Here is a 106219-nt window from a genome sequence, read left to right as displayed (position 1 = left end):
TCAGTACATGCTGGATCACCCCAACGAAGGTGATAACCACAACGCTGAACCCTTCGCGCACTGCTACCGCCGTCTTGCCGAGCTCCTGCCAGAACTGATCAACGAGGGCTGCTCCCCAAGAATCATGCTCGACTATTCCGGCAATTTGCTCTGGGGAATCGAACAGATGGGGCGTCGCGATATCGGCGACGCACTTCATTACCTGGCCTGTGATCCCCTGATGCAGGAGCACGTGGAATGGCTTGGAACGTTCTGGAGTCATGCCGTTGCCCCATCAACACCGATCCCAGACCTGAAACTGCAGATCAGCGCCTGGCAACAGCAGTTCGAGGCCTGTTTCGGCAGAGCAGCATTGGAACGCGTCAAGGGATTTTCCCCACCGGAGATGGCACTACCGAACCATCCCGACACCTTGTTCGAATTTGTCAAAGCCCTGAAGGATGCCGGATATCAGTGGCTACTGGTCCAGGAGCACAGCGTCGAGCGCATCGACGGCAGCCCACTGCAGCGCGACCAGTGCTTTGTTCCCAATCGGCTTCTTGCCAGGAACAGCAAAGGCGAGGAAGCCTGCATCACAGCGCTGATCAAGACCCAGGGCTCAGACACCAAGCTGGTGGGACAAATGCAGCCTTATTACGAGGCGCTTGGCTGCGACCGCCAACAGCTCGGCGAGGTCGATGTGCCATCGCTCGTAAGCCAGATTGCCGATGGAGAAAACGGGGGCGTGATGATGAATGAATTCCCTGAGGCGTTCCGTCAGGCCAATCGCCAAATCCGTGACAACCCCAATGGCACAGTTGCCATCAATGGCAGTGAATACATCGAAGCACTTGAGCGGAGCGGGGTGAATCCCAGCCACTTCCCGACCATTCAGGCTGTTCAGCAACACCGCCTCTGGAGTGAGGCGGGGGACAACGCCACTGCAGACGGTATTCAGAGCGCGATCAACAGGCTGAGTGCCACCGATGCCGGTTTCAACATGGAGGGAGCGTCTTGGACCAACAACCTCAGCTGGGTGGAGGGTTACGCCAATGTGCTGGGCCCCATGAATCAACTGAGTGCTCAGTTTCATGCGCTGTTTGATCAGACAGTCGACAGAGACTCTTCGATCACCTGCACGCAGGCCTATCAAGAGTCGCTGCTCCATGTACTGCTGCTGGAAACCAGCTGTTTTCGGTATTGGGGGCAAGGCGCATGGACCGATTACGCACACGAGATCCATCGCCGCGGAAACGAACGCCTTAGACAAGAGGATTGTTCCAAGCTGTGCAGCTAAGCCGCCACCGCCGTGAACCAAAAACTGAGAAACGCTTTACAGAGCGTTACATTCGTGTAATGTAGGTGCTTCCGCAGGTCAAGTCATGGGCGACTACACGACGGCGATCATCGCCATGGTTGGCATCGGCATTGTGCTAACCGCAGCTGTCGTGTTCGCCTTGATGCAACCCAGCGACCTCCCCCCTATCGACGAGAACCGCAACTAATCATGGGGATCGCGACTGAGCTTCTGATGGCTATTTCTGAAATCGGGATCGCACTTTTTGTCGCGATGTCACTTCCTGCTGCCGAATCACCGAACTGATACTCAGGCGGCACCTTTCAAGTGAAACTCAAGGTAAATCGAGGCTGCATCCCTCTCACGGTCAAGTTCGACTAAATCACTGCATCTTGTTTGCATCCAGCCATCTGTCTCTCTCCAGATTTCAAGCCGATAACGTCGTTCGAGGTTTTGTCCAGATCCTTCCAATGCTTCACTACGAGCTTCCTTAAAACGTAGTGAATTGATGATGACACCGTTTTTGATGTCAACGTTTACCCATCGAGATGTTTCAGAGTTGAGGCCCAGGAGCCAAAGGACTCGGCACGTTGAGTAAGTCTTGTTCAAGATCACGCAGCAGAAGCGCCAGCCCCACCCCCATCAGCGCGAGAGAAGCACCTCGCTGCTGATCACCAGCAGCCTCAACGCATCGAGCGAGCTCAAGATGTTGCGACCAGGAAAAGTGCATGAAAACCATCAATCAATCCCATCCTGAGAAATATCCAGACGAGACAGACCAAAAAGCGACGACAGGCAATGCTCTGTCATCAAAACCATGTACGCACCAGAACACATCCGGCCTGAAACGTACCTGTTGTTACGACGACGCAGGAGCAGACCGATACTTTGAGCCCAACTTGCCGACGTCACCATGGAGCCCATTGCTCTGACACTTGGCCAACAGTTCGACCTGGAACAGCGGACTCGAGACATCAGCAGGATCACCGATGTCAAAGAGCTTCAGGAGATGAGCAAAGACCTTCTCTTGGCATGGCAGAAGGAGATCGCACGCTCACGGGCGGCAGCCAGCTCACAACGCAAATAATGTTTGATTACAGTTGTCGCACTTCTTGGGTTAGTTGTGAACCTAAGTCTGCCTCAGCAATTCGAAGCTGAATCGATCAAGCGATCCATCGATGACACCAATGACCTGGAAACCTTAAAAGCCCTTGCAAGAGAACTTGCTGATCTTTACGTGCGACAGAGAGCAGCAACAGCATGGGTGATTGCTGAGCGTTAGCCGCTACACCTTGCTGTCTTTGCGCCAGCGTCGTTCCAAGCGCTGACGGGCTTCATCAACCGTTTGTTGATTGAAAGGGTCAGCTTTCTTGCGGTAAGGACGCGTGATCGACCAAAACTTGACGGCAGAAGCAAACGCCACAACCAACCAGGCCAGCACAATCCAGCTTGGATTCGACATCCTCTCCCACGCAACATCACCATGATGGCGAAGCTGGTGCCCATCAGCTCTATCGGACCTCCAACCAGCACAAACAGTGGATCCTGAAGCTCGTCAACTCGTGATCAGTCAGCTTGTGGTGATTGCACTGCCGGTAGGAACCCTTTTCGGGGTCTGGCTTTGGATGCTCAACTGGAGCGGACGTTCCCGCAGAGACCAGTGACCTTTCTTGCCGGCCTACTGGCTCCAATCCTGATGTTGTTCCATCTCGTCGGCCCCGTTCCTGCCGATTTGGGAGTCAGCAACGGTGAGCTCCGTGCTTGCAAGACGACCGCTCACTGCGCAAGGGAAGTCTGGGCGAGCTCAGATCCAACCGCAGATTTCAACAAGCTGAACACGCTGGTTCGGCAAATGCCCCGAATGGTTGTCGTGAACGAGAGGGAGGCCTACTTCCATGCGGAGGCAAGCAGCGCATTCTTCGGCTTCATTGACGACCTAGAAGTATTCGCAGACGAGGACAAGAGCCAGATTCAGGCACGCTCCGAGTCTCGGATTGGTGACTCTGACCTTGGTGTGAATACCGCAAGGATTTCGGAGCTTCGGACCGCCCTAGAGCGCTGAAGGATCCTCACACCTTGGCTCGACGCATATTGCGCACATCCAAGATCAACTCCTTCATACCCGCCACGAATCCGAAAGCAGCTATCACCACAATTCCGGCTGTTAGCACAGTTTCCACAAGCGCGCGAGGGTCAAACCAATCAGACACGGCATGAACCATTGATCTGAACTCGTATTAGCCAGAGCCCGATAAAATGCCACGACGTGGCGCGATCGAACAACACAAAACGTCAGACATGCACGACATCATCTGCCCCAACTGCAACACAGCCTTCAAGGTGGATGAGGCTGGCTATGCCGACATCCTGAAACAGGTCAGAGATAGAGACTTTGAACAACAACTGAATAAACGACTTGCACTGGCGGAACAGGACAAGCGCAATGCCATCGAATTGGCCATTGCCAAAAAAGACACAGAAATGCAGACGCTTGAAGCCCAACTCAAGCAAAGTGCGATGCATCAAGAATTAGCGATTAAAGATGCTGTCAATAAAGCCGAGAAGCAGCGAGATCGAATCGCCGCCGAACTACAGCAAATGCGTGAACATCAGGCGACACAGCAACGCCTCGCAGAGACCAGATTCGCCAAAGAGATGCAAGCTGTGACGCTTCAGAAAGATAGTGAACTTCGTGATTTACAGGCACAGCTGAATGCCGGTTCGATGCAACAGCAGCTAGCAGTGAATGAAGCAGTTAGCACGGTTGAGAAGCAAAGAGATGCTCTCCAAAGTGTTTTAAACGAAACAGAGCTGAAGCATCAACTGGAATCACAATCGCTCAAGGAGCGCTATGAAACCCAGCTCAGTGACCGAGATCAAGCCATAGAACGACTGCGCGACATGAAAGCGCGACTCTCCACCAAAATGGTGGGAGAAACCCTTGAACAGCACTGCGAAACCGAATTCAACCGCATTCGTGCTGCTGCTTTCCCGAAGGCCTACTTCGAAAAAGACAACGATGCCCGCAGTGGTAGCAAAGGCGATTACATCTTCCGCGACCAAGACGAACTCAGCAATGAAATCATCTCAATCATGTTTGAGATGAAAAACGAAGCCGACACAACAGCCACCAAGAAGAAAAACGAGGATTTTCTCAAAGAGCTCAATAAAGATAGAAATGAAAAGAACTGCGAGTATGCAGTTCTTGTATCGCTCCTCGAGCCCGAAAATGAGTTGTACAATTCAGGAATTGTTGATGTTTCTCATCGCTATACAAAAACCTATATTATTCGGCCACAGTTTTTTATTCCATTTATCACGTTGCTACGCAATGCTGCTCTTAAATCGCTTGAGTACAAAGCAGAGCTTGCCCTTGTAAAAGCTCAGAACATTGATGTAACAAACTTCGAGAACGATCTCGAAACCTTCAAAACGGCATTCTCACGAAACTACGACCTTGCCTCGAGACGCTTCCAAACCGCGATTGATGAAATCGATAAATCCATTGATCATCTCCAAAAAACCAAGGATGCACTGATGGGAGCCGATCGAAATCTTCGCCTCGCCAATGACAAAGCGCAGGATGTCACCGTTAAAAAATTGACCCGTAGAAATCCAACGATGGCAGCCAAGTTTGCCGATTTAGACAATTCAGCTGACCAACAATCCGCCTAAACGATGCCTTCCAGCCCACGCAACCGTATCGGCGAGGTTTACGGCAAGCTCACTGTAGTGCGCGCTTCCGAACGTCGAACCAAAGCAGGGAACGTTTACTGGTGGTGCCGCTGCAGCTGTGGAGCAGAGCGAGAGGTACCCAGCGACAAATTGTCGCTCAACACAGCGCGTCGCAAACCCACCGTGAACGCTTGCGAGCGATGTGCGAGAGAACTCCAAATTGAAGGGGTTTATCGCAAAAACGATCGGGAGGAAAAAGAACGACGCCAAGCAGCTGTTGAGGCCAGATCGATATTGGTAGGACAAGTTCCCGAGCGATGGCTGAAGCTACCCCTTACTGATGCTCATGCTCGAGAGCAAGGAAAAAAACTCTTTTTTCGCGGAACCACCTGCCTTCGTGGACACTTAGCGCCCTATCGCATCAACGGCGGCTGCTTGGCTTGTTCTGGTCAGACGCCATCTGCGGCAAATTCGCCATCAACCAAGCCCACAGGGTCATGATTGCGGCGCCGAATGCCAATAATGCTAGGAGTTTGGATTCCATTTAGAGAAAGTCGAAATCGTCTTCAGAGTCACCAGAAAATGCATTCATAACGAGTGCTGAAAAAGGGACAAATACAGCTGCAAGCACAAGTATTTCCACGGGCCTGAGAGAACTCGATCAAACTTAACCGGATCCACTTTACAAAAAGTCATCAGCGCTACCGTTCCACTGGGGTAAGTCCAAATACTCAATTCTCTGCCGTCATAGGCATTTCACTCTGTTGTCAGCCCTGAGGGCCGAATCAGACTGAGCTGAGTCGCAAGACGAAGATGCCAAAGATGCTTAGAGCGGCCTCGGAAAGAATCCGCAGCCTGCTGAAGCCGCCGGTTCAGCAGAGCATTTCCGAAGACCGGCTCCGCAATGATCGGCAGAGCTATTTCGCCATGACCCGAGCCCTGAGCGATGCCCAGCTCGAATGGCGTGATCCTGAACTCACCTCACGCTTATGGCAAGAGGTGGTCGACCGTGGCATGGATCGTGGTCGCATCCTTCAACTCCTCTTCAGCGGTGAGGAACCCCATGACGACGAAGCTCTACAGAGGTCTGACATGGCCTATCTCCAGCTGATCGATCCCAAAGATCCCTGAAGGAGACTTCCTTCAAATCTCAAACACAGTCCCCAGAAGCATGGCGGGATGGGTCGAGTCTCCTGCTGTGCTGCGTTCGAGTTGAACTGCCATGACGCAATGGGCAATGAATCGAACTGCCGATAGAACAGCCAGGCCAATGCACAGGGGGCAGTGCGTGATGGTCAAGACGAAGACCTGCTGAAGGTGATGAACCTATCCCAAAGCAGAAGCGTGGAAGCGCCACCATCTCTTCAACAAGCGTCACGCAAAAGAATGCAGGCAGCAAAGCAGTCCATAGGTCTTAAAGCCGAAGCGGGGCATCAGACCGTTGAGCCGCTGCCGAATTGCTGAACGCGTTTCGCGCTGATCCCGCCAAGGCTTGTCACGCCTGGCGAGGGGGGTGGCCACAGAATCTGCCCTGCGTCAGGACGAGAGGGTGGCTGTTAAAGTCGATGTTTATTGCTCTCTTTCGGGGAACGGATGAGTCAGGTCACAGTCGGCGAGAACGAAGGTATTGAATCCGCGTTGCGTCGCTTCAAACGCTCCGTCGCCAAAGCCGGCATCTTTTCTGATCTGCGTCGGATCCGTCACCACGAAACCCCCGTTGAGAAGTACAAGCGCAAGCTGAAGCAACGCTCCCGCAACCGCCGCCGCTGATCCAGCAACGTCGAATCGACGAAACGGGCCCCAGGGCCCGTTTTTTTATGAGCCATCAATTGCCCATAACAGACACCGCCGAAGGGATCGGTTTCACCAGAAACGTCCAGGGCTTGTGTACTGCTTGAACTGCTCGTCTCCTAAGGGCGGAATGTCACGGTACGTCTCTGTTTTCGCCAGAATTAATCAACGCTTTAGACCGACAAAAACCACCCGATGGTGTTGTTCAACCCATTTTGTCCCATCAGTGCAGCAAAAATTGCCGGCCTGAAGGCCACCATCGTCTTGCTGTTGGTGTTGCTGATGAAGTCAAAACTGCTTCGAATCAAAATGTCTCTTCTGGGCTCTTTTCTGGGATTCGCCATGTTGGTGGGCTTCCTGATGAGCGCTGGATTTTTGACAGTGATCAGCGGCGGAGCCATTGCCTACGCCGCCATGCAGAACCGGAGCAACTGAGTCATGCGCAACCGTCTTCCCTTCTTAAGTGGTCTTGCTCTGGCAACACTCGGTGTTTCAGGCCTGGCCGGTGGAGGTCTGCTTTGGAATTTTCAGGGTCGTACTTTGGGGCTTGGCAGCACCGTGACATCCTTGGTGCTTCTGGGGATCAGCTTTGTATTGCTGCGACCTGAACCGCGAGTCCTACCCGTTGTATCCAGCGAAGACACCCAGCCGCTCAAAGTCAGAGCACCTCAGGCTTCATTCCTCGGCTTGATCCTCGCCACCATCGGAACCCTCGGCATGGCTGGTTCGGGGCTACTTTGGAATTTTCAGGGCCTGGCGTTTGGACTCACTGGCACCCTGACTGCCGCAGTCGCTCTTCTGCTGAGTCTTGTCTTTCTCTGGCCCCTCGGCTCAACCAAACTGACCGGACAAGGTGACACCTCGTCTGTTGCAATCAAGCCAATCAAGGTGGAAGCGGTTTCGCAAAACCCAACACCCACACAGACCACTGCTGAAGCCATTGCCGAAGTGTTGGCATCTGAACAGAAAGAGAGTTCAGAACCGACACTCGTGAATTACGCCCCTCTGCATCTTCTTCCAGGGCAACGTTTATCAACACGTGCCAGACGCGGAGGAAGTTCTCTTGGTCGTTATCGTTCGATGGCTAAAGATCTTTTCCGGAGCTGACGTCTCTCCAGACATTACGGAGCTGGCGATGCCATGGAGTGATGTTGACATCACGGCGATTTTCTCTTTTAAACGATCCATCAACACTGAAACCGGCTTCTTCCATGTCCCGTCGGAGACGTCGGGTGATTGGGATAAGCAAAATTGACAGAACTAACGCTGCAAGTAACAAAAAAGGAAGTAGCGAAAGCAGCCAAATAGTGCTCACCAGAGTGACCGTTGCTGCAAGACCGGTTTTTAGCCAACGAGGCATGTTTATATCCCGTTGGCCAGGCAGTTGTTTCATGATTCAGGATGTTCACTCAGTTGGAAAAAATCCTCTCAAGTTCACGGTGAAACACCTTGGAACTGAGCGGTTCCCCTAAGCGTCTGCGACGTCTTTGTCTCAGCATGACTCCAATCCAACTGATCTGCAGGACAATCAGCAGAGAGGAGATGATCAGAAAAGGCGTCGCGAAATCATTCCACTCCATCCTTGCTCAATAACTGGATTGAGGCAGGGTGAAGCCAGACTGCATATGTCCAAAATCCAGCAGCACGTAGGTCAGCCAGATCAATACTGCTGCGACACCAGCGCCGGCAGCAACCTTGGCCAATGAACGACCAATCATTTCCAACAGACTGACCTCTTTCATTGCGTTGAACCAACTCTTTCGATTCTGACGCCTCTTCACCCCAAACCGTAGCCAGCCAAGAAAAAAGCCCCGCAAGGCGGGGCTAGGTCAAACGATCAATCGAGGATCTTCAACGTCCGGCAACTGCTTCTTCAAGAACACCGCTCTTGGAGAAGCCTTCATTCAGCTCAGCAGAAAACTCCATGTTTGGCTCTAGACGACGAGCGATGAGCTCATCAATGGAGAACACACCAGGTCCACAGGCCAACACGGCAACAGCTGCCGCGAAGTACAGCCCGAGAAGCTCGAGCAGATAGATGTTGAAGCCGGCTGTGACGATGGCGTGATAGATGGCGACGGAGATGGTTCCCGCAACCGCCAATGCCCCCATCCGCGTCAACAATCCTGTAATCAGCAACCAGCTTCCGATCACCTCCGAGAACGCCGCGACATAGGAGAGCAGGATCGGAAAAGGCAGATGCAACGGACGAACGAATGCATCGGCAAAATTTTCGATATTGGCGAGCTTCTCGTAGCCGTGGTGAATCAGCAGAGCTCCCGTGAACACCCGGAGGACAAGCAGACCCAGGTCGCCTGCAATGGGACGGGAAAGGATGGCGCGAATCACTGCAAAGCCAATCGACTACACACAATTTAAATAAGTTGTGTGTTGCAGTGCGGGTCCGCGCCGAAGGGCGGCCCACTGATGAGTACTTCTACTCAGCTCGCCTGGGCGACTCAGTCGTCATAGACCAGGCACTCAGGCTCATCGGGATTCTGCTCGCAGAACAGTTCCAGGGGAGAGGGGTCATGGGGATCATCGGGAAATTCCTTTTTGTGATCCAACAACCACTGCAGCTCTTCCGTGAGATGACGCACTTTGCCGTCGTTGTGATCAGACAGGGCCTTGAGGAACTCCTCTTGATCCTTCTGAATGTGCTCGTCAATCGTTTTCATGACTTGAACCGTCATCTGTCTGACATTTGGTTGTTAGCGAAGACGACCCATTTCGATCAGTCGGTAGATCTACCTTTGTGGTCGAAAGCACACAACAGCTCATCCCAAGAACCCATCACGTCCTGTGACATCGAGGTAGCCATCTGACGCTCCCCGAAGGAAAGTCAGGGAGGCTGATCATCCAGTGCATGCCGTTTTCCGATCGCAGTGTTCTGACAGGACTTCTTGTCTTTGCCGTAGGGGTTGTGCTCGGCATCGGGATTGGTTCGGCTAGCGCCGTATCGGCCCTGACCCAGGGGGCACCCGATGTTCTCCAGATATGGTCCGGGGTTGTGGCGCTCCCTTGAAGGCTTGACTCCGCATCATTTCCCGCCTATCAGATGCTGAAATCGGGTGAGCTGCGCGATGTTGTCACATGACCGCATGATTTTCAGTCGTGAGAAAAGAACGATTCGGCAATTGCTTAATCGTCTGCAGCGGATTTTGTTTGGCTAGTTAGCGCGTTCCAATACTGATATTTCCAACACCAATCAGATGTTCGAGTCGCGCTGTGAGCTTCAACTCAGTGCGATCAAAGCCATCCTGATTGCCCGAAACGTAAGCAAGCTCTTCGGTGGTGATCACCTGGTGGGTGACAGCATCAAGGTAAATCTGAACCAGGGACATCCTCAACGTCACCATTCGAGGGCCATCCTGGCAACACTGGAGTGCAAACGGCGAATCGAGCCGCGAACGACAGAACTATGGATCGGCAGACCATTCAGAACCTGATCAAGCAATGCAGCGTGGGACTGTTTGATCTGGCCTGTGCCGTCAGCGGACATCCAAGCTGGGATCTGAACCTGCCTGTCGGAGTGATCGATGCAAGACGCACCAAACCGAAACTGATCGTGAGTGCAATCGGCACGATCAACTCGACGTTGAAGGCCTCATCCACCATTGCTCACCCTTTGATGGTGCAGCTGTTCGAGCGTTTTGAGGACGTGGGCTTGGAACAAGCTCTCACCGAAATGAAGAACGGAGAGGAGGGAGAGGCTTTCGCAGAGGTTTGGCAGGCTTACAGGGATGAACGCCGTTGCGGTGATGCCCCAATGTGGAGCATCGAAGACGCCACGGCCTTCGTCGTGCAGTCTCGTGAGGCCCACGCTGACCGAGAGGTGGCCTGCGTCGCCGTTCTCCCTGGGGAGCCCCATCGCATCATCACGTTTTCGGTGCCCATTGCCTTCCTGACACGAGATTGAACAGGCCTATCGCGATGCGCCAAGCCAAGCAGGCATGAGTGTTTCCGAACTGCTAACCCAAATCGCCCTCTTGGGTATTGCCATTGGAGCCAATGGCCTATCAGCACTAGCGGGCGGTGGCGCTGGACTGGTTCAACTCCCAGCGCTCATCCTTCTTGGCCTTCCATTTGCCATGGCACTGGCCACTCACAAGGTTGCCAGCGTTGCTCTGGGGCTCGGAGCGACGGGGCGTCACTGGCGAGCCAGCAGCCTTGACCTCAAACGCTCTGCAGTGGTGCTCGGTGCCGGTTTACCAGGGGTCTGCTTGGGCGCCAGCATGGTTCTTGCCCTGCCAGATCAAGCGGCCACCGCAAGCCTCGGCCTGCTGACGCTGGGGCTGGGGCTTTACTCGGCGCGGAAACCAGATCTGGGAACGATGGACGAGCTCCGCCCCCTGACGGCCAGCACCGTCGGAGTCGGAGCCTGCGGACTGTTCATCATTGGCGTCCTCAACGGTTCACTGACCTCCGGGACAGGTTTGTTTGTCACCCTTTGGCTGGTGCGCTGGTTCGGACTGAGCTACGCGAGAGCCGTAGCCCACACGCTGGTTTTGGTGGGGTTGGGATGGAATGGGATGGGGGCGCTGGTGCTGGGTTTGAGCGGAGAGATCCGCTGGGACTGGCTGCCAGCACTGGTTCTCGGGTCGCTCATCGGAGGCTTTCTGGGCGCCCACTACTCACTTGTGAAAGGAAGTCGTCTGGTCAAACGATGCTTCGAAATCTTGGCGCTGCTGATGGGGGGATCTCTTCTAATCCGCTGTCTCTGAATCGGAGCCCTCAAGGAAACGCCCAGAGAATCGCGTTGCCAGTACCACCGTTGCAGCCCCGTAGGCAATGAACGTCACCGCCTGACCAGCACTGGCTGTTTCATAGACCTCACCCGTCAGCAACATCCAGTCCATCAGGGACGCCACAGTTCCCCAAATCACCACCCAGACGGACACATAAGCAACGCCACGAAAGGTCCGATCCACAAGCCCAGGGGTTAATCCTCTCAACGCTAAGGGAAGCTGGTTGAACAAGGAGGGCCGGCGGCTCCCGTAATGTCGGTGATTGATCCAATTGAGGGGATGCCGAAGAAACGCCGCAAGCTCAACAAGGACATGGAAGCGGAAATGGCCGCTGCCAAGCGAAAAATTGAGCTAGTGGGCGCGCTGATCAACGACATCCGGAATGAGGACATTCAGGCTGAGTACCTCGGCGCCTTCACGCAGATCCGAAGCGCCGTGGTGAATCTCATCGCTAAGTACACCACCGACGGATTCTGCGAAGAAACAGAAGGCCTGCTCGCGCTTTACAAGGGCCTAATCCAGCAATTTGAAGAGGAGTACGAGCTCTGAAGAGGAGATCACGTCGGTCGTCATGGGAACAGGCACTGACGTAGGGCACCGTTTAAGTTCATCAACCTTTGTTCCAAGCCATGGCTCTTCGCCAGAACGACCCGCAGGTGTCACCACTGCGGCTGAAGATCACAGTTTTGATCGCCGGCTTCGGGCCACTGCTCGCCGTCGGCCTCTGGCTGCAGTCCAAAGGTTTTTTCAACTGACGCCATGCACCGTTTTCTCGCCACCGCTGGACTGCTGTCCCTCGGCATGCTCCCCAGTCTGAGCTGGGCCGAAACCGTCACGCTAACCCTGCGCAACGGAGACAGTCTTCACGGGGAACTGATTGAGCGGAATTCAGAGGATGGAACAACGGTGCTCAACCACCCCCAGTTGGGGCGGTTGGAACTCACCGCAGAACAACTCCAACCGGCCGAAACCAAGCCCCTCTGGACGAGCTCTGTGTCCGCGGGTCTCATCGGAAATGAGAAGGACGGCGACAGCTCCATGTCGATCAGCTTCACCGGAAAAACCCGCTACAAAGATGAACAGCAGAAGCTGTCGTTGAGTGGCAGTTTCAATGCAAGCAAGTCGAAGGATTCGGGGGAGGCACTCTCCATCGATACGGAGAAGGGATCCGCGGAACTCCGATACGACAAACCCTTCGGATCCAACCTCGATTTGTTTGCTCTGAGCAGTTACCAGTACAACGGCACCAATGATTCCGGGGTGAACACCGTTCTGGGAAACATCGGTGTGGCTTTCCCACTGATGAAGTCAGAAACAACTGATTTCACCGTGTCCATCGGCCCTTCGGTGCAGTGGAGCGGAGGAGGCATCACCTGTGCCAGCGACACATCTTGCGGCAACACCTACGGCGGCGCAACGCTCACCGCAGATCTCAGCTGGAAACCCTTGCCAACTCTGAAGTTTGGACTTCAAAACCAATTCACAACGGTCTGGGCGAACGAGATTCAACCAGGCAACACCCTTACCGCTGAGGTCCGTTACTACCCCGCCGTGAACAGCAAGTTGTTCACAACATTGCGGGTCCAATCGATTTACCAAAGCATGAGCACTCCACAGGTGAACAACACCATCACAGCTCAGGTGGGCGCCGACTTCTGATGACAACACCACCCATGCTTCAACCGCCGCTGGACGCAGAACAGATCCGTGCTCTGTTCACCAAGCCCTACGGAACACCCGGCCCCACAGCTGCACAATGGAAGGCTGTTTACGCCGACGACGTTCACTTCACCGATCCAACCCAGGAACGGCAGGGCATTGACGCTTACATCCTTGCCCAGGAAGGTCTGATGCAGCGCTGTGATGACGTTTTCCTGGAAACAGAAACGGTGGCGGTGAACGGAGAAACAGCCTTCGTTGAATGGCGCATGGGCCTAAAAATCAAAGGGATTGAATTCATCTATCCCGGCGCAACCCGGCTCAGCTTCAATCCAGATGGAAAGATCGGGGATCATCGTGATTATTTCGATTTCGTCGGTCCCACATTCGCTCCTGTTCCTGTGATTGGTGGGCTGGTGCGATGGCTTTACAAACGGTTCGTTGCCTGAAGCAGCACAGCAGGGGCATCTGTTGATCGGTCCCCCGGGCAGTGGAAAGTCCACCCTCGCCGGGATCCTCGCTCCGTTGCTCCGTGCAAGGGTGATCTCCAACGACGCTCTGAGAAAACAGCTTTGGGGGGACGCAAACATTCAAGGTCCCTGGACTGAAATCGAGCCCCTCCTCCATGAAGCCATCGACAGCGCCCTTGCTGCTGGCGAGAACGTGCTTTTGGATGCCACCCATGCGCAACTCTGCTGGCGCCAACGGTTGATGCACAGAGACCTGGGGGTGAGGCGCCTGAAGTGGATCGGCTGGTGGCTACAGACACCGCTGGACCGCTGCCTTGCCTGGAACCGGTCACGTGAACGAATAGTGCCCGAACAGGTGATTCATGCGATGCACCGAACGCTGACCAGCCGTGCTGACAGACCCGATACAAGAGAGGGATTCTCAAGCTTGATTCGCCTCAATCCCGCCAGCTCAGACCACAACGACCAGATCAATCGAGCACTTCAAACCATTCTTGGCCATGAAGAAAGGTAAGCAGGTCATGCACCCCCCTTTGAGTCCCATCAACGTGATTTGAACAGCATCAGTGCCATGACTCTCGGAGAACTGTTTCTGGAAGCCATGTCCACCGGCGTGATCACCAACGGTGAAATGGCGTGGGTGACCGACCGACAAGATCAATTCACGCGAACCGAGGAAGCCGTCGCGCAGAGACTCGGCCGACTCATCGACGAAGGCACGATTCAGCTGGGTTGCCGCATGCCAGTGGCCTGAGCAAAGGCAGTGCCCTGATGACGCGAATTTCCTGCCGCTACACCGGCGATCTGCACTGCTCAGCAGAACATGGGCCCTCAGGCGTGGCAGTGCAAACCGATGCACCGCCTGATCACGACGGACGTGGTGAAAGCTTTTCACCAACAGATTTGTTGGCCACTGCTCTTGGCACCTGCATCTTGACCGTGATGGGAATCACGGCCAAACGCCGAAATTGGACGGTCACGGATGCAGAAGCATCGGTGGAAAAAATCATGAGCCAATCGAGGCCCCGCAAGATCGAGACACTTCGGGTCAGCATCACCCTGCCGATAGGGTTGTCAGAGGAGCAGATTCAGTTGTTCAAACGTGTTGTGAATGACTGCCCTGTGAAACGCAATCTTGAGCCATCCATGACGATTGATTTGATCTGGTGCTGATCATCCGCATCGATCCAAAGACGGGTTTAAAGCGGAGATAAGAAGAGCAAGAGGAGGAACGGTGAGACTTCACTTCATACCGATTCATATCTTCCGAGAGACTCCATCGGTGACCTTCTTTGATGCTGGGGTCCCTGGGAGCAATGGCACCGACGTGGTCGCCCACCATGGCGCCGCCACGTCCCCCCCCGATCAAGACGGGTCAGAGCAGTACTACGTACACCGTCATCAGGTGGACAACAACCTGGTGTTGGAAGGGGCTCGGACCTTCACGCTGCTCAATCCAGCCTGGGACCACCCCCATCACATCATTCATTTGATCCGCGCGATGGGTGCTCTCCAAATCCCGATCGGGACCTACCACCGCTCAGTCTCCAGCAATGAGGGCAGCCTGGTTCTGAACCAATCCATGCGTGATCGCGAATTTGATTACAGAACGGAATTCATCCCCATAAGACTTCAAGCACAAGAAGATCTCCGGAAAGCAAAAGCAACGGTTCCATGGATCTGGAGCTGGAAAGATGGGCACATCTGCAGAGATCACGGATCTCAGTGATGGTGTTTCCGTCGTCGTGAATGACGACGAATGCGCTTCACCAATCGGTCGCTGATGGCGTTATCCGCTGCACACTCGAGCTGATTCCAGCGCCATCCCAGCAAAGACAGCAATAAGACGATTGCAATTGCGATCAACCAACCCACGGTGACAGCTCAAAGTGACAGCTCAGAGACAAAGACTGCTAGTCCAGAGTTCCTCCTCGTCACCAAGATGTGTCCGAACGCAAGTGGTCACGCACTCACCATCATCCACCGAGCAGGTCGTGATGCACTCAAGGCATGCCTCAACAGAATCCCAGGTTCCAGCCTGCTGTTGCTCCATGGCGCTCTTAACCACTGAAGGAGTTGTAGGTCGCCGATGGATCTCTGTCACAGCTTCCATGAAGACGAGTGAAGGAGGCGGGTTTTAGCGCTGGCCGTCCTGATCGAGGCTGAATTCCAGCAATGCTGCCGTGAGCAAGGTCTTCATCGTCTGCAGTGCCTCCTGCTCCCTTGGATCCGGCCCCCCAGGCCATTTCTCGAGATGAAAGCTCACCGAGCGGTGGAGCAGGCGAACAGCCTCGAGATCCAGATCGAACTGGAGCGTGGCGCGGGACTCACTCATATCCACATTCTCCCTAACACCGGCTCACCATGGCCAAATCGTTGACAGCGAGAAACCTATCAACTAGTACATAATTACTAAACTCATAGCGATGGAGTCCTTGAACGCACCCCTAGCCGGGACTTGGCCACCGATGGGCGCAGGGCAGCTACGTCCCAGTCGATCCCTCATGGTGTGCCTCACCTGCCAGCACTTTCAGCACACCCTTGCCGAGGCAGGAGTCACTCATCCGGCCTGCGCACGCCATCAACAATTGCTCCCCCAGGGAGCACACCTTGATCACCGCTGCCACCAGTGGATGCAGCGACTGGAGAAGGAAATCGGCTGGTGCCCAGAGGGAGCCTGATTCTCTTCAAATCCCCCACAGTGACAAACAAAAGCCCCCTCGTGAGAGGGGGCTTTCCGATTCAGTTGATCTGAATCGTTTGTTCTGTTCCAGAAGGAACAGGTTGATTCCAGATCAACCGATGGCAGGAGCCTGCAGAGCCACAGGAGTGGACTCAGCAGCAGCCAGGTCGAGAGGGAAGTTGTGAGGGTTGCGCTCGTGCATCACTTCCATGCCGAGGCCGGCACGGTTGATCATGTCGGCCCAGGTGTTCAGGACGCGGCCCTGACCATCAAGGATGGACTGGTTGAAGTTGAAGCCGTTCGGGTTGAAGGCCATGGTTGACACGCCAAGGGCGGTGAACCAGATGCCGACAACAGGCCAGGCAGCCAGGAAGAAGTGAAGGCTACGGCTGTTGTTGAAGGAGGCGTATTGGAAGATCAGGCGACCGAAGTAACCGTGGGCAGCCACGATGTTGTAGGTCTCTTCCTCTTGGCCAAACTTGTAGCCGTAGTTCTGGGACTCGCTCTCGGTGGTTTCACGCACCAGGGAGGAGGTCACCAGGGAGCCGTGCATGGCGGAGAACAAGCTGCCGCCGAAGACACCTGCGACGCCCAACATGTGGAAGGGGTGCATCAGGATGTTGTGCTCGGCCTGGAACACCAACATGAAGTTGAAGGTGCCAGAGATGCCCAGGGGCATGCCGTCAGAGAAGGAGCCCTGACCGAAGGGGTAGACCAGGAAAACGGCCATCGCGGCAGACAGCGGAGCGCTGTAGGCGACGCAGATCCAGGGGCGCATGCCCAGGCGGTAGGAGAGTTCCCACTGACGTCCCATGTAGGCGGAAATGCCGATGAGGAAGTGGAAGCAAACCAACTGATATGGGCCGCCGTTGTACAACCACTCATCGAGGGAAGCAGCTTCCCAGATGGGGTAGAAATGCAGGCCGATGGCGTTTGAAGAAGGAACAACAGCACCGGAGATGATGTTGTTGCCGTAGATCAGTGAGCCAGCGACAGGCTCACGGATGCCATCGATATCGACAGGGGGTGCTGCGATAAACGCAATGGTGAAGCAGATGGTGGCCGCCAAGAGGCAGGGAATCATCAGTACGCCGAACCAACCCACGTAAATGCGGTTGTTGGTGTCGGTAACCCACTGACAAAAGGCTTCCCAATTGCTCTGGCGTCCGCTGCGAATTGCGGTGGACATAGAAGAAAAGAAGACGAATGAACCTCTCCCCAGAAAAAGGGGATAGGTGGACCAAGCCTATGGACGGAACCTTCCGTTACATGAGATTTAAACAATCAGAATCAGGTCTCAAGCAATCTTCATTAAGCACTTCATGAAGCATTCATGAAGTTGAATGAAGCAGCCAATCGCGTGATTGCTGAACGAAGCCGTTCCAGTTCAGCCGCTCCTGCTCAGAGGCCCGGGCCACGAGCAACGGGGCCTGCTGCTTCAACGCCACGAGATCAAGCTCATCCACACCCGCATTGACCGCGAGCCAATCCGCCATGGAACGTCCCACCACGCGGGTGAGATAGGCCGCACTGAGGGCTTGCATCGCTCCAGCGATGAGCCAACTCCCCCCATCCAACTTGGCCAGACCCAGCAAGGCTTGTCCCGTCCACTCCACCACGCCCTGGGCCAGCGCCACACGCGCCAACTGCGCCGCCGCTTCCCTGAGCACATCTGGCTGCAGCGACGTTCCCCAGATCTCTCCCATCTCCTTGATCATCAATCCGTTGGCCACCGCGACGGCAAGAAGATCAAGGCTTGGGACTGGGGCTGCCAACACAGAACCGGCAACCACCCATTGGGTGCGTTGCTGGATCTGCAGAAAGCGCTCACGCCGGAGCGACTCCAAGTCGCGCTGCCAGCGCCGGTGAAGATCAGCCAAAAGCCGCGGCCGCGTTTCGGAAGCCGCCTTTTTCAGCAAACGGCGCAAAGGCCCCAAAGCAGCCCGAAGCGACATCGACGGATCCCGAACCAGAATTCGCTCACGCCAGCGATCGGGGAGATCATCGAGGAGAGCAGAGATGGCATCAGGCGACGATTCCTGACCCTCGGGAGTCACAAGCAGCCAGGCGGGTTGATCGTCTGGCAACTGCTGAAGCCAAAGCAGGTCTGAGGCCAGCAATGGAGTGCCCAGGGTGAACAAAATCAGGTCCTGATCCACCAGCCCACGAGGCCAACAGCGGCTGCCCTCAGTGATCAAGGGATGGCACAACGACAGGCTCAAAGACACCGAGCCTGCAAGAGATCGGCTGAGGTTCTCTGCGCTTGGTCCCTGATGGTCCCCCAGGGCGACCATGGCCATACGCACAGGACCGCTGCGCTCCAACACCAACTTCAATTCAGCGCGTCGGGCTAGATCCGCGGATGGTTGCTGCTCAAAACGTGCGAACTGATCCAGCACCTCCTGGCACCGAGAAATCCATCCATCCAGAGACACAGGTGCTGCGAACCGCGGTTTGCTGGGCTTGCGGCCGAGCCAGATCACCACGCCACCAGCAGCCAGGAGGCCCAGTCCTCCGCCGGGAACATGCATGACATCACTGATCAGCCAGTGTCCAGCAAGCAGCCCAGCTCCGGCCACGGCCAGCGGCCGCAGCAGCGACGTTGGTGGCATCACCAGATCTGGCAATGAAGCCGGGAATTTCAACCGTGTGTCTGTTGTAGCAGTGGCCCTTCTTAGCTCAACCCAACTCCTGAAACCAGGACTTCAGGTCAGAGGGAAGACTTCTCCATAACTTGGGAAGAAGACGGGTTCAGCCATGACACACAGTCATCCCAACCCGATGGTCGACAACCGCAAGGGGGTGCGCAGGGTTCTCATGGTGGCTCTGGGCCTGAACATCACCATGTCGCTTCTGAAGCTTCTGGTGGGGGTCATGAGTGGATCCCTGGCGGTGATCGCGGATGCCATGCACAGCGCCACCGATGCCCTCTCCAGCCTCACGGGACTGGTCACGAACAAGCTCTCCGATCCACGGCCGGATCGCGATCATCCCTACGGACATCGCAAATACGAGGCGGTCGGAGCCCTCGGAATCGCAGGTTTCATCCTGTTCACAGCCATCGAAATCCTCATGCGTTCAGGGGAACGGCTCCTGGAGGGGCTGCCACCCATTCGTGTCACGGGCCAGGAGCTTGTGCTGCTCACCCTTGTGCTTGGGTTCAATCTCCTGCTTGCGGGATATGAGCTGCGGGAAGGTCGGCGACTCAACAGCAACCTGCTCAAGGCGGATGCCCAGCATGCGGCGAGTGACGTCTGGACCACCGTGGTGGTGCTGGTGGGCATAGCAGGGGCGGTATGGCTGCAGGTGAGCTGGCTCGACGTTGCTTTGGCGATCCCCATGGCTCTGCTGCTGATCCGTGTCTGCTCGCAGGTGCTGCGCAGCACCTTGCCCTGGCTGGTGGACCACATGGCGATTGCCCCCGAGGCCATCTACGCCGAAGCGATGTCCACCGCCGGGGTGATGAATTGCCACGACATCGCCAGCCGCGGCGTGCTGGGTCAGCAGATCTTCATCGAAATGCATATGGTTGTCGATGCCGACGACCTCACCAAGGCGCACCAGATCACTGAGCAAGTGGAGGAGCGCTTGGAGGAAACCTTCGGCCCGGTGCGGTGCACCATCCATCTGGAACCAAAGGACTACGTGGAGGACTGGATCACCTACACAGGTGCCCATGGCTGAAGCCGACACCGCAGTGACGCCGCTCGCCGGGCTGACAGAGCGTCAGCAGAGGGGCCTGATCGACGTACTAGACGAAGTCCGCAGCGCCGATGGCTGGTCTTGGCAACTGCCAGTTTTGCTGCAGGAACGCTGCTGGCTGAGGCTGTCCAGAACTCCCCTCACGGAGCTACATCGCCTTCTTCCCCCGGATGGGCGTGATGAAGCCCCGGAACTGGTGCATTACCGGCGCCTGCTTCAGCAGGGGATGGATCCACTCTTGGCTCAGCAGAGCTGCTGGCATGACTTCGGCATGGAGGACTGCCAGAGAGCTCTCCGGGAGTATTGGAGCAGCCGGGACACGGCCATCCACGGATGGACTGCCCAGCAGTACCGACAACTGGTGAGCAGCTACCGGGAGCGGATCGAACGGGGGATCACGGCTGTTCCGATGCTGGTGCTCGCTCGAAAGAACAGCGTTGAATGCCACCAGCTGCTCTGGATCACCGAAAACACCCCGGTGATGCGTCACACTTGCGCCTGATTCCAGGCCATGGGCCATGAGTGATTCCTACAGCGATCCCCAACATCAGGCGGGACAGGGAGACGGCGGCCGTGACGGCCAGCGCAGTCGTGGCAACCGTGCCGGCGGCCGCGAAGGCGGAGGCTTTCGGATTCGTCTGAGCGACAACGAAATGCGCTCGGCGAGGGCGCTACAAGAGGCCTTCAATCTCCGCTCCACCGTTGCGGTACTTGGTTTCGCGGTCCGCAGCCTGGGCCAGATGTTGGAGGAGGGCCAACTCGACGCTCTGATCGAGCAACAACGCAATCAGCCCGCCCGGAGTGGACGCCGCGATGGAGGTGGTCGTGATGGAGGTGGTCGTGATGGAGGTGGCCGCGGTCGCCGGTTCGACGACGAGCGCAGCAGCAGGGGTTCCCGTCCGAACCCGTTTGCTCGCCCTGCCAAACCCCAACCCGCAGCACAGGTTGAACCCGTAGCGGAATCGGCGGTGGAGCCGGTGGTGGAGTCGGAAGCGGCCCCAATCGACGACACCAGTTCGGCCCCCGTTGCGGATGGATCGGCCTTAGATGTGTCGACGGACGAGACCAAAACCGAAACGACCGAGGACTGATCGATGAACCGGCCAAGGGTTCTTTCCGGGGTGCAACCGACAGGAGCACTGCACCTCGGCAATTGGCTTGGTGCCATCCGCAACTGGGTTGACCTGCAGGAGAGCCACGACACCTTCGTCTGTGTAGTGGATCTCCACGCCATCACCGTTCCCCATGACCCCAGCCGTCTGGCTGAGGACACCCGCTCCACGGCTGCGCTCTACCTGGCCTGCGGCATGGACGCCAAGCGCTGCTCGGTGTTTGTGCAGAGCCAGGTGGCAGCCCACAGTGAGCTCTGCTGGCTACTGAATTGCGTCACACCGCTCAATTGGCTGGAACGGATGATCCAGTTCAAGGAAAAGGCGGTGAAGCAAGGGGACAACGTGTCCGTGGGTCTGCTGGACTACCCGGTGCTGATGGCCGCCGACATCCTTCTCTATGACGCTGACCTTGTGCCCGTCGGTGAAGACCAAAAGCAGCACTTAGAACTGGCGCGTGACATCGCTCAGCAGCGCATCAATGCCCGTTTCGGTGACAAGGAAACGCCTGTACTCAAGGTTCCGAAACCGCTGATCCTCAAGGAGGGCGCGCGGGTCATGAGCCTGACTGATGGTCGCAGCAAGATGAGCAAGAGCGATCCGAATGAGGGAAGTCGCATCACGCTGCTGGACCCGCCAGAGCTGATCACCAAAAAAATCAAACGCGCCAAAACAGACCCCCTGCGGGGACTGGAATTCGACAACCCGGATCGACCGGAAACTGACAACCTCTTGGGGCTTTACGCGATCCTCAGCGACAAGGGACGGGAGCAGGCCGCCAGCGAATGCGCTGAGATGGGATGGGGGCAGTTCAAGCCGATGCTGGCCGAAGCCACAGTGAACGCCCTGGAGCCCATCCAGGTGCGCTATCGCGAGCTGATGAGCGACCCCGCCGAGCTTGACCAGGTGCTGAGCACGGGACGCGAAAAAGCCGAAACCGTTGCCAACGCAACGTTGGAGCGGGTTCGAGAGGCCCTGGGCTTTGCCCGACGAGCCTGATCACGACCAAAGACAACCATCAGCTGCTCTTATCAATACAAGGGATAAGACCTCGCCCCATACCCCAAGAGATTTGACGGAAACAATCGCAGCGACAGCAATGAGTCCCGGAAGACTCTCAGGATGCTCTCACTTGCATAGACACAGCGATATCACCATGTCAACCCCTCAGGAGCCGATCTCGCGCGGAGGCCTCATGGGCCAGCACTGTGACCGTCCACCTGATTTTCCTGCGTGCGTCATCTTTTTTCTGCGTCCAACAAAACCTCTCGTTGGAGCCGACCTCTGGTCGGTGCAGTGCTGAGCGCAGGAATGGTTCTTTGCGCAGGAGCATCACAGCCCCCCCAGAGCTCCCAGACACTCCTGGCAGGTGTCGGCGACAGCAGTCGCGCCTCCCTGTCGTCAGGCAACGAGGGAGGCCGCTACGAGTTAACGCCTGAGCGACGCGCATTGCTCAACACCATCCGCTATGCCGAAGGCACTTGGAAAGACGGTGAAGACAAGGGCTACCAAATCATGTACGGGGGAGGTCAGTTCCAGGACCTCTCCCGTCATCCCGAGCGGGTGATCGTGAAGCGCTACACAAGCGCCGCTGCGGGTGCTTATCAGTTCCTGCCCAAGACCTGGAAAGGTGTAGCCCAGGAGCTCAGGCTGTCCAGCTTCGAACCCAGGCACCAGGATCAGGCCGCACTGCATCTCGCTGAGCGAAGGGGTGCTCTCGATGAGATTGATCGGCAGGGTCTTACCAAGGACGCCATGGCAAAGCTGGCACCCGAATGGGCATCCTTCCCAACCAAAGCCGGTCACTCCGCCTACGGGCAACCGGTGAAGAGTCATCAGGAGCTGGCAAGCTTTTACAGCAGCAACCTGCGCCAGCTGAGAAATCAGCTGGGTGCCTGAGGAGAACGGGAGGAACCCAGCTTCGCGGCCAGGGCCCACACCTCCGTGACCAAACCGTGCCACGGGTTCATGACCTCCATGGAAACGGCCATGGGCTGTGTTGAGGCAGCCACGAGGGCACGTGTGGCTGCAATCGCCTTCTTGCCGTTCTGCAGTCGCAGCTCCATGCCCTGACGCTCCTTGAGCGACATCACCGCATCCGGACAGGCCTGGAGAAGCTCCTCCCCGCGCTGAAACCAGTGCTCGAAGTCATCGAGAAGGGACGCCAGCAGTTCATCCAGCAGAGCACCAGCGTCCCGATTGGTTGACTCGCCCACGTGATGCCCTCGGGTCTCGCCCATAGGATGGCGGGCCTCGTACCTGAACCGGTGAGCAGCGCTGCAGCAACCACCCCAGCCCCCTCAGCACCAGTGGTTCTGCCCAAGACCAGCGAAAGCGATCAACTGCTCAAAATCCGCCACTCGATGAGCCACGTGATGGCCATGGCTGTGCAGCAGCTGTTTCCCAAGGCACGCGTCACCATCGGACCTTGGACCGAAACCGGGTTTTATTACGACTTCGACAATCCCGATCCCTTCACAGAGGCCGATCTGAAGGCCATCAAGAAGGGGATGATCAAGATCATCAACAAGAAACTGCCCCTTGAACGGGTTGAGGTGAGCCGCGGCGAGGCCGAAGCAAAAATCAAGGCCCAGAACGAGCCCTACAAGCTGGAGATCCTCGAAGGCCTTCAGGAGCCCATCACCCTCTACACCTTGGGTGAGGCCTGGTGGGACCTCTGCGCAGGACCTCACGTGGACCACACGGGGCAGCTCAACGCCAAGGCCTTCGAGCTGGAAAGCGTGGCAGGCGCCTACTGGCGTGGCGATGAAACCAAAGCGCAGCTGCAGCGCATCTACGGCACAGCCTGGGAAACCCCCGAACAACTGGCGGAGCACAAACGCCGCAAGGAGGAAGCACTGCGCCGGGATCACCGACGCATCGGCAAAGACCTCGACCTCTTCTCCATCGAGGATGAAGCCGGAGCCGGCCTGGTGTTCTGGCACCCCCGTGGCGCCCGCATGCGCCTGCTGATCGAGGAGTTCTGGCGTCAAGCCCACTTCGAGGGCGGATACGAGCTCCTCTACACACCCCACGTGGCCGACATCAGCTTGTGGAAGACATCAGGCCACCTCGACTTCTACGCCGAAAGTATGTTCGGTCCGATGGAGGTGGACGAACGGGAATACCAGCTCAAACCGATGAACTGCCCGTTCCACGTGCTCACCTATGCCAGCAAATTGCGCAGCTATCGGGAACTACCGATTCGCTGGGCCGAACTCGGGACCGTGTATCGCTACGAGCGACCGGGCGTGATGCACGGCCTGATGCGCGTGCGCGGCTTCACCCAGGACGATGCTCACGTGTTCTGCCTGCCGGAACAGATCAGCGACGAGATTCTGAAAATCCTCGATCTCACCGAGCGCATCCTCTCCACCTTCGATTTCAGCAACTACGAGATCAACCTCTCCACCCGACCGGAGAAGTCGATCGGAGATGACGACGTCTGGAACCTTGCCACCAAGGGACTGATCGAGGCCCTGGAGCGCAAGGGCTGGGCGTACAAGATCGATGAAGGGGGAGGCGCCTTCTACGGCCCGAAGATCGATCTCAAAATCGAAGATGCCATCGGCCGGATGTGGCAGTGCTCGACCATCCAGCTGGATTTCAACCTGCCGGAACGCTTCAAGCTCGACTACATCGCCGCCGATGGAAGCAAGCAGCGTCCGATCATGATCCACCGCGCCATCTTCGGCTCGCTGGAGCGCTTCTTCGGGATCATGACCGAAAACTATGCCGGCGATTACCCGTTCTGGCTGGCCCCTGAACAGGTGCGACTGCTGCCGGTCACCGACGAAGTGCAGCCCTACGCCGATCAGCTGCTGGACCAGCTCACCAAGGCCGGGGTCCGCGCCACAGTCGACCGCAGCGGCGACCGCCTCGGGAAGTTGATCCGCACCGGCGAACAGATGAAGATCCCTGTTCTGGCCGTCATCGGAGCGAAAGAAGCGGAGCAGAACGCTGTGAGCCTGCGCAGTCGCCGGGATGGTGATCTCGGGGTCACAGCAGTGGCCGACCTGCTCAGAGCTGCCCAGACGGCCAATAATCAACGCGCTGCAGGCCTGGAGCTGAATTAATGGCGGAGTCCCCTGTGAACAACCTGGCCGATCTCGCGCGTTTGCGTGGAGCACCAGAGCTGCTTCCTCAGACCAGAGATCAGCTCCGCCAAGAGCTCAACCAGGCGATGGCCACCGCCCATTGGTTCACCATTGGCGTCATGGCTCCCTCCATGGATCAGGCGCTCTCAGCGCTGCGCAATCTGGAGCAAAGCCAAAAGTGGGACTCCATGGAGCTTGTCGACAGCCCGGAGGGACCGGGTCCTGTTTTTCTGAAAGCCAACCAGAGGGGGGGGACAATCCGGATTCGGATCGAGCACGGCCTCGGCGAAGGAATTTTGATCAGTGGGCACGGCGAGGACGAAACCACGCAAAGCACCACCTGGGGACCACTCCCACTGGACTTCTTCTCCTGAACTTCCCACGCTGGTAGGAGATACCGCGGGTTTGTATGGCCACCCCCACACTCCTTGCAGGGGATATGGGAGGCACCAAGACCCTGCTTGCTCTTTACGAGAGTGACGGGAGTCAGCTTCGCCTGCTGCATCAGCAGCGCTTCCGCTCCGGGGAATGGTCTTCTCTCGAGCCGATGCTCGGCAGCTTCCTCAACGATCGTCCAGCCGATCTTGCTGCTCCTGCTCATGCCTGCATCGCCGTCGCCGGTCCGGTACGTCACAGGGAGGCTCGGATCACCAATCTGCCCTGGCGACTCCGGGAGGCCGACCTGGCTCATGCGGCGGGATTGGAACGTCTCGAGCTGGTCAACGACTTCGGCGTGCTGATTTACGGACTGCCCCACTTCGATGACAGCCAGCAAGTGATCCTTCAAAACGGTGAACAGGATCATGGCCCCCTGGCGATTCTTGGTGCCGGCACCGGTCTTGGCATGGCACGGGGATTGCGGACCGAACAGGGCTTGGTGGCTTTGGCAAGCGAGGGAGGGCACCGCGAGTTCGCCCCGCGCAATGAAGCGGAATGGAACCTGGCCTGTTGGCTCAAAGAGGATCTCGGCGTCAGCAGGCTGTCGGTCGAGCGCATCGTGAGTGGCACCGGCCTGGGGCATGTGGCTCACTGGCTGCTTCAAAAACCCGATGCCGGAATGCACCCCCTGCGCAGCGTTGCCGAAGCCTGGCGACGCAACAGCCCCAACGATCTTCCGGCACAGGTGAGCCTCGCGGCTGAAGAGGGAGACCCTTTGATGCAGCGCGCTTTGCAGTTATGGCTCGAGGCCTATGGATCAGCGGCAGGCGACCTTGCCCTGCAAGAACTCTGCACAGGAGGCCTCTGGGTCGGTGGTGGCACCGCATCAAAACAATTAAAAGGGCTGCGATCCGAAAGCTTTCTCAACGCGATGCGCGATAAGGGCCGCTTCCGAGAGCTGATTGAAGGGCTGCAGGTCACAGCCGTGATCGATCCCAATGCCGGACTGTTCAGTGCCGCCTGCCGCGCACAGATGCTGGCGGAGTCAGGTGGGACACTGGCCTGAGCAGAGGATCAGCGATGTCGCAGCCGCGCATCGGTCAGAAAGTGGTCGTTGACGTCCCGGCAACCACCGCCAATCTTGGACCAGGCTTTGACTGCCTCGGTGCTGCCCTCGATCTGAACAACCGTTTCGCGATGCGTCGGATCGAAGGCGGTGGTGAACGGTTTGAGCTGATTATTGAAGGTTCGGAGGGCAGCCACCTCCGCGGTGGGCCAGAGAATCTCGTTTACAGAGCAGCGCAACGGGTATGGAAGGCGGCTGGGCTCGAACCCGTTGCGCTGGAAGCACGGGTTCGGCTTGCGGTGCCACCGGCACGGGGACTGGGCAGCAGTGCCACGGCGATTGTGGCCGGCTTAATGGGGGCCAATGCCCTCGTTGGTGAACCCCTCTCCAAGGAGAAGCTGCTGGAACTGGCCATTGATATTGAAGGGCACCCCGACAACGTTGTGCCCTCTCTTCTGGGCGGGCTCTGCATGACCGCCAAGGCTGCATCCCAGCGCTGGCGAGTGGTTCGTTGCGAATGGACGCCGAGCGTGAAGGCCGTTGTTGCGATTCCATCGATTCGCCTCAGCACCAGCGAAGCTCGCCGCGCCATGCCCAAGGCCATCCCCGTTGGCGATGCGGTGGTGAACTTGGGTGCCCTGACGCTGCTGCTGCAGGGGCTCCGCACCGGCAATGGTGACCTGATCTCCGACGGCATGCATGATCGCCTGCACGAGCCCTACCGCTGGCGTCTGATCAAAGGCGGTGACCAGGTAAAACAGGCGGCGATGGACGCTGGAGCCTGGGGTTGCGCGATCAGCGGTGCAGGGCCGAGCGTCCTGGCGCTCTGCTCGGAAGACAAAGGCCCAGGCGTCAGCCGCGCCATGGTCAAAGCGTGGGAAGCGGCGGGAGTCGCCAGCCGTGCACCGGTGCTGAATCTGCAGACCTCAGGCAGCCACTGGCAACCTGCAGAAGATGAGTAGATCCACCTAAACCGAGGGTTCAGCCCTGTTAGCTTTGTTAAAGATTGCAGACAGGGAATGGACGCTGGGTTAGCAGAGCTTGCTGTCTCGAGCAGTCCATTCCCCTGGTTATCCCTAATTGTGTTGCTGCCGGCGGCAGCAGCCCTGGTGCTGCCACTGGTGCCAGCCAGCGAGGAAAAGCCATCCCCGGCGCCCAGGATCATCACGCTCAGCGTCCTTCTGGTCGATCTGCTGCTGATGATGGGGGTGTTTGCCACCCGCTTCGACCCCAGCGCTGAAGGCCTCCAGCTGGTGGAACGTGTGAGCTGGCTCCCGGCCCTCGGCCTGGAGTGGTCCCTTGGTGTGGATGGTCTTTCCGCGCCTTTGGTCGTTCTCAGCGGCTTGGTGACCTTGCTCTCAGTGGCCGCCAGCTGGTCGGTTCAGCGCAAACCAAGGCTGTACTTCGCCCTGATGCTGGTTCAGGCCTCTGCCCAGGGCCTGGTCTTTCTCTCCCAAGACTTCCTGCTCTTCTTCCTCGCCTGGGAATTGGAGTTGGTGCCCGTTTACCTGTTGATCGCCATTTGGGGCGGACAGAACCGCCAATACGCCGCGACCAAATTCATCCTTTACACAGCGCTGGCCTCCTTGCTGATCCTGATCAGTGGCTTAGCGCTGGCCCTTTCGGGCGATTCCTTTACGTTCAACCTCACTGAACTGGCCGCTCGCTCCCCCGGCAGCAGCTTCGGTCTGTTGTGTTATTTGGGCTTCCTGATTGGCTTCGGCGTCAAACTGCCGATGTTCCCTCTGCACACGTGGCTCCCGGATGCCCACGGTGAGGCGAATGCGCCGGTTTCGATGCTTCTGGCAGGCGTGCTCTTGAAAATGGGCGGATACGCGCTGCTCCGCTTCAACGTGCAGATGCTGCCGGATGCGCACTACACCCTCGCTCCTGCACTGGTGATCCTGGGGATCGTGAACATCGTCTACGGCGCCCTCAACGCCTTTGCCCAAGACAACGTGAAACGCAGGATCGCTTGCAGCTCAGTCAGTCACATGGGATTTGTCCTTGTGGGGATCGGTGCAGTGGATGCACTGGGGATCAGCGGCGCGATGCTGCAAATGGTCAGCCACGGCCTGATCGCCGCCGCGATGTTCTTCGTGACAGGGGTGTTTTACGAGCGAACAAAAACTCTCTCAATTCCAAACATGGGGGGATTGGCGAAAGCGTTGCCCATCACCTTCGCCTTCTTCCTGGCCAGCTCCCTGGCATCGCTGGCGCTGCCAGGTATGAGCGGCTTTATCAGTGAAATCACCGTGTTCCTTGGCATCACCAGCCAGGAAGCCTTCACCTCAATGTTCCGATCCATCACCGTGCTTCTGGCAGCCATCGGTCTTGTACTCACACCGATCTATCTGCTCTCCATGTGCAGGAGGGTGTTCTTTGGCCCAAGGATTCCTGCACTTGCCAGCGTGAATGACATGAGGCCCAGGGAATTGATCATTGGCCTCAGCCTGCTGGTACCAACCCTGGTGATCGGAATCTGGCCTCGCGTCGCGATGGATCTCTACGAGGCCTCCACCAATGCCTTAGCACTGCAATTCATCGCCAGCTGAAATGACGACATCCATTTCCCCCCTCCTTCGCGGCGAAGGGCTACCCGAGTTTCAGGCCATTTCGCCAGAGCTGGTCAGCCAAGACATTCCTGTTCTCCTCGAACAGCTCGATCGAGCATTCAGTGAGCTTGAGAAATCTCTGGAATCAGCCTTAGCGGGCCCGTCCCGACTCTCCTGGGACGCGGTCATGCAGCCGCTTCAGGCCATCGGCGAACGGCTGCGGTGGAGCTGGGGTGTGGTGTCTCACCTCAATGGCGTCTGCAATTCTCCCGAGCTACGCGATGCCCATGCCGCCCAGCAGCCCGATGTTGTGCGTCTAAGCAACCGCCTGGGCCAAAGCCAGATTCTTCATCGGGCGCTGGAATCACTGCAAAGCGGTCCTGCCGATCCGCTGAACGCAACCCAACAGAGGATTCTGAAATCAGAGTTGCTGTCGATGCAGCAGCGCGGGGTTGGCCTCAGTGGCGATGAGAAAGCATCCTTCAACCGCACCAGTGAGCGTCTGGCCGCACTCTCCACCCAGTTCGGAAACCACGTCCTCGATGCCACCCAGCAGTGGACCCTGAAGCTCACCCAACCCAACGAGGTGGAAGGCTTGCCGCAAAGGGCTTTGGAAGCGCTGGCCGCAGCAGCGCGTGAGGCAGGGGACGCTGATGCTTCCGCTGAATCCGGCCCCTGGCTGCTCGGGCTGGACATGCCCCGCTACCTGCCGTTCCTGACCCATGCCAAAAACCGTGCCCTGCGAGAACAGGCCTATCGCGCTCACGTGGGTCGAGCAAGCGAGGGAGAACTCGATAACCGTGCGTTGATTGAAGAAATCCTGACCCTGAGGAGAGAACAAGCCGCTCGCCTGGGGTATACCCACTGGGCTGATCTCAGCCTCAGCGCCAAAATGGCCGATGACGTGCCGGCGGTCGAAGCACTCCTGGAAGAACTCCGTGCTGCTGCCTATCCAGCAGCTGAGCAGGAACTGCGGGATCTCCAAGCCATCGCCCGGGAACACAAAGCCCCGGAAGCCGATGACTTGGCCCCCTGGGATGTCGCGTACTGGTCAGAGCGACTGCGCCAATCCCGTTTCGACTTAGATCAAGAAGCTCTGCGCCCCTGGTTCCCACTGCCGAAGGTTCTCGACGGTCTGTTCAGCCTCTGCTCACGGCTGTTTGACGTGGAGATTGTCGCCGCCGATGGCGAGGCACCGATCTGGAACGACGACGTTCGCTTCTTCCGAGTGAAGCGCTCGGATGGCACACCGATCGCTGGCTTCTACCTGGACCCCTACAGCCGGCCGGCGAGCAAACGCGGTGGGGCCTGGATGGATGAATGCCTCGGCCTAAAGAAGCAACCGGATGGATCGGTGGTGCTGCCGGTGGCCTATCTGATCTGCAACCAGACTCCACCTGTCGGAGACACTCCCAGCCTGATGAGCTTCGAGGAGGTTGAGACCCTCTTCCATGAATTCGGCCATGGGCTCCAGCACATGCTCACCACCGTTGAAGAACCGGAAGCCGCCGGCATCAGCAACGTGGAATGGGATGCCGTTGAACTCCCCAGCCAGTTCATGGAGAACTGGTGCCTCGATCACGCCACGTTGATGGGCATGGCGCGCCACTGGCAGACCGGTGAACCTCTGCCTGAGGCTGAATTCAACAAGCTACGCAGCAGTCGCACCTTCAATGCGGGACTGGCCACCCTTCGGCAGGTTCACTTCGCCCTCAGTGACCTTCGCCTCCACAGCAAGTGGACTCCGGAGCTCGGCGTTACGCCCGACGCGCTGCGCCGTGAGATCGCCGCGACCACCACAGTGATGGCTCCGATCCCGGAGGATCAGTTCCTCTGTTCATTCGGCCATATCTTTGCGGGCGGTTATTCAGCCGGGTACTACTCCTACAAATGGGCCGAAGTGCTGAGTGCGGATGCCTTCTCAGCATTTGAGGAGGTGGGTCTGGATCATGAGGATCGGGTTCGTGAAACCGGAGCTCGCTTCCGCGACACCGTGCTCAGCCTGGGTGGTAGCCGCTCCCCTTCGGAAGTCTTCGAAGCATTCCGCGGCCGCCCTGCAAGCACCGAGGCGCTGATTCGCCATTCCGGCCTGGTTGCCGCGGCCTGAACTTAGTCGCGCAACTTGCTGCAAAGCCGTCGAAGGGCGGCGGGATGGCTAATCAACTGCTGATGGGTCCAAACGGGGAGGCCCTCGCGACGACCCATCGGCAGAACGGCCCTCCAGCCTGGGCACACCATCAGATCCCAGCGGCAAAAGAAGCTGCAGCACTCGATACCAGCCAGGGCCTTGGGTTGTCCATTCAGTTCTCGTAACAGGCGGCTGCCCACTTTCATGTCTGCAGCGCCGGCCAGTAGTGGGCGGGGCATCAGCTGGGCGGCAAGGGTGCCCTGCTGTGGACTGCCCACGCTGAAGAACCGCCTGGTGCGCTGCACCCCCCCCAGCTCCTGCAACCAGATCCTCCCGATCACTCCCCCCATCGAGAAACCCAGAAGATCAACCATGGTGTCCGAACCGAAGCGCTCCTGAATGTGCTGATCCAAGCGAGACGCCAACTGACGTAAGGGGACCCACCCCAGACCATGGGGAAGGTGCGGCGCAAGCAACGGGCGATCCGGCTGGTCAAGTTCCTGAATCAGGCGGTGAAAGAGGCGGGGCGTGTCCCAGAGACCATGCACCAGCACGAGGGGAGTGGTCACAGCGCCGACGTCCCCCCGTGACGCGAGCGTTCCACGAACACCCGACCGTTGAACCCTGGAACCGGTGCAGCACATTTGGTCAGTCGCAGCCAGACAGGGATTGGCCCGTAAAGCGTTTCCAGACGATCCAGAACCTGCTCGCTGAAGTGCTCGATCGTGAGGCAACGAACCTGCTGGGATAGAGCTTGCAGGGCCTGAATCGCCACGCTGTAGTCAAGGCTCCGGCTCAGGTCGTCGGCTCCGGCGGCGGCAGTCAGATCGAGCTGAACACTGAAATCAAGGCTGAACCACTGGCCATCCCGGCGTTCGTGCTCCAACACCCCGACATGGGCCCACAAGCGCAGCTCCCGCACCCCGATGCAATCCATCAGAGGGGCCGGTCGATGTGGGTGAAGGCACGGCTGCCGTTTGCGTAGTCGGCAGCGATGTGGCCCTCGCCGCGCAACCGGTAGCGGTAAGTCACCAGCCCCTCCAGACCGACCGGTCCCCGGGGCGGCAGGGTCTGGGTGCTAATTCCCACCTCAGCGCCGAATCCGTAGCGGAAACCATCGGCAAACCGGCTCGAGCAGTTGTGATAGACCCCGGCGCTGTCCACCGCCGCAAGGAAGCGATCAGCAGCCTTGGAATCCTCGGTGAGAATCACTTCGGTGTGACGCGACCCGTAAGAGCGGATGTGGTCGGTAGCTGCCTCCAGATCATCCACCAGCTTCACTGCCAGGATCAGATCCAGATACTCGGTGCTCCAGTCCTCCTCCGTGGCCGCTTCAGCCACACCAAGGGCCATGCACTCCGCATCGCCCCGCAGCTGAACCCCGGCAGCCGCGAATGCCGGCAGTGCTGCAGCAAGAAAAGGCTTGGCAATGGCCCGATGCACCAGCAACGTTTCGATGGCATTGCAGGCTGCGGGGTACTGGCTCTTGCTGTCCACCGCCACCCGAACGGCTTGATCGACGTCGGCCGCAGCATCCACGAAGAGATGGCAGACCCCATCGGCATGGCCGAGCACAGGGATGCGGGTGTTGTCCTGGATGAAGCGAACCAGTTCGTTACTGCCCCTGGGGATGATCAGATCCACGAGGCCATCCAGACGCAACAACGCCAGGCTCTCCTGACGTGTGGTGAGCAGCGCGAGGGCATCGGCAGACACCGGACTTGCCGCCAGACCTGCCTGCAAGGCTTCCATCACGGCCTCGTTGGTGCAGCGCGCCTCACTGCCCCCCTTTAACAGGGCACCATTTCCCGAACGGATCGCAAGAGACGCGATCTGCATGACCGCATCAGGCCTCGCTTCAAAGATCACACCCACCACCCCAAGCGGGACGGAGACCCGTTCCAGGACCAATCCGTGATCCAGCTCCCGATGCAACTGGCGACAGCCCAGTGGATCGCTGAGGCTGGCCACCTTGCGGACGCCATCTATCGCTGCAGCCAACTTGGTTTCATCCAGCTTCAGCCTGGCCATCAGGGCCGGTGCCAGCCCCTCGGTTGCAGACCGTTCAAGGTCATGACGATTGGCAGCCAGGATGCTGCCGGCACGCTCGGTCAGAGCATCCGCCATCGCCTGGAGCGCCAGCGCCCGTTGGCCGTCATCGGTCTGCCCCAGATCAACAGCAGCACGGCGGACAGCCGCTGCACGCTGCAACAGTGCGGCGGAAGGCTCTGGAACGCTGGACATCAACGCAATCAATCTGGAGCCATCATCCCGTTCAGCCGCTGCAGGGCGAGCCGCGCAGCCCCAAGGCGTCCGGCGCCATTACCAAGGCAGGCGGCTTCGATGCGCAACCCCTCCCGCGACACGGCTTGAACCCGCGACTCCACCTCGCGGCGTACTGACGGGAGAAAGTGATGCGCTGCACCCGCCAGCCCACCACCCAGCAACACCAACTGCGGCGTGAACACATACACCAAAGAGGCAACGCCACAGCCCAGACGCTCGCCATAACGGCTCCAAACCTCAAGGGCAGCCGGATCACCGGAATCGGCCTCTGCACTGAGCTCGCGGGGATCGCGATCGCAGAGCCGCCGCAACCCCGAAATGCTGGCGAACTGCTCAAGCGAGCCACGGTTGCCGCTGTTGCATGCCGGACCATCGGTCTGAACCCCGATCAGTCCCGGTTCCGCAGCAGCGCCGTTATGGCCCGTGAATAACTCCCCACGCAGGAGCACCCCCCCACCCACACCGGTGCCGAGGGTGAGCAGCACTACATCGTCCACACCCTGGGCAGCACCAAGCCAGGCCTCACCCACCACGGCACAGTTGCCGTCATTGGCGAGGGTGACCCGGCGATTGAGCCGTGACTCCAACCAGTCCGCCAGCGGCACGTCCTCCCAGCCGGGCAAGTTGATGCAAACCCGCGCCACCCTGGCAGCCGCATCCATCGGACCAGGAAGCCCGATGCCAACCGCCTCGGCCTGGTGCTCCGGGTCGATCTTTGCAATGACCTCACAGAGGGCCATGGTCACGGCGCCAGGAACGGCGGGCTGCGGTGTGGGCCATTGCGCCTCCGCTAGCACCGTGCCATCGGAAGAGATCCGAGCCAGCTTGATCGCCGTGCCCCCGAGATCCACACCGATCACCTGCGCAACAGGCATGACTCAGAACCGGAAGAACACCTGCAACTGGCTCTGCCAGGTGCCGTTGGCATCCACAGCCCCAGACACGGTGGTGTTCGGCGTCAGCCGATAGGAGACGGTTGCCTGGGGAGGAACATCGGTCGTGTTCGGTGCAGCCAAAACGGAGAGGTCGAACTTGTCGGTCAGATCCACTCCGAACTCCGTCACCAGTGTGAATGTCGGCGGGACCCGACCGGAGATGCGCTCTTTCTCCGACTTCACATCGGGGGTGACATAAGTCGGGAAAATTGCCACCTGAAGCCTTTGCCCCATGGCATCGGTCAAGGTGCCCAGCACAGGAGAGAGCAGCGACTGGCCCACAACTGTGGCCAGAGCGGCACCGCTGCTTCCGCCCAAAGCCGACAGGGAATTACCGCCGATCAAGCCCAGCAGCTGCTGCTTGCTCATGGGTGGTGAGCTGCGCAAAACAAGGTTGTCGCTGCCAACCAGACGGTTCGCCGGGCCAGTTGCCTGCACCGTGATCTTCACCAGCCGAAGCTGACCGCCTCCGGGGTAAGCACTGCCAGTGCCATTGGCATCAAACAAGTTGGAGCTGGTGATCTGATCGCTGCTGCCCAGGCTGACGGTGTCGGACACCCTGGATTTCATCGCGATATCGACGTAGGGAACGAGCCCCAAGGAGGGTGTGAACACGGCAACATTCGCTGCCTGCGGATCCAAAGTGAACGTCGGGGAAAACGGTGGTATCGAGATCCGGCCGGAATTGAGCCGGATCACGCCTCGCGCCTCCAAGGAGGGATCAAGAGGGCCGTTCAATGTCACCGCCCCTCCCCCTTTGAAATTGAGGAATGGTGGATTCAGCACCTGTAGATCAGGTCCGAGAGCAAGGCGTAAGTTCTCGAAGCGAATCGCTGGCAGATTCGGCATGAACCGTTGCTTCTGATCCGGGCCCTGGATGGGTGTGTTGGGTCCCATCAGAACCAGAGGTTCCTGGAAATCCCACTTCTCCTCCAAAAGTTCGCTCACAGATTGGGAAGCGGGCTGCACCGCTGCACTGGGGCCCTCCACACCCGTGGGAATCAAGCCCTGAAGTCCACCCCGCCGCAGCCGTCCGAAGAATCCTGACTGCGGCCGAAGCGTGCCTCGAGACAGGGTCAGATCTCCAGAGATGACGGGTTGCACCAAGGCACCGGAAACCTGCAGTTCGCCATCGGCCTGGAACTTCACGATCGCCTGGCGAATCTGACCTTGGCTGAGTTGCAAGGTGAGGGGTGGAGCATCGCTCCGAGGGGCAAACAGGCCAAGCGTTCCTGAACCACTCAGCTTGCCGCCGCGGCCCACCTCGGCCTCAAGGCGTTGCACCAACACCCGATCGAAATCGAAGAGAACCGAGGCGTTGATCCGACTCAGCGCCTGTTCACCGATGCTGAGGTCACCGTTGGTGACGACAAAGAAACCATTGGCTTGGGGTTGCTTCAGGGGCCCGCGCAACAGAAGTCGCAGATCCGTGCCCCCCTGCTTGACCGTCAGCGAATCGCCCGCCAGAAGCGTCAATACGCCAAGGGCATCCCCATGGCTTTCGATCTTCAGGTTCAGATCGGCATCGGGGTCGAATGGAACGTCCCCCGAAACGATGAGGGCTTCCTTGCTCTCACCCCCCCTCAGGGCGAGATCCAGGCGGATCAAATCACGGTTGACGATGACAGATCGCTGCTCCAACTGCAGGGGTTGGCCCGCCAGACTTGCGGACTCAAGCTCCAAATAGGAGACCAGCAGGGGCGCATCTCCGCTGAGGTCATAACGGCCGCGGATGCCAACGCTGCCGCGCAGCTGCGGCGGAACAGGGGCCAGCAACGCCAGCAGCGATAGGGGAACCTGCAGCAGCGAGAGGTCACCGGATCCACCGAACAGCGGGCCACGCAATGTGGCGACCATGGGTTCGAGCTGGAGAGCCTTGGCCTGGTCGTCCCCTTCAATCCACAGATGGGCCTTGGCGATGAGATCGGCCTTCAGATGCTTTGGATCAGGACCCTGGATCGTTCCCGAAACATTGACCCGTCCTTCCAAGCGCTCCAGTTCTGGTCCTTTGCTGGGATGGGCCAGGGCATAAGCCTCGAGAGCACGTCGCGATTGCGCTAGGGCTCGCAACTGCCCATCGAGGGAACCGCCGAAAGTATTGATGAACAGAGTTCCGAGATCCTCGGCACGCCCAGAGGCCAGACCGGGATGGCTGTCGTTCCCTCTTAATTGACGGGAGATGAGCGTCAGCCAGGTGACATCAAGACCTTCAGCCTCGATCTGGCTATGCATCTGCCCACCTAGATCTCCACGGCCCTTCAGCCGAATGCTGCCAACCAGGGGGATAAGCGTTGCATCTGCCTGAAAACGTCCATCCGTCAGGGATCCCTCCAAATTGAGGCTCTCCATGGCGACTCCTGCCAAGGAGGGTTCAGCGATCGCAGCAGACCCACTGAACGCGAACGGGGCCATGGCCAGGCTCCCCTCGCCCGTCAGCTGGCCAGCCACCGCTTTGGGCTGATTGACCGGCGAAACGATGAATCGAAGACCATCGATGTTGAGGTCCGCTGCACTCCATCGGTAGCGGCGTTGCCCACCTCTGGGCGCCACACCGTCCAGGCGCAACTGCCCCTCACCACGATCCAGACGCACGGCCTCAGGCCAACCATCTGCGGCGAGCTCGGCCACGAGCGAGCCGGGCACTGAGGGCTGCTGGGCCGCCATCTCAAGGCGAGCGCCACGGCCAAGCACACCACTGAGGCGCCCTCTCCAACGCTCGGGAACCTGCAAGGCCCCGAAGCGGGGTTGGTCCAGCATCAGCCTGATATCTGGCTGAAGGGCTGACAGTGCACCGTTCAGCCGCCCCCGCGCCGCCACCCGGCCGTTCAAAGGCGTGCCGACCAAGGGGCTGAAGCGGCTCATGTCCAGAGGTTTGAGTTCAAAGCCGCTCTGCAGTTCACCCGCTTGAAGACGCCCCTGCTCCAGTTGCAAGGGCAGGCGCGCTTCCGCCCGCAGCATCAGGCTGGTGAAGCGATCCAGCACCAGAGCCGAATCACCCGTGGACCATCGGGTCTGGAGCGACCAGCGCGCCAGAAGAGGATTCACCGCCTGGCCAAGCTTCAGGGTCAGATCCGGTGAGTCCAAAGCACCACTGACGTCAACGGCTCCAAGGATCGGAGCGGTTTGACCCAACCCTGCCTGAAGCGAAGGGACGGCAGACCAGAAGCGGGGATCAATCTGCAGCTCGGTACTGCGCAGATCCAGGTTGGATCCAATCGTTCCAGCAAGCCCGAAGCGAAGTCCAGAGGCGCTGAGCCGGAGCCGGTCCACCAAAACAGCCGGTTGCTGAGGTTGAAGCCAAGGGGTGCGCCACTGACCATCCAACGTCAGAGCTGTGTTGAGGCCCATGGTCTCCGGCAGCTGGAGCTGACCATCGGCGCTCCACAGGGGCTCCTCCCAGGGGCCCTGGATCCGGAGCTTCAAGCGATCCTTGCTCGCGGAGCTGACATCTGAACTGCGAACTTCAGCGCGAAGATCAAAGCGTTTGTTCAAAGCCACGGAGCCTGAGGCCAGAGCCTCAAACGATCCGAAACGCAGTGTTGCGGGCTCCAACTTCAGTTGATCACCCTTGCAACCAATGCTGAGGCGACGGCTCTGGACTGACGCAAGTTTGAGACGGTTCAGCCTGACTCCACCCCGGCAGTTCAAGGCGCCACCGGTCCAGCTGATCTGGATATCGCCTTTCAGCTGTCCTGAGGCATCCAAATCCCCCGCGGGGGCCATGACCGTCCCGAACGGTTGCAGGTTGAGCCGATCCAGTCGACTGCGCAGCCTGAAGCTGGGGCGATCCCAGTGCCCTTGACCATCCAGGCGCAACGAGCCTTCGGAGTCGACCCAGCGCAGTGAAGATTCGGTGCTGAAAAATGCCTCCCCCAGCAAAACCGAGCCCTGGCTGCGGAGTTCAAGGGTCTGCCGCTGAGGGCCGAAACGCAGCCACGCGGGATCAGCCAACTTGTACTGAAGCCCAAGCCGCGGCAGGTCGCCTTCACCGCTCGCAGGACCAAACGTCCAGTAACGACCTGCCTCATTGGCCTCTAACTGGCCGCGCAGCTTGTGCAGGGTGATCTGCAGAACCGGCTGCAAACGCCGAAGACTGGCTAGGGGCGCAAGGCTGACCTCAAGTCCCGCCAAGCTCAGTTCAGAACGATCCACCTCTGACGGCAGGATCCGACTGGGACCAATAGCCATCCCCCAGGGGCGTAATCCCTGGTAGGTACCGAGTTTCAGCGGATGACCAAGAGGAGCCGAAAGAGCTCTCTCCAAGATGGGACTGAAGCGGGCAACGGTTCGCTCCGCAACACGATCAAGGGCGATGAAACCCGCTGTTCCAGCACCGATTAGAACGAAACTGCCCGCTGCCAGCCAGGCTCTGCGCCGCGTTTTCCCCATCAGACGCGACGGACATCCCGGAATCTCGCGCAATATAAGGAGACTGTTTTAAGTCCACCAGACCCCATGTCCTTCGATCAGCTGTTGCTCACTGCCGCTCCCTGGCTGGGCTGGTCCGGTCTTGGGCTGGGATTGCTGACAGCTGTTGGTTTCCTCGCCCGTTGGGGCATCCGTTTTCGCCTGGTCGGCGTCAGCAGCTTCACGCTGTTACTGGCGGTCAGCTGCTGGGCGTTCGGCGTGAGCTATACCCCCCCCGTGGTGGTGGAGGGCGCTGTACGGGCACCGATCGTGTTCGACAACGGCAACGACCTCGTTGTGGCACAGGTTCCTACCGACCTGGCGCCCTCAACAGTGCAGGCCACCCTGGAGCAACTGGAAGGGAACCTGCGTGGCTCCGGCCGCAGCAGCAGCTCTGTGCTGGTGCGGTTGCGGGGAATCAAGACAGAAGGCGACGGCCAGGGCCGCCCCGTCATCCTTGGCGAGGTCAGCAAGACCTTGCGTTGATGCCGAACTTCAACGACACGATTCAGGAGCTTCCCCAGTCGTTTCGCAGGGAAAAAAAGGAGCTTGATCAGGCCGGCATCAACCACTGGTCGGCCATCCGTGACCTCACGGATCTGGAGTTGAGCCAACTGGCCCGCAGCGGTCAGGCATCAGCCCGCAATCTCAAACGGCTACGGGGCATGGCGCATTTGGTCTGCGGGTTGGATCTCCCCCCCCAGGACGCCGCGCTGCTGATGCATGCCGGAATTGCCACGCCGGCCGCTTTAGCGGCGTGCAGCCCCGAGCGCCTCGTTCGCCAGACCGGCAGGCTGGAGCGCAGCCTCAGGACCAAGAGGCCTGCTGTCGTGGATCTGAAAGTAGCCGGCGACTGGATCCGACGCGCCAAACAACTTGCGAACTGACCCCAAGAGCCCTGACTTGATGTCCAATCCTGCGTAAGAAGAATTCATGAGGTTGTCCCCCCTGCGCACAGCTCTGGTTGCTTTGGCTCTGATCGGGTCTCCCGCACTTGTGGGTGCTGCTGATTCAGATTTGCTCAACAGCGTCAAACGCAATCCTGAAAAAGCCAAGGCGATGTGTCGTTCATTCCGGGACATGAACGACAACGGCCAATCGGCCTACTCCAAGAAAGCCACCCGCAAGGTCGCCAAAAGTCAGAACCTGAACTTTCAGGATGCGGAAATCCTGGTGACCTACGTCGTGGGGTTGCATTGCCCCGATGTTCGCTGAGACCAATCGAGTTCACTGCCGCCATGCGGCGCTGACGCTGCCTGATGGCGTCGTGCTGCAGTCGAGGCTGTGGCACCCCAGCCATGGCGGACCCTGGCCTGCCTTGCTGATGCGGCAACCCTATGGAAGCCGCATCGCCTCAACGGTCACCTACGCCCATCCAACATGGTTGGCCTCCCATGGATTCCTGGTCGTCGTTCAAGACGTGCGAGGTCAAGGGGAATCGGAGGGCAGCTTCGGGGGGTTTGGTCAGGAAGCGGCCGACACCACCGCCACCCACGCCTGGGTTCGCCAACTGCCGGAGTGCAATGGCAGGCTTGGGGCCTACGGGTTTTCGTATCAGGGATTAACCCAGCTCACCGCAGCTGAATCCACGCCGCCACCGGATTGCACAACACCGGCGATGACCGGACTGGACGAACGTCGCCACTGGAGTTGTGAAGGGGGTGCCCACTGGTGGCACCTTGGACTCGGCTGGGGGCTCCAGCTCGCCGCTCTTCAGGCTCAGCGACGCGGTGAAGCAACGGCCTGGCTGGAGATCCGCAGAAGCCTGGAAGACAACCGTTACCTGCGGGACGGGCCTGCACTGCTGCAACGCCATGACCCCGATGGCATGGCTTGGAGATGGTTGCAAAGCGACCCGGCCCAGGAGCAGCAATGGACGGTTCATCACCCCCCCGTGAGCTGGCTCCAACGCCCGATGCTGTTAATCGGCGGATGGTGGGACCCGCATCTGATCGGCCTTCTCGACCTGTGGTGTCGCAGCCAAGCCGCTGGAGGCCAGCCATCACTCCATATCGGACCGGCCTCCCACCTGCAGTGGTGGCCGGAAACCCAGCAGCTCTTGCTGCAGTTCTTCCAAGAGCACTTACAGGATCGACCACCACTGGAGCCGGCGCCAACCAGCCAGCTCTGGAACATCACGGACCATCACTGGGACGCCATCCCCGCACCAGACGCGGTCGAAACGATCTCATGGGGACTGCGAAGCCAGGGACTGGCCTGCATCGATCCACACGACGGTGCGCTCGTGACGGATGGAGAGGGAGAGGGCGGCGTAAGCATCGTTCATGACCCCTGGCGACCGGTTCCAGCCATTGGTGGACACCTCGGAACAACCCCGGGGCCCGTGGACCGCTGTGCGGTTGATCAACGCAGCGACGTCGCAACATTCACCTCTGACCCCTTGGGGGCTGAAATTCTGCTGTCGGGACAGCCGTTGCTGCTGCTGAACGCCCAAGCAGACCAGCCAGGGTTTGATCTCTGCATCAGCCTGTCGCGCCTGCCTGCTGACGCCAAGACAGTGGAGCAACTGAGTACAGGCTTCCTGCGAGTTCGAGGGGATGAGGCGCTGACATCAGCCATCCGCAATGTGACCCTTCAACCCCTTCAGGCCGCACTGGCTCAGGGAGATCGCTTGCGGATCTCAATCGCAGCAGCAGCGTGGCCTGCCATTGGCGTAAACCCTGGGCACGACGGCGTGCCCTGCGGAGCACCAAGCCAGGAGCATCGTGTGGTGACGCTGACACTCGAGCTTGCTGACTCCACCCTGCAGCTGAACCCCTTTGCCTCCGGCAGACTGAAGCTCGACTGATGTTTGTGCTTTGAAGCTCTCTGCTGCCCTGCTGGCCATCGCTCTGTCAGCCCCGATGGGGTTGATCAGTCCCGCAGCAGCGGAGGAGCTAACCAGGACTGAACTCACACCAGCCCAGGCAACAGCGGCCGCTGAAGTCCTGCTGGAGGCTCTGAAGGAACGCCAAGGGAACGTGATGCATGACGCCCTAGCCACTCCAGTCCAGACCAGTGTTGATGTCAAAACCATCCAGGCTCGCCTTGACCAACGCGTAGCCATCGAAGCGAGCCGCATTGTCAGCGTGATTCCCGGCTACAACACGACCACGATTGACGCAGTTGTGACCACCGCATCCGGTGACGAAGGGATGCTGATGGTGCTGGACGAGGACGGCAAGCTGCTCGCCTGGAAGTGGACCGATCGCATCCAACCCATCGAAACAACGGCGCTGGAATTCACCCGGGACCTCGCGGCAGGCCGTTGGATTGCCGCGCGATCCAAGATGTCCTTGGAACTTCAGGAAGAGCTGGCTCCTGGAGACCTGGAACGCAAGTGGACCAAGCTCAGCCGGGTCGCTGGTGGTTTCCGCAAGGTCAAGGACGCTGTAATCGCCCACCAGGGGGGGGATCAGCAACTCGTCCTAGTGGCTGTTGCCTTCGGCAAGGCCACATCCAACTTGTTTGTGATCTTCGACGAACGTGGTCGGATCATCAACGTCGACATTTCGCGGGACTTCGTCTGAAGATCAGCGGATCTGTTTCGTAAATCAGGCTTAACATCGCGCCCAATTCTTAGGTCTCCCATGGGTGTCGCCGCAGTCCTCGACTGGATGGTGCAGGACGGCGAACGGTTGGCGAATTGTCGCCATGACCACCCGTTCGCGGTGCTCGGTCCCCAGCCCTCAGATCAGGGTTGGACCGTGCGTATGTGGATGCCAGAGGCCCAAAGCGTGACCCTGCTGGTGGCTGGCGAACAAATCGCCATGACCACGCCGAACCACCCCTGGGTGTTTGAGGCCGAAATCGGCAAGGACCCTGGCCTGGACTACCGGGTCCGAGTCGAACGAGGCGGCATCGTTCACGAACAGCACGATCCCTGGGCCTTCCGTGGTGAATGGATGGGCGAAATGGATCGCCACCTGTTTGCTGAGGGCAACCATCACCACATCTGGCAAAAGATGGGTGCCCACCTCATCGAGCGAGACGGCATCACGGGTGTGATGTTCTGCCTTTGGGCTCCCAACGCTCTGAGCGTCTCAGTCATCGGAGATCTGAACTCCTGGGACGGACGCCACCACCCCATGCAACAGCGTCTCGGGGGCATCTGGGAATTGTTCATTCCCGGACTCAATGAGGGACATCTCTACAAATACGAAATCCGCACCCAGGACGGCCACTGCTACCAAAAGGCTGACCCCTACGGCTTCCAGCACGAAGTCCGCCCGGACAACAGCTCCGTGGTGGCCCGCCTGAACGGATACAGCTGGGACGACCAGGAGTGGATGCAGAAGCGGGACAGCAGCAACGCGCTGGATCAACCCATCTCGGTGTATGAAATGCACCTGGGCAGCTGGATCCACGCCTCAGCGGAGGAGCCGTGGATTCAACCTGACGGGACCCCCCGCAAACCGGTCCCTGCGGCGGACATGAAGCCCGGTGCTCGCCTCCTCACCTATGCCGAGCTCGCCGATCGCCTGATTCCCTACGTCAAGGAGAGGGGATTCACCCACATCGAGGTGATGCCGATCACCGAGCACCCCTTCGATGGGTCGTGGGGCTATCAGGTGACGGGTTGGTACGCCCCCACCAGCCGCTACGGAACGCCTGATGAATTCCGGGCCTTCGTTGATCGCTGCCACGCCGAAGGGATCGGGGTGATCATCGATTGGGTTCCCGGCCATTTCCCGAAGGATGCCCATGGGCTTGCTTTCTTCGATGGTGCACACCTTTACGAACACAGCGATCCACGGATCGGGGAACACAAGGAATGGGGCACCCTGATCTTCAACTACAGCCGCAATGAGGTTCGCAATTTCCTTGTTGCCAATCTGATCTTCTGGTTCGAGCAATTCCACATCGATGGCATTCGTGTGGATGCGGTGGCCTCGATGCTTTATCGCGACTACCTGCGTCCCGATGGGGAATGGCTCCCGAATGAGAACGGCGGCCGGGAAAACACCGAGGCGGTCCGCTTTCTCCAGCAAGCCAACCACGTGCTGTTCCAGCACTACCCCGGAGCCCTCTCCATTGCGGAGGAATCAACAACCTGGCCGATGGTGACGCAGCCAACGGACATCGGAGGGCTCGGATTCAACCTCAAATGGAACATGGGTTGGATGCACGACATGCTCGATTACTTCGAGCTGGACCCGTGGTTCCGCCAGTTCCATCAGAACAACATCACGTTCTCAATCTGGTACACCTACACCGAGAACTTCATGTTGGCGCTGAGCCACGATGAAGTGGTGCACGGCAAAAGCCATCTCCTGCACAAAATGCCAGGAGATGACTGGCAGAAGTACGCCAACACAAGGGCTTTGCTGGCCTACATGTGGACGCACCCCGGCAAGAAGACGATCTTTATGGGGATGGAATTCGGCCAGCGGGCCGAATGGAACGTTTGGGGGGATCTGGAGTGGGATCTGCTCAACTACGAACCCCACAAAGGCATCCAGCGACTGGTGGATGACCTCAACGTTCTCTACAAGGCGGAACCGGCCCTCTGGCGTGACGACTTCGACCAGTTCGGCTTCCAGTGGATCGACTGCAATGACAACCGCCACTCCGTCATCAGCTTCATGCGTCGGGAGAGCAGCAGCGGCACCTGGCTCGTGGTGGTGGCGAACTTCACTCCCCAAAGCCACTCCCAGTACCGCGTGGGCGTTCCACTCGCGGGCTTCTACGAGGAGATCTTCAACTCCGATGCGGCCAAATACGGCGGTAGCAACCTCGGCAACATGGGCGGCAAACCGACGGAAGAGTGGGGCATCCATGGCTACGAGAACTCCCTGGATCTCTGCCTGCCACCGCTGAGCCTGATGGTGTTCAAGCACGACCCGAAACGCAGCCTGAACAGCAGCGACCCCGACAACATCCTGTGACGAAGGTGATGACTATTAGGGGGTGAAGCGCTAGTGGAGCCTTTGATTCAGGTAAGTTTTCGGCTGACCTGACCGGGCTTGATGAGCGACTCTTTACCCCTGCTCCTGCGTGCTGCGCGAGGTGAATCGGTGGAGCGTCCTCCGGTTTGGATGATGCGCCAAGCCGGGCGCTACATGAAGATCTACAGGGACCTGCGGGACAAGTACCCCAGCTTCCGTGAGCGTTCCGAAAACCCTGATCTCTCCTATGAGATCTCAATGCAGCCGTTTCATGCCTTCAAGCCCGACGGCGTGATCCTGTTCTCCGACATCCTCACGCCCCTACCGGGGATGGGGATTGATTTCGACATCATAGAGAGCAAAGGCCCCCAGATTGGCGACCCCATCCGGAGCATGGCCCAGGTGGATGCCCTGCACCCGCTGAACCCAGCCGAGTCGATGCCCTTCGTGGGAGAAGTTCTGGGACGTCTCCGCCAAAGCGTCGGAAACGAGGCGGCTGTTCTTGGTTTCGTCGGTGCCCCATGGACCCTCGCCGCCTACGTGGTGGAGGGCAAGAGCAGCAAGAACTACGCGGTGATCAAGGCCATGGCCTTCCGCGAGCCCGACATTCTTCACAAGCTGCTCGACCACTTCGCTGAGTCGATCGCCAATTACCTGCGCTACCAGATTGATTCCGGTGCCCAGGTGGTGCAGATGTTTGATTCTTGGGCTGGCCAGCTAAGCCCTGCTGACTACGACACCTTTGCTGCGCCTTATCAGAAAAAAGTGGTGGATCTGGTCAAGCAGACGCACCCTGACACCCCCTTCATCCTCTACATCTCCGGAAGCGCGGGTGTGCTCGAACGGATGGCCAACACCGGCGTCGACATCATTTCGCTGGATTGGACGGTGGACATGGCCGAAGCCCTGGCGCGATTGCCGGAGCACATCGGTGTTCAGGGCAATGTGGACCCCGGCCTGCTTTTCGGCACCCCAGAGGCGATCGAGGCTCGCATCGATGACTGCGTCCGCAAGGCCCGCGGTCGCAAACACATTCTCAACCTGGGCCATGGAATCTTGCCGGGAACTCCCGAGGAGAACGGTGAAGCCTTCTTCCGCGCCGGCAAGAGCGTGATGGACCGTCTCGGGGCTGCCGTTTGACCCGCATCCTGGTGACCGGCGCCAGCGGCTGCGTCGGTCAGTACGTCTCCCGCTGGCTGCTGGAGAATTCCGAGGCGGAGTTGCTTCTCTGGCTGAGGGACCCCGCCAAGCTCAATGCTGTTCCTGCAGACCACCCCCGCATCCGCCTTCTGGTGGGGGATCTTCGGGACACAGACCGGTTTGCCCATGAGCTAGCAACAATCAACCGGGTGATCCACACCGCCACAGCCTGGGGTGATCCAGAGCGTGCCGAACAGGTGAATGTGGTGGCCGTGAAGCGGATGCTTGAGCTTCTGGATCCAACCAAGCTGGAACAGGTCATCTATTTCTCAACAGCCAGCGTGCTCGACCGGCACCTACGTCCCCTGCCGGAAGCTCTGGCCTACGGCACGGAATACATCCAAACGAAGGCGCGATGCCTCAGGGATCTTGAACAGCACCCCCTGGCCAGCAAAATCATCGCGGTTTTTCCCACCCTGGTGTTTGGCGGACGGGTCGATGGCACCAGCCCCTTCCCCACCAGCTATCTCACCGAAGGCTTGGCTGAAGCCAGCCGTTGGCTGTGGCTGGCCCGTTGGCTGCGGGTGGATGCGAGCTTCCACTTCATCCACGCGGAAGACATCGCACGCATCTGCGGCCTGTTGGCAACACATCCCCATGAGCCAAACCGTGAGCCCGGTCAAGGAGCCCTGCGCCGCGTGGTCATGGGTCAACCAGCCATCTCGGTGAACGACACCGTGGCCACCCTCTGCCGCTGGCGCGGTGTTGCTCGCACGCCAGGCATTCCGCTCTGGCCATGGCTGATTGAAACCCTGATCCGCGTTCTCCCTATTGAAGTGAACGCTTGGGACCGATTCAGCATTCGCCAGCGCCACTTCATTCATGACCCGGTGACGCAGCCGGAACGCTTCGGTGGCAGCAGCCATGCCCCCGACTTAGCAACAGTTCTTTGTGATTCCGGATTGCCCAACCGCGGAACCCCCAGAGCAGCGCGTAAAATCAACGGATCGACATAGCTCTTTCATGCGCTCCGTCATTCGCACCGTTGCAGCTGCTTGCTGCGCCTTCCTGATGCTGATCGGCCTCAACGTCGGCACTGCTCAAGCCGCCACCGTTGAGGTGAAGCTCGGCACAGACGCCGGCATGCTCGCTTTCGAACCTGCCACCGTGAACATCAAGGCAGGCGACACCGTCAAGTTCGTCAACAACAAATTGGCACCCCACAACGCTGTCTTCGAAGGCAACGATGAGTACAGCCACTCCGATCTCGCCTTCAACCCCGGCGAATCCTGGGAAGAAACCTTCGCTACCGCTGGCACCTATGACTTCTACTGCGAGCCCCACCGTGGCGCTGGCATGGTCGGCAAGGTGATCGTCGAGTGATTCCAAAATTTCTCTAGAAATTAAGGTTTCATCCCAACTGAACTGACAACCCTGATCTGTGTATCAATCACAGCTCGGGGTTCTTTTTTTTGTCGGAAACGATGGATACCTTGGAGTATTGAAGGGATTTTGATGGCACGTGCTGCAGGCCTGATCCTGACGCTCTTGTTGATCGTCGGTTCGACTGATCTGCTGTCAGCCCCAGCGATGGCGATAGACACCTCAGCCTTTGAGCAAGGGGAGCAAATTTTCAACAGCAACTGTGCGGCCTGTCACATGGGAGGCGGCAATGTGATCAGCGCCAAACGCACGCTGAAGATCAGCGACCTGAGCAACCACGTCGAGGCCTACACGAGCGCCCCTTTGGAGGCTCTTGAGCACGAAATCGAGGATGGCCTCAATGCAATGCCCGGCTATGCCGACAAACTGAGTGAAGAGGAGATCATTGCGGTGGCCACCTACGTCGAACAACGGGCTGAATTGGGCTGGTAAGTGCGATGAGTCGTGAAGCTCTTCAAGACTTTCTACGGGCGATCGAGCATCACCAGGGATTGCGACGCGATGCTGCGCGTTGCAGCGATGACATCGAATTACTGGCCCTGGCCCAGCGCCATGGCTTCGATGTGATCCAGCGAGATCTCCGCGACGACGCTCAGGAATCAGCCATCACTCGCTGGTTTGAAACCAGCAGGATCCAACGCTCCTTTCAATCACCACCCTCTGAATCAACACCCTCTCAATCAACACCGTCCTGATGGCCGTTGTCACCCTGCTCAGTGATTTCATTGATGGCACCAGCATGGCTCTGGCCGAAGACACCGATGCAGCCGATCTGAACGCCTTCATGACCGCCAATCAAGGCCGGCTCTGGGCGAGCGTGCAACAACGCCGAAGGCAGCGACGTCAAACCGTCGTGCGCCGCGGCCCGGGAACGGTGTACTTCGCAGCGGATGCCACCGGCGCAGCCACTGTGGAGCGCTACCTCAGCAGCGAAACAGGATCAGTAGAGGAAGCAGCCGCCATGCAGGCCATGCAGGCCGCAGGGGTGGAAATTGCTCCCCATGTGGGGGCTGACCGCGAGCGCGATGCACTGCTCAACGGTCAATTGCGGGGGCTGACCGACCAAGCCAAGGCCGAGGGTTTCGGCTGAACCAACCGACCACGACCCAATGACGCTTCCCGACAACCCCCTGGGCCTAGAGAGTTTTGTGGAACTGGTCGACTGGACCGTCTCCTACCTCCATTTCAAACACGCACTTGAGGTCATTGCCTTCACACCAGAGATCGCGACGGCCTACCTGAACAACTTCAGCGAATTCAAAAGTCGCTACGCCATGGAGATGAAAAAACAGGACATCCTGGAAGCCAGTCTTCCCAAGGAGATGCGAGAGACGATTGAGGCTGAAAACGCTCACCGTGCACTCCTGAGGCAGCTCCTCAACGGTTGATCAAGCATCAGCTCAGCGCACGTCCTGACGCGCAAAATCAGAACCTGAATGAGACTGACTTTCACGCAGCGGGTGGGCCTGTTTGGCAGCCTTCAGCACACCGAGGTAGAGGTCTTCGTCAATCTCGCGGATGTCGTACTCCGTCGGCTTCACACCGTGATGGTGCTCATGGACGACCATCCAACAGCTGCGCTCCAGCTCTCCGCCAGCTGTCGACGACAGCGCCAAACTCTTCTGGACGAGAGACTCCACCAGCTGTGGATCAGACATCGGCCCTTCTCAGTTCGGCGAACTCTAAAAACCCATTCCGGTTTGCCGCCCCCTGGTGAGAGCACCCAACCGAATCCTTCGGTTTGCTCCCTCGGGCCTCGCATCAATCGCCATACGGTGAACGGAGTTTGAAGCGCATCAGAGATGCAACCCACGGCAGAACAGTTCACTGAGAAAGCCTGGGCCGCCATCGTCGCCGCCCAGCAACTGGCGCAAACCAGCAAACATCAGCACCTTGAGACGGAGCATCTGCTGCTGGCTCTTCTGCAGCAGAACGGTCTGGCTGGCCGAATTCTGAGCAAAGCAGGTGTCGACGTCGCCAATTTCCAAGCGTCGGTCGACACCCATCTCAAGCAGCAACCCAGCCTTGGATCTCCACCGGAATCAGTCTTTCTGGGACGTTCCCTGAACAGCTGCCTGGATCGAGCAGAAACAGCCCGTGATGGATTTAGCGACAGCTACATCGCTATTGAACACCTTTTGCTGGCCTTGGCAGACGATGAGCGCTGCGGAAGGCAACTGCTCAGCCAAGCAGGCGTTGATACCACCAAACTCAAAGAAGCCATTACTGCTGTGCGAGGCAACCAGACGGTGACCGATCAGAACCCAGAGGGGACCTATGAATCCCTCGAAAAGTATGGGAGGGACCTGACAGCAGCTGCCCGTGACGGCAAGCTGGACCCGGTGATCGGGCGGGACGAGGAGATCCGACGCACGATCCAGATCCTCAGCCGACGCACCAAGAACAACCCCGTGCTGATCGGCGAACCGGGGGTTGGCAAAACCGCAATTGTGGAGGGATTAGCACAGCGGATCGTCAACGGTGACGTACCGCAGGCCTTGCAGAATCGTCAGCTCATCGCCCTCGACATGGGGGCCCTGATCGCTGGAGCGAAATACCGAGGCGAGTTTGAGGAACGCCTCAAAGCTGTGCTCAAGGAGGTCACCGCCTCCGAAGGCCAGATCGTGCTGTTCATCGATGAAATCCACACGGTGGTGGGCGCAGGAGCCACCGGTGGAGCCATGGACGCCAGCAACCTGCTCAAACCGATGCTGGCCCGGGGAGAACTCCGCTGCATCGGTGCCACCACCCTTGATGAGCATCGACAGCACATCGAAAAGGACCCTGCCCTGGAGCGACGCTTCCAGCAAGTGCTGGTGGATCAACCCACGGTGGAAGACACGATTTCCATCCTGCGCGGTCTCAAAGAGCGCTATGAGGTGCACCACGGCGTCCGCATTGCCGACAGTGCCCTGGTGGCTGCAGCTGTCTTAAGCAGCCGCTACATCGCTGACCGCTTTTTGCCCGACAAAGCGATCGATCTGGTGGATGAATCCGCCGCGCGCCTGAAGATGGAGATCACCTCCAAACCTGAGGAGATCGATGAAATCGATCGCAAGATCCTGCAGCTGGAGATGGAAAAGCTCTCCCTCGGCCGTGAATCCGACAGTGCCAGCCAGGAACGGCTGCAACGGATCGAACGGGAACTGGCGGAACTGGGCGAACAGCAAAGTTCGCTGAATGCCCAGTGGCAGCAGGAGAAAGGCGCCATCGACGATCTCTCGTCGCTTAAGGAAGAGATCGAACGGGTGCAGCTGCAGGTGGAGCAAGCCAAGCGCAGCTACGACCTCAACAAAGCGGCGGAACTGGAATACGGCACCCTGGCCTCGCTGCAGAAGCAGTTGCTCGAGCAGGAAGCCCAGATCGCCTCGGAGGAGCCTGGCGAGAAAGGCTTGCTGAGGGAGGAGGTGAGTGAAGACGACATTGCCGAGGTGATCGCCAAGTGGACCGGGATCCCCGTGGCGCGGCTGGTGCAGAGCGAAATGGAGAAGCTGCTCCAGCTTGAGGATGACCTGCATCAGCGGGTGATCGGCCAGAACCAGGCCGTCACCGCGGTGGCAGATGCGATCCAACGATCCAGGGCAGGCCTGAGCGACCCGAACCGCCCCATCGCCAGCTTCCTCTTTCTCGGCCCCACCGGTGTTGGCAAGACCGAACTCTCCAAAGCACTCGCCAACCGGCTGTTCGACAGCGATGACGCCATGGTGCGCATCGACATGTCGGAGTACATGGAGAAGCACACCGTCAGTCGTTTGATCGGTGCTCCCCCAGGCTATGTGGGTTATGAAGCAGGGGGCCAGCTCACCGAAGCGGTGCGTCGTCGGCCCTACGCCGTGATCCTGTTCGACGAGGTGGAGAAAGCCCACCCCGATGTCTTCAACGTGATGCTGCAAATCCTCGATGACGGCCGCGTCACCGATGGGCAAGGCCGCACCGTGGACTTCACCAACACGGTGCTGATTCTGACCAGCAACATCGGCAGCCAATCGATCCTGGAGCTGGCCGCTGATCCCGAGCAGCATGAAGCGATGGAAGCCAGGGTGAATGAAGCTCTCCGGGCCCATTTCCGGCCGGAATTTCTAAATCGTCTGGACGATCAGATCATCTTCCACAGCCTCAGGCGGGAGGAACTGCGCCAGATCGTCACCCTCCAGGTGGAACGCCTTCGCAAGCGGCTGGCTGACCGCAAGCTGGAGCTCAGCCTGAGTGACGGGGCCGCCGACTGGCTCGCCAGTGCCGGATATGACCCGGTGTACGGAGCACGACCGCTGAAACGAGCTGTTCAACGGGAACTTGAGACACCCATTGCCAAGGCGATCCTGGCGGGTCGTTACGGCGAGGGGCAGGCGATCAGCGTGGAGCTGGAGGCCGACCAGTTAGCTCTGCGCTGAGAACCATGGGGGAACCGCGCTGTAATTGGCTGCATTGCTGCTGTTCTCCCGCGCCTCCACGGCATAGCAACAGGTGCGACCGCTATCGCGCTCTTGCAGCAGCTCGTTGGCCCAGGCCCAGATCAAGGCCGCCGTCGCCTCCATGCCCACGTTCTCCATCACGCGGAGATCCAGCGCTCCGAGGTCGTGCAGCCGCTGCCATTCCGCCAGCAGTGGATCATCGGCATTAACCAGAAAGGTGTGGTCAAACTGCTGCCGCAGCTGTTGTTCGAAGGGGCGAAGGCTGGAGAAATCAACGACAAAACCGCAGGAATCCAGATCAGTTGCGGAGAACCAGAGGTTGAAACTGCGGCTGTACCCATGCACGAAGCGGCAATGTCCTTCGTGACGCCACTGCCGATGACAGCAGGGATATCCGCTGAAGGCTTTGCTGCAGCTGTAAGGGGTCGGAGAAACGAGCAAGGGGGGAAAACGCGGAAGGGAGCACGCTGCGGGAAGATTCAGGCGTTGCCCGAATGTCCGAGGCCTGATGCAGCCCCTCAGCCCCGCCTTCATTGACCAACTCCGTTTTAACGAAGCGGGGTTGATTCCAGCTGTGGCGCAGGACTGGCTGGACGGGGCTGTGCTGATGGTGGCCTGGATGAACCGGGAAGCGATTGAAGCGACCCTGCGCAGCGGTGAGGTGCATTACTGGAGCCGCTCACGCGAGGAGCTCTGGCACAAGGGTGCCACCAGCGGTCACATCCAGACGATGCGTGAGATCCGCTACGACTGTGATGCCGACGTGCTGTTGGTAACGATCGAGCAGACCGGGGATGTGGCCTGCCACACCGGTGCCCGCAGCTGTTTCTTCGAGAACAGTGACGAAAGAACTCCTGGTGGAACAGCAGCTCTGCTGCCGCCAACGGATGCCTGCACCGAACTGTTCCGAGTGATCGAGGGAAGACGAAAACAACCGGAGGAAGGCAGCTACACCAACAAGTTGCTGGCGGGGGGAGACAACAGCATCCTCAAGAAAATCGGAGAAGAAAGCGCTGAATTCGTGATGGCCTGCAAAGACGACAATGCCGACGAGATCGCGGGAGAGGCAGCTGACATCGTCTTCCACATGCAGGTCGCCCTGGCCCATCACGGTGTCAGCTGGAGGAAAGTTCAGGAAGTACTGGCGGCGCGACGGGGTGCCCCGCGCCGGCATTAAGGCAAGCAGGGGCTGTCGCTGCTGATCACCACTTCATCGCCGAGCTCCACCGTGTCCAAGAGCACCCCCATGGTGAGCTGACCGGTGTTGATGCAACCTCCAGTCACCGCCTTGCCGATCCTGGTCTCGTCGTTGGTGCCGTGAATGGCGAAGCTGTACCAGCGAAAGACGCCGTCGTAGGTGTTGAAGCGAAAGGGCTGCTCTGTTGCCGGAACAGGAGCCAGGCTGATGTAGCCAATGCCGTATTCACCGGTTGCCCCATCCCCTTTGAAGTCGATGGAATTCATGTTGGTGAAGAGGGTCTCGCGCAGCTCCTCCTCCGTTTTTCCTGATTGCTCCACCAGTGAGGGGTCCATCTCGAAGCGGTCGTTGCTGAGGATGGCGTTGACCTGAAACGTTCCGAGCGGAGTGACACCCTCTTCAAAGGTGGTGCCTTCACAGCCAATGCCATGGCGCCCATGGCCGACGGTGAAACGCAAAGGGCCCTCAGCACGATCCAAAACACCCTCACTGGCCATGGGATTGCTGCCATTCAGCTGGATCCGAATCGGTTCACGAATCTGTGGGTCCTGCAGAAACGAACTGGTGTCAGAACGGCAACCCACAAGGCTGACGAGCACGCCAGCCATCACCAAAGAACGGATCAGATCCATGCATTGACCTCGAATGCGAGCAGCATGCCGCGCCCGGATGTCGACGTCACTCAGGCAAAGCAAATTCGGACGGTTCAATGGGCTGTTGAATCGTCGACCCGAAGCGGGTCGTCTGCTGCATCACCCACGCAAGGGTGAGGCGATCCCGTTCCGATGGCACCAATACAGGACTCTCCCCCTGGTTTATCGCCAGGGCATCGGTAGGAACAGAACTGTGACCCCAGAGCCCGAAGGCGTGGCCGAGTTCGTGCAGAGCTGTGGCTTGCAGGGCTTCGGCCCGAAGCTCCGGGGAGACCATCACCTTCACCTGGGGCTCCAATCGACGGCTGCCAAGACGCTGCACGTCAATGATCTGAAGCTGCGTTCGTCCGTTGCTCGCCCGCCATACCCCAGCGACCTGACGCCGCGCCGGACGCTCACGTCGAATCAGCACATTGGCCTGGTCTGGGCTGTCCACCCTCGTGATGGGGACCAGTGCATTCCAGGTGGTCAATGCCGATGACACCGCCTTCAGCCAGCGTTGGTCCCAACGGTTGGCAGGGGTTGCATCAGCAGGCTGAATCCAGACGCACCAGTGCTTCAGCACGGGCGGGCCCAGAGATGTGGTGGCGAGGGAGGAGGCATACCCCGGAAGCTGACCAGGAGCCTGGCGTTCCAAGGCAACCTTGAGCGTTCGAAGCTGCTGTTGCGGAGGACAGAGGTCGGGTTGCATCAGGCGGCGGGGAGACCAACGCCGCGGGCCATGAGTGTCGCCATCAGGGGAATGCTGGCGAAGCCGACCAATTCAATGTTGATGATCCAGGCCAGACGTCCTGCTAGAGCCTCGCTTACTTTCGGCAGCTCGCCCTTGCGCAGTGGAATTGCCCAGAGGATGTAGGTGATCGTGGGATACAGCGACAGCCCCCCCACGGAGAGGTAAAGGCCGACCTTCCACCAGAACAAGGGGTTCTGGGTATAGAACTCGGCACCCTGGCCGAAGTGAATCACCCGCAGAATTCCACTCACCAGCAAAGCCAGGGCAGCGATGCCGTAGACGATGTCGGTGATCACCATCGCCGTTGCTTCCTGGCGATTCGGATCGGCTTTGATCAGCTTCCGCTCCAGCACGAGTGCGCCGAAACAGAGCATGAAGCTGAGGTAGTGAACGTAGGCAACGCCAGCGTTTTTGGCGATGTCGGATGTCAGAGCGACGGCCAGGGGCATTGGCGTAGCAACAGAAGGTGCGGCGACCTTAGCCACCCAATTGAATTAACAATGAAAGATTCACTTCATCAACAGGAAGAAAGAGTGTAATAACGCAAAAAGTGTTAATTCGGGAGTCTTTATTATGACCGCCAGAAAAAAACACTTTGGTTCTAGGTTCAATTCAGCCGTATCGTCATGATGACGAGTTCTCTGAGTGCTTTTCTCGGCGAAATTGGTCGCCATCAGCTGCTCACCCCAGAGCAAGAACTGATGATGGGGAGAAAGGTTCAGGCGATGGTTGCCATCACCGAACGCTGTCATCTTGCTGGCGGGAGTGGCCCAGCATGTGAGTACAGCGATAAAGAAAAAGGAGTGATTCGCCGTGGAGAACGGGCCAAGAATCAGATGATCACCTCAAACCTTCGCCTGGTTGTCAATCTGGCGAAGCGCTATCAGGGCAAGGGCTTGGATCTTCTTGATCTCATTCAGGAGGGAACACTCGGTCTGACCCGTGCTGTTGAGAAATACGACCCCACCCGCGGCCATCGTTTTTCGACCTATGCCTATTGGTGGATCCGTCAGGGCCTGAACAGGGCGCTCTCCACCCAAAGCCGCACCATTCGCATTCCCGTGAATGTGAACGAAAAGCTCACCAAGCTGCGGGCGGCCAAGGCGCGCTTGATGCAAAGGAATGGCCTGAGCCCTACCGGGGAACAATTGGCGGAGTTCATGGAGATCCCCATCGCTGAAGTGGAAGACCTCCTGGCCTGTGAACTTCGCAGCGTCACCGTCAGCCTGCAGGGGGTTGTGAAATCGAAATCCGATCCCTCAGAGCTGGTGGACGTGCTGCCCAGCGAGGAGCTGCCTCCGATGGAGCGGGCCGAAATCGCTGAGCGCACAGCCTCGGTTTGGTCGTTACTGGCCAAAGCCAATCTCACCCCTAAAGAGCACACCGTCGTGACCTTGCGCTTCGGGCTGGATGGCACCAACGAATGGAGCACCCTTGCAGAAGTGGCTCGCCACATGAACTGTTCACGGGAATACTGCCGTCAGGTGGTGCAGCGGGCCCTGCGCAAACTGCGCAAGACCGGAATTCAGAACGGACTCGTGGAATCCACACTCTGAACATCGGCTCACACAGCTAGCGCTTTGCAGCTGATGTGGTGAGAGTGAAGAAATCTGGCTCCCTCCGCATGACGAACCATGCAGCTCGAACCACCGTTGAGGCCGACGTGCTTGAACGGGAAGTCATCGACGAGAGCCTGCTGCGCCGGCTATTGCAGCGGGCTGGGAGGGGTCTTGCCGCCCCAGCCCTGGAAGCCCTGGAGTTGATGCTTGACCCAGAGACTCCCTCAGCAGCGCGGCTGACGATGCTCGCAGCACTGAGTTATCTGTTGATGCCAGCTGATCTCATTCCCGACCTGCTGCCTGTGGCAGGTTTCAGTGATGATTTGGTCGCGCTCTCAGCAATGGTGGGACTTTGGAGCAATCACGTCACCCCGTCGATCCGGATGCGAGCTCGCCGCAAACTGGATCGATGGTTTCCCCTTGCGCACTGAATAGCTGAACTGAGTTACTGATTGATGTCTGGCTGGACCCCTGAATTTGAAGCGGATCTCACCCTGCTGCTGAAGGACTGGTTGAAACACCAGGGGCGCTCGCAGGCCGACCTGCGGCGAAACCTTCGCGCCGTGTCGACCCGAATGCCCGCACTGCTGGAGGTGCTGGAGCGAGAACACAAACTGCGCGGACTGTCCGGACTGGCTGATCGGCTCTGCAGCGTCGAAGCCGAATGGCATGGCCAGCAATCAGCAGACAACAACGGCGTCGCAGCAGCAGAGGAGGATCCTTTCGGTCAACTTGATCTGCTTTTGCAGGAAATTCGAGACGACTGCTCCGATTAAGGGACATCACGGGCAAAGTGGTGGCTCAGACATCGCTCCGATGACGCCTACACAACTCCTTAGTGCCTCCTTCTGTTTGACCATGTCGGTGTGCGGAGCTTCGTCTGCCCTGGCCCAGACAGAAGGCTGGCTGAGGGGACCTGGCAGCACAACAGGCAAAGACAGCAAGATCGAAGCCACGAATTGCGTCACTGCAGAAGACGGCTCGATGACCTGTGACACCAAAGTCGTTAACCCGGCCAGCAACACCAAAGCACGGCCCTATTACAACCCCTTCAACGACTGAGACCCGTGAGCGGACCCACCCGATCGAAGAGAACGTTTCTTGGTTTTGTTGATGCTGGTGAGCGCGAGGTCGCCCGACTTCTGACCCTGATCACTTCTGTTGTGATCGCTGCAGCGATCATCCAGCTGATGATTTCTCTGGGCTCCAAGCTGCTGACTGGATCAGCTGCGACGTGGTTAGGCGACGATCTCATCAAGATCCTCGGTGATCTGCTCACCGTTTTGATCGCCCTTGAGGTACTGCAAAACATCACCAGTTACCTACGCCGCCATGTAGTGCAGATCGAACTGGTCCTGGTGACTGCTCTCACCGCAGTGGCCAGGAAAGTGATCGTGCTGCCTTCAGGTGCTGAAAACAAACCCCAACTTTTGGTTGGTCTAGGGATCGCGGTCGTCTCTCTCTCCGCCGCTTACTGGTTGGTCAAACGTGCCAATGCAACTCCCACCAAGACACGGCTCGGGCGTGGGTCTGTCAGCAAACTTGAGCACCAAGACTGACAACTGAGGGCTAACAACTGAGGGATGTCTCCAAATAGGAAGGCCGCCCTTCCCGCTGGAAAGACGGCCTAACTCGCTCGTTTGCGCATTGCAATCGACCTCATATTCAGTGTCTGATGCCTTGGGAAATCTCCTCCAGCAATGGAACTGAGAAGGGAAAGGTCGAAGCGTCTGGCTCAAGGCACCCTGGGGCCATGGGGTCCAGGTGTGAAGCAACTCTCCTGCGGGGCACCTCCGAACGATGCAGAGGAGAGTCGACTGGCTTGACGCTCTTCGTTGTCGCGCCAGACGAATTGCTTACGAATGGGTGGAAACTGTTGGAGCAGGGGCCAGAAAGTCAGTCTGCTTCTGCGATTTGCTCAGGTGGAGTGTCGGCCGTCATGGGCTCCTCCGATCTCGATACACACACTCTCGTCAGCGATAACGGGAACGGCAATCAGCTGTCGTGCTCATTGCCTTTTGGGGCCGGAATACCCCATCCTGGGAATGGCGTGCCTGAGCAGGCTTAGGCGGCATCCCAGTGCAGGGCCAGCCAGAGCGTTCCAGGATCAGGGTCCGTGCGCTCGACCCGGTGGCGTTGATGGGGCGGAAGTGAAAGATGATCTCCAGGGCTGAGATCCACAATCCGATCGGGGTTCTCCAGCGCAACACAGGCGCTACCCCGCAGGACAAGCACCCATTCGTGTTCGGACTGATCCATCCATTCGTCGCTGGGGGATCGGTAGTCATTCGATGCGATCAGCATCAATCTCCAAGTCTCGGCCGACGCCAGCACCCGCATTGATTCCTCCCCGGGAGGTGGGCAAGGGGTCACCAGCAGATTGGCGTCCCCCCCCTGCCCATGGTCACGCTCTCCCCAGCGCCGACCAATGTCGAATCCCCAGGATTGGGCCAGCTGCACAACCTGATTGTGGTCAGCACAGTCCGCCAGCTGTTGACGACTGCTGGAGTCCTGCTGCACACGCTCCGCAAGGGACTGAAGTTGGGAGATCTTGCTGAGGAAACGGATCAGATCCTGTTCCGCCATGGGGGGACCGCACAGCTTCAATAGTGATCCTGACAACAGACCAATTCAGGGATGGGCGCAAAAGTCAGAAGATCCTGACGTTCTATTTCATGCCTTCTGCAACCAAGGCTCTCACCATCAGCGATCTGGAAGCAGGCTTCTCCAACTACTGCTTGGCCCTGAGACGCCTTGTCGCGGATGGACGCGACCTAGACGCCATTCGCCGGACTGTCTGCTGGGATTACCTGCAAAGACTGCACAGCTCCCTGCCTCATGATTACCGCTCTCCAGACGAACTGATTCAGCGGTACCAAAGGGAAGCTTCACCTGCTCAAGCAAACTGATCAAAGCCACAACATCCCTGTGCCGAGCCATGTCCTGCGCTACTGCATTGGTGCATGTCTGCTGCTGCTGCTGAACCTTGGAACAGCGGCAGCCACTGCCGCTGCCGTTCCAGATGCCCAGCAAGGATCGGTGTTGTTCGAACAACACTGCGCGGGATGCCATATCAACGGCGGCAACATCATTCGCCGTGGAAAAAACCTGAAGCTGAAGACCCTCGAGCGGGATGACATCGCAACGGTGGAAGCCATCGCAGCCATCGCCCGTGAAGGGCGAGGCCAGATGAGCGGTTACGCAGACGTTCTCGGGACGGATGGTGATCAGCTTGTGGCGGAATGGATCCTGATGCAGGCTCAGAACGCCTGGACCCAGGGATAAACCTCGAGAGCCGTCCAGATTCCTTCCTTCCAATAAATGTCGTCCTCAACCAGCTTGCGCACGACGGAGATGTCGTCTGCCTCGAAGATTCCGAAAACGTGAGTGCTTCCTTCAGTGGGCCCAAGAGTGACAAGCGTGCCCTGCTCTTTAAGACCCTGAAGGCGCGCGAGGTGTTCATCTCGATAGGGAGCACGCTTCACAAGAGCATCCGTGCAGTAAGTGCCCCACAAAACGAAACGTGCCATAGCAAAAGATGAAATACCGAAGAACTTTTCAGTAGGAAGGATGGCATAACGGATTGAGCAAACGCTATGTTGTGAAGGATGATTTCTCACGAAAGCGATGCTCACTGGGAGCGACCTTCTCAATAAAGTCAAAGACCTGGGTGATGTCAGCAAGTCTGATCTGGTTCGTGTCTGTGGCTATGTTTCCCACAAAAAGGATGGTGGCGAACGTCTGAATTTCACCGCTTTCTACGAAGCCCTCTTGGATGCCAAAGGCGTCAGTCTTGGTACCGGCGGTGTTGGCGGTGTCGGCAAAGGTGGCCGCAAGCTCAGCTATGTGGCCACAGTGCAAGGCAACGGCAACTTGCTGATCGGCAAGGCGTATACGGCTCTTCTTGACCTCACGCCTGGAGATGAATTTGAAATCAAACTAGGCCGCAAGCAAATTCGCTTGACACCTGTTGGTGCAAGCGACGAAGACGAGGAGTGATTCAACATCAGGTGATGTGCTCACCGACATTGCATCTCTCCTGAAGACCTGCTCAACCCCGACCGATGTTGGGGTTTTTTAATGCCTTCAGCGTGATGGAGGCCACTAAGGCTGGTCAGCAGCGACGCGCAATTCAGCGCAAAAACGACCCGCTTCCTGAGCTATTTCTCCAGGAGAGGCTGCAGCCATCCTTTTCACAAGTGCACTTCCCACAATCGCTCCATCGGCACCCCAGCCACGAACCTGGCGCACCTGCTCAGAGCCTGAAATTCCAAAACCAACGGCGACAGGAACGGGTGAGGTTTGTTTCAGTTGCTGGACCAACCCTTCAACTCTGCTTTCCATTTGAGCCCGCTCACCGGTGACACCGGTGACGCTCACCAGATAAGTGAAACCTCGGCTGCATGTCGCAATCCGACCCATTCGATCTTTGGGTGTGGTGGGTGCAACAAGAAGAACGAGATCCAATCCGTAGCGCTCTGCAATTGTCGACAACCGCTCCGCCTCTTCGAGAGGCAAATCAGGCACCACCAGCCCCGCCGCACCGGCCTCCGCTGCGGACTGGCAGAACGACTCCATTCCCACATTCAGCAGCGGATTGGAGTAGGTGAACAGAATGACGGGAATCTGCAATTTCCCTTTCAAGGAGCGCAGCATGTCCAGAACCGCCTTGGGCGTGGTTCCAGCGGCAAGGGCCCGGGAAGCGGCGGCCTGAATGACAGGTCCATCAGCGAGAGGGTCGCTGTAGGGCATCCCCAGTTCCACCATGTCGGCCCCGGCGCTTTGCAGGCTGAGGAGCACTTCAGCGGTCACAGAGAGATCAGGGTCGCCAGCCATCAGGAACGGCATCAGAGCGAGGCGACCGTCCTGCTTCAGCTGCTCAAAGCGCTGGGCGATGGAAGAGGACTGCTGATTGGGCATCTCGGTCAACCGACCAGGAACAAACCTCGAAAGCCTATGAGTCGGCGGGGGCGTCACCGTCCGAAGCAACCGAGGCATCCGCTCCGATCTTGCGCAACAGCGCCTGCTGCTCCTCCTCTGGGAGAGCGTCAAAACGAGCCTGAAGCGCGTCAGCCTCCTGCTTGTCGTACACCTCGCGGTAGCGACGCCGCTGATTCATATAGGTCATTTGGCCGGTCACAACCCGAAACAGGTAGGAACTCGTCCAGACCACAACGATCACCACCAACAGTGTCTGGGCAGCAATCCCTGCCGAGAAACCTTCAAAGCCAGCAGCTTGAAAGCCCACTTGCCCAACCCCTCCCAGCAGGAGGACGGCGAGTCCAATCAGGAGAACCTTTCCACGCGTCAATTCAGACGTCTCCCTGCCCGCTGAGACGGAAATTGAGGAACGGAGCGAACAGAATCATCCCCGGGAAAAAGAAGAAGACCATCCCATAAATCCCCAGACGCTCCAGCTTGCCCATCTGATGCCAGCGCTGATTCATCCAGGCAAAAAGGGCCAGCGGAATGACCACGAGGTACAAACCGCCCAGCACGACGTAGGCCAAAAGAACCAGCAGTGTGTCCTGTGGGACTTGATGGAGCAGGGACGAGAGGTCCAAGGCCTGAGGACAGCTGGGGGAAATCTAAGATGTCTGGGCGGGGGCATGGCGGAATCGGAAGACGCATTCGGCGTCATTCCGCTCGGTCCGTCAAGCCACCGCCAGCGATTGCGTTGGACACAGAACCTGCGTGGGCAACTCAAGAAGCCCTCACTAGTTTCTGATCAAGAGGGTGTTCAGTCGATGTCGACGTCTGTGAGTTCCACCGCACAGATCGGTGGAGAACCCGCGGAACTTCTGCGTTGCCACGAAAGGGATGAAGGACACCAGCCCTGGGATCGCTGGGGGACCTATCTGAGTGATCGGCAGTGGGGCACAGTCCGCGAGGATTATTCAGGCGATGGCAACGCCTGGAACTCATTTCCCTTCGACCACAGCCACCTGCGCAGCTACCGCTGGGGGGAGGACGGCTTGCTGGGCCTGAGCGACGAACGCTGTCTGCTCTGTTTCTCTCCTGTGCTCTGGAACGGCAAGGATTCCATTCTCAAAGAACGCTTGTTCGGTCTCGGCAATCCCGAAGGCAACCACGGAGAAGACATCAAAGACACGATGTATCACCTCGCCGGTACACCAACCGGTAGTTATGCGAAAGCTCTGTATCGCTACCCGCATCAGAGCTTTCCTTACCAGCAACTGCGCGACGAAAACCGCAACCGCAGCAGAGAAGAGAACGAATACGAACTGGTCGATACAGGCATCTTTTCGGGCAATCGCTTTTTTGATCTCGACGTTGAGTACGCGAAAGCTTCTCCCGAAGATGTGCTGATCCGACTCACCATCACCAACCGAGGTCCGGAGGACGCAGACCTTCATCTCCTTCCCAGCCTGTGGTTCCGGAACACCTGGAGCTGGGGGGATCCTGACCGGAACCGACCCCGCCTTCGCCTCCAGGACAATCGGCTCCTGAGTGATGCCGTCGAAGGCCTGGCTGCTTACAACCTGACCTGCAGTGAACAAGGCCCATGGCTGTTCACGGAAAACGAAACCAACACCGAACGGCTCTACGGACAAGCCCCAGAGCAGCCCTATGTGAAAGATGCCTTTCACCGCTTTCTGATTGACGGAGAGCGGGGCGCGGTAAATCCGGCACAGACTGGGAGCAAAGCAGCGCTGCATCTCCAACGCACGCTCCATCCAGAAGGAATCTGGACGGTGACGCTACGACTGAGCCGACACGACCACCAAGCAAGCCAGGCCCCGGAGCCGGAAGAGACAGCCTCGTTCAACACCTTGATGGACAAACGCCGCCGGGAGTGGCAGGACCATCTGGAATGGGTAGCACCTGGACTCAACGAGGAGGACCGTGCCATCCATGCCTCGGCCGCTGCCGGATTGTTCTGGTGCCGCAAGTACTACGACTGGTATGTGGCCCGGTGGCTGCGCGGGGACAACAACGCTCCCAGGCCACCTCAGGAACGGTGGCACACCGAAAACGCCTACTGGCGAACCCTTCGGGCCCAAAACATCATCTCGATGCCCGACTGCTGGGAGTACCCCTACTTCTGCCAGTGGGATCTGATGTTCCATGCAGTGGCCTTCGCGGAAATCGATCCGGGCGAAGCGAAGCGGCAGTCGCGCATGCTCCGCCAGGCCTCTTACACCGCGAACAATGGGCAATCCCCTGCCTATGAATGGGCCCTCTCAGACGCCAACCCACCGATTGGTGCCTGGGCAGCACTGCGGATCTTCCAGATCTCCAAGCGTCGTTACGGAGAGCAGGACTATCCCTTTCTCCGCGCCAGCCTCCGGGAGCTGTTGCTGGAATACGGATGGTGGGCCAACCGAACGGACCGCAACGGTGACAGCCTCTTCGAAGGAGGCTTCCTTGGACTGGACAACATCGCCATCTTCGATCGGCGTTACCCACTCAAAGACGGCAGCCGGATCGAGCAATCGGATGGAACAGCCTGGATGGGAATGCTCAGCCTCAACATGCTGGAGGCGTGCGTTCTTCTCTCTGAGGACAGAACGGAATACAAAAGCCTGAGCGATCGCTTTGTCCGCGACTTCAGTCGCCTGACCTACGCGCTGAACAGTCCTGGTGGCAAAGGGTACGTGAACTGGGACGAGGAAGACGGTTTCTACTACGACGTGCTCAAGCGCCCGGACGGAAGCACCGACTATTTGAGAACACGTTCACTGAGTGGTCTGATTCCGTTGCTCGCCATCGCAACGTTCGACGCCGAAACGGTCGAATCGATTCCCTCTCTCGACGTGAGCACCTATCTGCGTGATCTGGGTCGCGAACGCGGAGAGGAGTTTGATTCGATCGCTCATCTTGGATCCTGGCACCGTGATCGAATTCTGTTTTCGATCGTGCCTCCGCAACGCCTACGGCGCATCCTCGAAAGGGTGTTCGATGAAGAGGAATTTCTCTCCCCTTACGGCATCCGAAGCCTCTCCAAGAGTTATGAAAAAACTCCGTACAGCTATCAACAGGGTGACGACTACGCCACGATCAACTACAGCCCTGCCGACAGTCCTGTAGCCATGTTTGGAGGTAATTCCAACTGGCGAGGACCGGTATGGATGCCGATCAACTACCTGCTGATCGAAGCCCTGCAGAAGTTTGCCCACTACTTCGGCGATGATTTCAAGATGGAGTTCCCGACGGGCTCTGGTCGCGAATTGAATCTCTGGGACATTTCTCTGGAACTTGAGGAGCGACTGGTTGGCATCTTCAGGCGTGATCGCAACGGACAGAGGCCATTCAACGGGACGATCGAGCTGTTCCAAAATGATCCCGAATGGCGTGATTTCTTCCTCTTCAATGAGTATTTCAATGGCTGCAGCGGTGCCGGCGTCGGTGCGAGTCACCAGACAGGATGGACAGCGATTGTCGCGAAAATGATCACACAACTCCAACGATGGCGCTGACGCCATGAGGTGATCTCTCTAACGTTTGGGTCATTGTCCGGCACGTCGTTATGGATCACGCCACCCATGACGCTCGTCGTCTTAACGCCGTAGAACCTCAAGCAGATCACTACAATGTGGTGATAATCGGCAGTGGCGCGGGTGGTGGGTCTCTGGCCCGAGCTTTAGCCGACTCCGGCCACTCCATTTTGATTCTGGAACGAGGCGGCTGGCTGCCACGGGAACCGCAAAACTGGGATCCGGTTGAGGTCTTCCAGAAAGACCGCTACGTCTCAACGGACCCCTGGCAGGACAAGCACGGAAAGACGTTTCAGCCGGGAAGTCACTACTTCGTTGGCGGTGCCTCAAAACTGTATGGAGCAGCTCACTTCCGCTTGCGGGAGAGGGATTTCGAATCGGTGATGCATGTCGACGGCGAATCACCGGAATGGCCGCTGAAATACGACGTCTTCGAGCCGTATTACCGCAAAGCGGAGGAGTGGTATCACGTGCATGGGCTGCGGGGTGAGGACCCCACCGAGCCACCGGCCTCCTCCGCGTATCCCCATGCGCCCATCAGCCACGAGCCACGCATGCAAAAGCTGGTAGATGACCTCCGCTCAGCGGGGCTCCATCCATTTCACGCACCCACGGGAGTCGCACTCGATGAAGCGAACCCCGCCTTCAGCGCTTGCGTGCGCTGCAACCGCTGCGATGGATTTCCCTGCCTGGTTCATGCCAAGGGTGATGCGGAAGTGATGGGCGTCCGTCCAGCTCTTGATCACGACAATGTGTTCATGCTCACAGAAGCGGAGGTGCTTCGACTCAACACCGATGGGAGTGGTCGTCAGATCACTGATGTGGTGGTGAGGCACCAGGGAGAAGAACGCCGTTTCAAAGGCGACATCGTGGTCGTTTCCGCTGGTGCCGCCAATTCGGCACGTCTGCTGCTGATGTCAGCCAACGATGCCCATCCCCGGGGCCTAGCCAACAGCTCCGATCAAGTGGGCAGAAATTACATGTATCACAACTGCAAAGCATTGGTGGCTCTCGCCCATGAGCCAAATACCACGGTGTTTCAAAAGACTGTCGCGCTCAATGACTGGTATTTCGGCGACAACTACTTCGACTTCCCGATGGGCAACGTGCAAATGACCGGTAAAACCAATGGAGCGATGATGAAAGGCTATAAACCGCGGCTCACCGCTCTTGCTCCCACATGGAGCATGGACAAACTCGCGGAACACTCACTCGATTTCTGGCTGCAAACGGAAGATCTTCCGCTACCGAACAATCGGGTCACCATCAATACGAAAGGTCAGATCAAGCTGGACTACACCCCGACCAACACCAGGGCATCCGACGAGCTGGCCAACAGACTGGAGGCATTGCTGGACAAGCTGTACCTCAAAAACCATCTCGCCGAACGTCAGATCTATTTCGCCTCGTCGATGGACATTGCTGCCGTGGGCCATCAATCAGGGACATGTCGCTTCGGCACCGACTCCAGCACCTCGGTGTTGGACACCAACTGCCGCACCCACGATGTGGACAATCTGTATGTGGTTGACACGAGCTTTTTCCCCAGCAGCTCAGCGGTGAATCCATCCCTGACAGCCATCGCCAATGCCATCCGTGTGGCGGACCATCTCAAGGAACGGCTGGGTTGATTAATTAGCCCAACCAGGATTGAAGCCACGGCGCAACGAGCATCAGGTCAACGCTGAGGGGGCCACCGCCAGCGGTGATCAACACAAGGCACATCACGACATACATCGCAGCTTTCTCCCAACTTGGTGGTTCTCCAACACCCATCGGACCGCCGTAATCCCCTTCGGGGATTAGATAAGGATCAGGGGCAATGAACGGAAAACCACGGGTGATCTCCAGCACAACGGCGTAAAACATCGACACAGCAATGGCGACAGCCGCCAGAGGCGTGAGGAAACCAAGCAGCAGAGCGATCCCTCCAGACCACATGGAAAAAGCCGAAAGGGAACAAAGCCAGGCCGGCGTGTTCATCGCCGTGGACCATGTTTTCAAGTTCACAAGTTTGGGCCAACCATGGCGGATGAACACCAGCCCCGTGAACAGACGCAACACCAGCAGACCAGAACCAGCAAGGCCCTCAGGTGACGAGGGGGCAATCAAAGAGACAAGGTCCACAAGACACCAGTCTTTTCTCCAAAACTAGTGACGACCAGCCCGAACAATTGAAGGATTCGCTTAAGAAGAAATCCAGAGGCGATGACCATCTGGATCACACAACAATCGACCGGATCCAGCCGAAGGATCCTGGACCAGGATCTGGGCATAGAGGGCATTTTGCGGCTGCAACGCAGCCGCTGAGGGTCGCAAGGGAGAGGGGCTGAGATATCTCAAAAATTCAACACCACATGGAGAACAACCGCTTAAGCCATGGATGGCCACCCTTGGGTTGATCACGCCATCGAGCCGTTCCTGTTCAACACCCTGGTTCAGAGTGGCGTAGCGAAGTTGCAGGCCAAGATCAACGCCGTAAAACAACAAGCTGCGATCGCTATCACTGATCGCAATGGCCGTATGGTCCAGCCCCTGAAAGAGAGGACCGTCGTCCTGATGCCAACGGGGATGCCCTTGACCGGGAGGGAACCAGAGCAGCTCCATGGCATGACCTGCGGCGTTGCGGAACTTCCACGCCGCCACGCCATTGGGCAACCACTGCGGCGCCTCCGAGATCGGAGCCACAAGGGGCATCAACTGGTCAGCAGCACGCTCCATATCGCTCACCACAATCGCGACGTGCTGAAACCAGAGGCTGTTTGCGGGGCCTGGATCGGGGTGTGAAACCGCATCGACTCCCTCAAAGAAGACATAGTCGAGGCATTCCCTGCCCAGTCGGTGGTGACTAACAATCGCCCGCCCCTTGTTCAAGCCAAAACGTCGCTGAAGGGCCTCCCCTTCCAGCAACGATTGGCCCTGATCAATCGCCCCTAAAACATCAAGTAGGGGATCAAGACATCCAGGCTCCGGCAAGGAAAACGCTACCCCTTGAATCGAAAGGGATTGCCCCTGAGCAGCTACCACGAATGCGTCATCTCCACTGCGGTTGTCTTAGCGCCGTTTACGCATCAATCACTGCCGAGATCAGTGAAAACAGCTATGGAGTGTTTATTCGTTGATGCCTGCCATGACCACCCAAGTCCCAAAGGCAATGACCTCTCTGTGTCTGCGTGACAAGGTGATCATCGTGACCGGTGGCAATTCCGGTATCGGCAAGGCCATTGTCGAAGCCGTCGGGGCTTTGGGCGCCAAGGTGGTCATCGACTACCGCTCGCATCCTGAGCGCACCGAAGCCTTGATCGATGAAGTTGGCGAGCTCGGTGGGCAAGCGATTGGCGTGCAGGCCGATGTGGCGAAGCTTGAGGAGATTCAACACCTCATCGACGTTGCCGTGAAGACCTTCGGCAAGGTGGATGTGATGGTGAATAACGCTGGCATCGAGACACGAACCTCGATCCTTGACACCACCCCAGAGGATTTCGACAAGGTGATGAACGTCAACCTGCGTGGGGTGTTCTTTGCCACGCAGTACAGCGCCAAACAGATGATTGCCCAAGGAAGTGGTGGTCGAATCATCAATATTTCGTCCGTCCATGAAGACTGGCCGATGCCAGACAACACGCCCTATTGCGTCGCCAAGGGCGGGGTGCGCATGATGACCCGGACGGCTGGTGTTGAACTGGCGAGCAAGGGGGTCTCCATCGTCAACGTCGGTCCGGGTGCTGTGGCCACACCCATCAACGACTCCACCATGAACAATCCCGAGCTGATGGCCAAGCTCAATGCGGCGATTCCGATGGGCCGGATGGCCCAACCGGAAGAAATCGCTTCGCTGGTGGCGTTCCTCGCCAGCGATGGTGCCAGCTACATGACGGCAACCAGCGTCTTTGCTGACGGTGGAATCATGATGAGCAGTCCTGGGCTTTGATTTCAAAGGCCTCAACCCCGGCACGGGCGACGGCAGCATCCTGGTCAGGCGTCATGCCTGACACCCCGATCGCCCCTACCACCGCATCCTGGTAACCCAAGGTCAGACCGCCAGCCATCAGGGCACAGGGCTGATGCAGTACTGCCTGCAACGACAAGAGTGCCGTGCGACCGGAAGCGATGGCCTGTTCCGCAGCCGCGCTGTCAACGCCCGTCAGCGCAGCCGTGCGCGCTTTTGCAGCGGATGTCTCAACGCTGGCGATGGACGCGCCGTCCAGCCGGCGAAAGGAGATGAGCACTCCAGAGGCATCCACCACCGCAATCGAGACCCTTGCCGACAACTGATGAGCCATGGCCATGGCCGACACAACGATCCTGTCGGCGTCGGCCAAATCGAGACAAGGAATCATCTGCATCGGTTCAGGCCCACTGAATGGCCATCTTCCAAAGGTGCCCTTCCAGCTCCACCCCTGCAGCCAAAGCCTGCAAGGCCTCCTCGGGCAATTTCAACGTTGCTGAGGCCTGATGCACCAGGATGTCGACCCCGGTGAATTGGAACCCCATCGTCTGCCCCATCGCAGCAATGTCGTCGAGGCAAGCTGCGTCGTGAAATTGATCAAGCAGACCTTGATCACCCTTCACCTTGTGGAGGAATTGTTCCAACTGTGGATTGCCGTTGTGGGTCATGGCGTCAGTCTTTGATTGCAATGCAGGAAATTTCAATACGGGCTCCCACCACCAATTTGCTGATGCCGATTACCGCGCGGGAACAGTAATTCTCTGGATCAGGGAAAAACTCCTGCCAAACAGCATCCATCTCCTCAATTTCATCAATGTTGGTCATGTAAACAACGGCCTGGCCAACGTCTTTGTACGTGCATCCAGCCGCTTCAAGAACTCCGAACACATTCTTGAGACATTGACGGGTGTGTTCCGAACTCCCTCCCTCCACCGTTTGATTGGTGACGGGATCCACAGGCATCTGGCCGGACACAAAGACAAACTGACCGACGCGATAGCCCTGGCTGTAGCTGGCCACAGGCTGGTTGGCCTTTTTAGTGCGAATTGGATGTCGGTCCAACACCGTCGATCAACGTAATTGTCTTTGTTGTAGCGGCATTTCAGGGGAGTGCAGGGTGCTGGATGCCACGGGCATTCACATGGATGGAATACACCGAATCCCAACAGCAGAGGAACAAACGGTTGCCATGAACGCCTCCAAAGCAAAGGTTGCCAACCAAGTGGGGCGTGGCAATTCGTCCCAGGAAGGTGCCATCCGATGCGATGCAATGAACCCCATTCCCAGCACTGCTCCAGATGTTTCCGTCGACATCCACACGGATGCCATCGGCATTGCCGTTGGTAACCCGGTAGAAATCACGTCGACCTGAAATCTGACGGCCACCATCCTCCACCTCGAACACGTGAATGAGTCGATCCGGCATGGGCGCGTCGTTATTCGGCGGATCACCAAACACGCCTGAGGGGGCTGCCGTATCGACGATGTAGAGAAGCGACTCATCGGGAGAGAACGCCAACCCATTGGGGCCCACAACCTCGTCGGGAGTTGTCATTGCCTTGAGAGATCCATCGGCCGGGTCAAAGCGATAAACCACCGCCGGTTGCACGGAATGGCGCCGGCCTCCCTCAAAATCATTGACGAGGCCGTAAAGAGGATCGCTAAACCAGATCGTGCCATCACTTTTCACCACCACATCATTGGGGGTGTTCAAAGGCTTGCCCTGGTGGGAGTCCACCAAATGCACAACACGACCGTTGTGCTCCGTGCGCAATACAGCCCGATGACCATGGCTGCAAGTCAACAGCCGTCCCTGGAGATCACGGGTTTGGCCATTTGGGAACCCGGCGTTGTAGCGGAACACACTGAGACCATGGGTCTCATCCCAAGACAGAATTCGATCATTGGGGATGTCGGAAACCAGCAGACGCTGTTGATCGCCGAACCAGACCGGCCCCTCCAGCCAACGACAACCGTCAAAGAGACGTTCAAGCTGAGCATTGAACAACACCAAAGAGTTGAAGCGCGGATCCACCGCTTCAATCTCAGTTTCAACAAATTGACTACGGAACACCATGACGAATGCACCCTTACTTAAATGATCCAGGGGGCAGATTTCGCCAATCCTGATCATTTCTCTGGATAATCAGTTGAACACAGGGTTCGTCTCCAACCTGAGCGGAGAGGTGACCTCGACGACCATCTGCCATCGCCAGACAATCCTGATCACCCCCATAGGAATATTCACCAGCCTTCATGACCGCCTTTGTTCCATCCATGCTCTCGACAGACCAGGCACCTTTCAGGACATAAATCCATTTCGGCACGTGATTTTCATGCCAGTCTGCAGTCCAGCCAACGGGCAAGTAGGTCACAAAAGCATTTCCTTCCTTCATCAAATCACGCGAAAATTGGGGCGAATCACCTGGCCCAAGTTGACCAAGCGTGAACGCACTGATGGTGCATCGTTCCTGACGACTGATCCCTTCAGCATCTGTATAGAGGTGCCAGTAGCTTTCAGGCTCTGGAGCCAGACTGAAAGGGTCGGTCATCAGAGGCATGCACTGGTCTTTGCACCCTATTCATTTCGAACAAGGCTGACTATCAACTCGCACAGCACAGACAGGTCTGAAGCATTCCGGATCAAAGGAGCATGGCCTGCAGAGGCAAACATCAGCACGCCCGAATGTTCACCACCATCTCCTGATCCAAGAGATCACCGTGCAAGGCATCGGCCCATGGGGATGACGCGTCACCGCTGATTGAACAGAAACAACAGATCGGAGAGCTCGAGCACTCAGGGGAAACTAAACTTGCCGGGTCGGGGGCATGGCGGAATCGGTAGACGCACGCGACTTAAAATCGCTTGGGCTGAAAGGCCTGTGGGGGTTCAAGTCCCCCTGCCCCCACCACCCGCATCAGGACGACAGCATTGCGGCGAGCTTGGTACGGAAGTCTCCCTTGGGCATACCGCCCTTTAACTCTCCTTCGATGGTGAACTCGCCATCGGGATCGGTCACCAGAAGGTAGGTGGGCCAACCCATCCCCTCCTTGTTGGGGTACTGCTTGAGCAGGATTTTCCGATATTTGCGATACATCTCCGTGTCCTGAAGCATCACGGAAATGAAGCTGCAGCCAAGCTCCTCCGCCACTTTGGCGTCGTAGTGGCTCATGCGGTGACAGGTGCCGCAGTCTTCAGAGCTGAACTTGATCAGGTGCATCGGCGACGGTCCAGGAGAGGATCTCTCCAGCATGGAAAGGAACCAGTCCATTCACAAGTTCCGGCACAAGATGATCACGCCGTTGCAACGTGATGCGGCTGCTGTTGGCTGGCAGGTTGTAGAAAGCTGGCCCGTTCAGGCTGGCGAATGCTTCTAGATGGGCAAGGGCACCTTCTTCATTGAAGACTTGGGCGTAGCTCTCCAAAGCGAAGGGCGCATTGAAAATGCCGGCGCAACCGCAGGAACTCTCTTTTGAGGCCCGCTCGTGAGGTGCTGTATCAGTGCCAAGAAAGAAGCGGGGGTCACCGCTGGTGGCAGCCCGGCGTAGGGCCTGACGGTGACATTCCCGCTTGGCGACGGGAAGGCAGTAGAAGTCACTGCGCAACCCTCCGGCAAACATCGCGTTGCGGTTGATATGCAGATGGTGGGGGGTGATCGTGGCCGCGAGATGGTGATCCGCGGAGCTGACGTACTGCACAGCCTGCTCGGTGGTGATGTGCTCGAACACAACCTTCAGCTCGGGATGACGAACCCTCAGGGGTGCCAAATGCCGTTCAATGAAGACCGCCTCACGGTCGAAAATATCGATATCGGCATCCGTGACCTCTCCATGGATCAGCAATGGCATGCCGATCCGGGCCATCGTCTCCAGCACTGGATCTATCTGCAGCAGATCCGTTACTCCAGCTGCTGAATTGGTGGTGGCGTTGGCGGGATAAAGCTTGGCCGCGGCAAACACTCCCTCTTTAAAGCCAGTCTCGAGCTCGGAGGGATCGATCGAGTCGGTGAGGTAGGCCGTCATCAACGGCGTGAACTCCAGATCAGCGGGACATGCGGCCTGAATACGCGCGCGGTATGCCCGCGCCGCAGCAACGGTTGTCACCGGAGGGCGCAGATTTGGCATCACAATCGCCCGACGAAAACGACGGGCTGTATGGGCCACAACATGCGTGAGCATCTCGCCGTCACGGAGATGCACATGCCAATCATCCGGAGCGATGATCGAAATCTGATCAGTCATTCAGCGCCAAACCATTGACGGCAAGACGCAAGGCCACGAGGCGATCGGCGCTGATGTGGCTCTTGGGAACACGATCAAGCAGCTTGAGCTTCTGAAGCCGATTTTCTGTACTTCCCGTTGCAACGACCAGGTAAACCCTGCGCCCTTCTTCAATCGCTTCCTTGACCGCATTCTCGAGCGCGATCGCAGCGGTGACCCCGAGGTGGGATACCTCTGAGAGGTCGAAGACGACCGCCTGACAATTGCCGATGGCGTTGTGCTCGCGAGCGATCGCTTTAGCCACACCGAAGATCATTGGGCCGGCGAGCTGAAACAACAGGACCTTGCCGGAGGCCTGATCCAGCAAAACCTGTTCCTCTTCGGTCAGCTCCACATCGTCATCGGCGGTGCTGATCGTTTTCACTTTTCTGGACTGCAAAGCGCTCATCCGATCAATGGTGAGGACGTTGGCCACGAAGACGCCAATCCCCACCGCAGTAATCAGATCCACCAACACCGTGAGCGCAATGACGCCGTAGGTGATCACCGCAGCTTTAACCGAAAGGTGATGGGCCCGTTGAAGGAAATCCCAGTCGATGATGTCGATACCCACCTTCAGGGCGATCCCCGCCAGCACAGCAAGGGGGATCGTGGAAGCGAGGGGAGCGGCGGCCAGAACAACCACCACCAAAATCCCTGCTCGAACAATTCCAGAGAGGGCCGAACGTCCGCCAGCCTGGATGTTGACCACGGTGCCCATGGTGGCTCCCGCCCCAGGGAGACCTCCGAAGACACCCGAGGCGATGTTCGCCAGTCCCTGGCCCACCAGTTCCTTGTTCGAGTTGTGCTCGGTGCGGGTGAGGCTATCGGCCACCACGGAGGTGAGCAGCGCATCGATGCACCCGAGCATGCCCAACACAGCCGCATCAACGAACATCAAGCGCAGCTGCCCTCCAGAGAAGGTGGGCACATGCAGGCTGGGGAGCTCGGCATTGAAAGGCGGAATGGTCTTGAGGCCAGCGTCTTGAAACAAGGTCATCGACAGAACCGTTCCCAAGACCAGAGCCAGTAACTGCGGCGGACAGAAACGCTTGACGTTTGCTGGGGTGAACCAGAGGATCGCGACGGTGATCAAGGCCAGAGCCAGCTCCATCGGCTGCACACCAGCGATCAACCCGGGCAAATTGGACAAGGTCCCCATGACCCCGCCAGAGGCGGTCTGACCGAGGAAGGCCGGCAGCTGGAGAATCACCAAGATGGCTCCGATCCCCGACATGAAACCGGAGATCACCGTGTAGGGCATCTGGGTGACGTAACGACCCAGACGGAACACGCCGAAGAGAATTTGAAACAGGCCCGCCAGGATGACCACGGTGAAAGCCATGGCCATGGCCGTTTCCTTGTCCGGGGCCGTGGCGGTGAAGCTGAGGATCACTGAGGTGAACACCACGGTCATCGGACCAGTGGGTTCAGAGATCAAGGTGGGTGTGCCGCCGAAGACGGCGGCCACCAAGCCGATGATCACGGCTCCCCAAAGTCCCGGTGCTGGGTCGCCCGTTGCAGCGACCCCGAAGGCCAGGGCCATCGGAAGGGCAATCACCGCGGCGGTGACGCCACCGAAGGCATCACCGCGCAGATTGCTTGTGGAAATCCGATTCAACAAAAGTCAGGCACTGAACCGCAGCGCCTGACATTAAGTGGAGTCACGACAAAGCAGAATCCCCACACACAACTGATCCCTCCCCATGCCTGAATTTGTACAGGCCACGATCCAAGTGCTGCTGGGGATCGGGCTGCTGTTCGGTGGCGGAGAGCTGTTCGTTCAGGGGGCCGTCGCCATGGCGGTGATCTTCGGTATTCCCCAGCTCGTGATCGGCCTCACGGTGGTTTCGCTGGGCACGAGCGCACCTGAACTGTTCGTGAGCCTGAGTTCGGTGCTGCAGGGATCTGACGCTCTCGCCGTGAGCAATGTTGTGGGCAGCAACATCTTCAACGTGATGGTGGTGCTCGGCAGCAGTGCCTTGGTGCTGCCGCTGCGCGTGGAAAGCCGTCTGGTGCGGAGGGACGTTCCTCTGATGATTGCGATCTCCGCTGCCGTCTGGGGAATGGCCTCAGCGGGACGGGTCACCTGGCAGGCAGGCCTGGCCCTGATGTTGGGACTTGTGATCAACAGCATCTGGGAGATCCGCACCGCCCGTGAACAACCGGACGACAGCGGCAGCGCTGAACCAGAGATCGAGGACGACGCTGCGCGGGGTGGTTGGAGCCTGGCCGTCCTGCGCCTCATCGGGGGCATCGGCATCCTCACCATCGGATCCAGGGTGCTGGTGAGTGGAGCCACAGCAGCCGCCACCTACCTGGGGGTCAGTGAGGCGGTGATCGGTCTGACGATCGTTTCCGCCGGAACCTCCATGCCGGAATTGATCACCTCCCTGGTTGCCGCCCTGCGAGGGCGCACCGATCTGGCGATCGGCAACGTGGTGGGCAGCTGCCTGCTCAATCTGCTGCTGGTGCTCGGGTGCGGAGCCCTGGCCGCCGCTGGCCGTGGCTTGGAGGTCAGCCCCGAATTGATTCAGGACGACATGCCCGTGATGCTGCTCACCAGTCTGGCCTGCATGCCGATCTTCTGGACGCGCGGACGGATCAGTCGATTGGAGGGCGGCCTGTTGCTCGGTTTGTACATCCTTTACATCGTTGACAACGTTCTACCGAGGACATCCCTGGCCAGTTTGTCCGATGAATTCCGGTTGTTGATGCTCTGCCTGGTGCTGCCGATTGTGATGATCGTGATCATGACCCAGGCGCTTGTGTTCTGGCGGACCAAGACCTAAAGGCCTCTCCGTCAGGCCGGCAATGAGACCAATGGAGTTGTATTTCCTCACCCAGGGATGACCGTCTGACGCGACGTGTTCATCCTTGGAGCAGACGTTGCTCGGCTTGCCGATGCTTGAGCTGCTTCCTCCGCTCAACGACAAGAATCTGCCCTGGATCGACGTCATCCACCCGATCGTTGTTCACTTCGTGATCGCGATGGCCTTGATCAGCGTCGTGTTCGACTTCATTGGCGTGATCAGCCGAAAGAAGAACCTGTTTGAGGTGAGCTTCTGGAACCTGATCGTGGCCACTGTTGCGATCTTTGTGGCGATCATCTTCGGCCAGGTGGAGGCGGGTCTCGCCAATCCCTATGGCGCATCAAGGGACATCCTCAATGTGCACAGCACCATCGGCTGGTCCCTCGCCGGTGTGCTGGCCCTGCTCACGGGCTGGCGCTACGTCGCCCGGCAGAAGGACCCGGCGATTTTGCCCAAGGGCTTTCTCATCTTTGACGTCGTGCTGGCGGGTCTGGTGGTCACGCAGGTGTACCTCGGCGACAAGCTGGTCTGGGTTTACGGGCTGCACACGGTTCCCGTCGTTGAGGCCATCCGTCAGGGGGTGGTGTCGTGATTCTCTTCGCCGCGATCGCATCACCGATCAACGACATCGCCGACTCCCTCGGCGCCAACACCCTTCCCTACGCGATTCCGCTGCACCCCAATCTGGTGCACCTGAGCATCGGCCTGTTTGCGATCGCCATCGCCTTTGACTTCGCCGGTGCCTTCTACCCGTTGGAGAAACGGGTGTTCCGCTTTCTGGCGTTGCCGGTCACCCGCAGCGGCTTCCACGACGTGGGCTGGTACAACCTCGTGGCGTGCAGCGGCATCAGCTTCTTCACCGTGGCTGCTGGGTTCTACGAAATGCTGCTGGCGGTTCCGTTGCCGGGCGTTCGCAGCCTGCTCGGCCAAACCGCCATCGACACGATGCTCTGGCATGCCATCGGTGGCGTGGCGATTCTGTTGGTGATGGTGGCCATGACGATCTGGCGTGGTTACCAACGGTTTGTATGGCGCAAGGACATGGGCCGTCAGGTCACCTGGCTGTATCTGCTCTGTGGCGCCGCCATGCTGCTGGTGATGGGTTTGCACGGCAGCCTCGGCGCCTGGCTGGCCAGTGACTTCGGCGTGCACATCACCGCAGACCAGTTGCTTGCCGCCGGTGCCGATCTGCAGGAGGCATTGCCATGACCACAACCGCTCCCAAGAACGGCCCGAACATCGGCGCCATCGTGATCATCAGCATCGCGGTAGCGATCAATCTGGTGATCGCCAAATTGATGGCGACGTGGTCCTACAGCTGGTTCCCACCCCAGGCCTCCAGCGCAGCCTCTTACGTCGACGATCTGTTCGCCCTGGAGACCGGCATCGGCTCCTTCATCTTCTTCGGCTGCACCGGTGTGATGGGCTGGGTTCTGTTGTTCAACAGAGCCGGCAAATACGACGAGAGCGACGGGGCACCCATCGAGGGAAACACCAAGCTGGAGATCATCTGGACGATCATTCCTTTGGTGACGGTCTTCGCGATCGCCGCCTACACGATGAACGTGAACATGAAGCTTCAGACCCTCGGTCCGAAGCACAAGTACGCCATCGGCAGTGATCCCACCACGCTGGTGAGCGTTGACCCCAGCGCCGACATCGGACCGATTGATGTGATTGCCCGCCAGTGGAGCTGGGAGTTCGTGTACCCCAGCGGCGTGCGCAGTTCAGAACTGCACCTTCCTGTTGATCAACGGGTGAATCTGCGGTTGATCTCGGAAGACGTGCTGCACAGCTTCTATGTACCGGCTTTCCGGCTGAAGCAAGACATCATCCCCGGCAGCATCATTTCCTACAGCCTCACCCCCACCAAGGAGGGCAGGTTCCGGTTGCGGGACGCCATGTTCAGCGGCGCTTACTTCTCCCAGAACCAGACCGACGTCATCGTCGAATCCGAACAGACCTACGACGGCTGGCTGAAGGCAACGGCCAAACAACCCTTGCGGCCCGGCCTCGATCCAGGACGGCCGCTGTACGACCGACGCCTTAGTCGGGGAGACAAGGGCTGGGCCACGGTGCCGCCAGCTCCTGCCCCGATGGTGAACGACCCCGGCGATCCCTCCCTCCCCCACGACGCCTGAGACGCGCCATGACCTCCACGAACTACGACCCGCGCATCCTCAAGGCCCCCCACCCGGTCCCAGGGGCCCCGGACAACTGGAAGCGCTTCTTCAGTTTCAACACCGATGCCAAGGTGATCGGCATCCAATACATCGCCACGTCTCTTTTCTTCCTTCTGGTGGGGGGACTGCTGGCCATGATCGTGCGCGGTGAGCTGATCACACCACCGGCAGATCTGGTGGATCCCAGCGTCTACAACGGCCTCTACACCATGCACGGAACAGTGATGCTGTTCCTGTTCCTCTTCCCGATCCTCAACGGATTCAACAACCTGTTGATCCCCACGATGATCGGCGCGCCAGACATGGCGTTCCCGAAGCTAAACGCGGCCGCTTTCTGGCTGGTGCCCGTATTTGCAGCGGTGTTGATGGGCAGCTTCTTCGCCCCCGGTGGACCGGCGTCATCGGGCTGGTGGTCGTACCCACCGATGAGTCTTCAGAACCCCCTTGGACACTTCATCAATGGGGAATTCCTCTGGATCCTGGCGGTGGCTCTGTCGGGCATCTCCTCGATCATGGGTGCCGTCAATTTCGTGACGACGATCATCCGGATGCGGGCCCCGGGCATGGGCTTTTTCAAGATGCCGGTCTATGTCTGGACCGCTTGGGCCGCCCAGACCATCCAACTGGTGGGACTGCCGGCCCTGACCGGTGGTGCGGTCATGCTGCTGTTCGACCTCAGCTTCGGCACGAGCTTTTTCCGGCCCGAAGGTGGGGGAGATCCGGTGCTGTTCCAGCACTTCTTCTGGTTCTATTCCCACCCCGCCGTGTACGTGCTGGTGCTTCCGGTGTTCGGCATCTTCTCCGAACTGTTCCCGGTGTATGCCCGCAAGCCACTGTTCGGCTATCGATTCGTGGCGATCGCCTCCTTCGGCATCACCTTCCTCAGCCTGATCGTGTGGGCCCACCACATGTTCTATACCGGCACGCCGAACTGGATGCGCCATATCTTCATGTTCACCACGATGTTGATCGCCGTTCCCACAGGGGTAAAGGTGTTCGCCTGGCTGGGAACGCTCTGGCAGGGCAATCTGCGCTTGAACACACCGATGCTGTTCTGTCTGGGTGGCTTGTTTAACTTCATCTTCGCCGGGATCACCGGCGTGATGCTGGCCACCGTGCCGATCGACATTCACGTGGGCAACACCTACTTCGTGGTAGCCCACTTCCACTATGTAATCTTCAACACGATCGGCTTCGGGGTCTTCGCCGGGATTTACCACTGGTTCCCCAAATTCACGGGCCGGATGTATTACGAAGGGCTCGGCAAAGTCCACTTCGTGCTCACCTTCATCGGTGCCACGCTCAACTGGCTGCCCCTGCACTGGGCTGGACTGCTTGGCATGCCTCGTCGTGTCGCGTCCTACGACCCTGAATTCGCGATCTGGAACGTGCTCGGCAGCATCGGCGCCTTCATGCTCGGCGTCGCCTCCATCCCCTTCATTCTCAATATGGTGAGCTCCTGGGCCCGGGGGCCGCAGGCTCCCCCCAACCCCTGGAGAGCCATCGGCCTGGAATGGCTGCTTCCCTCACCGCCCCCGGCCGAAAACTTCGAAGACGACATCCCCACCGTTATCAGTGAGCCCTACGGCTACGGCCTCGGGCACCCCCTCGTTGAGGACGAGGAGTTCTACGTGCGCCGTTCCCACGAGGCCTGAACCGATGACCAGCGTCAATCCCGACCTGCAGCTAAATCACACACCCGGGCATGTGAAGCACGACGGCCACAACATGACCGGCTTTGTGATTTTCCTCTGCTCTGAGAGCGTCATCTTCCTGGCCTTCTTCGCCGGCTACGCGGTGCTGAAGCTCACAGCTCCGCAGTGGCTACCAGACGGCGTCGACGGGCTGAAGGTACGCATGCCCCTGATCAATAGCGTGGTCTTGGTGAGCTCAAGTTTCGTGGCCTATGCCGCCGAGCGATATCTGCATAAGGGCAACCTCTGGGGCTTCCGCTCGGTCTGGCTGCTCACCATGGCCATGGGCTCCTACTTCGTTTACGGCCAATACCTCGAATGGTCGGAGCTCAGCTTCAGCCTCAGCACCGGTGTGTTCGGAGGATTGTTCTATTTGCTGACGGGCTTTCACGGTCTGCACGTGATCACCGGCATCCTGCTGATGGGACTGATGTTGGCGCGTTCTTTCGTCCCAGGGAACTACGACAAAGGCGAGATGGGCGTCGCTGCGGTGAGCCTGTTTTGGCACTTCGTCGACGTGATCTGGATTCTTCTCTTCCTTCTGATCTACGTCTGGCAGTGATTTAGAAAAATCATCAACACAACCCCAGGAAAAACTCAAGGGGCAAAACAATCAAACCCCAACACGCCACCCCCCGACCAAGCTTCACAAAACAAAGAATGACCGAAACCCAACAAAAAATTGAAAAAATAATAGACAGCCTTTTTACCGGAATATCACTAAAGGAGGACAAGTCCAAGAGCCCCAAAAGCAATCATATCTATGTCTTCAAAAGGGAATCAAAAATTACTCATTGGTTTACAAGCCCATTTGGCAGAGATGCTTCACAGACAAGCGGTATAAATTCTTTCTTGAATGCACAAACAGAACAAGTCTTAACTCCCAGGCTTCAAAGCTCTTTACCCCCACATATTCAAAAATTTATCTACACGATTACGCCAAATGCAAGACACATTCAATCTGGAATGAAGATCAGTGAGCTGACATCCCTGGCCTACAGGACAGCCTCGATGAAAAACTTAGTCTCTATAATTCCACCAGGAAAAGTCGGAAGAATAATAAAAACATCAAGCCTAAAATTTAATCTACTAAATGAATACGAAACTCTCAAAAATCTTCACTCAAGGGTGGAAGCACCTCAGCCCCTAAACTATAAAGCCATTAACGACAATTTTGCTTTTTCGTCGCAAACACTAATGAGAGGAAGTGAGCCAAAATATAGTCCGCACCTTGACAAACAAATCGCTTCAGAGCTTCAAAATTTAACATTAAAAAATACAACTACATCACTAAAAGTGCAATCAGAAATTATCTTAGACGATTTGCACAAAAAAGACTTGAATGAGCAACAAAAGAATAACATCAAACGCCTCCTTGACCAAAATAAATGCAATCAAACCGTCGAGGCCGCATTGATACACGGCGACTTGCGCCCAGCAAATATTAAAATACTAAACAGACAACAAAATAGCCATCACATATCCATAGGATACTTAGATTGGGAATTTTCCAAGGCGACAGGAATCGGCGCCATAGATTATTTACGATGGAGACTAGATAAGGCCTATTTGAAAGCCACTTCACTAAAAGAACTTTTAGAACTGGCAAATATTAAAAACATTAGACACGACCTCCGCTTATCGAATATTTCAGGCCATTCACTGCCAATAAACGAACTCATACGACTTCATGTAGCAACACATGCAGTCGACCGATTTGACAGCTTTTGGGAGGAAAATAACAAAAATCTAAGACTCAACAATTTGCAAAATATTTTAAATTCTGACTGGCCGGGCAACCTTGAAGAGAATTAATAATATCTATAAAGCGTTAAATGCCAAGCATCCCTTTACGATGCAATTGCGACTCTTTTGTCTACTGAAAGATTCACGAAACTCTTGATTAACCAAGCATGATCATCGACGACCGCCACTACGACGTCATCGTTATCGGCAGCGGTGCCGGAGGAGGCACCCTGGCCGGAGCCCTGAGCCGACGCGGCAAGAACGTGCTCGTGCTGGAGCGCGGCGGGGCGATGGCCCTCGAAGACCAGAACGTCGCCGACGTGGATTTGTTCCGCAAGGATCGATATCACCCCAAGAGTGAGCGCTGGTTCGGACCCGACGGCGATCCCTTTGCACCGCAAACCACCTATGCACGGGGAGGAAACACCAAGATCTGGGGGGCGGTGCTGGAACGCATGCGCGAACAGGATTTCGGCGAGGTAGCGCTCCAGGACGGAGTATCGCCGGCGTGGCCCCTGGATTACGCCGAACTGGAGCCGTACTACGAGCAGGCCGAGACCCTGTACAGGGTTCACGGCAAAGCAGGCGTTGACCCCTGCGAGCCCCAGCGAAGCACGGGTTATGAACGTGCGCCGAAGCCGGTGGAACCCTTTCTGGAACCCCTGCGTTCCGCACTCCAACGCCAAGGCTGCCAGCCCTACGACATACCGATCAGCTGGTCAGACGACCGGGACGATCCCAGCGGCGATTCCCAGTTGTTTGGACTGCAGGTGGGTGATCCCGAACGGCTCACCGTGCGTGACAACGCCCGCGTCCTGCGCCTGCATGTGAATCCAGGTGGAAGGGCCATCCGCGGCGTGGAAGCTGAGGTAAACGGCGATTCATGGCTGTTCAGTGCCGATGTCGTGGTGATTGCCGCCGGTGCCATCAACACGCCGACCATCCTGATGCGCTCGGACAATGCTCACCATCCCAAGGGCATCAGCAACGGATCGGATCAGGTGGGGCGGAATCTGATGAATCTGCAGCTCACCTCAATTCTGCAGCTGGCCACAGAACGCAACAGCGGCCGCTACGGGCGCTCGCTGGGGATCAACGACTACTACTGGGGAGACAAGAACGTCAGTTTTCCGCTGGGACACATCCAGGCCGCCGGTGGCGTTCTGCAGGACGCGTTGTTCGCCGAGTCACCACCGGTGCTGTCCCTGGTGACGAAACTGATCCCCGACTTCGGCCTCGAGCGGCTGGCCTCCCGCTCTGTGGCCTGGTGGGCCATGACGGAGGTGCGTCCAGATCCCCACAACAAGGTGTGGCTCAACAACGAACAAATCCGGATCAACTACATCCCTAACAACCGGGAAGCCCATGATCGCCTCGTGTACCGCTGGATCGACACGCTGAAAGCCGTGGAGAACGATCCGGTGACCAAAGTCGTTTTAAAGGCACCCACCCATGCGCGAGGAGAAGCCCCCTTGAGTGTCGTGGGCTACAGCTGCGGCACGTGTCGCATGGGCGAGGACCCATCCAACTCGGTGGTGGATCCCAACGGCAAATGCCATGAACTGGAGAACCTCTACATCGCCGACAGCAGCATTTTCCCTAGTTGCCCAAGCATTGGTCCCGGGCTCACGGTGATCGCCCTGGCCCTGCGGCTGGCCAATCACCTGGCCTGATTAAGGCACTGTTGCCTACATCGTCACGAACTCCTCTGAGACGGAGGGATGCAACGCCATGGTGCGATCGAAATCAGCTTTGGTGGCGCCCATCCCAACGGCAATGGCGGCCATCTGAATGATCTCCGCCGCATGCTCGCCCACCATGTGGCAGCCAAGCACCCGATCGGTTTGCTTCTCCACCACCAACTTCAGTAGGCAGCGAGGGCCGGAGGCGGGCAGTGCCCGCGCCATCGAACGGAAGCGGGCCCGATGCACGACGACGCCGTCCTCGCCATGGCGTTCAGTCGCCTCCTCTTCCGATAAGCCAACGGTCGCCAGCTCGGGATCACTGAACACGGCACTGGCCACCAGATCGTGGTTCACCTGCCGCTGACGCGAACCGAACACGCTGTCGGCGAAAGCACGACCTTCATCAATGGCGACAGGCGTGAGGTTGACCCGGTCAGTGACATCGCCGACGGCATGAATGTGAGGAACTGAGGTGCAGGAGTTGCCATCAACCCTGATTCGCCCGTTGTCCACGGCAACACCAGCAGCCTCCAGACCCAGATCTGCAAGCCATGGGCGACGCCCGGTGGCCATCAGCACACCCCCACAGTCGAGGGACTGACCATCCCCCAGTCGCGCAGTCAGCGCACCGGGATCCCCCTCCACAGCCGCGACCGTCTGACCCAAGAGCACATCAATGCCCTGGTCACGCATCCCGCTGAGGACTGCATCCGCCAACTCCCCATCAAACCCGCGCAGCAGCCGAGGGCCGCGCACCACCTGGGTGACCGCAACACCGAGGCCTCGAAGGATGCAGGCGAACTCACAGGCGATGAATCCTGCGCCGACCACCACCACCGCCGGAGGGACATCTTCAAGCTGGAACATGTCATCACTCACCCAAGTTTTTTCAATCCCTGGGATCTCCGGCCGTGCCGGACGGCCACCCACTGCCACCAGAAAACGGGGAGCTGAAAGCTCCGTCTGAACGGGCCCACCGCGTAGATCGGAGATGCCCATGCGATCCGCTGCCGTGAAGCGGCCCCAACCGGAGATCAGCTGAACGCCGGCCTTCTCCAGAAATCCAAGGTGGAGCGCATTGAGCCGATCCACCTCGGCGCGCACGCGCCGCAACAGGTCAGGCACATCGGAGCGCACGGATTGGATGTGCAGCCCATAGGCCGATGCATCCGCCAGTTGATGCCGGGCCTGGGCGCCGTAGACCAAAAGCTTCTTGGGAACACAGCCGCGGATCACGCAGGTGCCCCCAACGCGATCCCCCTCCACGATGGCCACGCGGGCACCATGGCTAGCAGCACGTTTTGCGGAAGCAAGCCCACCGGAACCCGCCCCAAGAACAATCAGATCCAGATCAGCGCCCATGACAGCCGTTTGCTTCACTCCATTCTTCTGCTGACGGGGGCCATGCCGCGACGACGGGCGCAATTCAAGAGATGGAGTTATGGTCCTGGGAAGAGGGCCGTAGAAGCCCAAGACGAATCGGTTGTATTCACGCCGCGTTCTAAGACCATGAAAAATCCTTCCAAACGTCGCAGGCAGTCGCCTGACCCTGAGCTGCAGCAAAAGAGGTTGCAGCGTCGAGAAATCGCGATGATGATCACCAGCGACGACATGAAGCTGCGGCTCAAGCAGCTCGCTGAGCAGGGCCGCCAGCAAGACTGTCTGGCGCTGATGCATGAACTTGGCGACTGGCAGTCCTATGGACGGACCACGCTTTCGCCGATCCTGCATGCCCCCTACATCGGAATCAGCTGAACCACTGAGTTGGTTGGAACTGGCCGGGCTGGCGAATGCTGAACCGGATCGAATTGAAGGGCCGACCAGTGCCCAGGCCAACTTGCGCTTGTTCGGTCAGCCTGAATCAAGCCTGATGGTCACGCTTTACCGCGACCATCACGCCTGGTGTCCCTACTGCCAAAAAATTTGGCTGTGGTTGGAGTTCAAGCGCATCCCCCACCGGATCCGCAAAGTCACCATGCGTTGCTATGGCCCAAAAGAGCCATGGTTCCTTGAAAAAGTGCCCTCAGGAATGTTGCCCGCCCTCGAGCTGAACGGGCAGCTGATCACGGAAAGTGATGAGATCCTGCTGGCACTCGAACAGCAGTTCGGCCCCCTCGGCATGGCAATGACGTGTCCAGAAGCCCTCGAGCTGCGCCGTCTCGAACGTCTGCTGTTTCAGGCCTGGTGCATCTGGCTATGTTCGCCACGATTAAGCCCCAGGCAACAGTCCCTGGCCCGGGACCAGTTTCAGGGGATCGCCCGGCGCTTCGAAAGTGAGCTGAATCAGGTTGAAGGCCCGTTTCTGCGGGGGCAGGAGCCACAAACCGTTGATCTGATCTTTGTTCCCTACGTGGAACGAATGAATGCATCTCTGGCTTACTACAAGGGATATCGCCTGAGGGCTGAGCATCCCGCGATTGACCGCTGGTTCCGCGCGTTGGAGCAACTGGAGACCTACCGCGGCACCCAAAGCGACTTTCACACCCATGCCCATGACCTTCCTCCCCAGATGGGCGGGTGCTGGTCGGACGACGCAACGGAAGCGCAACGCATGGCCGAACGGATCGACCGAGGCGATGGCCTTGGCGAAGACGAAGCCTGCTGGGTTGGGGTCAATCAAGCCGATCAGGCCAGAATCGCTCTCGGCAGGGTCCTCCGACACCAGCATCGGCTTCGGGAGGTCAATCCAATGGGTGCTGATGCCTTTGACCGGCCCCTGCGCTGTGCACTGACCCAGTTGATCCACAACACTCCATGCCCTCCTCCATCTGGAAGTGCGGCGGGGCTCCGCTACCTGCGCGATCGAATTTCAGTTCCGAGAGATATGCCCTTACCGGCAGCTCGTTTGCTGCGTCGGGCGCTCGAATCCACCGCGCAACTGGACGGGCCTAAGCAAGCCAAGCCTCTCCCGGTGCGGGATCGCTTTGATCAGGATCCCCGTCCCTTCTTAATTAGGTCATAGTGCAAAGGCGCCAAAACTGAGTCGTGCCCCTGCGGCTGCCTGCCTACCAACCTATTCCGGCCCCCGAACAGGAGAACGAACTGATCGAGGTGTCAGCGGCACAGTTGCAGCCGACCCAATGGTGTGTGGGGCTGGCTGAGATCTGGTCACGCGAGAGGGATTTCGCCCAAGACACACGCCAGCAGCGTCTTGCCTACATGCGCGGCAAACCCGTCCCCCTGATCCGCTCTGCCGATGGCGCCATGTGGATGCTCGATCGTCACCACCGGCTGCGGGGCCTGATCGGCATTGACCCAGGCGCCACCACCTGGGCTTATGTGGTGCAGGAGCTAGCGACAACTGATAAAAGTGCCGTGCTGTCGTTTCTGCAAAGCCAAGGGTGGCTTTATCTCTACGACGGTCGGGGCATCGGTCCCCGCCCAACCGAGCTGTTGCCCACCAGCCTGATGGGGCTCGAAGACGATCCCTACCGAAGCCTGGTCTGGAAGCTCAAGCAGGAAGGCTGGATTAAACCCCAACCGCTGATCCCCTATCACGAATTTCGTTGGGCAGCCTGGCTGCGCACCCGTCCCCTGCCACCCTTCAGCTCCAAGCGACTGGATCCGGCACTCGCGGCAGCACGCCAGCTGGTCTGCTCTGCGGCAGCTCAAGACATGCCGGGCTGGAAAGGCGACAAGAAAGCCTGCAGCTGATCAGCGCTTCTTTCGGGAATCGATCTGCAGCAGATCCTTCACTTTCTGCACCTGACCCGCGAGCTGGGGATCGGACGCCAGTTTTTTCTCGACTTGCTCAATCGCGTACATCACCGTGGTGTGGTCCTTTCCGCCGAAGTTGTCGCCGATTCTCGGCAGGCTGAGGTCGGTGCCCTGGCGCATGAGGTACATCCCCACCTGACGGGCCTGGCTGACGGCACGGCGACGGGTGCTGCTGCACATTTCCTCGGCCGTGACATCAAACACTTCAGACACCTTGTCGATCACCTGTTGCGGCGTGACCTCCACCCCCTGACCGGTGGGGTCCAGCATGGGCGCCACCGATTCCACGGTCATGGGCAACCCCGTGATTGAGGCAAAGGCGACAGCCCGGGTCAGGGCCCCTTCCAACTCGCGGATGTTCGAGGTGAAGCGCCCAGCGATGTACTGGATCAGATCCCGGGGCAGCGACATGCGCTCCTGCTCCGCTTTCTTCTGGAGGATCGCCATACGCGTTTCCAGATCAGGTGACTGAATGTCAGCGATCAGCCCCATCTGGAAACGGGAGATCAGGCGCTGCTGCAGGCGTGGAATCTGACTGGGGGGACGATCACTGGCGATCACCACCTGCCGCCCAGCCTCGTGCAGTGCATTAAAGGTATGGAAGAACTCTTCTTGGGTGTACTCCTTGCCTTCGATGAATTGAATGTCATCCACCAGGATCAGATCGGCGGCGCGATAGCGATCGCGAAAGGCCTGCATGCCGTCCTTGCGGATGGCCTGGATCAGGTCATTGGTGAAGGTTTCGGTGGAGACGTAGGCCACGCGAGCCCCGGGATCGATTTCCAGCCGGTAATGGCCAATGGCTTGCATTAAGTGGGTTTTCCCCAGGCCCACACCGCCGCAAATGAAAAGGGGATTGAACTCCCTGCCTGGAGCTTCGGCCACGGCAAGAGCCGCCGCATGAGCCATTCGGCTGTTGGGGCCGACCACGAAACGGCCGAACACATATCGGGGGTTGAGCCCGGGCAGGTAGCGCCGCGGTGAGCCGCTCCGGGCCGTAGCCGACACTGATTCCTGGGCGGCCGCAGGCGGCGCTGCATCACTCGCAGCTGCGGAGTCATCACTGGTTTCCTGCATCGGCAGGGCGGTTTCCGCCAGGACGGTCACTTGAACGGTCTGACCGCTGATGCTGCTGGCTAGCTCCGCGATCGTGGGCAGCAGCTGCTCCCGCAATCGGATGCTGGCGAACGGATTGGGGGCCAGAAGCTTCAGCTCTCCATTGGCAAAGCCACTGCAACCCGTCGGGCGAATGAAGGTCTCGAAGGTGGGCTTGCTCAGCTTTGCCTGCAACCCATCTCGCACCTTGATCCAGAGCTCTTCGCCCGTCTGCACCTAAAACCGCCATGCACCCGAGCGCTGAATCTACGCATGCCGATCCGCTCAGGCCGTCTTAAATGCATCAGCACACATCTCGTCGTGATGCCCAACGCCCAGCATTGGTTCGCCATCGTCCTGGCCGGGAGCGCACTCTCCGGTTGCAGCCTGGTGAGGGACCAGCTGGGCCTGCCCCCCAAAGCACCGGTGGCACTGCCTCCGGTGGTGCACGATCAGCCCCGCAGCGCTCCACTGCAGCCGGGAGACAACGTGATCGTGAAGGCTGTGGACCGCGTCGGTCCTGCCGTGGTGCGGATCGATGTAGTCAAAGAGGTGAACAACCCCTTCGGTGGGATCTTTGGCATGGGACCGTCCAGCCAGCGTCGACAAGGCCAGGGATCCGGATTCATCACCAGGGCCAGCGGCCTGATCTTCACCAACGAACACGTCGTGCGCGGAGCAGATCAGGTGGCGGTGACCCTTCCGGACGGACGCAACTTCAAGGGCAAGGTGCTCGGCACAGACCCACTCACCGACGTTGCAGTGGTCAAGGTGGTGGCTGACAACCTTCCGGTGGCGGCCCTGGGCAACTCCGACCAGCTCAGGCCGGGGGAATGGGCGATTGCCATCGGCAACCCATTTGGTCTCAACAACACCGTGACCGCCGGCATCATCAGCGCGGTAGGCCGACTGAATGCAATCAGTGAAGGCCAGCGGATTCCTTACATCCAGACCGATGCAGCCGTGAATCCCGGCAACAGCGGAGGCCCCCTGATCAATGCCGCCGGTCAGGTGATTGGCATCAACACGGCGATTCGGACCGCCCCTGGAGGCGGTTTGAGTTTTGCCGTTCCAATCAACCTTGCGAAGCGCATCGCGCAGCAGATTGTGAGCACCGGCCAGGCCTCCCATCCCTTCATCGGGGTGCAGCTGATGAATCTCACTCCGCAGCTGGCCCGGGAGATCAATGCCACCAACAGCGCCTGCACTGTTCCCGAAGTCAACGGTGTCCTGGTCAAGGATGTGGTCAGCGGCACTCCGGCTGCTGCCGCTGGCATCCGCCAGTGTGATCTGATTCTCAAAGTGGAGAACAAGGCTGTGCAGACCCCCACCGAAGTGCAACTCGCCGTGGATCGCGGCCAGGTGGGAGAACCGATGGAGCTCACCCTCCAACGCAATGGAGAGGAGCTGATGGTGCAGGTGCGCCCGCGGGAACTGCCTCGGAACAACTGAGATGCTGCAGATAATCGTGATGGCCCGATGGCCATCACCGGGCCGATGCAAACGCCGCCTGTCCCGTGATCTCTACAACAGGCTGGGCTTGTCCAACAGCAGCGAGCGCGGTGCCCGGATCCAGAAGCGTCTTACCGAGCACACCACCGGTGTGGTGCGCGGGCTCGCCGACGCGATGGTGATTGAGCCGGTGCTGGCGGTGAGCGGGCTTGGGCCCAACGCCGCCGGACGTTGGGGACAACAACTGGGGTTGCCGCTGGTGCGCCTGCAGGGGCAGGGGCAACTCGGCACCCGATTGCGACGGCAGTTGATGCAAGGCCATCGCCGCGGCATGCCATCCCTCGTGATCGGCACGGATCTGCCCGAACTCAATCCCGATGACTTGAAGCGGGCCATCGAACAACTGCAAACCCACGATTTGGTGCTGGGCCCAGCCTCGGATGGTGGCTACTGGCTGCTGGGGATCGGAGCGAACCTGATCCATACCCCCAAGCACTGGCCGCTGATCGGCATTCCCTGGGGCGGTCCGACGGTGCTGGAATCAACGCTGAAGGCTGCGAGCGCGCATGCAATCTCCACCGCACTTTTGCCCAGGAGGAATGATCTGGATCACTGGAGTGATCTGAAGCCATGGCAGGGCTGAGCGTCGTAATTCCAACCCTGGAGGAAGCCAACAGGCTTCCGCTGCTGCTGGCGGATCTGCAGCGTTGGCAAGGGGAGTTGGAGATTGTTATCTGTGACGGTGGCAGCAGGGATCAGACCCGACAAGTGGCTCACCTCAGCGGCGCCACCGTGCTCGACAGCCCGACTGCAGGACGAGGTCCGCAGCTGCGCTGGGGCGTCGACCACAGCTGTCATTCCTGGGTGCTGGTGCTGCATGCCGATAGCCGACTGCCTGGCTCATGGCACCAGAGGGTGGAGCAGATTCTGAAAACACCGCAAGCGCGCTTCAGCGCCTGGAGCTTCGAATTCACAGTAGTTACAGAGGCGCGGCCCATGCTGTGGCTGCTGGAGCGAATGGTGAACTTGCGCAGCCGTTGGCTGCAGCGTCCCTACGGCGATCAGGGCCTGCTAATTCATCGCCAGCTGTATCAGCGCATCGGTGGCTACCGCCCGCTGGCACTCATGGAAGACCTGGACCTGGTGGAACGCCTCAGCAAGATCGCGACCATCCGCTCGTTGAACTGTGCCCTCCTGACCAGCGCTCAGCGCTGGCAGGAGCGGAGCGTGTTGATGCAGGCCTGGCGCAACGCCCGTCTGCGATGGCTATGGCGTCAGGGGCGATCAGCAGAACAATTGTTGCGGATGTACCAGCGCTGAACGATCCGATCAGTTCAGTTGGCGTACCAGAAGGCACAGCGATGGCCCTGGGGCTCCAGGTCCCAACCCTGGCCTTGATAGAAGCTCACGACGCCAGGGTCCGCGAACAGGCTGACGCGCTCTGTTCCCATCTGAGCCAAGGCGTCGAGGATGTACGCCATCATCTGCTTGCCAAGTCCATTGCCCTGATACAAGGGGTGTACAGCGACGTCCCAGACGGTGGCTTCGAAAACACCATCCCCGGTGCAGCGCGCAAAACCAACCAAACGAGGAACCCGAGCGTCGTGACGCCACAGCCCGACTTTGAGCAGGCTGTGAGTCAGTGCTTTGCGGACCCGTCGAATCGGACGGCGGCTCCAGCCCACAGCTTCCAGGAGTTGCTCGAGCTCCACCAGATCAAAGGGGTACTCCTGACTAAAGACCAAGGTGAGCTGGTCGTTGGCACAGGGACAGAGACGGGCCCCCTGGCCGTACTGCTGCAGCAGAGGCTCGGCAGGTATAGGCAGGGAGGAACCGATCACAAACGCGCCAACCCCCGCTCCTGCAGCTCTGCGAGCTGGGCATAGAGGCCACCGCGGGCCCTGAGCTCGTGATGGGTGCCCTGTTCGATCAGTTCACCTCGGCGCAACACAAGGATGCGATCTGAGGCTTCCACTGTGGCGAGACGGTGGGCAATGACGATGGCGGTCCGTTTTTGCAAAAGACGGTCCAGATCGGCCTGAAGCGTCGCCTCCGTTGAAGGATCCATGAAGGCCGTGGCTTCATCCATCACCAACACCGTTGGATTGCGGATCGCCACCCGGGCCACCGCCAGCAATTGACGCTCTCCTGAGGAAAGATTGCCACCACGCTCGCGCAGTTGCGTCTCCAGTCCGTTGGGGAGTCGGGACAACAGGTCGTTGAGACCGAGCTCAGCACAGACCTGAACAAGCTCCTGATCACTGACCGGAGCATTCAAGCGAAGATTGTCGGCCACATTGCCGCTGAACAGGAATGTGTCTTGCAGCACGACCCCCAGCTCACGCCGTAGATCTGCCATCGGGATGCTGCGGATGTCACGTCCATCCAGAAGGATGCGCCCCTGCTGGGGGTCATAGAGGCGGCAGAGCAGACGAATGATGGTGCTCTTGCCGGAACCCGTGGGGCCCACCAACGCCACATGCTCACCAGGAGCGATGCGGAAGGAAAGATTGCGGAGGATGGGCTCATCCGGCCGGTAAGAGAAGCTCACGTTGTCGAAGATCACTTCGCCGCCACCGCCAGCAACGTGAGGATCAACCCCCTTGGCCTCGGCGATTTCGAGGGGCTGCTCCATCAACTCACCGATTCGTTCCACAGCAGTCAGTCCGCCCTGAATCTGCGTGAAGCGCTCGGCCAGCTGACGCAAAGGGTCAAACAGACGCTGTGAATAAAGGATGAAGGTGGTGAGGGTGCCCAACCCCATCACGCCACTGGTCACCATCCAGCCCCCCAGAGCCAGAACCAACGCAATAGCTCCGAGCGCGACCCATTCAAGAAAAGCGGAAATGCTGCTGTCGTAAAAGATGGTCCCGTTGACTGCGTTGCGGTACGCCGTGCCCGTGCGGAGGAAGCGGGCACTGTTGACCGTTTCGCGGCGATACATCTGAACCACCTCAAGGCCCTGGAGGTTCTCCTGAAAGTCGGCGTTGAGCTGGGAAAGCTCTTCTCGAACGCGGTAGTTGGCCTTGCGGTAGCGACGCTGCAGCCAGAGCACAGCAAGCGTCACGGGCACCTGTGTGCACAGCAAAAGCAGCCCGAGCCTCCACTCGATGAAGAGCATCGTCGAAGCAATGACCAGAAGGCTCACCAGATCACCAAGCACCCCCACAGCACCACTGCCGAACACCTCGGCCAGTGCATCCACGTCACTGGTGAGCCGCGTGAGCAACTTGCCGACCGGCATGCCGTCGTGAAAGCGCAAAGACAGCGACAGCGAGTGCTCAAAGAGGTCGTCGCGGATGCGAGCGGTAAGGCGTTGACCGACGGCCTGAATGTTGAAGCTCTGTACCCCCTGCAAGCAGAGCCTCAGTAGCACCGAGATGAAATAGAGCCCGATGATGACGCGGATCGATCCGGAAAGACTCAGCCCCGAAAGCCACGGAAGACTGGGTTCTCCGCGCAAGACACTGACAGCCTGGCCGACGAGAAGTGGCTGAACGGCACCCGCAAAGGCCACGGGAACCAGCAGCACCAGGGTGACCAGAAGACGCCGACGATCCCGCACGAGATAACGGCCCAGACGACGAACCCGGCGCCAATCCGCAACAGCTCCCATCAGCTGGGACTCCCGACGGGCGTTCCTGCGGCGCGGATCGCCTCCACGATGGAGGCAAGGGGTCCATGGTCCAGGCGAATGGACAGCGGATGCCCCACCAGCCGAGCCGTCGACTGGAACAGGTCCTCGATGGCAATCAAGCCGTTGTCCCGAAGGGTCCGACCCGTAGCAACAAGATCAACAATCGCTTCCGACATCCCTGTGATCGGCCCCAGCTCCACCGAACCATTGAGATGCACCAACTCAACGGGAAGATCGAGTGCATCGAAATATTCCCGGGCGCAGTGCGTGAATTTGCTGGCCACCCGGCAATGGGGAGGGAGATCTGCGGCACGGGTGTAACCACTGCTCTCCTGAACCGCCACGGCCATTCGGCAACCGCCAAAGCCAAGATCCACCAGTTGGGCTACAGGAAGCTGATGCTCCTTGAGCACGTCGTATCCCACCACGCCCAGTTGGGCCTGGCCGTAGGCCACGTAAGTGGGCACATCACCGTTCCGAACAAGCAGGGCCCTGGCACGTCCGCAGGGGGTGGGCACCATCAACTGGCGATTGTTCTTGTCGAGAACAGCTGAGAAATCAAGACCTGCCGCCGCAAATCGGGCGACCGAATCCTTAAGTAGCGCTCCCTTGGCCAACGCGACGGTGATCATGGGTCCAGCGCTGACCGGTTAACCAGGCAGGACTTTAACGATGCATTCCTCACTTCATGCCCTGCCGGTGCTGCAAGACAACGTGATCTGGGTCTGGGTGAAGGGAGCGGAGGCCGTTGTGATCGACCCCGCCATCGCCTCTCCGGTGCGTGACTGGCTGGAGCAACGCCAGTTAAAACTGGCCGCTGTGCTGCAGACCCATCACCATTCCGACCACATCGGAGGAACACCGGATCTGCTGAAGCGTTGGCCCAAAGCCGAGGTCATTGCATCCAGAGCTGACCGGGAGCGGATTCCTTTCCAAACCATGCCGGTGGGGGATGGTGACCAGCTCACCGTGCTGGGAGAGCCGGTGGACGTCATGGATGTCGCCGCCCACACCAGGGCCCACATCGCTTTTTTCATCCCGAACCTGCAAGACGAGGCCCTGGGCCCCGTTTTGTTTTGCGGTGACACCTTGTTCGGCGCAGGCTGCGGCCGCCTGTTCGAAGGCACCGCTGAACAGATGCATGAAGCCCTGCAAAAGCTGGCCAGCCTCCCTGACGAGACCAAGGTTTGTTGCGCCCATGAATACACAGAGGCCAACCTGCAATGGGCCGTTGAGCAACGCCCTGAGGAAACGGTTCTGGCTGACCGCTTGCAGGAGGTGCGAACCCTTCGCTCAAAAGGCGCCCTCAGCCTTCCGAGCAGCATCGGTATAGAACGTCGTACCAACCTGTTCCTGCAAGCCAAAACAGCCACCGAGCTGGGGGTGCTGCGCACACGGAAGGATCAGTGGAGACCGGGGAGGCCCCAACGCGAAGAACGGGATCACCAACGGCGATGATCATTGTGAACGCGTGAAGAAACACCCCATGAGCGCTAAGGCCATCACCACTCAAGACGCGCCTGCACCGGTTGGGCCCTACAACCAAGCCGTCCTTGCCGGCGAGTGGCTCTACTGCTCTGGGCAGATTCCGCTTGATCCAACCACTGGGGAGATGGTGGGAAACGGTGATGTCGCCGCGGAAACGCATCAGGTGCTGAAGAACTTAGTCGCTGTCTTAAATGAGGCCGGAGCCACGCCTCAACAAGTGGTTCGCACAACGGTCTTCCTGGCAGACCTCAGCGACTTTCAGACCGTCAACGGCATCTATGCCGACGTGTTTGGGAGCGGGGTCAGCCCAGCACGGGCCTGCGTTCAAGTGGCAGCACTACCCAAGGGAGCAAGGGTGGAAATCGACTGTGTCGCATGGCTTGGAACCTGAGCCTGACCCACGGGGGCATAGGTTGGAACTGGCTTCAGTGGTCCTATGCCTCAGGCGAAACTCACCATCGGTGAATTAGAGGCGGGCTATCCGATGTATTGCAAGGCGCTGAGGCGCCTCCTCCAGCAAGGGAAAACAGCTCAAGACATTGAACGCACCGTCTGCTGGGGACATCTTGAAACCCTGAACCGCTGCCTTCCAACCCGTTACAAATCACCCTCCTACCTGCTGGCCCTGATCCGCCGCGATCTGGAAAAGCCTCAGGAAACCTGAAACGGATCAACTCAGAGGTTTCCCATACATCACTAGGCGAACGCTTCATTTTCAAGCGAAAAACACAGTTAAACCAGGGTGAGGAGCAAGGTCCTGGGAATGACCCGCTGTATTTTTCGCAAACCAAAACGGCAGTTCAGGTTCAGTCAGTGGCTTGCCGTGACAATGGTGATGCTGGGGGCTGCCTTGTGCCTGGAACTGCAGGCAGGGCTGAGCCCCGACCAGGAAACACGTAAGACGTCACCCTTATTGAGCCAGCTTCACCATCCTTGATCGAAAACTGCTCTCAGCGAAGGGGGAGCATGACAATGCAGGGATGACCATTGAAAAGCTCGAACAGCTTGCCGCGGTGATCGTGACGGCTGGCCTTGTCGCCGGCAATTTCCTGTTGTTCACCCCCTGGCGAGATGGCCGAGATCCGAGACAGCAACATCCTGAAAGCTCGATGCCTCAGAACTCGACATCGCTTCGATTCATCGGCATGAATACAGATTCCAATGGAACAGATCAGCGACTAACAAGCACTCAAAGAGCAGATAACCAAAAGCAGAACAAATAGCCCAACACCTGAACCATCCATAGCACCAGTAAAAATCAAAAAGAATCCACGCGAATAACTGGCCGAAACGGAAGACAGCTTGCGTTTGTAACGACAAGGGTAAAGTACCTATTGCATTCAAATGTGAAAGGAGTAGAGAAGACACAGACGAGGACAAGAAAGATGAGGAAAACTACACTCATTCCTCAAGAGGTCTATGCATCACGAACCAATCCAAAAGCAGGCGGATTCAATCTTTCACTAAGCACAAAAAAAGAGAAACTCAAGATCTGTCACGCAAAGCAAGACATTGCCTAGAACCGGCAAAAATACGAAAATTAAACAGAAAGACCGAGCTGAGCGATACTTGACCTAATCCCAAATAAATACTCCATGGTGAAAATCAATGAAAGGAAAAGTTGTTGTTCTCGACACGAATGTGCTGCTGCATGACCCCGAAGCTCCACACCGCTTTGGAAACTTGAGAGTCGTGATTCCAATGCAGGTGGTCGAAGAAATTGATCGATTCAAAAAAGATCACTCTGAGAAAGGAAGAAATGCCCGCAGGATTTCAAGACTCTTGGATTCCTATCGACAGCGAGGAAGCCTTGCTGATGGCGTGCTGATTGAAGGCACTGACAAGGGAATGCTGCAAGTGATTTTCTGTCAGACCAACGCCCTCAAAGAATTACCTCCAGAGCTGGGGGTTGGCGGCGGCGACAACAACATCCTCGCGGTGGCCTTGGAGCAGATGCGATGCAGTGGGCTGAAAGAGGCGCCTGAAGTTGTCCTTATCAGCAAAGACATCAATCTGAGGATCAAGGCTGATGCGGTGGGATTACAAGCCGAGGACTACATCAACGACAACGTCTCCATCGACGATTTGTACTCAGGATTCCGTGAGCTCAGTACAGATGCTCAGACGATGACGACACTGCATGACGAAGATCAACTCCCTCTCGCAGCAGTAACAGATAGCGAAGAACAACATCTCCAAGCCAATGAAGGCGTAGTGATGGTGGATCAGCACAACGACAGCCACACCCTGCTTGCCCGTCATCAAGGCAACAGCAACACCCTCAAACCTCTGCACTGGCTGAATCGCGCCCATTTGGGGCGGATCAAGGCGCGAAACCGAGAGCAAAGCTTCGCGCTGGATTTGCTGCTCGATCCATCCATCGCACTGGTGACGTTGGTGGGCAAGGCAGGAACAGGCAAAACATTGTTGGCCCTGGCAGCTGGTTTACACCAGGTCGCTGATACCCATCAATACGCACGATTATTGGTGACGCGCCCGCCGATCTCACTCGGGAAAGACATTGGCTACCTGCCAGGAACACTTGAAGAAAAACTTGGTCCATGGATGAAGCCGATCATCGACAACATTGACTTCATCACCGGCACTTCACCTGGCGATGACGCTGAACAGACGAAAAGACAAAAGCAGCGAGAGCCACGTAACGCCTGGGCAGACCTCCAAGGCATGGGCTTACTGGAGGTTGAAGCAATCAACACCATTCGAGGGCGATCGATTCCCAATCAGTTCCTGGTGGTGGATGAGGCGCAAAACCTAACTCCCCTGGAAGTGAAGACCATCGTCACGCGGGTGGGCGAGGGCACCAAGGTTGTCTTCACCGGTGATCCCTATCAAATCGACAATCCCTATGTCGATGCGGAAAGCAACGGGCTCACATGGCTGGTCGAAAAGCTCAAAGGTCAGCCCCTCGTGGGACACATGACCCTCACGAAGGGAGAGCGCAGTGAACTTGCTGAGCTGGCCGCAAACATCCTCTGATTCATAACGACATATCCAAGAACTCATCACCATGACTCAATTTGCTAATTACTCAAAACCCGAGCAAACAAATCTGGATGCCATTCTGAAATCAACAACCTACAAAATCGCCCATGAAGATCCAGAATTACTGAACAGCAGCGCCATGCGAGGTGTGAGAATGCTGCTTGAGATCACCAAACCAGATCTTCATCTGCAAACAGCCGGCATTGAATCAACCATCATTGTTTTTGGTGGAGCCAGAATTATCGATAGAGAAACTGCAACACAGCGACTCAAGGAAGCAGAACAACACCTGAGTAAAGATCCAGGATCTTCAAGCTTAAAAAGACAGGTAATTCATCATCAACAGTTAGTGGAGCTATCTCGTTTTTACGATTCAGCCCGTGAATTCGCCCGCTTAGCATCTCAGCATGGCCAAGGCAACAAAGAAAACGACCATGGATGCTCATCACACGTGATCGTGACCGGCGGTGGGCCAGGCATTATGGAAGCAGCGAACCGTGGCGCCTTTGAAGCCGGATGCCGATCGATCGGACTCAACATCTCCCTACCGTTTGAACAACACCCAAATCCCTACATCACTCCCGACCTTTGCTTTAATTTCAATTATTTCTCTCTTCGAAAATTCCATTTTGTGATGCGCTCTATTGGAGCCATTCTGTTTCCAGGTGGATTTGGCACGCTGGATGAACTGTTTGAGCTACTCACCTTGAGACAGGTTGGTACAAAAGGAAGCATGCCAATTGTCCTCTTTGGCAAAGACTTCTGGAAGCGACTTGTTGATTTTGAATACCTCGCTGAGACAGGCTTGATTTCAGGTGATGACTTGAAATTAATTCATTTTTCCGATACTCCAGAAGAGGCCTGGGACTACATACGAAGCCACACGGCATCAACCAGACAATGAAAACCCCGCCATTGCTGACGGGGCGAAGTGTTTGAGGCTTTATCGGGAGATGGATAGAGACAAACAGTGCCTTGCTCTTATCAATTCAAGCCAAGGCCTAACTTTGGTCTTCAAAGCACTCTCGCCACAGCTGGAATACGTCTGAGCTGACCAGCAAGACCGAACGAAACAATAGTCGTAACGACGGTTGCAGATATTGCAATGAGCCAAGGGTTGATTCCGATAAAACCAATTGCCATCAAAACCCCCACAAGAATCAATGAATGAATAACATACGCTCCATAGCTGTTAACTCCAGCGGTTGCCAACCATTGGCCAAAGCGATCTTCATTGCGCTGGAACCACAAGATTAGATAGGAGAGAATTCCCCATGCGATGAAGGGATGGAAGAATTTACCAAGAAAGACTAATTTTGCCGGCTTATCCACCAGGCCAGGATTGAATGACAGAGTCAGGGTAAGGCCAAGGAAACATAGGATTAAAAACATGGAAAAGCGGAACCACTTCACAACAAGATGAGTGTCGAGCCTCTCAAACCAGCGATGGAACGACGCCTTACATCCCGCAAAAAACAAGAATGCATATGTAAAAATGTGCATTCCTTGTACGCCCAGACCATTTAAAGGTGACTTCACTAAAGCAGACCAGAGTTCGGTTTGCGTTGTCATCACCACTTCAAGAGACCCTAGAACCACGGCACTGATCAACCATGAACGCATCCTTGGCGTGGAAACAGATGTATCGACTGCATATTGATCTCCTCGCAGCGCCACCCAGGCACAATAGAGCAAATCAAAAGCAAACAGAACAACTAAAAACCACAACACAATTACGGTATTAAAAGGAAGATCACTCAATGGCAATTTCGCAAAAGGGCTAGCCGGCGAGAGCCTGCTGAGCAGAAGTAAGCTGTTGTTAATCAACAGCATGCCAACCAAGAAGGGAACACCAAGTCGAAAGAGACGGTCTTTCAAATAGTGCACCACTCCCTTCTTATGCACTGAGCGAGGAACGAAATATCCAGAGATCAAAAACATCATCGGCATGATGAAAGAGTTTATCGCATACATGTACCAGGTGAAAAATCCTTTGAAGAATGGACCAACAGATTCCTCAACCGGAATGCGAACTCCAAGCCAGCCAATACCCCCTCCAAAAGCTATTGGGACATGGAGTGCAATGACGAGAGCAACCACCACTGCCTTGATTTGATCCAGATAAAGCGAACGCTTCAGAGTCATTGATTGGGGAACGGTTATAGATCTAGTTTCACCAGGGATACCAGGTTATTGCTCCCCCACATGGGTGATACCTACCTGAGAAGTGAGTGAGTAATGAAGCCAATATGTGTCATTGAATGCTTTTGCATGGCAGTGCAACGCCCCTCGAATACTCCATCGCGGCTACGGCCTGCGAACAACTGCCAAATCCGAGGGTGTTTTTTGCCCAATTTCAGCAGTCCCATCCACCAGTTGAGGGATGCGGGCCTGCGGGGACCCGGGTCAAACTTTCCGCATCAACAAACCATCAATGAAATATCTGCCACACCTCATGGCCCTCCTGCTGGTCGGGAGTACTGCTGCTCACGCACGCGTAAAGGATCACTTCGAGCAAGCTGTTATGAAGTGCATATCAAATCCAAGTGAGATGAATTGCAAAACGGCGGCAGAGTCAGCCGATCAATATGCCTACAGGTTGAGAAATAGCGATAAGAAGTGTCTTACCGTCATCGCTGTTGTTGGTGCTACAGCAATAACAGCACCATTTATGGGCAAACCCGAGCTGCTGATCGATGAATGGAACCGTTACCAAGAAGGATGCGGTTGAGGAATGTTGAAAGCAACCAGATCTCCATACCGGTTAAAGACTCACTCCCAGGTGGCAACCCAGCAACCTGTCTGCTTTTCGTGCGTCAGGAACGGGTAAAGCCAGACCAGCAACAGCTTCTCCACCACTGGCTCCCCAAGGTCTTTGCGCGCCCCCAGAAAAGATCATTCTCATGGACCAGCCTTCGATGGATTGGGGCTTGGATCTAAACACCACCGGCGCAGCCGTTCCATTTGTTGCAGGGACGTTCCCAGAACACACGCAGTTGCCCCCTGGGTGACTTGAAGATCAGTCCACCTTCCTCGGCGATGCGTTCGTAGCTCTTGCCCTGCTGGTCAGCAGCGAAGAAGTAAGCGACATTGTCGCGATAAACCCTGACGTTGCCTTGTCGTTGGCTGAAGCCGCATTGCTTCAGTTCAGTCGGTGAGAAACCTGTCTCCTGGGTAAAACACCAGACATCAGCAGTGTCGGCATGAGCTGGTGCAACCAAGGCGGTGATGGCGATGGCTGCAGCGGCCAGTGTTGTGCGAATCATCGTGTCCAAGCGCACTGGTGGGTGTACTTCCAATCAATCGCAGCATGGACACTGGCGACCAGTTCGCCCAGCAGCGAAAGGGCAATGCGGATGCTTTAGACAAGGGACAAACATGACTGCCTTGAGGTTTCCTCTAGGTGGGTAAGCAATAACAAACCCAGGAGGGAAGAGAGGTCTCCTGGGTTGGGGTTTTCGTCCACTGCCAGTTAAAGAGGATTCTTCAGATTTGTTCTGAGGCTCCGCTGAGAGTTTTGTTGGCTTAAGGCGGTTGCAGGCTCAGACCCTGTTGCCTTCGTCGTCCCAATACTCGATCCTGTTCACGTCCAGGTCTTCTTGCTTCAGCTTGGCGACGATCTCCTTTGCTCTTGCTCTTAGGTACAACTCGTCGGTCACCAGACTTTGATAAACGATCTCCTCCAGCGTCTCTTCAGGAGCTTCTGAGACGATCTGCTTCACATCGTCCTTGCTCAGCTTCACGTCAGTTCGGATGCTGACGGTCTGGTCGAAGTCGAACTCGATTTCGTTGATTACCGATTCCATTTGCTGGCTCTGTGTTGTGGTGAGAATCGCTGCTTGTCGTAGAAGGTAGCCCGCACCGGTTGATTGTTCTGCCTGACGGCAGTGAACCCAAAGCAGGGGGGATGGTGTCTTTGGAAGTTCCCGCCGCAGGAAACCGCCATCCAATGGAGCGGAGTCAGTTCAGCGTTATAAGGATGGGTACCCAGGTGCGTCACTCCCCTACTGGATTAGCGCGTTGGTAGTAGCCCTGTCCTGCGGGATTGCGCTGCTGAGCCTCAACGGGCGAAGGCATCAGCCCATTCACCGCCAGAAAAGCGGTCGCGCCGATAAGGGAACCTGCCAAACCACCGATAAAACCAGCAGCAACAGTGCGATGTAGACCTCTCATCAATTCAATTCATCTGACGACAAGGTCGCCGAAATGGCATGGCAGCACCTCCCCCATTCGAGCCATTGTTTTGCCTGATGTCAGGAGCACCACCCACCAGTTGAGGGATATGTAGCCAACGTGTCGCGCCCAGTCTTCTTAAGCCGTACTACAACTACGGGATTAGCTATTGAAATTTCATAGTCAATTACTACCATTGAATTGAAAATCTTACACACAAAAAGTCTCAGCAAATGGAATGGTTTGAACATCTGCTGACACATACAGCTGACGTATTACGCTTAATCCTTGAGTACCTCTCCGTTCTCTGTGTTGGCGTTGGCCTGATTGCAGTATTCAGTTCACGTGGGCCACTTCGGAGCATCCTTCGGCGGCACCTCCCCCCTCATCTTTTACAGCGTGGACCATTGACAGCAGCCCGCTTGACGTTTGGCGGATGGCTTGCTTTGGCACTTGAGTTTCAACTTGGAGCTGATGTGGTGCAAACCACAATCAGCCGGGAAGCATCTGACTTGATTGCACTGGGCGCTGTGGCAGTAGTGCGAACATTTTTGAATTATTTTCTTAGCCTTGAACTCCAAGAGAAAAAGCAAACCACGTAAATGGGATAAAACTATTCCAACTGATGGATGGATTCAGACAACTGCATCCCTCATATGGGTAAGCAATAAAAAACCCCGCCATGGATGACGGGGTGAAGTGGGCTCGCAGGTTTACCAATTCACAAAGCCACGACGACCGCCACCGTTGCCCCAGGCACCGCCACCATTGCGCCAGCCACCACCACCGGCGTTAGCGAAACCACCACCGGAATTAGCGAAACCGCCACCATTGCGCCAGCCACCGCCGTTGGCCCAACCACGTCCGCGACCGTTACCCCAAGCAGCGATATCCAGCGGTTTGTGCAGCTTTGACTTCAACAGGTGTGCCCAGCCGTCGTCACTCCGTGCAGCAGCAATGCGTTGCTCGATGCTGTTGTCAGCTTTTTGAACCGAATATGTTCCAGCCTCAGTGGCGCCCACACTGCTCCAGGTGCTGAGCAGGATCAGTGTTCCAAGAAGGGTGGTTGGCTTCATTAGGCCCATTGAGCAGCTGAACTTCTGAAGTACTAGCCACGGTGGAAGCGGCGGGTCATGTGTCAGAAGTGACTGCTTGAAGTGTTCCCCTCTTTTCTCAAGCAATTAAAAAACCCCGCCATTACTAACGGGGTGGTGCGTGTGAGATTTTGTCGGGAGTATGGATGGCGACAACATCAGCGCCCCCTGCTTTCCCCTTGCAGGCAAGCTGCAGGGCAGCCTCAAAACCGATTCCCGTTTTGGCGCCAGTGACCAGGGCAAAGCGGCGGGCTTGCTCAGCCATGGCATCAACGGTCCAACGTGCCATCGCTCTGAAGCAAACCCCGTGGTCTGAGCGAACCCTTGCAGGCCCCTGACTTCATTCCTATTAGTGAGCTAGAGCACACAGGCCGCCATGGGAGCCCATCAGCCACCTCTTTGGCACGTGATCTTGGCGGGCCTGATTGGCAATGTCATGGAGTGGTACGACTTCGCCCTCTACGGCTACTTCGTTGGCATCTTCAGCGATCAATTCTTTCCATCCAGCGACGCCAATGCCTCACTGATCGCGGCGTTTGGAGCCTTTGCCGCCGGCTTTCTGGTTCGCCCACTGGGAGGCGTGGTGCTGGGCCGCATCGGCGATCGGGTTGGCCGCCGCCAAGCCCTCACCCTCTCTGTGATGGCCATGGCACTAGCCACGGTCTCCATGGCGATCCTGCCCACGTATCAGCAGGTGGGGATTTGGGCCCCGATTGCTTTGGTGTTATTGCGCATCCTGCAAGGACTCTCGGCTGGCGGTGAATACACCACCTCGATTGTGTTTTTGGCTGAGCATGCCCCGGCCAATCGCCGCGGCATGGTCACGATATGGGGTCTCTGGGGTTCGGTATTGGGCATGCTGCTGGGCTCAGCCGCTGGGACGCTGCTCTCCAGCAGCTTGAGCGCCACCCAAATGCACAACTGGGGCTGGCGCATGCCCTTTGCCCTGGGGCTGTTGGTGGCCCTCACGGGTCTGGCTCTGCGTCGCAGCCTCCATAGCGAAACGCCACCAACTACAGCCTCCCGCCCACTGCAAGACTTAGCTCGCTATCAGGGCGCAGTGCTGCGTGTTCTGCTGCTCAATGTCGCCAGCAGCGTTGCCTTCTACACGGCCTTCGTCTACGTGATCACCTACGTCCAAACCGAAGCAGGGCAGAGCGAAAGCGTTGCACTCGCCCTCAACACCCGTGTAATGGGATTGCTGTTGATCTTTTACCCAATCGCCGCCTGGATCTCGGATCGGCTTGGGCGCAGGCCATTGCTGATCACTGGTTCACTATTCCTACTGCTCGCAGGCTTGCCAATTTTTGAACTCCTTCACAGCGGCAATCCCGCATGGATCACCAGGGGGGAAGTGCTGCTGATGTTGGCGGTGGCGCTGCTGGCTGGAGCCAAAAACCCAGCCAATGTCGAATTGATGCCGCAAGCGGTTCGCTGCACTGGCTTGGCCCTTGCTTTCAATGTCGCCGAGGGGTACTTCGGCGGCACCACCCCGCTGATCGCCAGTTGGTTGGTGAGCAGCAGTGGCAATCCGCTGCTGCCGGGTTACTGGGTTGCCTTGGCTGGAGCCATCACCTTGATCACGGCGCTGTGGTTCACCCCCGAGAGCTGCCGGCTCCACTTGCAGCGCCTATGACAGAGCTTGGACTTCTTCTGGTCCTCTCCGCTCTGTCGTCAGCTTGCTGCGGTGACGCAAATCAACGGAGTAAGCCATTGCCGCGGTGGGAGTTGTACCCAGTGCCAGTCATGTGCTCTGGCTGACGGATGGCACTAACCACAGCACCAGGATTGTTTTGCTTCATCGCTTGACCAGCCGCGGCCATCAGCATCTGGATTGACCAACTCAGTAGCTCCTGTCGGTCAATTCCAGATTCCTCTATGTCGTCTTTTACTTGAGCCCAGGCTTTCTTGAGCAACCGGTAGCCCTGCGCCCTATAGACCCCCAGATAGCCAGCACCTGAAGGCATCAGGGTCATTGGCTCGTAGGGCTGCAATCAACTCCCCCATCAGGAACAGGGCAATGCGGGTATCTTGAGGCTTTGGTCAGACGTGACTGCTGGAATATTCCCCGCTGAAAAACCCCGCCATTGCTGAGGGGGTGATGGGCATGAGTGAGGTTTTGTCGGGAGATGGATAACGACAATCACAACGCCCCCTGCTTTTCCCTTGCAGATCCTGTATTGCTTTCAGCTCAGCAGTTCAGACTGCGAAACAAGTAGGTCATCACGGTCGAGATTGAGCACAGTCGCTAGAACATCGTTGCCAAAATCACTAATCAGAAGCCTGCCGCTATCCTGCGTGAATTCAAGATTGTAGCTATTGGCATCAATACTATCATTCTGAACAATAGAGAAGTCGCAAATAACGTTATTCCCCTTAGAGATTTTGAAGGCATCAGAATTTTAACCAGCAGTCAGGATATGGCCTTCTTGGTACCACCCAAGATGTAATTACCAGAGCAACCGATAAGTTCGTCATCATCCTTACCTCGATAGAGTGAATCATTACCAGATCCGCCGATGAGAATGTCGTCGTTATCTTATGCCTTGAGGCATAGGTCAATCATTTGACAACAATTAAATCGAACAAAAATCCATATACTTCAATTTTTACTTATCCTTTTAAATGAAATTTAGATCTTCAAAGGCAATTGGATTAAGGCTTGAGCCTTTGAGCAAAGTATGGCGTTTTGTAGATTGAATACCTATCAGGCTACGTGTCTGACTATTGCCAGCCCACGTCAGACTTCCGGAAACAATGTAAAGGCCATTACTGACACTATCAGAATCAACAAATAATACTCTAAATGGACAATTCAACGTTAAATTTGTCGTTTTTGTGAATTGGCTGCCTAAAGCATTAACTCCAAAACTCAGAGGCGCAAGCTGACTTACGCCAAAACTTGCTGCAGTAACGATTGGATTACCTGTCTTGCTGAATGAAGTAATTGCTGAAATCGTTACACCCTTCGAAGGCTGAAGAATATCCAAGCGATCAGTATTCATCAAATTCATATCATCTGTTGCAGTTGCTGCGAATGCAGGCCGGTAAGCAAGACTTATAATAGTGTTAGTCGAGGTATTAATAGTGAGAAAGGTCCCCGAGGAGCGATCTGTGCTGAATGTGCCAGAAAGTGTTGCCGTTCCCCACACAGATGCAGTAAGAGAGAATGTCATACTCGAGTCACTAGGATATATCCTGGAAGTAGATGAAAGGGATTCTTGGAAAGTCAATCTTGTACTAAAATATGTTGTAAACGTGGTATAAAAAGTATAATAAGTGGAGGTGGAGTTAGTGTTCCATATTCCATCAGAACCACTTATAGCACTCAGTGATCCAACGCGCAAAGTTTCCGAAAAACCGGTGCCAAATCCAATGAGAGATAAATTCATTGTATCTGTATATTTTTCTAGCGCATATACAGCAAAATCACTGGGCAAATTAATTGTGTATCTACCAGTGGATGCATAGCCCGTGAGGTATGTATAGGTTGAATCAGAAAAGTAAAGTGTTGTAGTGAGACTTACTACAGTATAAACACTAGCCTGCAAATAATATGTCCTAGTATCGGACAGCGGACTCATATAGGTATAGCTACGAGACCACGCACTATATGGACTGGTAACTTCATAAGGTTCCCAGAATGATAGCCAAAGAGTGATAAATTCAGAGGCAGATATGTAAAGCGTTCCCGTTAGAGAGTTCCAAGTCTCTGAACCCGTATCAATCAGTGATGTTTGCTGCAATTTGGCTGCATAATTATTTATTCCTAACGAATTT

133 protein-coding genes and 1 tRNA gene (1 of these 134 cut by a window edge) are annotated in these 106219 nt (G+C 57.8%); 83 read left to right on the top strand and 51 right to left on the bottom strand.

Translation table 11 applies throughout. The features are described 5' to 3' along the window. On the top strand, nt 1-1276 hold the 3' portion of the coding sequence (locus DXY30_RS05270; protein ID WP_115093672.1) for a glycosyl hydrolase family 57. It extends 185 nt beyond the left edge of the window; only the last 1276 of its 1461 coding nucleotides appear in the window; the start codon falls outside the window, past its left edge; its stop codon occupies nt 1274-1276. 85 nt (nt 1277-1361) lie between these two features. Then, nucleotides 1362-1484: a hypothetical protein gene (locus tag DXY30_RS14545; protein WP_256359541.1), complete on the top strand. Its 123-nt coding sequence runs from the start codon at nt 1362-1364 to the stop codon at nt 1482-1484. Between the two features lie 345 nt (nt 1485-1829). On the opposite strand, the gene DXY30_RS13975 is transcribed toward DXY30_RS14545, so the two are convergent. Continuing rightward, nucleotides 1830-2006 carry a hypothetical protein gene (locus tag DXY30_RS13975; protein ID WP_170951146.1) on the bottom strand — a complete coding sequence of 59 codons (177 nt, stop codon included), beginning with the start codon at nt 2004-2006 and terminating at the stop codon, nt 1830-1832. A gap of 183 nt (nt 2007-2189) precedes the next feature. Between DXY30_RS13975 and DXY30_RS13970 the strand changes: the two genes are divergently transcribed. After that, nucleotides 2190-2363 carry a hypothetical protein gene (locus DXY30_RS13970; RefSeq protein ID WP_170951145.1) on the top strand — a complete coding sequence of 58 codons (174 nt, stop codon included), beginning with the start codon at nt 2190-2192 and terminating at the stop codon, nt 2361-2363. Nucleotides 2364-2561: 198 nt separating this feature from the next. Here the strand turns inward: DXY30_RS13970 and DXY30_RS13965 are convergent, their stop codons facing one another. Beyond that, nucleotides 2562-2738 (bottom strand): hypothetical protein, encoded by a 177-nt coding sequence (locus tag DXY30_RS13965; protein WP_170951144.1) that lies wholly within the window; start codon nt 2736-2738, stop codon nt 2562-2564. A 234-nt stretch (nt 2739-2972) separates the two neighbouring features. Here DXY30_RS13965 and DXY30_RS05260 point away from each other — a divergent pair, with 234 nt between their 5' ends. The 4 genes from DXY30_RS05260 (at nt 2973) to DXY30_RS05245 (ending at nt 6082) form a co-directional block, all read left to right on the top strand. Then, on the top strand, nt 2973-3338 hold the full coding sequence (locus DXY30_RS05260) for a DUF1499 domain-containing protein (protein ID WP_115094197.1): 366 nt from the start codon (nt 2973-2975) through the stop codon (nt 3336-3338). Between the two features lie 236 nt (nt 3339-3574). Next, nucleotides 3575-4951 carry a DUF2130 domain-containing protein gene (locus DXY30_RS05255; RefSeq protein ID WP_115093670.1) on the top strand — a complete coding sequence of 459 codons (1377 nt, stop codon included), beginning with the start codon at nt 3575-3577 and terminating at the stop codon, nt 4949-4951. Between the two features lie 3 nt (nt 4952-4954). After that, nucleotides 4955-5452 (top strand): early protein (E6), encoded by a 498-nt coding sequence (locus tag DXY30_RS14420; RefSeq protein WP_115093669.1) that lies wholly within the window; start codon nt 4955-4957, stop codon nt 5450-5452. A gap of 312 nt (nt 5453-5764) precedes the next feature. Then, entirely contained in the window at nt 5765-6082 is a 318-nt protein-coding gene (locus DXY30_RS05245) for a hypothetical protein (protein WP_115093668.1), read from the top strand. Between the two features lie 12 nt (nt 6083-6094). Here DXY30_RS05245 and DXY30_RS13960 read toward each other — a convergent pair whose 3' ends face one another. Continuing rightward, entirely contained in the window at nt 6095-6250 is a 156-nt protein-coding gene (locus DXY30_RS13960; RefSeq protein ID WP_170951143.1) for a hypothetical protein, read from the bottom strand. 294 nt (nt 6251-6544) lie between these two features. On the opposite strand from DXY30_RS13960, the gene rpsU reads away from it, so the two are divergent. The 3 genes from rpsU to DXY30_RS05230 all read left to right on the top strand — a co-directional run bounded on the left by rpsU (nt 6545) and on the right by DXY30_RS05230 (nt 7849). After that, on the top strand, nt 6545-6721 hold the full coding sequence (gene rpsU / locus DXY30_RS05240; protein WP_009790002.1) for a 30S ribosomal protein S21: 177 nt from the start codon (nt 6545-6547) through the stop codon (nt 6719-6721). 216 nt (nt 6722-6937) lie between these two features. After that, entirely contained in the window at nt 6938-7177 is a 240-nt protein-coding gene (locus tag DXY30_RS05235; protein WP_115093667.1) for a hypothetical protein, read from the top strand. 3 nt (nt 7178-7180) lie between these two features. Continuing rightward, the gene (locus tag DXY30_RS05230; protein WP_115093666.1) at nt 7181-7849 is read left to right on the top strand and encodes a hypothetical protein; all 669 of its coding nucleotides are present in this window, start codon (nt 7181-7183) and stop codon (nt 7847-7849) included. Here DXY30_RS05230 and DXY30_RS14305 read toward each other — a convergent pair. From DXY30_RS14305 to DXY30_RS05215, 4 genes are all read right to left on the bottom strand, one after another. Next, a complete protein-coding gene (locus DXY30_RS14305) occupies nt 7827-8135 on the bottom strand; it encodes a hypothetical protein (RefSeq protein ID WP_244281287.1) in 309 nt (102 codons plus the stop codon). The genes DXY30_RS05230 and DXY30_RS14305 overlap by 23 nt on opposite strands. Before the next feature lie 193 nt (nt 8136-8328). After that, on the bottom strand, nt 8329-8484 hold the full coding sequence (locus DXY30_RS13955; RefSeq protein WP_170951142.1) for a hypothetical protein: 156 nt from the start codon (nt 8482-8484) through the stop codon (nt 8329-8331). Between the two features lie 109 nt (nt 8485-8593). Next, entirely contained in the window at nt 8594-9091 is a 498-nt protein-coding gene (locus DXY30_RS05220) for a DoxX family protein (protein WP_115093665.1), read from the bottom strand. Between the two features lie 110 nt (nt 9092-9201). Continuing rightward, nucleotides 9202-9420, bottom strand: coding sequence for a CP12 domain-containing protein (locus DXY30_RS05215; RefSeq protein WP_115024259.1), 219 nt, complete (start codon nt 9418-9420; stop codon nt 9202-9204). A gap of 188 nt (nt 9421-9608) precedes the next feature. Here DXY30_RS05215 and DXY30_RS13950 point away from each other — a divergent pair, with 188 nt between their 5' ends. Next, nucleotides 9609-9767: a hypothetical protein gene (locus tag DXY30_RS13950; RefSeq protein ID WP_170951141.1), complete on the top strand. Its 159-nt coding sequence runs from the start codon at nt 9609-9611 to the stop codon at nt 9765-9767. Between the two features lie 148 nt (nt 9768-9915). Here DXY30_RS13950 and DXY30_RS13945 read toward each other — a convergent pair whose 3' ends face one another. Beyond that, nucleotides 9916-10086, bottom strand: coding sequence for a hypothetical protein (locus DXY30_RS13945; protein ID WP_170951140.1), 171 nt, complete (start codon nt 10084-10086; stop codon nt 9916-9918). 77 nt (nt 10087-10163) lie between these two features. Here DXY30_RS13945 and DXY30_RS05210 point away from each other — a divergent pair, with 77 nt between their 5' ends. Beyond that, complete coding sequence (locus tag DXY30_RS05210; RefSeq protein ID WP_115093664.1) at nt 10164-10661, top strand: hypothetical protein; 498 nt, start codon at nt 10164-10166, stop codon at nt 10659-10661. A 34-nt stretch (nt 10662-10695) separates the two neighbouring features. Further along, entirely contained in the window at nt 10696-11466 is a 771-nt protein-coding gene (locus DXY30_RS05205) for a sulfite exporter TauE/SafE family protein (RefSeq protein WP_115093663.1), read from the top strand. Here the strand turns inward: DXY30_RS05205 and DXY30_RS05200 are convergent. Then, nucleotides 11449-11673 (bottom strand): hypothetical protein, encoded by a 225-nt coding sequence (locus DXY30_RS05200; protein ID WP_115023489.1) that lies wholly within the window; start codon nt 11671-11673, stop codon nt 11449-11451. The genes DXY30_RS05205 and DXY30_RS05200 overlap by 18 nt on opposite strands. Before the next feature lie 96 nt (nt 11674-11769). Between DXY30_RS05200 and DXY30_RS05195 the strand changes: the two genes are divergently transcribed. From DXY30_RS05195 to DXY30_RS05165, 8 genes are all read left to right on the top strand, one after another. Further along, complete coding sequence (locus DXY30_RS05195) at nt 11770-12039, top strand: hypothetical protein (protein ID WP_115024260.1); 270 nt, start codon at nt 11770-11772, stop codon at nt 12037-12039. An 80-nt stretch (nt 12040-12119) separates the two neighbouring features. Then, nucleotides 12120-12245 carry a hypothetical protein gene (locus tag DXY30_RS14540; RefSeq protein WP_255453056.1) on the top strand — a complete coding sequence of 42 codons (126 nt, stop codon included), beginning with the start codon at nt 12120-12122 and terminating at the stop codon, nt 12243-12245. A 4-nt stretch (nt 12246-12249) separates the two neighbouring features. Further along, nucleotides 12250-13149: a DUF481 domain-containing protein gene (locus DXY30_RS05190; protein ID WP_115093662.1), complete on the top strand. Its 900-nt coding sequence runs from the start codon at nt 12250-12252 to the stop codon at nt 13147-13149. A gap of 14 nt (nt 13150-13163) precedes the next feature. Beyond that, nucleotides 13164-13598 carry a nuclear transport factor 2 family protein gene (locus DXY30_RS05185; protein ID WP_115023491.1) on the top strand — a complete coding sequence of 145 codons (435 nt, stop codon included), beginning with the start codon at nt 13164-13166 and terminating at the stop codon, nt 13596-13598. Next, the gene (locus tag DXY30_RS05180; protein ID WP_115093661.1) at nt 13591-14133 is read left to right on the top strand and encodes an ATP-binding protein; all 543 of its coding nucleotides are present in this window, start codon (nt 13591-13593) and stop codon (nt 14131-14133) included. Before DXY30_RS05185 ends, DXY30_RS05180 begins: the two co-directional genes overlap by 8 nt. Before the next feature lie 57 nt (nt 14134-14190). Next, nucleotides 14191-14373: a hypothetical protein gene (locus tag DXY30_RS05175; RefSeq protein ID WP_115094193.1), complete on the top strand. Its 183-nt coding sequence runs from the start codon at nt 14191-14193 to the stop codon at nt 14371-14373. A 17-nt stretch (nt 14374-14390) separates the two neighbouring features. Continuing rightward, the gene (locus DXY30_RS05170; RefSeq protein ID WP_115094191.1) at nt 14391-14792 is read left to right on the top strand and encodes an OsmC family protein; all 402 of its coding nucleotides are present in this window, start codon (nt 14391-14393) and stop codon (nt 14790-14792) included. 109 nt (nt 14793-14901) lie between these two features. Further along, nucleotides 14902-15348 (top strand): hemagglutinin, encoded by a 447-nt coding sequence (locus DXY30_RS05165; RefSeq protein WP_371638628.1) that lies wholly within the window; start codon nt 14902-14904, stop codon nt 15346-15348. Between the two features lie 408 nt (nt 15349-15756). On the opposite strand, the gene DXY30_RS05160 is transcribed toward DXY30_RS05165, so the two are convergent. Beyond that, on the bottom strand, nt 15757-15954 hold the full coding sequence (locus DXY30_RS05160; protein ID WP_115023495.1) for a hypothetical protein: 198 nt from the start codon (nt 15952-15954) through the stop codon (nt 15757-15759). A 91-nt stretch (nt 15955-16045) separates the two neighbouring features. Between DXY30_RS05160 and DXY30_RS05155 the strand changes: the two genes are divergently transcribed. After that, a complete protein-coding gene (locus DXY30_RS05155) occupies nt 16046-16300 on the top strand; it encodes a galactose oxidase (RefSeq protein WP_115093659.1) in 255 nt (84 codons plus the stop codon). Nucleotides 16301-16414: 114 nt separating this feature from the next. On the opposite strand, the gene psbA is transcribed toward DXY30_RS05155, so the two are convergent. Further along, nucleotides 16415-17491, bottom strand: coding sequence for a photosystem II q(b) protein (psbA, locus tag DXY30_RS05150; RefSeq protein ID WP_115093658.1), 1077 nt, complete (start codon nt 17489-17491; stop codon nt 16415-16417). A gap of 142 nt (nt 17492-17633) precedes the next feature. Then, nucleotides 17634-18914 carry a YcjF family protein gene (locus DXY30_RS05145; RefSeq protein WP_115094189.1) on the bottom strand — a complete coding sequence of 427 codons (1281 nt, stop codon included), beginning with the start codon at nt 18912-18914 and terminating at the stop codon, nt 17634-17636. Between the two features lie 145 nt (nt 18915-19059). On the opposite strand from DXY30_RS05145, the gene DXY30_RS05140 reads away from it, so the two are divergent. From DXY30_RS05140 to DXY30_RS05120, 5 genes are all read left to right on the top strand, one after another. Continuing rightward, on the top strand, nt 19060-19986 hold the full coding sequence (locus tag DXY30_RS05140; protein ID WP_244281285.1) for a cation diffusion facilitator family transporter: 927 nt from the start codon (nt 19060-19062) through the stop codon (nt 19984-19986). After that, the gene (locus DXY30_RS05135) at nt 19979-20506 is read left to right on the top strand and encodes a hypothetical protein (RefSeq protein WP_115093657.1); all 528 of its coding nucleotides are present in this window, start codon (nt 19979-19981) and stop codon (nt 20504-20506) included. Before DXY30_RS05140 ends, DXY30_RS05135 begins: the two co-directional genes overlap by 8 nt. Nucleotides 20507-20522: 16 nt before the next feature. After that, nucleotides 20523-21095: a hypothetical protein gene (locus tag DXY30_RS05130; RefSeq protein ID WP_115093656.1), complete on the top strand. Its 573-nt coding sequence runs from the start codon at nt 20523-20525 to the stop codon at nt 21093-21095. Nucleotides 21096-21098: 3 nt separating this feature from the next. Beyond that, on the top strand, nt 21099-22112 hold the full coding sequence (gene trpS, locus DXY30_RS05125; protein ID WP_115093655.1) for a tryptophan--tRNA ligase: 1014 nt from the start codon (nt 21099-21101) through the stop codon (nt 22110-22112). Nucleotides 22113-22424: 312 nt separating this feature from the next. Then, entirely contained in the window at nt 22425-23012 is a 588-nt protein-coding gene (locus DXY30_RS05120) for a muramidase (RefSeq protein ID WP_371638731.1), read from the top strand. On the opposite strand, the gene DXY30_RS05115 is transcribed toward DXY30_RS05120, so the two are convergent. Next, nucleotides 22997-23353, bottom strand: a complete 357-nt coding sequence (locus tag DXY30_RS05115) for a DUF2605 family protein (RefSeq protein ID WP_115093654.1) — start codon at nt 23351-23353, stop codon at nt 22997-22999. The genes DXY30_RS05120 and DXY30_RS05115 overlap by 16 nt on opposite strands. Nucleotides 23354-23356: 3 nt before the next feature. Between DXY30_RS05115 and thrS the strand changes: the two genes are divergently transcribed. Genes thrS through DXY30_RS05085 form a run of 6 tightly spaced genes read left to right on the top strand, consistent with a single transcriptional unit; the run spans nt 23357 to nt 31316 of the window. Beyond that, nucleotides 23357-25189 carry a threonine--tRNA ligase gene (thrS, locus tag DXY30_RS05110; protein ID WP_115093653.1) on the top strand — a complete coding sequence of 611 codons (1833 nt, stop codon included), beginning with the start codon at nt 23357-23359 and terminating at the stop codon, nt 25187-25189. Continuing rightward, complete coding sequence (locus DXY30_RS05105) at nt 25189-25584, top strand: DUF1824 family protein (protein WP_115093652.1); 396 nt, start codon at nt 25189-25191, stop codon at nt 25582-25584. Before thrS ends, DXY30_RS05105 begins: the two co-directional genes overlap by 1 nt. 35 nt (nt 25585-25619) lie before the next feature. Next, on the top strand, nt 25620-26654 hold the full coding sequence (locus DXY30_RS05100) for an ROK family protein (protein WP_115093651.1): 1035 nt from the start codon (nt 25620-25622) through the stop codon (nt 26652-26654). 14 nt (nt 26655-26668) lie between these two features. Then, a complete protein-coding gene (gene thrB, locus DXY30_RS05095; RefSeq protein ID WP_115023506.1) occupies nt 26669-27616 on the top strand; it encodes a homoserine kinase in 948 nt (315 codons plus the stop codon). Nucleotides 27617-27673: 57 nt separating this feature from the next. Continuing rightward, nucleotides 27674-29209 carry an NAD(P)H-quinone oxidoreductase subunit 4 gene (locus tag DXY30_RS05090; RefSeq protein WP_115093650.1) on the top strand — a complete coding sequence of 512 codons (1536 nt, stop codon included), beginning with the start codon at nt 27674-27676 and terminating at the stop codon, nt 29207-29209. 1 nt (nt 29210) lies between these two features. Then, the gene (locus DXY30_RS05085; RefSeq protein WP_115093649.1) at nt 29211-31316 is read left to right on the top strand and encodes a M3 family metallopeptidase; all 2106 of its coding nucleotides are present in this window, start codon (nt 29211-29213) and stop codon (nt 31314-31316) included. A gap of 2 nt (nt 31317-31318) precedes the next feature. On the opposite strand, the gene DXY30_RS05080 is transcribed toward DXY30_RS05085, so the two are convergent. The 5 genes from DXY30_RS05080 to DXY30_RS05060 are packed head-to-tail and all read right to left on the bottom strand — an operon-like array spanning nt 31319 to nt 38947. Next, a complete protein-coding gene (locus tag DXY30_RS05080; RefSeq protein ID WP_115093648.1) occupies nt 31319-31906 on the bottom strand; it encodes a triacylglycerol lipase in 588 nt (195 codons plus the stop codon). Beyond that, nucleotides 31903-32274 carry a dihydroneopterin aldolase gene (locus DXY30_RS05075; RefSeq protein ID WP_115093647.1) on the bottom strand — a complete coding sequence of 124 codons (372 nt, stop codon included), beginning with the start codon at nt 32272-32274 and terminating at the stop codon, nt 31903-31905. Before DXY30_RS05075 ends, DXY30_RS05080 begins: the two co-directional genes overlap by 4 nt. Further along, entirely contained in the window at nt 32274-33581 is a 1308-nt protein-coding gene (locus DXY30_RS05070) for a glutamate-5-semialdehyde dehydrogenase (protein ID WP_170951139.1), read from the bottom strand. Before DXY30_RS05070 ends, DXY30_RS05075 begins: the two co-directional genes overlap by 1 nt. Before the next feature lie 8 nt (nt 33582-33589). After that, the gene (locus DXY30_RS05065) at nt 33590-34498 is read right to left on the bottom strand and encodes an ROK family protein (RefSeq protein ID WP_115093645.1); all 909 of its coding nucleotides are present in this window, start codon (nt 34496-34498) and stop codon (nt 33590-33592) included. A gap of 3 nt (nt 34499-34501) precedes the next feature. Continuing rightward, on the bottom strand, nt 34502-38947 hold the full coding sequence (locus DXY30_RS05060) for a translocation/assembly module TamB domain-containing protein (RefSeq protein WP_115093644.1): 4446 nt from the start codon (nt 38945-38947) through the stop codon (nt 34502-34504). Between the two features lie 66 nt (nt 38948-39013). On the opposite strand from DXY30_RS05060, the gene DXY30_RS05055 reads away from it, so the two are divergent. The 13 genes from DXY30_RS05055 to DXY30_RS04995 all read left to right on the top strand — a co-directional run bounded on the left by DXY30_RS05055 (nt 39014) and on the right by DXY30_RS04995 (nt 48824). Then, entirely contained in the window at nt 39014-39451 is a 438-nt protein-coding gene (locus DXY30_RS05055) for a DUF2518 family protein (protein ID WP_115093643.1), read from the top strand. Beyond that, complete coding sequence (locus DXY30_RS05050; RefSeq protein WP_115093642.1) at nt 39451-39852, top strand: DUF4332 domain-containing protein; 402 nt, start codon at nt 39451-39453, stop codon at nt 39850-39852. Before DXY30_RS05055 ends, DXY30_RS05050 begins: the two co-directional genes overlap by 1 nt. A 46-nt stretch (nt 39853-39898) precedes the next feature. Beyond that, on the top strand, nt 39899-40180 hold the full coding sequence (locus DXY30_RS05045; RefSeq protein ID WP_170951138.1) for a hypothetical protein: 282 nt from the start codon (nt 39899-39901) through the stop codon (nt 40178-40180). Beyond that, nucleotides 40170-41774 carry a CocE/NonD family hydrolase gene (locus DXY30_RS05040; RefSeq protein ID WP_115093641.1) on the top strand — a complete coding sequence of 535 codons (1605 nt, stop codon included), beginning with the start codon at nt 40170-40172 and terminating at the stop codon, nt 41772-41774. The genes DXY30_RS05045 and DXY30_RS05040 overlap by 11 nt, the downstream gene beginning before the upstream one ends. A 10-nt stretch (nt 41775-41784) precedes the next feature. Further along, entirely contained in the window at nt 41785-42495 is a 711-nt protein-coding gene (locus DXY30_RS05035; RefSeq protein ID WP_115093640.1) for a DUF3887 domain-containing protein, read from the top strand. A 60-nt stretch (nt 42496-42555) separates the two neighbouring features. Next, a complete protein-coding gene (gene glgB / locus DXY30_RS05030; protein WP_115093639.1) occupies nt 42556-44853 on the top strand; it encodes a 1,4-alpha-glucan branching protein GlgB in 2298 nt (765 codons plus the stop codon). Nucleotides 44854-44934: 81 nt separating this feature from the next. Next, nucleotides 44935-45993: a uroporphyrinogen decarboxylase gene (gene hemE, locus DXY30_RS05025; RefSeq protein ID WP_115093638.1), complete on the top strand. Its 1059-nt coding sequence runs from the start codon at nt 44935-44937 to the stop codon at nt 45991-45993. After that, nucleotides 45990-47009 carry an NAD(P)-dependent oxidoreductase gene (locus tag DXY30_RS05020; RefSeq protein ID WP_115093637.1) on the top strand — a complete coding sequence of 340 codons (1020 nt, stop codon included), beginning with the start codon at nt 45990-45992 and terminating at the stop codon, nt 47007-47009. Before hemE ends, DXY30_RS05020 begins: the two co-directional genes overlap by 4 nt. Before the next feature lie 7 nt (nt 47010-47016). Further along, on the top strand, nt 47017-47376 hold the full coding sequence (gene petE, locus DXY30_RS05015; RefSeq protein WP_115093636.1) for a plastocyanin: 360 nt from the start codon (nt 47017-47019) through the stop codon (nt 47374-47376). Nucleotides 47377-47508: 132 nt separating this feature from the next. Next, on the top strand, nt 47509-47868 hold the full coding sequence (locus tag DXY30_RS05010) for a c-type cytochrome (protein WP_115093635.1): 360 nt from the start codon (nt 47509-47511) through the stop codon (nt 47866-47868). A 5-nt stretch (nt 47869-47873) separates the two neighbouring features. Then, nucleotides 47874-48131, top strand: a complete 258-nt coding sequence (locus DXY30_RS05005) for a Nif11-like leader peptide family natural product precursor (protein WP_170951137.1) — start codon at nt 47874-47876, stop codon at nt 48129-48131. After that, complete coding sequence (locus DXY30_RS05000; RefSeq protein ID WP_115093633.1) at nt 48131-48526, top strand: hypothetical protein; 396 nt, start codon at nt 48131-48133, stop codon at nt 48524-48526. The genes DXY30_RS05005 and DXY30_RS05000 overlap by 1 nt, the downstream gene beginning before the upstream one ends. Before the next feature lie 19 nt (nt 48527-48545). Further along, on the top strand, nt 48546-48824 hold the full coding sequence (locus tag DXY30_RS04995; protein WP_115093632.1) for a hypothetical protein: 279 nt from the start codon (nt 48546-48548) through the stop codon (nt 48822-48824). 12 nt (nt 48825-48836) lie between these two features. On the opposite strand, the gene DXY30_RS04990 is transcribed toward DXY30_RS04995, so the two are convergent. Next, on the bottom strand, nt 48837-49094 hold the full coding sequence (locus tag DXY30_RS04990; protein WP_244281283.1) for a hypothetical protein: 258 nt from the start codon (nt 49092-49094) through the stop codon (nt 48837-48839). Nucleotides 49095-49238: 144 nt separating this feature from the next. Here DXY30_RS04990 and clpB point away from each other — a divergent pair, with 144 nt between their 5' ends. Continuing rightward, entirely contained in the window at nt 49239-51827 is a 2589-nt protein-coding gene (clpB, locus tag DXY30_RS04985) for an ATP-dependent chaperone ClpB (RefSeq protein ID WP_115093631.1), read from the top strand. On the opposite strand, the gene DXY30_RS04980 is transcribed toward clpB, so the two are convergent. Then, nucleotides 51813-52289 (bottom strand): 6-carboxytetrahydropterin synthase, encoded by a 477-nt coding sequence (locus tag DXY30_RS04980; RefSeq protein WP_244281282.1) that lies wholly within the window; start codon nt 52287-52289, stop codon nt 51813-51815. The genes clpB and DXY30_RS04980 overlap by 15 nt on opposite strands. A 67-nt stretch (nt 52290-52356) precedes the next feature. Between DXY30_RS04980 and hisIE the strand changes: the two genes are divergently transcribed. Continuing rightward, nucleotides 52357-53025 (top strand): bifunctional phosphoribosyl-AMP cyclohydrolase/phosphoribosyl-ATP diphosphatase HisIE, encoded by a 669-nt coding sequence (hisIE, locus tag DXY30_RS04975; protein ID WP_115093630.1) that lies wholly within the window; start codon nt 52357-52359, stop codon nt 53023-53025. Here hisIE and DXY30_RS04970 read toward each other — a convergent pair. From DXY30_RS04970 to DXY30_RS04960, 3 genes are read right to left on the bottom strand one after another with little or no spacing between them, the layout of a single operon-like run. Beyond that, on the bottom strand, nt 53022-53678 hold the full coding sequence (locus tag DXY30_RS04970; RefSeq protein ID WP_115094179.1) for a L,D-transpeptidase: 657 nt from the start codon (nt 53676-53678) through the stop codon (nt 53022-53024). The genes hisIE and DXY30_RS04970 overlap by 4 nt on opposite strands. Before the next feature lie 46 nt (nt 53679-53724). Further along, nucleotides 53725-54390, bottom strand: a complete 666-nt coding sequence (locus tag DXY30_RS04965; protein WP_115093629.1) for a peptidase — start codon at nt 54388-54390, stop codon at nt 53725-53727. Further along, nucleotides 54390-54881 (bottom strand): DUF2214 family protein, encoded by a 492-nt coding sequence (locus DXY30_RS04960; protein ID WP_115093628.1) that lies wholly within the window; start codon nt 54879-54881, stop codon nt 54390-54392. Before DXY30_RS04960 ends, DXY30_RS04965 begins: the two co-directional genes overlap by 1 nt. Before the next feature lie 180 nt (nt 54882-55061). On the opposite strand from DXY30_RS04960, the gene DXY30_RS04955 reads away from it, so the two are divergent. From DXY30_RS04955 to DXY30_RS04935, 5 genes are all read left to right on the top strand, one after another. Further along, nucleotides 55062-55988, top strand: a complete 927-nt coding sequence (locus tag DXY30_RS04955; protein ID WP_115094177.1) for a sigma-70 family RNA polymerase sigma factor — start codon at nt 55062-55064, stop codon at nt 55986-55988. Nucleotides 55989-56056: 68 nt separating this feature from the next. Continuing rightward, nucleotides 56057-56422, top strand: coding sequence for a YkvA family protein (locus DXY30_RS04950; RefSeq protein WP_115023545.1), 366 nt, complete (start codon nt 56057-56059; stop codon nt 56420-56422). Nucleotides 56423-56446: 24 nt separating this feature from the next. Continuing rightward, nucleotides 56447-56767 (top strand): hypothetical protein, encoded by a 321-nt coding sequence (locus DXY30_RS04945; protein ID WP_115093627.1) that lies wholly within the window; start codon nt 56447-56449, stop codon nt 56765-56767. A 40-nt stretch (nt 56768-56807) separates the two neighbouring features. Next, nucleotides 56808-57053, top strand: a complete 246-nt coding sequence (locus DXY30_RS04940) for a hypothetical protein (RefSeq protein ID WP_115093626.1) — start codon at nt 56808-56810, stop codon at nt 57051-57053. A 5-nt stretch (nt 57054-57058) separates the two neighbouring features. Then, a complete protein-coding gene (locus DXY30_RS04935) occupies nt 57059-57550 on the top strand; it encodes a phosphate-starvation-inducible PsiE family protein (protein ID WP_115093625.1) in 492 nt (163 codons plus the stop codon). Between the two features lie 505 nt (nt 57551-58055). On the opposite strand, the gene DXY30_RS04925 is transcribed toward DXY30_RS04935, so the two are convergent. Next, entirely contained in the window at nt 58056-58577 is a 522-nt protein-coding gene (locus DXY30_RS04925) for a Nif11 domain/cupin domain-containing protein (RefSeq protein ID WP_115093623.1), read from the bottom strand. Nucleotides 58578-58666: 89 nt separating this feature from the next. Here DXY30_RS04925 and DXY30_RS04920 point away from each other — a divergent pair, with 89 nt between their 5' ends. Next, complete coding sequence (locus tag DXY30_RS04920) at nt 58667-58900, top strand: DUF3136 domain-containing protein (RefSeq protein WP_115094175.1); 234 nt, start codon at nt 58667-58669, stop codon at nt 58898-58900. 19 nt (nt 58901-58919) lie between these two features. Beyond that, a complete protein-coding gene (locus DXY30_RS04915; RefSeq protein ID WP_244281280.1) occupies nt 58920-59276 on the top strand; it encodes a c-type cytochrome in 357 nt (118 codons plus the stop codon). On the opposite strand, the gene DXY30_RS04910 is transcribed toward DXY30_RS04915, so the two are convergent. Beyond that, the gene (locus DXY30_RS04910; protein WP_115093622.1) at nt 59252-59521 is read right to left on the bottom strand and encodes a YciI family protein; all 270 of its coding nucleotides are present in this window, start codon (nt 59519-59521) and stop codon (nt 59252-59254) included. The genes DXY30_RS04915 and DXY30_RS04910 overlap by 25 nt on opposite strands. Before the next feature lie 97 nt (nt 59522-59618). On the opposite strand from DXY30_RS04910, the gene DXY30_RS04905 reads away from it, so the two are divergent. Then, nucleotides 59619-59990, top strand: a complete 372-nt coding sequence (locus tag DXY30_RS04905) for an AbrB family transcriptional regulator (protein ID WP_115093621.1) — start codon at nt 59619-59621, stop codon at nt 59988-59990. A 105-nt stretch (nt 59991-60095) separates the two neighbouring features. On the opposite strand, the gene trpA is transcribed toward DXY30_RS04905, so the two are convergent. The 3 genes from trpA to DXY30_RS04890 are packed head-to-tail and all read right to left on the bottom strand — an operon-like array spanning nt 60096 to nt 61555. Beyond that, nucleotides 60096-60911 (bottom strand): tryptophan synthase subunit alpha, encoded by an 816-nt coding sequence (gene trpA / locus DXY30_RS04900; protein ID WP_115093620.1) that lies wholly within the window; start codon nt 60909-60911, stop codon nt 60096-60098. A gap of 34 nt (nt 60912-60945) precedes the next feature. Next, a complete protein-coding gene (locus DXY30_RS04895; protein ID WP_115023559.1) occupies nt 60946-61302 on the bottom strand; it encodes a DUF3007 family protein in 357 nt (118 codons plus the stop codon). A gap of 1 nt (nt 61303) precedes the next feature. Further along, the gene (locus DXY30_RS04890) at nt 61304-61555 is read right to left on the bottom strand and encodes an NAD(P)H-quinone oxidoreductase subunit L (protein ID WP_115023561.1); all 252 of its coding nucleotides are present in this window, start codon (nt 61553-61555) and stop codon (nt 61304-61306) included. Between the two features lie 183 nt (nt 61556-61738). On the opposite strand from DXY30_RS04890, the gene DXY30_RS04885 reads away from it, so the two are divergent. Beyond that, nucleotides 61739-64432 (top strand): glucosidase, encoded by a 2694-nt coding sequence (locus tag DXY30_RS04885; RefSeq protein ID WP_115094171.1) that lies wholly within the window; start codon nt 61739-61741, stop codon nt 64430-64432. A gap of 50 nt (nt 64433-64482) precedes the next feature. After that, entirely contained in the window at nt 64483-66081 is a 1599-nt protein-coding gene (locus tag DXY30_RS04880) for a GMC oxidoreductase (RefSeq protein WP_115093619.1), read from the top strand. 4 nt (nt 66082-66085) lie between these two features. Here the strand turns inward: DXY30_RS04880 and DXY30_RS04875 are convergent, their stop codons facing one another. Both DXY30_RS04875 and DXY30_RS04870 read right to left on the bottom strand, forming a co-directional pair. Then, nucleotides 66086-66577: a DoxX family protein gene (locus DXY30_RS04875; protein ID WP_170951136.1), complete on the bottom strand. Its 492-nt coding sequence runs from the start codon at nt 66575-66577 to the stop codon at nt 66086-66088. 60 nt (nt 66578-66637) lie between these two features. Continuing rightward, the gene (locus DXY30_RS04870; RefSeq protein WP_244281279.1) at nt 66638-67477 is read right to left on the bottom strand and encodes a VOC family protein; all 840 of its coding nucleotides are present in this window, start codon (nt 67475-67477) and stop codon (nt 66638-66640) included. Between the two features lie 127 nt (nt 67478-67604). Here DXY30_RS04870 and DXY30_RS04865 point away from each other — a divergent pair, with 127 nt between their 5' ends. Next, nucleotides 67605-68381 carry an SDR family NAD(P)-dependent oxidoreductase gene (locus tag DXY30_RS04865; protein WP_115094166.1) on the top strand — a complete coding sequence of 259 codons (777 nt, stop codon included), beginning with the start codon at nt 67605-67607 and terminating at the stop codon, nt 68379-68381. On the opposite strand, the gene DXY30_RS04860 is transcribed toward DXY30_RS04865, so the two are convergent. Genes DXY30_RS04860 through DXY30_RS04840 form a run of 5 tightly spaced genes read right to left on the bottom strand, consistent with a single transcriptional unit; the run spans nt 68356 to nt 70951 of the window. Further along, nucleotides 68356-68796 carry a heme-binding protein gene (locus DXY30_RS04860; protein ID WP_115093618.1) on the bottom strand — a complete coding sequence of 147 codons (441 nt, stop codon included), beginning with the start codon at nt 68794-68796 and terminating at the stop codon, nt 68356-68358. The genes DXY30_RS04865 and DXY30_RS04860 overlap by 26 nt on opposite strands. Nucleotides 68797-68800: 4 nt before the next feature. Then, entirely contained in the window at nt 68801-69067 is a 267-nt protein-coding gene (locus tag DXY30_RS04855; protein ID WP_115093617.1) for a Nif11-like leader peptide family natural product precursor, read from the bottom strand. 4 nt (nt 69068-69071) lie between these two features. Further along, nucleotides 69072-69461, bottom strand: a complete 390-nt coding sequence (locus DXY30_RS04850; RefSeq protein WP_170951135.1) for a RidA family protein — start codon at nt 69459-69461, stop codon at nt 69072-69074. Between the two features lie 40 nt (nt 69462-69501). Next, on the bottom strand, nt 69502-70476 hold the full coding sequence (locus tag DXY30_RS04845; RefSeq protein ID WP_115093615.1) for an SMP-30/gluconolactonase/LRE family protein: 975 nt from the start codon (nt 70474-70476) through the stop codon (nt 69502-69504). Between the two features lie 13 nt (nt 70477-70489). Then, on the bottom strand, nt 70490-70951 hold the full coding sequence (locus DXY30_RS04840) for a cupin domain-containing protein (protein WP_115094164.1): 462 nt from the start codon (nt 70949-70951) through the stop codon (nt 70490-70492). 271 nt (nt 70952-71222) lie between these two features. Between DXY30_RS04840 and DXY30_RS04835 the strand changes: the two genes are divergently transcribed. After that, nucleotides 71223-71311 (top strand) — tRNA-Leu (locus DXY30_RS04835). Nucleotides 71312-71317: 6 nt separating this feature from the next. Here the strand turns inward: DXY30_RS04835 and DXY30_RS04830 are convergent. The 3 genes from DXY30_RS04830 to DXY30_RS04820 are packed head-to-tail and all read right to left on the bottom strand — an operon-like array spanning nt 71318 to nt 74283. Then, entirely contained in the window at nt 71318-71620 is a 303-nt protein-coding gene (locus tag DXY30_RS04830) for a thioredoxin family protein (protein WP_115093614.1), read from the bottom strand. Beyond that, complete coding sequence (gene pyrC / locus DXY30_RS04825; RefSeq protein ID WP_115093613.1) at nt 71595-72641, bottom strand: dihydroorotase; 1047 nt, start codon at nt 72639-72641, stop codon at nt 71595-71597. The genes DXY30_RS04830 and pyrC overlap by 26 nt, the downstream gene beginning before the upstream one ends. Further along, a complete protein-coding gene (locus DXY30_RS04820) occupies nt 72634-74283 on the bottom strand; it encodes a SulP family inorganic anion transporter (protein WP_115093612.1) in 1650 nt (549 codons plus the stop codon). Before DXY30_RS04820 ends, pyrC begins: the two co-directional genes overlap by 8 nt. A gap of 82 nt (nt 74284-74365) precedes the next feature. On the opposite strand from DXY30_RS04820, the gene DXY30_RS04815 reads away from it, so the two are divergent. From DXY30_RS04815 to DXY30_RS04780, 8 genes are all read left to right on the top strand, one after another. Continuing rightward, nucleotides 74366-75451 carry a calcium/sodium antiporter gene (locus DXY30_RS04815; protein ID WP_115093611.1) on the top strand — a complete coding sequence of 362 codons (1086 nt, stop codon included), beginning with the start codon at nt 74366-74368 and terminating at the stop codon, nt 75449-75451. A 112-nt stretch (nt 75452-75563) separates the two neighbouring features. Continuing rightward, a complete protein-coding gene (locus DXY30_RS04810) occupies nt 75564-76064 on the top strand; it encodes a DUF2231 domain-containing protein (protein ID WP_115094162.1) in 501 nt (166 codons plus the stop codon). Next, nucleotides 76061-76681, top strand: a complete 621-nt coding sequence (locus DXY30_RS04805) for a DUF2231 domain-containing protein (protein WP_115093610.1) — start codon at nt 76061-76063, stop codon at nt 76679-76681. Before DXY30_RS04810 ends, DXY30_RS04805 begins: the two co-directional genes overlap by 4 nt. After that, a complete protein-coding gene (locus tag DXY30_RS04800; RefSeq protein ID WP_115093609.1) occupies nt 76678-77613 on the top strand; it encodes a cytochrome c oxidase subunit II in 936 nt (311 codons plus the stop codon). The genes DXY30_RS04805 and DXY30_RS04800 overlap by 4 nt, the downstream gene beginning before the upstream one ends. Before the next feature lie 8 nt (nt 77614-77621). After that, nucleotides 77622-79310: a cbb3-type cytochrome c oxidase subunit I gene (locus tag DXY30_RS04795; protein WP_115093608.1), complete on the top strand. Its 1689-nt coding sequence runs from the start codon at nt 77622-77624 to the stop codon at nt 79308-79310. A 4-nt stretch (nt 79311-79314) separates the two neighbouring features. Next, the gene (locus DXY30_RS04790) at nt 79315-79911 is read left to right on the top strand and encodes a cytochrome c oxidase subunit 3 (protein ID WP_115093607.1); all 597 of its coding nucleotides are present in this window, start codon (nt 79315-79317) and stop codon (nt 79909-79911) included. A 98-nt stretch (nt 79912-80009) separates the two neighbouring features. Then, complete coding sequence (locus DXY30_RS13555) at nt 80010-81164, top strand: hypothetical protein (RefSeq protein WP_137006795.1); 1155 nt, start codon at nt 80010-80012, stop codon at nt 81162-81164. Nucleotides 81165-81262: 98 nt separating this feature from the next. Further along, on the top strand, nt 81263-82768 hold the full coding sequence (locus tag DXY30_RS04780; RefSeq protein ID WP_115093605.1) for a GMC oxidoreductase: 1506 nt from the start codon (nt 81263-81265) through the stop codon (nt 82766-82768). 15 nt (nt 82769-82783) lie between these two features. Here DXY30_RS04780 and gorA read toward each other — a convergent pair whose 3' ends face one another. Continuing rightward, nucleotides 82784-84142: a glutathione-disulfide reductase gene (gene gorA / locus DXY30_RS04775; protein ID WP_115093604.1), complete on the bottom strand. Its 1359-nt coding sequence runs from the start codon at nt 84140-84142 to the stop codon at nt 82784-82786. Between the two features lie 147 nt (nt 84143-84289). Here gorA and DXY30_RS04770 point away from each other — a divergent pair, with 147 nt between their 5' ends. The 3 genes from DXY30_RS04770 to DXY30_RS04760 are packed head-to-tail and all read left to right on the top strand — an operon-like array spanning nt 84290 to nt 86434. Next, nucleotides 84290-84535, top strand: a complete 246-nt coding sequence (locus tag DXY30_RS04770; protein WP_115093603.1) for a hypothetical protein — start codon at nt 84290-84292, stop codon at nt 84533-84535. Then, on the top strand, nt 84510-85742 hold the full coding sequence (locus DXY30_RS04765) for a glutathione S-transferase family protein (protein ID WP_115093602.1): 1233 nt from the start codon (nt 84510-84512) through the stop codon (nt 85740-85742). Before DXY30_RS04770 ends, DXY30_RS04765 begins: the two co-directional genes overlap by 26 nt. Before the next feature lie 23 nt (nt 85743-85765). Continuing rightward, nucleotides 85766-86434, top strand: coding sequence for a ParB-like protein (locus DXY30_RS04760; RefSeq protein WP_115093601.1), 669 nt, complete (start codon nt 85766-85768; stop codon nt 86432-86434). On the opposite strand, the gene dnaA is transcribed toward DXY30_RS04760, so the two are convergent. Next, on the bottom strand, nt 86435-87829 hold the full coding sequence (gene dnaA / locus DXY30_RS04755; RefSeq protein WP_115093600.1) for a chromosomal replication initiator protein DnaA: 1395 nt from the start codon (nt 87827-87829) through the stop codon (nt 86435-86437). Nucleotides 87830-87916: 87 nt separating this feature from the next. Between dnaA and DXY30_RS04750 the strand changes: the two genes are divergently transcribed. The 3 genes from DXY30_RS04750 to DXY30_RS04740 are packed head-to-tail and all read left to right on the top strand — an operon-like array spanning nt 87917 to nt 90364. Continuing rightward, the gene (locus DXY30_RS04750) at nt 87917-89044 is read left to right on the top strand and encodes a trypsin-like peptidase domain-containing protein (RefSeq protein WP_244281327.1); all 1128 of its coding nucleotides are present in this window, start codon (nt 87917-87919) and stop codon (nt 89042-89044) included. Nucleotide 89045: 1 nt separating this feature from the next. After that, nucleotides 89046-89687 carry a TIGR04282 family arsenosugar biosynthesis glycosyltransferase gene (locus tag DXY30_RS04745; protein WP_115093598.1) on the top strand — a complete coding sequence of 214 codons (642 nt, stop codon included), beginning with the start codon at nt 89046-89048 and terminating at the stop codon, nt 89685-89687. Next, the gene (locus tag DXY30_RS04740) at nt 89675-90364 is read left to right on the top strand and encodes a TIGR04283 family arsenosugar biosynthesis glycosyltransferase (RefSeq protein WP_115093597.1); all 690 of its coding nucleotides are present in this window, start codon (nt 89675-89677) and stop codon (nt 90362-90364) included. The genes DXY30_RS04745 and DXY30_RS04740 overlap by 13 nt, the downstream gene beginning before the upstream one ends. 14 nt (nt 90365-90378) lie before the next feature. Here the strand turns inward: DXY30_RS04740 and DXY30_RS04735 are convergent, their stop codons facing one another. Genes DXY30_RS04735 through hisG form a run of 3 tightly spaced genes read right to left on the bottom strand, consistent with a single transcriptional unit; the run spans nt 90379 to nt 93313 of the window. Beyond that, entirely contained in the window at nt 90379-90882 is a 504-nt protein-coding gene (locus DXY30_RS04735; RefSeq protein ID WP_115094161.1) for a GNAT family N-acetyltransferase, read from the bottom strand. Further along, entirely contained in the window at nt 90882-92660 is a 1779-nt protein-coding gene (locus DXY30_RS04730) for an ABC transporter ATP-binding protein (protein ID WP_115093596.1), read from the bottom strand. Before DXY30_RS04730 ends, DXY30_RS04735 begins: the two co-directional genes overlap by 1 nt. Continuing rightward, complete coding sequence (gene hisG, locus DXY30_RS04725) at nt 92660-93313, bottom strand: ATP phosphoribosyltransferase (RefSeq protein ID WP_115023598.1); 654 nt, start codon at nt 93311-93313, stop codon at nt 92660-92662. Before hisG ends, DXY30_RS04730 begins: the two co-directional genes overlap by 1 nt. Before the next feature lie 40 nt (nt 93314-93353). Between hisG and gloB the strand changes: the two genes are divergently transcribed. From gloB to DXY30_RS04695, 6 genes are all read left to right on the top strand, one after another. Then, nucleotides 93354-94139 (top strand): hydroxyacylglutathione hydrolase, encoded by a 786-nt coding sequence (gloB, locus tag DXY30_RS04720; RefSeq protein WP_115093595.1) that lies wholly within the window; start codon nt 93354-93356, stop codon nt 94137-94139. 28 nt (nt 94140-94167) lie between these two features. Beyond that, the gene (locus DXY30_RS04715) at nt 94168-94560 is read left to right on the top strand and encodes a RidA family protein (RefSeq protein ID WP_115093594.1); all 393 of its coding nucleotides are present in this window, start codon (nt 94168-94170) and stop codon (nt 94558-94560) included. A gap of 45 nt (nt 94561-94605) precedes the next feature. Beyond that, complete coding sequence (locus DXY30_RS04710) at nt 94606-94833, top strand: DUF3136 domain-containing protein (RefSeq protein WP_115023604.1); 228 nt, start codon at nt 94606-94608, stop codon at nt 94831-94833. 316 nt (nt 94834-95149) lie between these two features. Further along, nucleotides 95150-95392 (top strand): hypothetical protein, encoded by a 243-nt coding sequence (locus DXY30_RS04705; protein WP_115093593.1) that lies wholly within the window; start codon nt 95150-95152, stop codon nt 95390-95392. 385 nt (nt 95393-95777) lie between these two features. Further along, nucleotides 95778-97166 carry a PhoH family protein gene (locus DXY30_RS04700; protein WP_115093592.1) on the top strand — a complete coding sequence of 463 codons (1389 nt, stop codon included), beginning with the start codon at nt 95778-95780 and terminating at the stop codon, nt 97164-97166. A gap of 31 nt (nt 97167-97197) precedes the next feature. After that, nucleotides 97198-98076, top strand: a complete 879-nt coding sequence (locus DXY30_RS04695) for an LOG family protein (RefSeq protein WP_115093591.1) — start codon at nt 97198-97200, stop codon at nt 98074-98076. A gap of 110 nt (nt 98077-98186) precedes the next feature. Here DXY30_RS04695 and DXY30_RS04690 read toward each other — a convergent pair whose 3' ends face one another. Continuing rightward, nucleotides 98187-99317 (bottom strand): acyltransferase, encoded by a 1131-nt coding sequence (locus DXY30_RS04690; protein WP_115093590.1) that lies wholly within the window; start codon nt 99315-99317, stop codon nt 98187-98189. 310 nt (nt 99318-99627) lie between these two features. Between DXY30_RS04690 and DXY30_RS04685 the strand changes: the two genes are divergently transcribed. Next, on the top strand, nt 99628-99903 hold the full coding sequence (locus tag DXY30_RS04685) for a hypothetical protein (protein ID WP_137006794.1): 276 nt from the start codon (nt 99628-99630) through the stop codon (nt 99901-99903). Between the two features lie 205 nt (nt 99904-100108). On the opposite strand, the gene DXY30_RS04680 is transcribed toward DXY30_RS04685, so the two are convergent. The 3 genes from DXY30_RS04680 to DXY30_RS13940 all read right to left on the bottom strand — a co-directional run bounded on the left by DXY30_RS04680 (nt 100109) and on the right by DXY30_RS13940 (nt 101345). Beyond that, the gene (locus DXY30_RS04680) at nt 100109-100438 is read right to left on the bottom strand and encodes a hypothetical protein (protein ID WP_115094160.1); all 330 of its coding nucleotides are present in this window, start codon (nt 100436-100438) and stop codon (nt 100109-100111) included. A gap of 276 nt (nt 100439-100714) precedes the next feature. After that, nucleotides 100715-101122 carry a hypothetical protein gene (locus DXY30_RS14415; RefSeq protein WP_244281277.1) on the bottom strand — a complete coding sequence of 136 codons (408 nt, stop codon included), beginning with the start codon at nt 101120-101122 and terminating at the stop codon, nt 100715-100717. Nucleotides 101123-101168: 46 nt separating this feature from the next. Beyond that, nucleotides 101169-101345: a hypothetical protein gene (locus tag DXY30_RS13940; RefSeq protein ID WP_170951134.1), complete on the bottom strand. Its 177-nt coding sequence runs from the start codon at nt 101343-101345 to the stop codon at nt 101169-101171. 233 nt (nt 101346-101578) lie between these two features. Between DXY30_RS13940 and DXY30_RS14535 the strand changes: the two genes are divergently transcribed. Next, on the top strand, nt 101579-101947 hold the full coding sequence (locus DXY30_RS14535) for a DUF1622 domain-containing protein (protein WP_115093588.1): 369 nt from the start codon (nt 101579-101581) through the stop codon (nt 101945-101947). A 111-nt stretch (nt 101948-102058) separates the two neighbouring features. Here DXY30_RS14535 and grrA read toward each other — a convergent pair whose 3' ends face one another. Both grrA and DXY30_RS14300 read right to left on the bottom strand, forming a co-directional pair. Then, the gene (grrA, locus tag DXY30_RS04665; RefSeq protein ID WP_115093587.1) at nt 102059-102421 is read right to left on the bottom strand and encodes a GrrA/OscA1 family cyclophane-containing rSAM-modified RiPP; all 363 of its coding nucleotides are present in this window, start codon (nt 102419-102421) and stop codon (nt 102059-102061) included. A gap of 124 nt (nt 102422-102545) precedes the next feature. After that, the gene (locus tag DXY30_RS14300) at nt 102546-102728 is read right to left on the bottom strand and encodes a hypothetical protein (RefSeq protein ID WP_137006793.1); all 183 of its coding nucleotides are present in this window, start codon (nt 102726-102728) and stop codon (nt 102546-102548) included. Between the two features lie 87 nt (nt 102729-102815). Here DXY30_RS14300 and DXY30_RS04660 point away from each other — a divergent pair, with 87 nt between their 5' ends. Further along, entirely contained in the window at nt 102816-104075 is a 1260-nt protein-coding gene (locus tag DXY30_RS04660) for an MFS transporter (protein ID WP_115093586.1), read from the top strand. 61 nt (nt 104076-104136) lie between these two features. On the opposite strand, the gene DXY30_RS04655 is transcribed toward DXY30_RS04660, so the two are convergent. Further along, nucleotides 104137-104433: a hypothetical protein gene (locus tag DXY30_RS04655; RefSeq protein WP_244281275.1), complete on the bottom strand. Its 297-nt coding sequence runs from the start codon at nt 104431-104433 to the stop codon at nt 104137-104139. A gap of 627 nt (nt 104434-105060) precedes the next feature. Then, on the bottom strand, nt 105061-106219 hold a 1159-nt coding region (locus tag DXY30_RS13925; protein WP_170951132.1), incomplete at its 5' end, for a hypothetical protein.

This window comes from Synechococcus sp. UW106, assembly GCF_900474015.1.
Lineage (GTDB): Bacteria > Cyanobacteriota > Cyanobacteriia > PCC-6307 > Cyanobiaceae > Parasynechococcus.
This window is presented reverse-complemented; position numbering and strand designations above follow the sequence as displayed.

Excerpts from the sequence above, each read along its gene's own strand:
- DXY30_RS05140 (WP_244281285.1), top strand. The coding sequence starts at position 19,060 with ATGACACACAGTCATCCCAACCCGATGGTCGACAACCGCAAGGGGGTG.
- DXY30_RS04700 (WP_115093592.1), top strand. The coding sequence starts at position 95,778 with ATGAAAGGAAAAGTTGTTGTTCTCGACACGAATGTGCTGCTGCATGAC.
- DXY30_RS05160 (WP_115023495.1), bottom strand. The coding sequence starts at position 15,954 with ATGAGTGAGTCCCGCGCCACGCTCCAGTTCGATCTGGATCTCGAGGCT.
- DXY30_RS05215 (WP_115024259.1), bottom strand. The coding sequence starts at position 9,420 with ATGAAAACGATTGACGAGCACATTCAGAAGGATCAAGAGGAGTTCCTC.
- DXY30_RS05195 (WP_115024260.1), top strand. The coding sequence starts at position 11,770 with ATGCCGAAGAAACGCCGCAAGCTCAACAAGGACATGGAAGCGGAAATG.
- DXY30_RS05010 (WP_115093635.1), top strand. The coding sequence starts at position 47,509 with ATGGCACGTGCTGCAGGCCTGATCCTGACGCTCTTGTTGATCGTCGGT.
- DXY30_RS05135 (WP_115093657.1), top strand. The coding sequence starts at position 19,979 with ATGGCTGAAGCCGACACCGCAGTGACGCCGCTCGCCGGGCTGACAGAG.
- DXY30_RS14305 (WP_244281287.1), bottom strand. The coding sequence starts at position 8,135 with ATGAAACAACTGCCTGGCCAACGGGATATAAACATGCCTCGTTGGCTA.
- DXY30_RS04705 (WP_115093593.1), top strand. The coding sequence starts at position 95,150 with ATGACCATTGAAAAGCTCGAACAGCTTGCCGCGGTGATCGTGACGGCT.
- DXY30_RS05000 (WP_115093633.1), top strand. The coding sequence starts at position 48,131 with ATGGCCGTTGTCACCCTGCTCAGTGATTTCATTGATGGCACCAGCATG.
- thrS (WP_115093653.1), top strand. The coding sequence starts at position 23,357 with ATGGCGGGCCTCGTACCTGAACCGGTGAGCAGCGCTGCAGCAACCACC.
- DXY30_RS13940 (WP_170951134.1), bottom strand. The coding sequence starts at position 101,345 with ATGAGAGGTCTACATCGCACTGTTGCTGCTGGTTTTATCGGTGGTTTG.
- DXY30_RS04995 (WP_115093632.1), top strand. The coding sequence starts at position 48,546 with ATGACGCTTCCCGACAACCCCCTGGGCCTAGAGAGTTTTGTGGAACTG.
- DXY30_RS04750 (WP_244281327.1), top strand. The coding sequence starts at position 87,917 with ATGCCCAACGCCCAGCATTGGTTCGCCATCGTCCTGGCCGGGAGCGCA.
- DXY30_RS05060 (WP_115093644.1), bottom strand. The coding sequence starts at position 38,947 with ATGGGGAAAACGCGGCGCAGAGCCTGGCTGGCAGCGGGCAGTTTCGTT.
- DXY30_RS04990 (WP_244281283.1), bottom strand. The coding sequence starts at position 49,094 with ATGTCTGATCCACAGCTGGTGGAGTCTCTCGTCCAGAAGAGTTTGGCG.
- DXY30_RS05155 (WP_115093659.1), top strand. The coding sequence starts at position 16,046 with ATGGAGTCCTTGAACGCACCCCTAGCCGGGACTTGGCCACCGATGGGC.
- pyrC (WP_115093613.1), bottom strand. The coding sequence starts at position 72,641 with ATGACTGATCAGATTTCGATCATCGCTCCGGATGATTGGCATGTGCAT.
- DXY30_RS05230 (WP_115093666.1), top strand. The coding sequence starts at position 7,181 with ATGCGCAACCGTCTTCCCTTCTTAAGTGGTCTTGCTCTGGCAACACTC.
- DXY30_RS05170 (WP_115094191.1), top strand. The coding sequence starts at position 14,391 with ATGACGCGAATTTCCTGCCGCTACACCGGCGATCTGCACTGCTCAGCA.
- DXY30_RS04950 (WP_115023545.1), top strand. The coding sequence starts at position 56,057 with ATGACGAACCATGCAGCTCGAACCACCGTTGAGGCCGACGTGCTTGAA.
- DXY30_RS14300 (WP_137006793.1), bottom strand. The coding sequence starts at position 102,728 with ATGGCACGTTGGACCGTTGATGCCATGGCTGAGCAAGCCCGCCGCTTT.
- DXY30_RS05255 (WP_115093670.1), top strand. The coding sequence starts at position 3,575 with ATGCACGACATCATCTGCCCCAACTGCAACACAGCCTTCAAGGTGGAT.
- DXY30_RS04885 (WP_115094171.1), top strand. The coding sequence starts at position 61,739 with ATGTCGACGTCTGTGAGTTCCACCGCACAGATCGGTGGAGAACCCGCG.
- DXY30_RS04790 (WP_115093607.1), top strand. The coding sequence starts at position 79,315 with ATGACCAGCGTCAATCCCGACCTGCAGCTAAATCACACACCCGGGCAT.
- DXY30_RS05075 (WP_115093647.1), bottom strand. The coding sequence starts at position 32,274 with ATGGATTGCATCGGGGTGCGGGAGCTGCGCTTGTGGGCCCATGTCGGG.
- DXY30_RS14545 (WP_256359541.1), top strand. The coding sequence starts at position 1,362 with ATGGGCGACTACACGACGGCGATCATCGCCATGGTTGGCATCGGCATT.
- DXY30_RS04765 (WP_115093602.1), top strand. The coding sequence starts at position 84,510 with ATGCCCCCTACATCGGAATCAGCTGAACCACTGAGTTGGTTGGAACTG.
- DXY30_RS04685 (WP_137006794.1), top strand. The coding sequence starts at position 99,628 with ATGGCCCTCCTGCTGGTCGGGAGTACTGCTGCTCACGCACGCGTAAAG.
- DXY30_RS04710 (WP_115023604.1), top strand. The coding sequence starts at position 94,606 with ATGCCTCAGGCGAAACTCACCATCGGTGAATTAGAGGCGGGCTATCCG.
- psbA (WP_115093658.1), bottom strand. The coding sequence starts at position 17,491 with ATGTCCACCGCAATTCGCAGCGGACGCCAGAGCAATTGGGAAGCCTTT.
- DXY30_RS04830 (WP_115093614.1), bottom strand. The coding sequence starts at position 71,620 with ATGCACCTGATCAAGTTCAGCTCTGAAGACTGCGGCACCTGTCACCGC.
- DXY30_RS04840 (WP_115094164.1), bottom strand. The coding sequence starts at position 70,951 with ATGACCGACCCTTTCAGTCTGGCTCCAGAGCCTGAAAGCTACTGGCAC.
- DXY30_RS04905 (WP_115093621.1), top strand. The coding sequence starts at position 59,619 with ATGCTCACTGGGAGCGACCTTCTCAATAAAGTCAAAGACCTGGGTGAT.
- DXY30_RS04815 (WP_115093611.1), top strand. The coding sequence starts at position 74,366 with ATGCCTGAATTTGTACAGGCCACGATCCAAGTGCTGCTGGGGATCGGG.
- DXY30_RS04690 (WP_115093590.1), bottom strand. The coding sequence starts at position 99,317 with ATGACTCTGAAGCGTTCGCTTTATCTGGATCAAATCAAGGCAGTGGTG.
- hemE (WP_115093638.1), top strand. The coding sequence starts at position 44,935 with ATGAGCGACTCTTTACCCCTGCTCCTGCGTGCTGCGCGAGGTGAATCG.
- DXY30_RS05050 (WP_115093642.1), top strand. The coding sequence starts at position 39,451 with ATGCCGAACTTCAACGACACGATTCAGGAGCTTCCCCAGTCGTTTCGC.
- DXY30_RS04965 (WP_115093629.1), bottom strand. The coding sequence starts at position 54,390 with ATGCAACCCGACCTCTGTCCTCCGCAACAGCAGCTTCGAACGCTCAAG.
- DXY30_RS04940 (WP_115093626.1), top strand. The coding sequence starts at position 56,808 with ATGACGCCTACACAACTCCTTAGTGCCTCCTTCTGTTTGACCATGTCG.
- thrB (WP_115023506.1), top strand. The coding sequence starts at position 26,669 with ATGTCGCAGCCGCGCATCGGTCAGAAAGTGGTCGTTGACGTCCCGGCA.
- DXY30_RS04865 (WP_115094166.1), top strand. The coding sequence starts at position 67,605 with ATGACCTCTCTGTGTCTGCGTGACAAGGTGATCATCGTGACCGGTGGC.
- DXY30_RS05130 (WP_115093656.1), top strand. The coding sequence starts at position 20,523 with ATGAGTGATTCCTACAGCGATCCCCAACATCAGGCGGGACAGGGAGAC.
- DXY30_RS05185 (WP_115023491.1), top strand. The coding sequence starts at position 13,164 with ATGCTTCAACCGCCGCTGGACGCAGAACAGATCCGTGCTCTGTTCACC.
- DXY30_RS05190 (WP_115093662.1), top strand. The coding sequence starts at position 12,250 with ATGCACCGTTTTCTCGCCACCGCTGGACTGCTGTCCCTCGGCATGCTC.
- DXY30_RS13970 (WP_170951145.1), top strand. The coding sequence starts at position 2,190 with ATGGAGCCCATTGCTCTGACACTTGGCCAACAGTTCGACCTGGAACAG.
- DXY30_RS05105 (WP_115093652.1), top strand. The coding sequence starts at position 25,189 with ATGGCGGAGTCCCCTGTGAACAACCTGGCCGATCTCGCGCGTTTGCGT.
- DXY30_RS05235 (WP_115093667.1), top strand. The coding sequence starts at position 6,938 with ATGGTGTTGTTCAACCCATTTTGTCCCATCAGTGCAGCAAAAATTGCC.
- DXY30_RS13555 (WP_137006795.1), top strand. The coding sequence starts at position 80,010 with ATGACCGAAACCCAACAAAAAATTGAAAAAATAATAGACAGCCTTTTT.
- DXY30_RS05005 (WP_170951137.1), top strand. The coding sequence starts at position 47,874 with ATGAGTCGTGAAGCTCTTCAAGACTTTCTACGGGCGATCGAGCATCAC.
- DXY30_RS04920 (WP_115094175.1), top strand. The coding sequence starts at position 58,667 with ATGCCTTCTGCAACCAAGGCTCTCACCATCAGCGATCTGGAAGCAGGC.
- DXY30_RS05120 (WP_371638731.1), top strand. The coding sequence starts at position 22,425 with ATGGTTCTTTGCGCAGGAGCATCACAGCCCCCCCAGAGCTCCCAGACA.
- gorA (WP_115093604.1), bottom strand. The coding sequence starts at position 84,142 with ATGGGCGCTGATCTGGATCTGATTGTTCTTGGGGCGGGTTCCGGTGGG.
- DXY30_RS05070 (WP_170951139.1), bottom strand. The coding sequence starts at position 33,581 with ATGTCCAGCGTTCCAGAGCCTTCCGCCGCACTGTTGCAGCGTGCAGCG.
- DXY30_RS13945 (WP_170951140.1), bottom strand. The coding sequence starts at position 10,086 with ATGTCCCTGGTTCAGATTTACCTTGATGCTGTCACCCACCAGGTGATC.
- DXY30_RS04860 (WP_115093618.1), bottom strand. The coding sequence starts at position 68,796 with ATGCAGATGATTCCTTGTCTCGATTTGGCCGACGCCGACAGGATCGTT.
- DXY30_RS13975 (WP_170951146.1), bottom strand. The coding sequence starts at position 2,006 with ATGCACTTTTCCTGGTCGCAACATCTTGAGCTCGCTCGATGCGTTGAG.
- petE (WP_115093636.1), top strand. The coding sequence starts at position 47,017 with ATGCGCTCCGTCATTCGCACCGTTGCAGCTGCTTGCTGCGCCTTCCTG.
- DXY30_RS05175 (WP_115094193.1), top strand. The coding sequence starts at position 14,191 with ATGACTCTCGGAGAACTGTTTCTGGAAGCCATGTCCACCGGCGTGATC.
- DXY30_RS05040 (WP_115093641.1), top strand. The coding sequence starts at position 40,170 with ATGTTCGCTGAGACCAATCGAGTTCACTGCCGCCATGCGGCGCTGACG.
- DXY30_RS14535 (WP_115093588.1), top strand. The coding sequence starts at position 101,579 with ATGGAATGGTTTGAACATCTGCTGACACATACAGCTGACGTATTACGC.
- glgB (WP_115093639.1), top strand. The coding sequence starts at position 42,556 with ATGGGTGTCGCCGCAGTCCTCGACTGGATGGTGCAGGACGGCGAACGG.
- DXY30_RS04810 (WP_115094162.1), top strand. The coding sequence starts at position 75,564 with ATGCTTGAGCTGCTTCCTCCGCTCAACGACAAGAATCTGCCCTGGATC.
- clpB (WP_115093631.1), top strand. The coding sequence starts at position 49,239 with ATGCAACCCACGGCAGAACAGTTCACTGAGAAAGCCTGGGCCGCCATC.
- hisG (WP_115023598.1), bottom strand. The coding sequence starts at position 93,313 with ATGATCACCGTCGCGTTGGCCAAGGGAGCGCTACTTAAGGATTCGGTC.
- DXY30_RS04715 (WP_115093594.1), top strand. The coding sequence starts at position 94,168 with ATGAGCGCTAAGGCCATCACCACTCAAGACGCGCCTGCACCGGTTGGG.
- DXY30_RS05090 (WP_115093650.1), top strand. The coding sequence starts at position 27,674 with ATGGACGCTGGGTTAGCAGAGCTTGCTGTCTCGAGCAGTCCATTCCCC.
- DXY30_RS05085 (WP_115093649.1), top strand. The coding sequence starts at position 29,211 with ATGACGACATCCATTTCCCCCCTCCTTCGCGGCGAAGGGCTACCCGAG.
- DXY30_RS04855 (WP_115093617.1), bottom strand. The coding sequence starts at position 69,067 with ATGACCCACAACGGCAATCCACAGTTGGAACAATTCCTCCACAAGGTG.
- DXY30_RS05245 (WP_115093668.1), top strand. The coding sequence starts at position 5,765 with ATGCCAAAGATGCTTAGAGCGGCCTCGGAAAGAATCCGCAGCCTGCTG.
- DXY30_RS04660 (WP_115093586.1), top strand. The coding sequence starts at position 102,816 with ATGGGAGCCCATCAGCCACCTCTTTGGCACGTGATCTTGGCGGGCCTG.
- DXY30_RS14540 (WP_255453056.1), top strand. The coding sequence starts at position 12,120 with ATGGCTCTTCGCCAGAACGACCCGCAGGTGTCACCACTGCGGCTGAAG.
- DXY30_RS04795 (WP_115093608.1), top strand. The coding sequence starts at position 77,622 with ATGACCTCCACGAACTACGACCCGCGCATCCTCAAGGCCCCCCACCCG.
- DXY30_RS04955 (WP_115094177.1), top strand. The coding sequence starts at position 55,062 with ATGACGAGTTCTCTGAGTGCTTTTCTCGGCGAAATTGGTCGCCATCAG.
- DXY30_RS05145 (WP_115094189.1), bottom strand. The coding sequence starts at position 18,914 with ATGCCACCAACGTCGCTGCTGCGGCCGCTGGCCGTGGCCGGAGCTGGG.
- hisIE (WP_115093630.1), top strand. The coding sequence starts at position 52,357 with ATGCAGCCCCTCAGCCCCGCCTTCATTGACCAACTCCGTTTTAACGAA.
- DXY30_RS04800 (WP_115093609.1), top strand. The coding sequence starts at position 76,678 with ATGACCACAACCGCTCCCAAGAACGGCCCGAACATCGGCGCCATCGTG.
- DXY30_RS04745 (WP_115093598.1), top strand. The coding sequence starts at position 89,046 with ATGCTGCAGATAATCGTGATGGCCCGATGGCCATCACCGGGCCGATGC.
- DXY30_RS13955 (WP_170951142.1), bottom strand. The coding sequence starts at position 8,484 with ATGAAAGAGGTCAGTCTGTTGGAAATGATTGGTCGTTCATTGGCCAAG.
- gloB (WP_115093595.1), top strand. The coding sequence starts at position 93,354 with ATGCATTCCTCACTTCATGCCCTGCCGGTGCTGCAAGACAACGTGATC.
- DXY30_RS05205 (WP_115093663.1), top strand. The coding sequence starts at position 10,696 with ATGAGTGTTTCCGAACTGCTAACCCAAATCGCCCTCTTGGGTATTGCC.
- DXY30_RS14420 (WP_115093669.1), top strand. The coding sequence starts at position 4,955 with ATGCCTTCCAGCCCACGCAACCGTATCGGCGAGGTTTACGGCAAGCTC.
- trpS (WP_115093655.1), top strand. The coding sequence starts at position 21,099 with ATGAACCGGCCAAGGGTTCTTTCCGGGGTGCAACCGACAGGAGCACTG.
- DXY30_RS05065 (WP_115093645.1), bottom strand. The coding sequence starts at position 34,498 with ATGCCTGTTGCGCAGGTGATCGGTGTGGATCTCGGGGGCACGGCGATC.
- DXY30_RS04740 (WP_115093597.1), top strand. The coding sequence starts at position 89,675 with ATGGCAGGGCTGAGCGTCGTAATTCCAACCCTGGAGGAAGCCAACAGG.
- DXY30_RS05055 (WP_115093643.1), top strand. The coding sequence starts at position 39,014 with ATGTCCTTCGATCAGCTGTTGCTCACTGCCGCTCCCTGGCTGGGCTGG.
- DXY30_RS05045 (WP_170951138.1), top strand. The coding sequence starts at position 39,899 with ATGAGGTTGTCCCCCCTGCGCACAGCTCTGGTTGCTTTGGCTCTGATC.
- DXY30_RS04845 (WP_115093615.1), bottom strand. The coding sequence starts at position 70,476 with ATGGTGTTCCGTAGTCAATTTGTTGAAACTGAGATTGAAGCGGTGGAT.
- trpA (WP_115093620.1), bottom strand. The coding sequence starts at position 60,911 with ATGCCCAATCAGCAGTCCTCTTCCATCGCCCAGCGCTTTGAGCAGCTG.
- DXY30_RS05210 (WP_115093664.1), top strand. The coding sequence starts at position 10,164 with ATGGATCGGCAGACCATTCAGAACCTGATCAAGCAATGCAGCGTGGGA.
- DXY30_RS04730 (WP_115093596.1), bottom strand. The coding sequence starts at position 92,660 with ATGGGAGCTGTTGCGGATTGGCGCCGGGTTCGTCGTCTGGGCCGTTAT.
- DXY30_RS13950 (WP_170951141.1), top strand. The coding sequence starts at position 9,609 with ATGCCGTTTTCCGATCGCAGTGTTCTGACAGGACTTCTTGTCTTTGCC.
- DXY30_RS04925 (WP_115093623.1), bottom strand. The coding sequence starts at position 58,577 with ATGGCGGAACAGGATCTGATCCGTTTCCTCAGCAAGATCTCCCAACTT.
- DXY30_RS04770 (WP_115093603.1), top strand. The coding sequence starts at position 84,290 with ATGAAAAATCCTTCCAAACGTCGCAGGCAGTCGCCTGACCCTGAGCTG.
- DXY30_RS04945 (WP_115093627.1), top strand. The coding sequence starts at position 56,447 with ATGTCTGGCTGGACCCCTGAATTTGAAGCGGATCTCACCCTGCTGCTG.
- DXY30_RS05115 (WP_115093654.1), bottom strand. The coding sequence starts at position 23,353 with ATGGGCGAGACCCGAGGGCATCACGTGGGCGAGTCAACCAATCGGGAC.
- DXY30_RS04880 (WP_115093619.1), top strand. The coding sequence starts at position 64,483 with ATGGATCACGCCACCCATGACGCTCGTCGTCTTAACGCCGTAGAACCT.
- DXY30_RS04910 (WP_115093622.1), bottom strand. The coding sequence starts at position 59,521 with ATGGCACGTTTCGTTTTGTGGGGCACTTACTGCACGGATGCTCTTGTG.
- rpsU (WP_009790002.1), top strand. The coding sequence starts at position 6,545 with ATGAGTCAGGTCACAGTCGGCGAGAACGAAGGTATTGAATCCGCGTTG.
- DXY30_RS04970 (WP_115094179.1), bottom strand. The coding sequence starts at position 53,678 with ATGGATCTGATCCGTTCTTTGGTGATGGCTGGCGTGCTCGTCAGCCTT.
- DXY30_RS04695 (WP_115093591.1), top strand. The coding sequence starts at position 97,198 with ATGACTCAATTTGCTAATTACTCAAAACCCGAGCAAACAAATCTGGAT.
- DXY30_RS05100 (WP_115093651.1), top strand. The coding sequence starts at position 25,620 with ATGGCCACCCCCACACTCCTTGCAGGGGATATGGGAGGCACCAAGACC.
- DXY30_RS04680 (WP_115094160.1), bottom strand. The coding sequence starts at position 100,438 with ATGATTCGCACAACACTGGCCGCTGCAGCCATCGCCATCACCGCCTTG.
- DXY30_RS05260 (WP_115094197.1), top strand. The coding sequence starts at position 2,973 with ATGTTGTTCCATCTCGTCGGCCCCGTTCCTGCCGATTTGGGAGTCAGC.
- DXY30_RS13965 (WP_170951144.1), bottom strand. The coding sequence starts at position 2,738 with ATGTCGAATCCAAGCTGGATTGTGCTGGCCTGGTTGGTTGTGGCGTTT.
- grrA (WP_115093587.1), bottom strand. The coding sequence starts at position 102,421 with ATGAAGCCAACCACCCTTCTTGGAACACTGATCCTGCTCAGCACCTGG.
- DXY30_RS04960 (WP_115093628.1), bottom strand. The coding sequence starts at position 54,881 with ATGCCCCTGGCCGTCGCTCTGACATCCGACATCGCCAAAAACGCTGGC.
- DXY30_RS04780 (WP_115093605.1), top strand. The coding sequence starts at position 81,263 with ATGATCATCGACGACCGCCACTACGACGTCATCGTTATCGGCAGCGGT.